Source organism: Actinopolymorpha alba DSM 45243 (assembly GCF_000373925.1).
GTDB lineage: Bacteria > Actinomycetota > Actinomycetes > Propionibacteriales > Actinopolymorphaceae > Actinopolymorpha > Actinopolymorpha alba.
Genome location: NZ_KB892801.1, coordinates 1 through 115,343 on the forward strand (window position 1 = coordinate 1; position 115,343 = coordinate 115,343).

94 protein-coding genes and 2 pseudogenes (1 of these 96 running past the window's edge) are annotated in these 115,343 nt (G+C 69.2%); 56 read left to right on the top strand and 40 right to left on the bottom strand.

All coding sequences use genetic code 11. The annotated features are described in order from the left end of the window. The first annotated feature begins 352 nt into the window (after positions 1-352). Positions 353-754 (top strand): transposase, encoded by a 402-nt coding sequence (locus tag B141_RS51000; protein WP_202805930.1) that lies wholly within the window; start codon positions 353-355, stop codon positions 752-754. Between the two features lie 11 nt (positions 755-765). Beyond that, on the top strand, positions 766-939 hold the full coding sequence (locus tag B141_RS49915) for a hypothetical protein (RefSeq protein ID WP_157181470.1): 174 nt from the start codon (positions 766-768) through the stop codon (positions 937-939). Here B141_RS49915 and B141_RS0132630 read toward each other — a convergent pair. Continuing rightward, positions 916-1,515, bottom strand: a complete 600-nt coding sequence (locus B141_RS0132630; RefSeq protein ID WP_020579389.1) for a TetR/AcrR family transcriptional regulator — start codon at positions 1,513-1,515, stop codon at positions 916-918. The genes B141_RS49915 and B141_RS0132630 overlap by 24 nt on opposite strands. 46 nt (positions 1,516-1,561) lie before the next feature. Between B141_RS0132630 and B141_RS0132635 the strand changes: the two genes are divergently transcribed. Beyond that, positions 1,562-2,626 (top strand): FAD-dependent monooxygenase, encoded by a 1,065-nt coding sequence (locus tag B141_RS0132635; RefSeq protein ID WP_026257769.1) that lies wholly within the window; start codon positions 1,562-1,564, stop codon positions 2,624-2,626. On the opposite strand, the gene B141_RS0132640 is transcribed toward B141_RS0132635, so the two are convergent. Next, entirely contained in the window at positions 2,550-3,581 is a 1,032-nt protein-coding gene (locus B141_RS0132640; RefSeq protein ID WP_020579391.1) for an NAD-dependent epimerase/dehydratase family protein, read from the bottom strand. The two genes, B141_RS0132635 and B141_RS0132640, sit on opposite strands and share 77 nt — an antisense overlap. A 474-nt stretch (positions 3,582-4,055) precedes the next feature. Between B141_RS0132640 and B141_RS0132645 the strand changes: the two genes are divergently transcribed. The 7 genes from B141_RS0132645 (at position 4,056) to B141_RS0132675 (ending at position 16,411) form a co-directional block, all read left to right on the top strand. Continuing rightward, positions 4,056-5,366 carry a glycosyltransferase family protein gene (locus B141_RS0132645; protein WP_020579392.1) on the top strand — a complete coding sequence of 437 codons (1,311 nt, stop codon included), beginning with the start codon at positions 4,056-4,058 and terminating at the stop codon, positions 5,364-5,366. A 2-nt stretch (positions 5,367-5,368) separates the two neighbouring features. Continuing rightward, on the top strand, positions 5,369-6,679 hold the full coding sequence (locus B141_RS0132650; protein ID WP_020579393.1) for a phosphotransferase family protein: 1,311 nt from the start codon (positions 5,369-5,371) through the stop codon (positions 6,677-6,679). Positions 6,680-6,755: 76 nt separating this feature from the next. Further along, positions 6,756-8,972, top strand: a complete 2,217-nt coding sequence (locus B141_RS0132655; RefSeq protein ID WP_020579394.1) for an aminoglycoside phosphotransferase family protein — start codon at positions 6,756-6,758, stop codon at positions 8,970-8,972. Continuing rightward, the gene (locus B141_RS0132660; protein ID WP_026257770.1) at positions 8,957-10,240 is read left to right on the top strand and encodes a glycosyltransferase; all 1,284 of its coding nucleotides are present in this window, start codon (positions 8,957-8,959) and stop codon (positions 10,238-10,240) included. The genes B141_RS0132655 and B141_RS0132660 overlap by 16 nt, the downstream gene beginning before the upstream one ends. Beyond that, positions 10,237-11,529: a phosphotransferase family protein gene (locus B141_RS0132665; RefSeq protein WP_157181471.1), complete on the top strand. Its 1,293-nt coding sequence runs from the start codon at positions 10,237-10,239 to the stop codon at positions 11,527-11,529. Before B141_RS0132660 ends, B141_RS0132665 begins: the two co-directional genes overlap by 4 nt. After that, on the top strand, positions 11,526-14,957 hold the full coding sequence (locus B141_RS46500) for an ABC transporter transmembrane domain-containing protein (RefSeq protein WP_020579397.1): 3,432 nt from the start codon (positions 11,526-11,528) through the stop codon (positions 14,955-14,957). Before B141_RS0132665 ends, B141_RS46500 begins: the two co-directional genes overlap by 4 nt. Next, a complete protein-coding gene (locus tag B141_RS0132675) occupies positions 14,954-16,411 on the top strand; it encodes a phosphotransferase (RefSeq protein WP_020579398.1) in 1,458 nt (485 codons plus the stop codon). The genes B141_RS46500 and B141_RS0132675 overlap by 4 nt, the downstream gene beginning before the upstream one ends. Positions 16,412-16,454: 43 nt before the next feature. Here the strand turns inward: B141_RS0132675 and B141_RS0132680 are convergent, their stop codons facing one another. The 4 genes from B141_RS0132680 to B141_RS0132695 form a co-directional block, all read right to left on the bottom strand. Beyond that, positions 16,455-17,129 (bottom strand): DivIVA domain-containing protein, encoded by a 675-nt coding sequence (locus B141_RS0132680; protein WP_020579399.1) that lies wholly within the window; start codon positions 17,127-17,129, stop codon positions 16,455-16,457. Beyond that, positions 17,126-18,298 (bottom strand): globin domain-containing protein, encoded by a 1,173-nt coding sequence (locus B141_RS0132685; protein WP_020579400.1) that lies wholly within the window; start codon positions 18,296-18,298, stop codon positions 17,126-17,128. Before B141_RS0132685 ends, B141_RS0132680 begins: the two co-directional genes overlap by 4 nt. A gap of 5 nt (positions 18,299-18,303) precedes the next feature. After that, a complete protein-coding gene (locus tag B141_RS0132690) occupies positions 18,304-18,696 on the bottom strand; it encodes a group I truncated hemoglobin (RefSeq protein ID WP_020579401.1) in 393 nt (130 codons plus the stop codon). 155 nt (positions 18,697-18,851) lie between these two features. Then, positions 18,852-21,035 carry a GMC family oxidoreductase gene (locus B141_RS0132695; protein WP_020579402.1) on the bottom strand — a complete coding sequence of 728 codons (2,184 nt, stop codon included), beginning with the start codon at positions 21,033-21,035 and terminating at the stop codon, positions 18,852-18,854. A gap of 185 nt (positions 21,036-21,220) precedes the next feature. On the opposite strand from B141_RS0132695, the gene B141_RS51005 reads away from it, so the two are divergent. Then, entirely contained in the window at positions 21,221-23,077 is a 1,857-nt protein-coding gene (locus B141_RS51005; protein WP_020579403.1) for a serine/threonine-protein kinase, read from the top strand. A gap of 120 nt (positions 23,078-23,197) precedes the next feature. Here the strand turns inward: B141_RS51005 and B141_RS0132705 are convergent, their stop codons facing one another. Together B141_RS0132705 and B141_RS0132710 are read right to left on the bottom strand one after the other, a co-directional pair. Beyond that, positions 23,198-23,938, bottom strand: coding sequence for a GNAT family N-acetyltransferase (locus B141_RS0132705; protein ID WP_020579404.1), 741 nt, complete (start codon positions 23,936-23,938; stop codon positions 23,198-23,200). A gap of 78 nt (positions 23,939-24,016) precedes the next feature. Then, entirely contained in the window at positions 24,017-24,820 is an 804-nt protein-coding gene (locus B141_RS0132710; RefSeq protein WP_026257772.1) for a TetR/AcrR family transcriptional regulator, read from the bottom strand. Between the two features lie 142 nt (positions 24,821-24,962). On the opposite strand from B141_RS0132710, the gene B141_RS0132715 reads away from it, so the two are divergent. The 3 genes from B141_RS0132715 to B141_RS44075 are packed head-to-tail and all read left to right on the top strand — an operon-like array spanning position 24,963 to position 29,046. Further along, entirely contained in the window at positions 24,963-25,370 is a 408-nt protein-coding gene (locus B141_RS0132715) for a nitroreductase family deazaflavin-dependent oxidoreductase (RefSeq protein ID WP_020579406.1), read from the top strand. Continuing rightward, the gene (locus B141_RS0132720; RefSeq protein WP_020579407.1) at positions 25,367-28,183 is read left to right on the top strand and encodes a DEAD/DEAH box helicase; all 2,817 of its coding nucleotides are present in this window, start codon (positions 25,367-25,369) and stop codon (positions 28,181-28,183) included. The genes B141_RS0132715 and B141_RS0132720 overlap by 4 nt, the downstream gene beginning before the upstream one ends. Further along, positions 28,180-29,046, top strand: coding sequence for an SWIM zinc finger family protein (locus B141_RS44075; RefSeq protein ID WP_020579408.1), 867 nt, complete (start codon positions 28,180-28,182; stop codon positions 29,044-29,046). Before B141_RS0132720 ends, B141_RS44075 begins: the two co-directional genes overlap by 4 nt. Positions 29,047-29,435: 389 nt before the next feature. On the opposite strand, the gene B141_RS0132735 is transcribed toward B141_RS44075, so the two are convergent. Both B141_RS0132735 and B141_RS0132740 read right to left on the bottom strand, forming a co-directional pair. Then, the gene (locus B141_RS0132735) at positions 29,436-30,353 is read right to left on the bottom strand and encodes a glycosyltransferase family 2 protein (protein WP_020579410.1); all 918 of its coding nucleotides are present in this window, start codon (positions 30,351-30,353) and stop codon (positions 29,436-29,438) included. A 90-nt stretch (positions 30,354-30,443) separates the two neighbouring features. Further along, a complete protein-coding gene (locus B141_RS0132740) occupies positions 30,444-31,568 on the bottom strand; it encodes an isocitrate/isopropylmalate dehydrogenase family protein (protein WP_020579411.1) in 1,125 nt (374 codons plus the stop codon). 236 nt (positions 31,569-31,804) lie between these two features. Between B141_RS0132740 and B141_RS0132745 the strand changes: the two genes are divergently transcribed. Then, positions 31,805-32,221 (top strand): RidA family protein, encoded by a 417-nt coding sequence (locus B141_RS0132745; protein ID WP_020579412.1) that lies wholly within the window; start codon positions 31,805-31,807, stop codon positions 32,219-32,221. Here the strand turns inward: B141_RS0132745 and B141_RS0132750 are convergent. Next, positions 32,184-33,677, bottom strand: coding sequence for a right-handed parallel beta-helix repeat-containing protein (locus B141_RS0132750; protein ID WP_020579413.1), 1,494 nt, complete (start codon positions 33,675-33,677; stop codon positions 32,184-32,186). The genes B141_RS0132745 and B141_RS0132750 overlap by 38 nt on opposite strands. Before the next feature lie 190 nt (positions 33,678-33,867). On the opposite strand from B141_RS0132750, the gene B141_RS0132755 reads away from it, so the two are divergent. Further along, positions 33,868-35,619, top strand: a complete 1,752-nt coding sequence (locus B141_RS0132755) for an HNH endonuclease (protein WP_020579414.1) — start codon at positions 33,868-33,870, stop codon at positions 35,617-35,619. A gap of 100 nt (positions 35,620-35,719) precedes the next feature. On the opposite strand, the gene B141_RS0132760 is transcribed toward B141_RS0132755, so the two are convergent. Beyond that, on the bottom strand, positions 35,720-36,178 hold the full coding sequence (locus tag B141_RS0132760; RefSeq protein WP_020579415.1) for an SRPBCC family protein: 459 nt from the start codon (positions 36,176-36,178) through the stop codon (positions 35,720-35,722). A 51-nt stretch (positions 36,179-36,229) separates the two neighbouring features. Between B141_RS0132760 and B141_RS0132765 the strand changes: the two genes are divergently transcribed. Together B141_RS0132765 and B141_RS44085 are read left to right on the top strand one after the other, a co-directional pair. Beyond that, entirely contained in the window at positions 36,230-36,961 is a 732-nt protein-coding gene (locus tag B141_RS0132765) for a TetR/AcrR family transcriptional regulator (RefSeq protein ID WP_157181472.1), read from the top strand. Positions 36,962-37,058: 97 nt separating this feature from the next. Further along, positions 37,059-38,813 (top strand): MFS transporter, encoded by a 1,755-nt coding sequence (locus tag B141_RS44085; RefSeq protein WP_202805999.1) that lies wholly within the window; start codon positions 37,059-37,061, stop codon positions 38,811-38,813. On the opposite strand, the gene B141_RS53050 is transcribed toward B141_RS44085, so the two are convergent. The 3 genes from B141_RS53050 to B141_RS0132780 form a co-directional block, all read right to left on the bottom strand. Further along, positions 38,753-39,025: a DUF5302 domain-containing protein gene (locus B141_RS53050; RefSeq protein ID WP_084678673.1), complete on the bottom strand. Its 273-nt coding sequence runs from the start codon at positions 39,023-39,025 to the stop codon at positions 38,753-38,755. The two genes, B141_RS44085 and B141_RS53050, sit on opposite strands and share 61 nt — an antisense overlap. A gap of 67 nt (positions 39,026-39,092) precedes the next feature. Continuing rightward, complete coding sequence (locus tag B141_RS0132775) at positions 39,093-40,475, bottom strand: MFS transporter (protein ID WP_020579418.1); 1,383 nt, start codon at positions 40,473-40,475, stop codon at positions 39,093-39,095. A 251-nt stretch (positions 40,476-40,726) separates the two neighbouring features. Beyond that, complete coding sequence (locus B141_RS0132780) at positions 40,727-41,212, bottom strand: MarR family winged helix-turn-helix transcriptional regulator (RefSeq protein ID WP_020579419.1); 486 nt, start codon at positions 41,210-41,212, stop codon at positions 40,727-40,729. A gap of 182 nt (positions 41,213-41,394) precedes the next feature. On the opposite strand from B141_RS0132780, the gene B141_RS0132785 reads away from it, so the two are divergent. After that, positions 41,395-42,804, top strand: coding sequence for a dihydrolipoyl dehydrogenase family protein (locus tag B141_RS0132785; protein ID WP_020579420.1), 1,410 nt, complete (start codon positions 41,395-41,397; stop codon positions 42,802-42,804). Positions 42,805-42,814: 10 nt separating this feature from the next. Here B141_RS0132785 and B141_RS0132790 read toward each other — a convergent pair whose 3' ends face one another. The 3 genes and pseudogenes from B141_RS0132790 to B141_RS52610 form a co-directional block, all read right to left on the bottom strand. Further along, positions 42,815-44,656, bottom strand: coding sequence for a glycoside hydrolase family 15 protein (locus B141_RS0132790; RefSeq protein ID WP_020579421.1), 1,842 nt, complete (start codon positions 44,654-44,656; stop codon positions 42,815-42,817). Between the two features lie 782 nt (positions 44,657-45,438). Then, positions 45,439-46,422 carry an HNH endonuclease gene (locus B141_RS51885; RefSeq protein WP_026257776.1) on the bottom strand — a complete coding sequence of 328 codons (984 nt, stop codon included), beginning with the start codon at positions 46,420-46,422 and terminating at the stop codon, positions 45,439-45,441. A gap of 161 nt (positions 46,423-46,583) precedes the next feature. After that, positions 46,584-47,153 (bottom strand): annotated as a pseudogene (locus B141_RS52610) (HNH endonuclease); the annotation flags it as partial. Between the two features lie 491 nt (positions 47,154-47,644). On the opposite strand from B141_RS52610, the gene B141_RS0132805 reads away from it, so the two are divergent. From B141_RS0132805 to B141_RS51895, 3 genes are all read left to right on the top strand, one after another. Then, positions 47,645-48,109 (top strand): DUF1707 SHOCT-like domain-containing protein, encoded by a 465-nt coding sequence (locus B141_RS0132805; RefSeq protein ID WP_020579423.1) that lies wholly within the window; start codon positions 47,645-47,647, stop codon positions 48,107-48,109. 125 nt (positions 48,110-48,234) lie between these two features. Continuing rightward, a complete protein-coding gene (gene ctaD, locus B141_RS0132810; protein WP_020579424.1) occupies positions 48,235-49,941 on the top strand; it encodes an aa3-type cytochrome oxidase subunit I in 1,707 nt (568 codons plus the stop codon). Positions 49,942-49,987: 46 nt separating this feature from the next. Next, positions 49,988-50,491, top strand: coding sequence for a hypothetical protein (locus tag B141_RS51895; RefSeq protein WP_020579425.1), 504 nt, complete (start codon positions 49,988-49,990; stop codon positions 50,489-50,491). 217 nt (positions 50,492-50,708) lie between these two features. On the opposite strand, the gene cydC is transcribed toward B141_RS51895, so the two are convergent. Further along, positions 50,709-52,535, bottom strand: coding sequence for a thiol reductant ABC exporter subunit CydC (cydC, locus tag B141_RS51010; protein WP_063828692.1), 1,827 nt, complete (start codon positions 52,533-52,535; stop codon positions 50,709-50,711). Continuing rightward, a complete protein-coding gene (gene cydD, locus B141_RS51015; RefSeq protein WP_063828693.1) occupies positions 52,532-54,199 on the bottom strand; it encodes a thiol reductant ABC exporter subunit CydD in 1,668 nt (555 codons plus the stop codon). The genes cydC and cydD overlap by 4 nt, the downstream gene beginning before the upstream one ends. Positions 54,200-54,618: 419 nt before the next feature. On the opposite strand from cydD, the gene B141_RS0132825 reads away from it, so the two are divergent. Genes B141_RS0132825 through B141_RS0132835 form a run of 3 tightly spaced genes read left to right on the top strand, consistent with a single transcriptional unit; the run spans position 54,619 to position 58,793 of the window. After that, positions 54,619-56,460: an ABC transporter ATP-binding protein gene (locus B141_RS0132825; protein ID WP_020579426.1), complete on the top strand. Its 1,842-nt coding sequence runs from the start codon at positions 54,619-54,621 to the stop codon at positions 56,458-56,460. Next, positions 56,453-58,345: an ABC transporter ATP-binding protein gene (locus tag B141_RS0132830; RefSeq protein ID WP_020579427.1), complete on the top strand. Its 1,893-nt coding sequence runs from the start codon at positions 56,453-56,455 to the stop codon at positions 58,343-58,345. Before B141_RS0132825 ends, B141_RS0132830 begins: the two co-directional genes overlap by 8 nt. A gap of 16 nt (positions 58,346-58,361) precedes the next feature. After that, positions 58,362-58,793 carry a protein-tyrosine phosphatase family protein gene (locus tag B141_RS0132835; protein ID WP_020579428.1) on the top strand — a complete coding sequence of 144 codons (432 nt, stop codon included), beginning with the start codon at positions 58,362-58,364 and terminating at the stop codon, positions 58,791-58,793. A gap of 35 nt (positions 58,794-58,828) precedes the next feature. Here the strand turns inward: B141_RS0132835 and B141_RS44100 are convergent, their stop codons facing one another. Further along, positions 58,829-59,125: a hypothetical protein gene (locus B141_RS44100; protein ID WP_051114258.1), complete on the bottom strand. Its 297-nt coding sequence runs from the start codon at positions 59,123-59,125 to the stop codon at positions 58,829-58,831. A gap of 222 nt (positions 59,126-59,347) precedes the next feature. Here B141_RS44100 and B141_RS0132845 point away from each other — a divergent pair, with 222 nt between their 5' ends. Beyond that, complete coding sequence (locus B141_RS0132845; protein ID WP_020579430.1) at positions 59,348-59,893, top strand: hypothetical protein; 546 nt, start codon at positions 59,348-59,350, stop codon at positions 59,891-59,893. 755 nt (positions 59,894-60,648) lie between these two features. Here the strand turns inward: B141_RS0132845 and B141_RS0132850 are convergent. Together B141_RS0132850 and B141_RS0132855 are read right to left on the bottom strand one after the other, a co-directional pair. Continuing rightward, positions 60,649-61,908: a GNAT family N-acetyltransferase gene (locus tag B141_RS0132850; protein WP_020579431.1), complete on the bottom strand. Its 1,260-nt coding sequence runs from the start codon at positions 61,906-61,908 to the stop codon at positions 60,649-60,651. 97 nt (positions 61,909-62,005) lie between these two features. Then, a complete protein-coding gene (locus tag B141_RS0132855; RefSeq protein ID WP_020579432.1) occupies positions 62,006-62,920 on the bottom strand; it encodes an AraC family transcriptional regulator in 915 nt (304 codons plus the stop codon). 128 nt (positions 62,921-63,048) lie between these two features. Here B141_RS0132855 and B141_RS0132860 point away from each other — a divergent pair, with 128 nt between their 5' ends. Beyond that, positions 63,049-63,852: a phytanoyl-CoA dioxygenase family protein gene (locus tag B141_RS0132860; protein WP_020579433.1), complete on the top strand. Its 804-nt coding sequence runs from the start codon at positions 63,049-63,051 to the stop codon at positions 63,850-63,852. Between the two features lie 110 nt (positions 63,853-63,962). Here B141_RS0132860 and B141_RS49930 read toward each other — a convergent pair whose 3' ends face one another. Then, positions 63,963-64,106 carry a hypothetical protein gene (locus B141_RS49930; RefSeq protein ID WP_157181473.1) on the bottom strand — a complete coding sequence of 48 codons (144 nt, stop codon included), beginning with the start codon at positions 64,104-64,106 and terminating at the stop codon, positions 63,963-63,965. A gap of 35 nt (positions 64,107-64,141) precedes the next feature. On the opposite strand from B141_RS49930, the gene B141_RS46505 reads away from it, so the two are divergent. The 3 genes from B141_RS46505 to B141_RS0132880 all read left to right on the top strand — a co-directional run bounded on the left by B141_RS46505 (position 64,142) and on the right by B141_RS0132880 (position 66,913). Beyond that, positions 64,142-65,398, top strand: a complete 1,257-nt coding sequence (locus tag B141_RS46505; protein WP_020579435.1) for a C40 family peptidase — start codon at positions 64,142-64,144, stop codon at positions 65,396-65,398. Positions 65,399-65,554: 156 nt separating this feature from the next. After that, entirely contained in the window at positions 65,555-66,064 is a 510-nt protein-coding gene (locus B141_RS0132875) for a GNAT family N-acetyltransferase (RefSeq protein WP_157181474.1), read from the top strand. A 12-nt stretch (positions 66,065-66,076) separates the two neighbouring features. After that, positions 66,077-66,913 (top strand): SAM hydrolase/SAM-dependent halogenase family protein, encoded by an 837-nt coding sequence (locus B141_RS0132880; protein WP_020579437.1) that lies wholly within the window; start codon positions 66,077-66,079, stop codon positions 66,911-66,913. A 15-nt stretch (positions 66,914-66,928) separates the two neighbouring features. Here B141_RS0132880 and B141_RS0132885 read toward each other — a convergent pair whose 3' ends face one another. Next, a complete protein-coding gene (locus tag B141_RS0132885) occupies positions 66,929-67,420 on the bottom strand; it encodes an inorganic diphosphatase (protein ID WP_020579438.1) in 492 nt (163 codons plus the stop codon). A 256-nt stretch (positions 67,421-67,676) separates the two neighbouring features. Between B141_RS0132885 and dacB the strand changes: the two genes are divergently transcribed. From dacB to tilS, 3 genes are all read left to right on the top strand, one after another. Continuing rightward, positions 67,677-69,149, top strand: coding sequence for a D-alanyl-D-alanine carboxypeptidase/D-alanyl-D-alanine endopeptidase (gene dacB / locus B141_RS44110; RefSeq protein WP_020579439.1), 1,473 nt, complete (start codon positions 67,677-67,679; stop codon positions 69,147-69,149). A 121-nt stretch (positions 69,150-69,270) separates the two neighbouring features. Beyond that, entirely contained in the window at positions 69,271-70,497 is a 1,227-nt protein-coding gene (locus tag B141_RS0132895) for a zinc-dependent metalloprotease (RefSeq protein ID WP_020579440.1), read from the top strand. 14 nt (positions 70,498-70,511) lie between these two features. Beyond that, positions 70,512-71,597: a tRNA lysidine(34) synthetase TilS gene (tilS, locus tag B141_RS0132900; protein ID WP_020579441.1), complete on the top strand. Its 1,086-nt coding sequence runs from the start codon at positions 70,512-70,514 to the stop codon at positions 71,595-71,597. A gap of 48 nt (positions 71,598-71,645) precedes the next feature. On the opposite strand, the gene B141_RS0132905 is transcribed toward tilS, so the two are convergent. Then, complete coding sequence (locus B141_RS0132905; RefSeq protein ID WP_020579442.1) at positions 71,646-72,338, bottom strand: type 1 glutamine amidotransferase domain-containing protein; 693 nt, start codon at positions 72,336-72,338, stop codon at positions 71,646-71,648. 337 nt (positions 72,339-72,675) lie between these two features. Between B141_RS0132905 and hpt the strand changes: the two genes are divergently transcribed. The 3 genes from hpt to folE all read left to right on the top strand — a co-directional run bounded on the left by hpt (position 72,676) and on the right by folE (position 76,332). After that, complete coding sequence (hpt, locus tag B141_RS0132910) at positions 72,676-73,236, top strand: hypoxanthine phosphoribosyltransferase (RefSeq protein ID WP_020579443.1); 561 nt, start codon at positions 72,676-72,678, stop codon at positions 73,234-73,236. 394 nt (positions 73,237-73,630) lie between these two features. Next, positions 73,631-75,664 carry an ATP-dependent zinc metalloprotease FtsH gene (gene ftsH / locus B141_RS0132915; RefSeq protein ID WP_020579444.1) on the top strand — a complete coding sequence of 678 codons (2,034 nt, stop codon included), beginning with the start codon at positions 73,631-73,633 and terminating at the stop codon, positions 75,662-75,664. Positions 75,665-75,753: 89 nt separating this feature from the next. Then, positions 75,754-76,332, top strand: a complete 579-nt coding sequence (folE, locus tag B141_RS0132925; RefSeq protein ID WP_026257781.1) for a GTP cyclohydrolase I FolE — start codon at positions 75,754-75,756, stop codon at positions 76,330-76,332. Between the two features lie 147 nt (positions 76,333-76,479). On the opposite strand, the gene B141_RS0132930 is transcribed toward folE, so the two are convergent. Beyond that, positions 76,480-76,743, bottom strand: coding sequence for a DUF2795 domain-containing protein (locus B141_RS0132930; protein ID WP_020579446.1), 264 nt, complete (start codon positions 76,741-76,743; stop codon positions 76,480-76,482). A 251-nt stretch (positions 76,744-76,994) separates the two neighbouring features. Further along, on the bottom strand, positions 76,995-78,116 hold the full coding sequence (locus B141_RS0132935; RefSeq protein WP_020579447.1) for an alpha/beta hydrolase: 1,122 nt from the start codon (positions 78,114-78,116) through the stop codon (positions 76,995-76,997). Positions 78,117-78,246: 130 nt separating this feature from the next. Between B141_RS0132935 and folP the strand changes: the two genes are divergently transcribed. The 5 genes from folP to B141_RS0132960 all read left to right on the top strand — a co-directional run bounded on the left by folP (position 78,247) and on the right by B141_RS0132960 (position 81,748). Beyond that, a complete protein-coding gene (gene folP / locus B141_RS0132940; RefSeq protein ID WP_040423015.1) occupies positions 78,247-79,128 on the top strand; it encodes a dihydropteroate synthase in 882 nt (293 codons plus the stop codon). Positions 79,129-79,280: 152 nt separating this feature from the next. Continuing rightward, on the top strand, positions 79,281-79,643 hold the full coding sequence (folB, locus tag B141_RS0132945; RefSeq protein ID WP_020579449.1) for a dihydroneopterin aldolase: 363 nt from the start codon (positions 79,281-79,283) through the stop codon (positions 79,641-79,643). Then, positions 79,640-80,206, top strand: a complete 567-nt coding sequence (gene folK, locus B141_RS0132950) for a 2-amino-4-hydroxy-6-hydroxymethyldihydropteridine diphosphokinase (RefSeq protein WP_020579450.1) — start codon at positions 79,640-79,642, stop codon at positions 80,204-80,206. Before folB ends, folK begins: the two co-directional genes overlap by 4 nt. Before the next feature lie 5 nt (positions 80,207-80,211). Next, positions 80,212-80,688, top strand: a complete 477-nt coding sequence (locus tag B141_RS44115; protein WP_157181475.1) for a DUF3180 domain-containing protein — start codon at positions 80,212-80,214, stop codon at positions 80,686-80,688. A 118-nt stretch (positions 80,689-80,806) separates the two neighbouring features. Further along, the gene (locus tag B141_RS0132960; protein WP_020579452.1) at positions 80,807-81,748 is read left to right on the top strand and encodes a hypothetical protein; all 942 of its coding nucleotides are present in this window, start codon (positions 80,807-80,809) and stop codon (positions 81,746-81,748) included. A 422-nt stretch (positions 81,749-82,170) separates the two neighbouring features. Here the strand turns inward: B141_RS0132960 and B141_RS0132965 are convergent, their stop codons facing one another. Further along, positions 82,171-83,919 carry an amidohydrolase gene (locus B141_RS0132965; protein ID WP_020579453.1) on the bottom strand — a complete coding sequence of 583 codons (1,749 nt, stop codon included), beginning with the start codon at positions 83,917-83,919 and terminating at the stop codon, positions 82,171-82,173. A 307-nt stretch (positions 83,920-84,226) separates the two neighbouring features. Beyond that, positions 84,227-85,474: an NADH-quinone oxidoreductase subunit D gene (locus B141_RS0132970; protein WP_020579454.1), complete on the bottom strand. Its 1,248-nt coding sequence runs from the start codon at positions 85,472-85,474 to the stop codon at positions 84,227-84,229. 41 nt (positions 85,475-85,515) lie between these two features. Here B141_RS0132970 and B141_RS0132975 point away from each other — a divergent pair, with 41 nt between their 5' ends. Then, positions 85,516-86,004 carry a PH domain-containing protein gene (locus B141_RS0132975; RefSeq protein WP_051114250.1) on the top strand — a complete coding sequence of 163 codons (489 nt, stop codon included), beginning with the start codon at positions 85,516-85,518 and terminating at the stop codon, positions 86,002-86,004. Between the two features lie 5 nt (positions 86,005-86,009). Then, positions 86,010-87,425 (top strand): PH domain-containing protein, encoded by a 1,416-nt coding sequence (locus tag B141_RS44120; RefSeq protein ID WP_051114260.1) that lies wholly within the window; start codon positions 86,010-86,012, stop codon positions 87,423-87,425. Positions 87,426-87,431: 6 nt separating this feature from the next. On the opposite strand, the gene B141_RS0132985 is transcribed toward B141_RS44120, so the two are convergent. Then, on the bottom strand, positions 87,432-88,421 hold the full coding sequence (locus tag B141_RS0132985; RefSeq protein WP_020579458.1) for an SAM-dependent methyltransferase: 990 nt from the start codon (positions 88,419-88,421) through the stop codon (positions 87,432-87,434). A gap of 150 nt (positions 88,422-88,571) precedes the next feature. Here B141_RS0132985 and B141_RS0132990 point away from each other — a divergent pair. From B141_RS0132990 to B141_RS0133010, 5 genes and pseudogenes are all read left to right on the top strand, one after another. Next, positions 88,572-89,033, top strand: a pseudogene (locus tag B141_RS0132990) (Clp protease N-terminal domain-containing protein); the annotation flags it as partial. Between the two features lie 266 nt (positions 89,034-89,299). Beyond that, entirely contained in the window at positions 89,300-90,508 is a 1,209-nt protein-coding gene (locus B141_RS44125; protein ID WP_020579460.1) for a sensor histidine kinase, read from the top strand. After that, the gene (locus B141_RS0133000; RefSeq protein WP_020579461.1) at positions 90,509-91,180 is read left to right on the top strand and encodes a response regulator; all 672 of its coding nucleotides are present in this window, start codon (positions 90,509-90,511) and stop codon (positions 91,178-91,180) included. Between the two features lie 155 nt (positions 91,181-91,335). Continuing rightward, complete coding sequence (locus tag B141_RS0133005; RefSeq protein ID WP_026257785.1) at positions 91,336-92,088, top strand: ABC transporter ATP-binding protein; 753 nt, start codon at positions 91,336-91,338, stop codon at positions 92,086-92,088. A gap of 12 nt (positions 92,089-92,100) precedes the next feature. Next, positions 92,101-94,584 (top strand): FtsX-like permease family protein, encoded by a 2,484-nt coding sequence (locus B141_RS0133010; RefSeq protein ID WP_020579463.1) that lies wholly within the window; start codon positions 92,101-92,103, stop codon positions 94,582-94,584. A 4-nt stretch (positions 94,585-94,588) separates the two neighbouring features. On the opposite strand, the gene B141_RS0133015 is transcribed toward B141_RS0133010, so the two are convergent. After that, the gene (locus B141_RS0133015; RefSeq protein WP_020579464.1) at positions 94,589-95,209 is read right to left on the bottom strand and encodes a DUF1707 and DUF4190 domain-containing protein; all 621 of its coding nucleotides are present in this window, start codon (positions 95,207-95,209) and stop codon (positions 94,589-94,591) included. Between the two features lie 225 nt (positions 95,210-95,434). Then, entirely contained in the window at positions 95,435-95,944 is a 510-nt protein-coding gene (locus B141_RS0133020; protein WP_020579465.1) for a DUF1707 and DUF4190 domain-containing protein, read from the bottom strand. A 364-nt stretch (positions 95,945-96,308) separates the two neighbouring features. On the opposite strand from B141_RS0133020, the gene B141_RS0133025 reads away from it, so the two are divergent. Further along, positions 96,309-97,091: a type III pantothenate kinase gene (locus tag B141_RS0133025; RefSeq protein ID WP_020579466.1), complete on the top strand. Its 783-nt coding sequence runs from the start codon at positions 96,309-96,311 to the stop codon at positions 97,089-97,091. Positions 97,092-97,584: 493 nt separating this feature from the next. Here the strand turns inward: B141_RS0133025 and B141_RS0133030 are convergent, their stop codons facing one another. From B141_RS0133030 to B141_RS0133040, 3 genes are all read right to left on the bottom strand, one after another. After that, the gene (locus tag B141_RS0133030) at positions 97,585-97,905 is read right to left on the bottom strand and encodes an STAS domain-containing protein (protein WP_020579467.1); all 321 of its coding nucleotides are present in this window, start codon (positions 97,903-97,905) and stop codon (positions 97,585-97,587) included. Positions 97,906-98,096: 191 nt separating this feature from the next. After that, positions 98,097-98,798, bottom strand: a complete 702-nt coding sequence (locus B141_RS0133035; RefSeq protein WP_026257789.1) for a FadR/GntR family transcriptional regulator — start codon at positions 98,796-98,798, stop codon at positions 98,097-98,099. 50 nt (positions 98,799-98,848) lie between these two features. Then, positions 98,849-99,586 (bottom strand): glycerophosphodiester phosphodiesterase, encoded by a 738-nt coding sequence (locus B141_RS0133040; protein WP_020579469.1) that lies wholly within the window; start codon positions 99,584-99,586, stop codon positions 98,849-98,851. A 223-nt stretch (positions 99,587-99,809) separates the two neighbouring features. Between B141_RS0133040 and lysS the strand changes: the two genes are divergently transcribed. The 3 genes from lysS (at position 99,810) to B141_RS0133055 (ending at position 104,790) form a co-directional block, all read left to right on the top strand. Beyond that, entirely contained in the window at positions 99,810-101,321 is a 1,512-nt protein-coding gene (gene lysS / locus B141_RS0133045; protein WP_026257790.1) for a lysine--tRNA ligase, read from the top strand. A 196-nt stretch (positions 101,322-101,517) separates the two neighbouring features. Beyond that, on the top strand, positions 101,518-101,859 hold the full coding sequence (locus B141_RS0133050; protein ID WP_020579471.1) for a histone-like nucleoid-structuring protein Lsr2: 342 nt from the start codon (positions 101,518-101,520) through the stop codon (positions 101,857-101,859). Positions 101,860-102,285: 426 nt separating this feature from the next. Then, a complete protein-coding gene (locus tag B141_RS0133055) occupies positions 102,286-104,790 on the top strand; it encodes an ATP-dependent Clp protease ATP-binding subunit (RefSeq protein WP_026257791.1) in 2,505 nt (834 codons plus the stop codon). A gap of 99 nt (positions 104,791-104,889) precedes the next feature. On the opposite strand, the gene B141_RS0133060 is transcribed toward B141_RS0133055, so the two are convergent. Next, on the bottom strand, positions 104,890-105,789 hold the full coding sequence (locus tag B141_RS0133060) for an HhH-GPD family protein (RefSeq protein WP_020579473.1): 900 nt from the start codon (positions 105,787-105,789) through the stop codon (positions 104,890-104,892). A gap of 98 nt (positions 105,790-105,887) precedes the next feature. Between B141_RS0133060 and B141_RS0133065 the strand changes: the two genes are divergently transcribed. After that, positions 105,888-106,637, top strand: a complete 750-nt coding sequence (locus tag B141_RS0133065; protein WP_020579474.1) for a hypothetical protein — start codon at positions 105,888-105,890, stop codon at positions 106,635-106,637. A gap of 162 nt (positions 106,638-106,799) precedes the next feature. Continuing rightward, positions 106,800-107,957, top strand: coding sequence for a Gfo/Idh/MocA family protein (locus B141_RS0133070; protein ID WP_020579475.1), 1,158 nt, complete (start codon positions 106,800-106,802; stop codon positions 107,955-107,957). Positions 107,958-108,028: 71 nt separating this feature from the next. Here B141_RS0133070 and disA read toward each other — a convergent pair whose 3' ends face one another. Beyond that, positions 108,029-109,114 (bottom strand): DNA integrity scanning diadenylate cyclase DisA, encoded by a 1,086-nt coding sequence (disA, locus tag B141_RS0133075; RefSeq protein ID WP_020579476.1) that lies wholly within the window; start codon positions 109,112-109,114, stop codon positions 108,029-108,031. A gap of 283 nt (positions 109,115-109,397) precedes the next feature. On the opposite strand from disA, the gene B141_RS44130 reads away from it, so the two are divergent. Then, on the top strand, positions 109,398-112,064 hold the full coding sequence (locus B141_RS44130) for a family 78 glycoside hydrolase catalytic domain (protein ID WP_020579477.1): 2,667 nt from the start codon (positions 109,398-109,400) through the stop codon (positions 112,062-112,064). Between the two features lie 878 nt (positions 112,065-112,942). On the opposite strand, the gene radA is transcribed toward B141_RS44130, so the two are convergent. Continuing rightward, positions 112,943-114,346, bottom strand: a complete 1,404-nt coding sequence (gene radA / locus B141_RS0133085; protein ID WP_020579478.1) for a DNA repair protein RadA — start codon at positions 114,344-114,346, stop codon at positions 112,943-112,945. Positions 114,347-114,454: 108 nt separating this feature from the next. Between radA and B141_RS0133090 the strand changes: the two genes are divergently transcribed. Continuing rightward, on the top strand, positions 114,455-114,940 hold the full coding sequence (locus B141_RS0133090; RefSeq protein WP_202806000.1) for an SAM-dependent methyltransferase: 486 nt from the start codon (positions 114,455-114,457) through the stop codon (positions 114,938-114,940). Positions 114,941-114,965: 25 nt separating this feature from the next. Here B141_RS0133090 and B141_RS0133095 read toward each other — a convergent pair whose 3' ends face one another. Continuing rightward, on the bottom strand, positions 114,966-115,343 hold the 3' portion of the coding sequence (locus tag B141_RS0133095) for a class I SAM-dependent methyltransferase (RefSeq protein ID WP_020579480.1). Its footprint extends 321 nt past the window's final position; 378 of the gene's 699 nt are visible here — the last part of the coding sequence; its start codon lies beyond the right edge, outside the window; the stop codon is at positions 114,966-114,968.

Here is a 115,343-nt window from a genome sequence, read left to right on the forward strand (position 1 = left end):
GCCTGCGGAGTATGGGCCTTGGCAGACGGTGTATGGCCTGTTTCGCCGTTGGTAGCGGGATGGCACCTGGGCGCGGGTCCTGGCCGGGTTGCAGGCCTGTGCCGATGCGGCTGGGTTGATCACCTGGGATGTGAGCGTGGATTCCACGATTGCCAGGGCGCACCAGCATGCGGCCGGAGCCCGGAAAAGGGGGATCTGCAAGCCGAACCACCAGGCGGCCTGGCCGGCGTCGGCGGGATCGAGCCGGCTGATCACGCGTTGGGACGCTCCCGCGGCGGCTGGACCACGAAACTCCATCTGGGTTGTGAGCAAGGCCGCAAGCCGCTGTCGATCCTGGTCACCGCCGGGCAGCGTGGCGACACCCCCGCAGTTCCAGGCGGTGCTGGACGGCATCAGCGTGGCCCGCCCCGGCCCAGGCCGCCCTCAATGTCGTCCCGACCGGGTGCTGGCTGACAGGGCCTACAGCTCCCGCGCAAACCGGGTCTACCTGCGGCGACGCGGCATCCGGGCAACCATCCCGGTCAAAGTCGATCAGGCCGCCCACCGCCGCAACCGCGGCTCCCGCGGCGGGCGACCACCCGCCTTCGACTCCGATATCTACAAGCAGCGACACGCCGTCGAATGCGGCATCAACCTGCTCAAGCAGCGTCGCGCCGTAGCCACCCGATACGACAAACTCGCCGTCCGCTACCAGGCCACCATCCACATCGCCGCCATCGACACCTGGCTCCGCGACCTCGAACGACACTTATGAAACACGGCCTAGTGACTGAAGTCAGCTTGGGTGTACCAGGCGGGCTCTACCAGGCGCTCGCCGACTGGGCCGAATGGGCCAGGTCGGCGCCGCTCGCGACCGGCGAGACCACGCCCGAAGAGACCGCCACCGAAGCGTCCACGCCCGGCAAACCCCGGCCGTCAGGATCGCGTCGTACGGCGTGACGACCTTCGCCGCCGGTCTCGTGGCGCGGTGAGGATTTCGATCAGCGCGGACAGTCGCGGGGCCGGGTCGAAGGCCGGGTCGGGCGAGGCTAGCTGGTGCAGGAGAAGGCCGTCGAACAGATCCAGGAGGAGCGCGGCGTCGTCGCGTGGGTCGCTCGAGCCGACCTCCTCCAGCCATCCCGCGGCCCAGGTCAGGACGTGCTCGCGGGTGAGGGTGAGGTGCTCCTGTAGGGAGGGGGCCTGCGCCGCCTCGATGAAGAGGGCGTAGCGGGCGAGGGTGAGCGTACGCCGCGGCCCGGTCGCGTCGACGGCGAACTCCGCGAGGGCGTCGGTCAACCCCGCGGCCGTGGTCGGCCTGGCCGTCGTGGCGATCTCTTCCCAGATCGATTGTTCTCTGGCGGTGAAGCGTTCGACGATCGCTTTGACGAGCGCGTCCCTGGTGCGGAAATAGTTTGAGGTCGAACCAGCGGGTACGCCGGCGGCGGCGTCGACCGCGCGATGGGTGAGTCGGCGCGCTCCATGCTCTCCAAGCACGGAAATCGCTGCGTCAAGGAGTTCCTCCCGGCGGGACGTCATCAGCGCATGCTATCGATGGCACTACAGATGTAGTAACCTTGCGCTCATGCGAGGAACAGCAGCGATCGTGGGTGGTGGAGTCGGCGGGTTGGCAGTGGGCGCGGCCCTTGCGACCAATGGGTGGCAGGTCGCGATCTTCGAGCGGGATGCCGGGCCAGCCGTGACCGGCACGGCCCTTGGCATGTGGCCGTCCGCGCTGGCCGCGCTCGATCACCTCGGCGTCGGCGCCAGGGTCCGCGCCCTTGGTACGCCGCAGGCCGCGGCCGTCTTCAGTCGTCCCGACGGCACCCGGATCGGATCGCTCGACGTCAAGGGCCTACGGCGGCGTACCGGCGAATCCGTCCACCTGCTCTCAAGACCCGCGCTCCTCGGCCTGCTGCGCGCGGGCGTGCCAGAATCCGCGTTGCGGTTCGGCTCGGCGATCGCCGATGCCAGTGCCCTCCAGAAGGACTACGACGTGGTCGTCGCGGCGGACGGCATCTTCTCCGGTACGCGCGAGGCGCTGTTCGGCGCGCGATTCGGCGCTCGCTACACCGGCATCACCGCCTGGCGGGGCCAGATCGACACGATGCCGACCGAGTCGCTGATCGAGACCTGGGGCAGGGGCGGGAAGTTCGGTGTCACCCCGCAGGAAGATGGTCGCACCAACTGGTACGCGACGACTGTGGCACCAGAACGCGCCTTCACGCCGGGCCGCGAACGCGCCGCGCTGCGGGAGCTCTTCGGCAGCTGGCATGGTGGTGTGCGCGGTGTCCTCGACGCCATCGTGGAGGAGGGCATCTTTCGCCACGATCTCTACGTCGTACCCCCGTTGCCGACGTACGTCCGGGACACCGTCGCCCTCATCGGAGACGCCGCACACGCGATGACTCCCGATCTTGGCCGCGGCGCCTGCGAGGCGCTCATCGACGCGGTGACTCTCGCCCAGTGTCTGGACGCGCACTCCAGTGTCGTCGGCGGCCTGCGTGCGTATGACCAGCGGCGGCGGCGACCGACGCAACGTCTCGCGGTGGTCGCCTCGACCGCCTCCCGCCTCACCCGTTGGACTCGGGCGTTGTGGCTGCGGAACGCCCTGCTCCGACTGAGCCTGCTCGCGCCGACTCCCGCCTGACCGGGGGCCTGGAATCCATCCGCTGCCGGTGCCATTCCACCTGTGATGCCAGCCCCTCCGCCAAACCCACGGACGGAATCCAGCCGAGCAGTCGCTCCGCCTGCTCGCAGGTGGCCCACGTCTCGCTCACGTCGCCGGCCTGCTCGGGTGTTCTCGTGACCTGGAGGGGTTCCTCGGCGATCTGTGTGAGCAGGGCGAGTACGCCGTTGACGGTCGTGCGGGTTCCGCCGGCGACGTTGAGCACCGTCGCGGGTGGCAGGTCGACCTCCGTCGCGAGCAGGTTGGCCCGCACCACGTCGTCGACGTGGGTGAAGTCGCGGACCTGCTCACCGTCGCCGTACAACTGGATCTCGGTCCGCCCGAGGGCGGCCTCGATGAACCGGTGGAACGCCATGTCGGGGCGCTGTCTTGGACCGTAGACCGTGAAGTACCGCAGGGCGACCGTGGGCACGTCCCAGTTTCTGCCGTACGTACCGCAGAGGTGTTCGCCGGCGAGCTTGGTCACGCCGTACGGGCTGAACGGCCGGGGGATCGTGTTCTCTGACGTGGGGTAGCTCGGCGCGTTGCCGTACACCGAGGAGCTCGACGCGTAGACGAACCTGCGCACCCCCACCTGGCGGGCGGCCTCGAGGAGGCGCTGGGTGGCGAGCACGTTGTGTTCAACGTAATCGACGAAGCCGGGCCCCCACGACGGTCGTACGCCGGGAATTCCGGCCTGGTGCAGGACGATATCGGTGCCGGTCAGCAGGTCGGTCAGGTCGGCGAACCGCAGGTCCGTCTCGATCAGCCGGAAATTGGCGGCCTGGCGCAGTTTCCGGAGATTCTGCTCCTTCATGACGCGGCTGTAGTTGCCGGTGAAGGTGTCAATGCCCACCAATTCGTCGGCGCGCGGTAACAGGTATTCGGCGATGTGACTTCCAATAAATCCGGCGACGCCGGTGACGAGATATCGCATGGTCCCCCCCGCGTGCTGATGCTGTTACCCGCGTCCTGCTGCTGTTCTCCCGAGATGCTGATGGCGGCCATTCGCCAGCCTGGTCATCAGTCTGGTCATCCGCCGTCGTGGCTGGCGACGCGGATTCGCGGCGAGCCGTTCAAAACGCTAACGGGCTTGGAGTGCGGCCTGCGCGTATTCATAGAAATCGGTGCCGTTTCCAATTTTGCGGGCTGGTAAAGGCGCTTCCTGTGGAAGCTGTCGAGGCGGCTGCCGGGCGCCGGCGGTGAGAGTTCCCTCATGCCGACCGGGCCGCGGGTGAACTCGGAATGAACGGCAATCGGCCGGGGAATGGCAGACGTATGGCGCCGTAAATACGGTTGCACAGAATTACCTGGGCAACGGAAATACCCTTCCAAAGGGTGGCGGCTTGGGGGTGGGAATGATGAGGCGATACCCGGCGAACGTTCGCGCACACCGATTCCGGGAAGAGTCATGGTGAACACCTCTGAGGAAGCGCGGTTGCTCGTCTATACGCAGGACGGTCTCGGCCTTGGTCACCTGCGGCGGACGACCCTTCTCGCGACGGAGTTCCTCCGCAGCCGGCCCTATGCCAGCACGCTCACGATCTCGGACTCCCCGCTCGGGCAGTTCTTCACGGCGTCCAGCGGCCATGACTATCTGAAGCTGCCGTCCATCCGGAAGACCGCGCCGGGCCGCTGGCAGCCGATCGCGCTCGCGTCGCCGTTCGACGACGTCCTCGCGCTGCGCCGCGAGATCATCCGGAGCGCGGTGCTGAAGTTCCAGCCGCACGTCCTGCTCGTCGACCACATGCCGAGCGGCGCGATGGGCGAACTCGTGCCGGCGCTGGAGGCGATCCGGTCCAGGCCGGTGCGCGTGGTGCTCGGGCTGCGCGACATCCTCGACGCCCCGGCGACGGTCCGCCGGCGCTGGCGGCTGGAGGGCGCGTTCGAGGCGGTCGAGCGCTTCTACGACGACGTTCTCGTGTACGGCTCCCGTGACGTCTTCGACGTGGCGGCGGAGTACGGCTGGCCGGCCGAGGCGAGCCGGCGTATCCGCTACTGCGGGTACGTGTGCTCACCGCCCGGTGGGCACACGTCGGATCAGATCCGCCGGCGCTACCTGCTGAACCGGCCCGACGACGCACTCATCGTCGCCATGGCCGGTGGGGGAGCCGACGCGTTCCCGCTCTTCGACGCCCTGCTGCGCGCCGTACCCCGGCTCACCGCCCACCGCCCGTGCACGGTCGTCATCGTCACCGGGCCGTTCCTGCCCGAGGTGGAGCGGCTCGCGCTGCGCCGACGGGCGCGAGACCTGCCGGTGCATGTCATCACGTCGGTACCCGACTCGCTGAGCTACCTCGGTGCCGCCGACGTGGTCGTCGGCATGGCGGGCTACAACACGACGTCGGAGATCCTGAGCCTGCGCAAGCCGGCGTTGCTGGTGCCGCGCCGCGGTCCGAGTGCGGAGCAGCAGATGAGGGCCCGGCTGTTCGCCGAACGCGGGTGGGTGCGCTGGGTCTCTCCGGACCACCTGGACGCGGACGCGGTCGGCGACGCCGTACTGGGGATCTTCGCCGGCGCGGGTGGGCCACCGCTGTCGGCGCCCGACCTCAACGGCCGGCAGGTGGCGGCGGAGCGGTTGCTCGCCGGTCTCCAGGAAGTAGTGCCCACAGAACCCCCAGCGGCCACGACACCCGGGTCGCGGGAGAACGGCACGCCGAAGGTCCGGGCGGCGGTTCGCCACGCGGCGCGCGTGGATCGGCCACTGTTGGCTGAGGGGTAGCCGTGGCCAGTCCGTCCCTTGCCACCCCCCGCGAGCTGGGCTTTCTCGCCGCCGGTCCGCACGCCGTCGAGGGTGTACGCCGGGCGGTGACCGACCCGCTGCGGCACGGGCTCGCGCCCCTGCTGGACCGGTGCCTGCCCGACGGGGTCACGGCGGCGCGTCCACGCCTCCTGCGGACGAAGTACAAGCCCAACCGGAAGCTCACCGCCTACTACGCGATGCAAGTCCCTGACCACCGGTCGCAGGCGCCGCGCCACCTGGCGGTCACCTGGTCCGTGGCTCCCGCCGATCCGGCCGAGACCGCGGAACCGTCGCTCCTGGAGGAGGCGGCGTACCGGCGCGGTGTGGCGGCGCCGTTCCGGCGGCTCGCCGCGACCTCCCCGGACGGCTGCGTCTCCCTCGCGATCGCCCCGGTCGATCCGGCGTTCCCGCGCCTGGTCGGCCTGTACGCGGCGGCCGACGACGTCACCACCGTGCGGTTCCGGCCCGGCCAGCGGCACGTGCTCCGCGTGGTGATGCCGCCACCCGACGCCGGAGTGGCGTTCGTCAAGGCGTACCGCGACGGCACCGGCGAACGCGCGGTCGCCGTCGCCCAGGCGTGGGACGCGCTGCTGGCCGACGGGTGTCCGGGGGTACGGACGGCCCGCGTGCTCAGGTACGCCGCCGCGGACCGGGCGGTGTGGTGGGCGGGTGAGCCAGGCGAGCCGCTGTGGCGGTGCCTCACCGACGGTACGGCGGTACGACGGTTGCCGCGCCTCGTCGGTCAGGCGCTGCGGGTGCTGCACGAGCACACCCCCGAGCAGGTGCTGCCCCACTATGAGACGGCCACCGAGATCGCCACCACCATCCGGGCGTCCGGGCACATCGGGCTGCTCCTCCCGCCGGTGGGCGAGCGGCTCCGCCGGTTGATCTCGCGGGTCGTCGCCTGCCTGGACCAGCTGCCCACCGAACCCCCGCGCCTCACCCACGGCGACCTGAAGTGCGACAACCTGCTCTCCACCGGCGTGGAGGTACGCGCGATCGACCTGGACCGCGCGGCCATCGCCGACCCCGCCCTCGACCTGGGCAAGTTCATCGCCGACCTGCGCTGGTGGTGCGCCCTGCTCGGGGCGGACGCGGAGGTGGCGGTCGCGGCGTTCCTCGAGGGGTACGTCGAGCAGTACAGCGGATGCGGTCTGGACCGGCTCGCCCGGGCCCGGGCGCTGGCCGCGTTGTTTCAGGTGAAGCTGGTCGCGCGCCGCGTCGCCGTGCACGACCCGGCGTGGGCGGTCCTCGTCTCCAGGGGCATGGACCTTGCCGAGGTCGCCGTATGAGCGAGCGGAGCGAGCGGATCATCCAATACAGCGTCTCGAGTGCCTCATGCGCGCCCGGAGCGAAGCGAGGACGTGCATGAGAAGGGATCCGCGACCGCGACCGCTCGCCGACCTGGACCCGGCGCTGCCGCGGCTGGCCGGCACGCTGGCCGAGGCGAGACCGGGCTGGACCCTGCACGACGCCTCCTGGCGGCCGGGCGAACGCTGCCTCCTGGCGTACCGGATCGCGCCGCCACCATCGTCTGGCCAGGTCCCGACGTTCGTGGCGGTGGAGGTCACACCGGACGGCGTGGTCCGGCGCGACCTGCGTGAAGACCCGGGCCTGCCGGGCGTGGCGCAGGCCGCCGACGAGACCGTGGTGCGCGACCGGCTCGCCGAACTCGGCGTACGCGACGTCCACTCCTGCACGGTGGAGCCGGTGCGGTACCGGCCCGGCTCACGGGCGGTGCTGCGGTACGACATCGAGACCGGTGCCGGTGCCCTGCGGATGTACGCCAAGGTGCTCGGTGGTTCGGGTCGACGGGCGGCGTACGCCGTCCCCGAAGCTCTGGCCACCTCGGCCCCACCCGGTCTGCTGCCTGACCTGCTGGCCGCCTGGCCGGACCGGCGCGTCCTCCTGCACCGGGCCGTCGAGGGCCGGCAGCTGTCGGCGGTGTTCGGCGACTGCGGCGTTCCGTCCGCGACGAAGCTGCGCCTGGCCTACCAACTGGGCGACCTGCTCGCCCGCCTGCACGCGGCGGAAGCTGCGGCTCCCATCCGTACGCCGGCCGAGGCGCTCCAAGCCGTGGGTGAGTCGCTGGCGATCGTGCGGTACGCCGACCTGCACCTCGCACAGCGGCTGACCAGGGTGGTCGACCGGCTCGCGGCACCGATCCCGTGGGACGGCGCCTGCGTCCTCGGCCACGGTGGGTTCCGGCCCGGCCAGGTGATCCTCACCGGCCGGCGGCTGACGCTGCTCGACCTCGACAGCGCCTGCACGTGTGATCCCGAACGGGATCTCGCGACCGCAATGGCCCACCTCACCTGGCAGGGCATCCGGCGGCCGCGGGACAGCGCGACGTTCGACGCGGCTGGTCGGGCGTTCGTCGCGGGGTACGAACGCCGCTCGGGTCCGGTCGACGCCCACGCCCTTCTGTGGTGGCGGCTGCTCGCGCTGGTGCGGGTCGCCGTTCGCCGCTACCGCCGGCTCGAGATCGCGGACTGGGAGTACCTGCCGCGGCTGGTGGAGGGAGTCGAGCGGCTGCTCTCGGACCTGCCCCTGCGCGCCGTGCGCGGGCGTCCGCTCGCCGAGTGCCTCCTCGACCGGCATCAGATGACGCGGATCCTCCGCCCGTCGCTCACGCCGGTCGCCGCCGATCCCGGCGCGCTCGAGATCACCGCCGTCCGCCCACTCCACCAGGCACCGGGGCGCCGCACCGTCGTGGGGTACGCCGTCCGAGGCCTGGAGAAGGGAACGCCCGTCGCGCTCGTCGGCAAGCTCTTCGTCGAGCCGTACCGCGCGACCCTTGCGGACGCGAACCTTCGCGCGCTCGCGGACGGGCCGTTCAAGGACGGAGTCCTGCGGGTGCCCGAGCCGCTCCCGTCTCCCCTCGATCAGGGGCTGGTGCTCTACCGACGGTCGGGGGGAGTACCCCTGGACCAGCTGGACGGTCCCGCCGAGGTGGCCGGGGTGCGGGCCGCGGCGCGCTGGCTCGCGCGGCTGCACGGGTCTGACGTACTCCTGTCCCGGCGGCTCGACCTCGACGCCGAGGCGACGAACTGCCACGCGTGGGCGGGCCTGGTCGCCGACCGGGAACCAGACCTGCGCCTGATGGCGTGCCGGCTCGCCGACCGCTGGGCCGGGATCGTGAAGGACCGCTGGTTCGCGGCCAGAACGCCCATCCACAAGGACTTCCACGCCGGCCACGTCCTGCTCGGCGGTGTGGTTCCGGCCCCTCCCGGGCTTCGCCCGGCTGGGCCCACCCCCACCACCTCAGGGGTGACGGTGGTCGACCTGGACGAGGCCCGGATGGGTGACCCGGCCCTGGACGTGGCGCATTTCTGTGCCTACCTCGATCTGCGGGCCGGTCCAGAGCGAGCCGGGGTCCTCAGGCGGGTATTCCGCAAGGAGTACGCCGCGGTGGCCGATCCACCCGACGCCGATCGGGCCGCGGTGTTCGGTGCGTACGCCTGGCTCAAGATCGCCAAGCAGCTCGTGATGGGAACCGGCCCGCACCCCGTACTCGACGACCGCCGGCGTGGTCCAAAGGTGGCCCATGCCCTGGAGATGGGGTTGAGATGCCTCGACACGTGATCCTTGTCGTCCGCAGCTGGCCGCGCCTGTCGCAGACGTTCATCCTCAACGAGGTCCTCGCCCTCGAACGCCGCGGCCTCGCGTTGACCGTCGTCAGCCTGGTGCGCTCGCGGGAGCGGCACCGGCAGCCCCAGGTCGACCAGGTGCGGGCGCGAGTGCGGTTCCTCGACGACCGGGGCCCCGCGGCGATCTGGGCCCGGATCACCGATCATCTGGCCGCGTTCGCCGGCGCTCCCGGCCGGTATCTCGCGACGTTCTTCTTCGCGCTGACCCGACCGTGGCTCGGCGGCGGGTACGCGACCTGCTCGGCGCTGCGCAGCTTCGGTCACGGTGTCCAGGTCGCGGCCCTGGCCGGGCGCCTGCGCCGCGCGGGCGAGGGCCACCCGCACCTGCACGCCCACTTCGCCCACGATCCGGCGCTGGTCGGGATGCTCGCACGCCGGCTCACCGGACTGCCGTTCAGCTTCACCGCGCACGCCCGCGACCTCTACCAGACCTCGCCCCGGGCCCTGATCGCCCGAGCCGCCGAGGCGAAGGTGCTCGTCACCTGCTGCCGGGCGAACGCGGACTACATCGCGCGGACCATCCCGACGCGGGTCCGCCCGCTCGTCCGCGTCATCCACCACGGTGTCGAGCTTGACCAGCTGACGCCGTCGCGCACCGGACCGGCCGGGACGAACGGCGCCCAGGCGAAGGTCCTCTCGGTCGGCCGGCTGGTGGAGAAGAAGGGGTTCGACGACCTGCTACGCGCCTGCGCCCGCCTCGCGGAAGCCGGCCACGCCTTCTCGCTCGACATCTACGGCGACGGGCCCCTTCGGCCGGAGCTGACCGCTCTGGTGGACCGGCTCCGCCTGGGATCGCACGTGACGTTCCACGGCGAGCGGGACAGGAACGAGATCGTCCGCGCGCTGGCCACCGCCGACGTCTTCGCGCTGACCCCGTGCGTGACCGGCGACGGTGACCGCGACGGCATCCCGAACGTCCTTGTGGAGGCGATGGCCTGCGGCTTACCCGTCGTCACCACCTCGGCCGGCGGGATCCCGGAACTCGTCCGGGACGGTGACAACGGCCTGCTCGCCTCACCCGGTGACGTCGCCGCCATCGCCGCGCACCTCGCCGCCCTGCTGGCGGATCCGGAGGCGCGGCGGGAGTTGGGTGCGCGTGGGCGGCACACCGTGGAGTCGGGGTACGACGTCGACGCGGCCGCCGCGGCGCTCGACGCCATTTTCCGTCCACAGACGGCCGTGCCGGCGGGGGTGCGCCCGTGACCCCTGAGTCAATGCGATTCGCCGAAGCGCTGCGGCCACGGGTGATGGGACCCCGCCTGGCCGCGGCGCTGCGCGGGGACACCCGGACCTGCCACGTCCTCGACGCGAAGTACGAGCCGGGCAAGCGCGCCCTGGTGTTGTACGACTACGGCGGCCGGCTGGTCCGTGGTGACCTGCTCCCCGCCGCCGGCGACCCGGCGTCCGACAGCGCGGCGTCCGACAGCACCGCGTACGACAGCACCGCGTACGACAGCACGGCGGTGGTTGAGCCCGGCGTCCGCTTGTCCGTCTTCCCGCACGACCCCGACCTGCCGTCGCTGCCGCGCGCTCTCGACCCCGGCACGTACGCGACGGTGCTCGGCGCCAACGACGGTGCGCGGACCGGGACCTGCCGGGTCCGCCTGCTGAGGTACCGGCCCGGCAAGCGGGTGACGGTGTACGTGTGGCGGCGGTCCGGCAGTGGCGCTGAGGGCTACGTCGCGAAGGTCTACCACGACCCGGGCAAGGCCGAGGCGGTGGCGGCGGAGGCGAAGGCGCTCGACGGCGGGCGCCGGCCGGCGGGGGTACTCCGGCTCGCGGCGCCCGTCGCCCACGTTCGTGACCTGGCTCTGCTGGTGCAACGCGCGGTCCGCGGGGTCCCGCTCGACCAGCTGGTCACCGGCGGGCTGGGCCGGGCCGAGGCGGGGATCGGACTCGCCGCCCGCGCGCTCGCCGAACTCCACGACCGGCCGGTCATCAGCGGGCGCGAACGCCCGGTCGACCGCGAACTCCGTCGCTTCGGGGCCCGCGCCGCCCGGATCGCCGAAGTGAACCCCGCCCTCGGTGCCGCACTGACCGCGCTCGCGGACCGGCTCATCCGGCTCCAGCCGAGCATCACGCCAGGGCCTGCCGGCCTGGTGCACGGAGACTGCAAGCCGAGCCAGTTCATGGTCGCGAAGGACCACGTCTTCCTGCTCGACCTCGATCACTGCGGCGTCGCCGATCCGGCCAGCGACCTCGGAACCTTCCTCGCCACCCTGCGGCAGCACCGGGCGCGGCACCGGCTGGCCGGCACCGACCGGCCGCCCGCCTGGCAGTGGATCGCCCTCGGCGAGCGGTTCCTCACCACCTACCTGACCGTGCGGCGCGAGCCGTCCCTGCGTTCGGCGGCGCGGTGGTACGAAGCCGTCGCGCTCGAACGCAAGGCGCTGCGCTGCTTCGCCCGGGCACCGCGGTCACCGCTTGCCGGGGTGCTCGTCTCTGAGGCGCAGCTGTGCCTCGACCGGCTCGAAGGAGGAGAAGAACGGTGACGACCACGACGACGCGACCGGCGCCGGTCGCACCGTCGGCTACCCGGGCCGAGCGCAAGGTCGGCGACTTCCGCCGCACGGTACGCCTCTTCCGGCAGTTCAAGGGCGGCAGCAAGGTGTACGTCGGCGCGATCGCCCTGCTCGTCTTCGAGTCCCTCACCGCGATCGCCGAGCCGTACCCGATCGCCTACCTGGTCGACTTCCTGCAGAACGCACAGCCGAGCCTGCGGACGACGCTCGGCCTGCCGGCGTTCCTCTCCTCCGAGCGGACGGAGACGTTCGTCGTGTTGACGATCGGGATCGTCCTGATCGCCGCGATCAACAGCGCGGCCGACTCGTTCGCCGAGGTCTGCATGGCGCGTGGCGGCCGGGCGTTCGGCTACAACGTGCGGGTCGCGATGTACTCCCACCTGCAGCGGCTGTCGCTGGCCTACCACGACAAGAAGCGCACCGGTGACGTGCTGACCCGGGTGACCGGCGACGTGCTCGTCCTGGAGGACTTCATCATCGGGTCGGTCAGCAACATCCTCGGCAGTGGGTTGGTCCTGATCGGCACGTTCGGCGTCCTGCTCTACCAGAGCTGGAACGTCGCGCTGGTGGCGCTCGTGGTCGTGCCCCTGCTGGCGGTCATCTCGACGTACTTCTCCCGCCGGATCAAGGCGGCGTCGAAGACGCAGCGTTCCAGGGAGGGCGAGCTGGCCTCGACCGCCCAGGAGATGCTGACCTCGATCCGGCTGATCCAGAGCTACGGGCGTGGACGGGTGGACCTCCGGAGGTTCTCCGACCAGACCGCGCAGAGCATGCGCGCCTCCCTGCGGACCGCCAACGTCCAGGCGAAGTTCAGCTTCGTGATCGCGCTCGCCGAGGCGCTCGCCATCTGCGCCGTCGTCTGGATCGGTGTCTTCCTGCTCGACCGCCGCGCGCTCACCATCGGCACGCTGGTGCTGCTCATCCTGCTGCTGCAGAACATGTTCAAGCCGGCCCGCAAGATCGTCAGCGAGTGGTACAAGATCGGCAAGGTCTTCGCCAGCGTGGAGCGGATCGCCGACCTCCTCGACCGCGAGGAAGGTGTCCGCGACGAGCCCGATGCCACCGCCGCGCCGCCGCTCAAGGGCCGGCTCACCTTCCGGCGGGTGAGCTTCAGCTATCCGGCCGAGCACGCCGACGGGTCACCGGCCGAGGAGCGGGCGGCCGTGCTGCGTGCCGTCGACTTCGAGGTGTCGCCCGGTGAGATCGTCGCGCTCGTCGGGCAGAGCGGCGCGGGCAAGAGCACGATCGCCCAGTTGGTGCCGCGCCTGTATGACCCGACAGACGGCGCGGTGCTCGTCGACGGCCTCGACGTACGCAGCCTGACGCTCAGCTCCGTACGCCGCCAGGTGAGTCTGGTGCTCCAGGACACGGTGTTGCTCAGCGGCACGGTCGCTGAGAACATCGGGTACGGCGTCGAGAACGCCACCCCCGAACGCATCGAGGCCGCCGCCCGGGCCGCCAACGCCCACGAGTTCATCGAGCGGCTGCCGGACGGCTACGACACGATGCTCGCCGAGCGGGGCACGACGCTCTCGGGCGGCCAGCGCCAGCGACTCGCGATCGCCCGCGCCTTCATCCGCGAGACACCGATCCTCATCCTCGACGAGCCCACCACCGGGCTGGACGCCGAGTCGACACAGCAGGTCCTCGAGGCGCTCCGCAGCCTGATGCGGGGTCGAACGACGCTCATCATCTCCCACGACCCCGAACTGATCCGGTGCGCGGACCGCACCCTGGTGATCGCCGGCGGCACCGTCGCCGAGCGGGGCGACCGAGGCGAGCAGGGTGAGCGGAGCGAGCAAGGCGAGCGGGACCGGAGGCGCACGGGCAGGCATCGCCGACAACCCGCCAAGGAACGAAGCGACGCCGGCACGCACGGGTACCAGTCGTCCGAACTCGCTTCGCCGCTGCGCTCCCGACTACCCGGGCTCTCCTTTGCGGTCGACCCGGAACGTGCCGGCCAGGAGATCGAACGCCGGATGCTGGCCGGCGACGCGACCGCACGGCTCGAGGACGTACGGGTGGAGAAGCTGTGGTACCACCCCGACGGCACCTGCTCGCTGCGGTACGCCGTGCGGCTCGGAGGTACGGACGGCGGTACGGACGGCGGTGACCGCGCGCGGCCTGAGCACACGGTGCTCGCGCGGGTCCATCCCGACGACGAGGCCGCGGCGGCGTACCTTGCCGAGCGCGTCGGCCCGCTCGCCGCCCTCGACGGCGCGGGTGGCGCGGATGGCGCGGGCCGCAACGGCCGCGGCCGGTTCGGCGGTCTGTGGCGGCAGCAGGGCGTGGTGGTCCCCGGGACCGGTCTCGCGCTGCATCCGTTCCCGCTCGACCCGGCGCTCGTGACCCTGCCCCTGGCGGTCGACCCGGCGGTGGTCGCGAAGGCCCTGCGGGACCACCTCCCTGATGCCCACGGGCGCGCCAAGGACGAGTGGACCGTCCACGTCGTCCACCACCCGCGCGAGGGCGGCTGCGTCCTCCGCTTCGACGGCGGGCCGAGGCGAGCAGGCGGGTCCGGCATACCTTCGACAGACAGCGGGGTGACGGTGTTCGGCAAGGTGTACGGCGACGGGCGCGGACAGATCACCGCGGCCACCCTCCAGGCGCTGGCCGCACCGCCGGTACGCGCCACCAGCGCCAACGGCGACCTCCGGGTACCCCGGCTGGTCGGCTACGTACCAGACCTCCGGCTCCTCTTCACCGGGGTCGTTCCGGGCGAGCCGCTGCTGCGCGCGGGATCATGGGCCTGGTCGGCTGGCCGGGCGGAACCAGCGGCACACGGCGTCCTCGACATGATGACGGCGGCCGGGCGCCTGCTCGCCGAACTCCACCGCCGCCGGGTACTCCGACTCCGCCCGTACAGCCGGGCCGACGAACTCGGCGCGCTGGCGGGCGAGGCCGACCGGATCGAACCGGTCTGGCCCGACCTTGCCGAGCGGGCCCGCCAGCGGTTGGCGCTCCTGCACGAGCGGGCGCGCTCTGTGGCCGAGTCCTGGCGGGTGCTCTGCCACGGTGACTTCACTCCCGCGCAGATCCTCGCCAGTGCCGGCGGGCTGGCGCTGGTCGACTTCGACACCGTCTGCCGGGCCGAACCAGCGCTGGATCTCGGGCGCTTCCTCGCCCACCTGCAACTCGCGGGCGTGAAGGCGGGCGGGACGGAGGCGTGGCCGCTGCTCGACGAGCTGTCGGGCGCCTTCCTGCGGGCGTACGCCGAGGCCTCGACACCGTGGGCAGAGCTCGACCGGCCGCTACTGGACCGGGTGGCGCTGTATCGGGACGCCAGCCTGCTGCGGACAGCTCTCCACGGCTGCCGCCAACTCAAGGACGCCCGGATGAAGCTCGCGCTCGCGATGCTCGACGACACCGACGACTGGACCCGGAGGATCCGCTCATGATGCCGCTGCTCGACGACGATGTGGTCGTCTCCTCGCTGGAGGAATTCGCGTCTCTACCGGACTGGCTCGCTGCCGGCATGCTGCCCGATCGGGTGGAGTCGGCGTTGCGGCGGGAGGTTCCGGAGTTGGCGGACGGCCGCCTCACGCTGCTCTCCTGTACGCCGCAGAGGTTGCGCGCCAAGGGCAACGAATGGCTTGCCCGCTACCGCCTCGAGGTGGCCGAGCCCGGTGGGGCGCCGCGGGAGGTCGTCCTCGTCGGCAACCTGCGGCCGCCGTCGACCGGCGGACCCGAGCCCGACCACGCGCAGCGGCGGGGACCGCTGTCGAGTCCGGAGTTCGGCGAACCCGGCTGGAGCTGCTGGCTACCCGACCTCCGCCTCGAACTCCGCGTCCAGGTCGCCGACGAGGCGTTGCCGTCCCTGCCGTCGCTGGTCGAACCCGCAGCCGCGGGCCGGCTGCTCCAGCGCGTACTCCGGGAGGCGGGCTATGGCGACGCGGTGGTCGAGGACTGTACGCCCGACGTGGTCCGCTACAAGCCGGGCAGCCGGTGCACGGTGGTGACGAGCGTGCGGTACGCCGACAGCCGCGCCAGTCGCGGGCTGCCCGACCCGGTCGTGGTCAAGACCCACCAGGGTGACAAGGGGAGTACCGCGTGGGAGGCGATGCGGGCGCTGTGGGAGACACCACTCGCGCAGGGTACGGCGGTCCGGCTGGCGGAGCCGTTGGCGTACCTGCCGGACGAACGGATCCTCGTACAGGGTCCGATCCCGGGCGACAAGACGTTGAAGGAACTCGCCCGGGAGGCGATCAGCGACGGGGGTACTCGCGAGGTGGGCCGCCTGCGCGACGCGCTCGCCCAGACCGCCGGCGCGCTGGCCGCCCTGCACTCCTGCGGTGCGGTGTATGGCCGGACCGCGACCTTCGAAGAGGAAGTCGACGAGGTCGAGGAGGTCGTGGGGCGGCTCGCCCAGTCGGTGCCCGCACTGCGGCCGGCCGCGGGTCCGTTGCTCGCGCGGATGCGGGAGTGCGCGAAGGAGTTGCCGGCCGACCCGGTGGTCTGCGCCCACCATGACTTCCGCCCGGCGCAGGTCCTTCTGGACGGGGGAGCCGTCGGCTTCATCGACTTCGACGGGTCGTGCATGGCCGAACCCGCCCTCGACCTCGGGCGGTTCCGGGCCAAGCTGCGAGACATCGGGATCAGCGTCCTGGCGGCCACCGGCCAGCCGCTGACCGGCGAACCGCTGGCCCGCAACCTCGGGTTGCTCGACGACCTGTGCGAGGGGTTCCTCGCGGCGTACCAGGAGCAGGCGAAGGTGTCGCGCGAGCGGGTCCTGCTGTGGGAGACGTGCGACCTGGTCACCGCGATGCTGCACGCCTGGACCAAGGTGCGGCTCGCGCGGATCGGCCCACGGCTGACGGTACTCATCCACCAGCTTCGTACGGTCCGGTTCTAACCCGGCGTGGGACGGGCCCGCCTGTCGGCCGGCCCGTCCCACGTCACGGGCGACGGTCGGTGGGGAACTGCGGAAGCTGGTCGAGTTCCGCGTGCCAGTTCACTTCGCTGTCCGAAGTGAGTTCACGGCCGCCGGTCAGTTGGGGGACGTCGCCGAGTTTGTCGACCTGCTCGGCCAGCGCATCCAGCACTGAACGCAGCTGCACCTGTGCGACCCGGGCGAACGTCCGGACGTACTCCACCTCCGGTATCGGCGTGGCGTAGCCACGCGCCGCCCCATCGGTGCCCGCCATGGGCGGCGCCTCCCGTGCGGCGGCCTCGGCGGCGTCGGCGGCATTCTGTGCCTGCTGCAGGATCTCCCGCTGCTGGGCCCGGGCCGCGGTCATCAGGTCGCGAGCATGCTGGACGGCCTCGGCCACCAGACGGTCGGCGACCTGCTGGGCCTGGCTGAACAACGCCACCGCATGCGAATTGATCTCGGTGGGCTCCTGCGTCTGGGTCTGGGTCTGCTCGGCCCTCACGGCCCTCCGCAGCCGGTCGATCTCGGCGCGCAGAGCGCCGCGCTCTGCGTCGGCCGCCTCGATCTCGGACGCCAGGATGTCCAGGAACTCGCGGACCTCGGTTTCGTCCAGGCCACGGATCCGGTGGGAGAAGGTCGCGTTACGGACCGCACCGGGGGATCTGCGTGAGGCAGCGGGAATGCGGGAGATATCTGTCACTTCTCGTCACCTGGCCTGCTGGCTTCATCCTGTGGACGGTTGCTGTCGCCGTACGGAGAAAACTCCTCGTACTTGATGGCGCTTCGCCGGATCCCCGCGCGGGTCAGCTCGGACACCGTGTGCTCGACCATCTGCGGTGCCCCGCAGACCATCGCAGACCATCCGTGCCAGGACTGGCTGCGAGCCGCGGCAGTGCCGACCAGACCGCGTGGGCCGGGATAGGAGGTGTCGTCCGAGACGACGCCGGCGTATTGGAACCACGGCCGCTGGCTGAGCTGTGACAGGCGCTCGCGCTCGTAGAGGTTCCACGGCATCCGGGCGCCGTGGAAGAGCCGCACGTTGGGGCCGCTCCCGTGTGCCTGCCAGTCGCGGTCGATCTGTTCGAGCACCGCGCGCAGTGGCGCGAGGCCGGTCCCGCCCGCGACCATCAGGATGTCGCGGTGCTCGCCGTCCGGCCGGGTCAACCGCTCACCGACCGGGGCGCCGAGACGGACGGTCTCGCCGACCCGGCTGGAGCGGACGATCGCGCCACTGACCTGTCCGCCGTCCACCAGCTGCACGTGGAGCTCGAGCGAGCCGTCCTCGCGGGGAGCGTTGGCCGGGCTGTAGTAGCGCCACAGTCGCGGCCGCTGGGGCACCTCCATCGCGAACGACTGGCCGGGGACGAAGGGGTACGGCTGCTGGGGGCGCAGCTGCAGCACCGTCACATCCATCGTCCGGCGTTCCACGGAGACGATGTCCGCCGACCACCAGGCCGGGGTGGTAGCCGCTGCTTCCTCCGCCGCCTGCACCATCACCTTGGCGATGAGGCCGTACGCCGCCGCCCAGTCGGCGGCGAGCCCTTCCGTCCACGCCGGTCCGAGGAAGTGCCGCAGCGTCGCGAGCAACGACGCACCCACGGCGCTGTAGTGCTCCGCGATGACCGAGAACCGTCGATGATCCCGACCGAGTTGCTGGATGAACGGCACCACGTCATCCAGGTGCTCGACGTTGCTCACAACCCGGCCGAGCGCGCCGACGAGCTTGTCCCGCTGCGCCGACATGGAGATGGGGAACATCGCCCGGAGATCGGGATGGGAGAGGAACAGGTGTGAATAGAAGAACAGCGGCACCTCGTCACCGGATTTGGCGACCTGCTGCCAGCTCTCTTGTAACGCGGCCGTATCCATGACGATCAGATGACTCCGACGTTGACGACGTCTTTCTCGGTGGTGGCGAGTGCGCCGCCGACGCGTCCGATGATGTCTGGATCGACGTTCGCCTCCTCCAGGGCGGTGACCAGGTAGCTCGCCACCAACTGGAAGTCCGCGCGAGTGATCTTCAGGTCGGCGTGTGCGGTGCTCAGGTCTTTGCCGGCGTACTCCGCGGGGCCGCCCAGCACCTGCGAGATGAGCAGAACCTGATGGCGCTTGAGGCGCGGCATGTCAACCGTGGTGAAGAAAGGATCGAGCTTCGGATCGCTGCGCACGAGTTCGTAAAAGCGCTCGACCACCGCTCCCACCGCGGACGCACCGCCGATCCGGTCGTAGTCACTCGGCGTGGTCGATTCGGAAACGTGCTTGGCCATGGGGGTCCTTCGTCTCGTTCCGGCCCCCGTGATCACGCAATTGCTACCAGCGCTTTGTGGAGAGGCGCAACCTCGCGACCGGTATGCCCAGATTGGTCGGGGTGTCGCCGTAGCGCGTGATCGCGACGAATAGGGCAGGATGTCGGCGTCGCCGGTCACCCCCTGATGAGCAGGTCGGTGACGCGATAGGAATTGGCGAAGATGGTGAGCACCGGGTTGACCCCGCCGTTGGTCACGTGGATCGAGCCGTCGGCGATGCGGAGGTTGGCGTGTCCCCAGACCCGACCGTGCGGGTCGACCACGGAGGTCGCGGGGTCCGAGCCCATCCGGCAGGTCCCCGCCTGATGTTGTCCCGCGCTGGGTCCGCGCCCCACACCACCGGTCGGGGCGGTCCGGACCGCGCCACTCGCGGCGAGCCATTCGACCGCCCGCTGCTGGAGCATCCGCGCGGTCGGCCGGTCGACGTCCAGAACGCCACCTGACAGCCGCGCCACCGGGATCCCGAACTCATCCCTCACCCGCGGGTCCACGGTGACCCGTGAGTGCGGACTCGGTGTCTCCTGGAGGGGGCCCATCACGAGCGTCGTCCGCTGGTAGGACTCCCGCATCCCGTCCTTGGCCGCCGGGCCGTACGCCGGGATCAGGCCGGTCGAGGTCAGCATGGCGTACGTCGCCAGCGGCATCGGGACGAAGTCGTTGGCCAGCATCCCGCCGCCGACCATCCCATCGTTGCCGTGCCGGAAGTCGTGGGTCGCGATGGTGGGACCCGGGCCGGTGCTGTCCTGCACGACGTCCTCGAACACCCCGAGCGCGCCGGCATAGACGTGCCCCTGCAGGTGGCGTCCCACCTGGTCGTGGTTGTTGCCCAGGCCGTGCGGCTCGCGAGCGGAACCGCTGACGAGCAGGAGCCGAGCGGTCTCGATGGCGCCGGCGGCGAGGATCACCTGGTCGGCGGTGATGGTACGCCGGCGTACCGGTGTGGTTCCGGCCCCGCTCGGGCCTCGCCCGTCCGGGCCCACCCCCGCCTCGCTATTGAGGCTGGTCACCAGGGCGACTCCGCTCACCCGGCCGTCGTCGGAGGTGACCACGCGTTCGACCCGCGTTCCGGTGAGCAGGTCGCAGCGGCCGGTCGCGAGGGCGCGCGGCACGACCGTGTTGTGGCTGCCGTTCTTGGCGTCCTCGGGGCAGCCGAAGCCGACGCACTGGCCGCACCGCACGCAGGCCGGCCGCCCGTTGAAGGGGCGGGAGTTGATGAGCAGCGGGACGCGGCCCGTCGACCAGCCGAGGCTGCGTGCCCCCGCCGCGAGCCGGGCGCCGGAGAGGTTCCCCGCCACGGGCGGCAGCGGGTAGCCCCGTGCCCGCCGACCCGCGCCGGTAAGTCCGTGCGGGTCTCCGGCCACCCCGAGTTCCCATTCCGCGCGGTCGTAGTAGGGCTCCAGGTCGTCGTAGGAGATCGGCCAGTCCGCCATCGAACTCCCCGCGGGCACGCCGTACGTGCTGGCCATCACGAAGTCCGCCGGCACGAACCGCCAGGCCTGGGCGCCGTACACCCGGGTCCCGCCGCCCACGGTCATCGCGTTGTTGTTCCACCGCGGGTCGGTGGGCGCGATCGTGTGTTCACCATCGACCGCGTACACCCGTGGGTTGCCCGCGGCCGGCGGCCCCGCGACCTGGGCGTAGCCGAACAACGCGCGGTGGCTGCGCAGGTGGTCACCGCGCAGGTCGCCGGTGGAGAGCCAGTCTCCGCGTTCCACCGCAAGGACGTGGTAGCCCGCTTCCGCGAGCAGGCAGGCGGCCACGCCACCACCGGCGCCAACCCCCACCACCACGGCGTCGTAATGCGACCGGACCTCGTCGAACCCAGGTAGGTCGGGGCGCTGGTCGGCCGGGGGCGTCACCGTCGTGCCGGGCCGCAGCGGCTGGAAGCCGACCATCCGCCAGGAGACCGCGTCCCGGTTACCGCCGTTACCGGGATCGGCGTAGAACCCTTGTGTGGTAAGGGAAATCATCAACTGGACGAACTCCGCCGGCGGGGTCGACCAGGTGGCACGGGGGTCGCCCGTGCGGAGCCGGGCCAGAATCTCGTCGCACTGGTCGGCGTCGAGAGCGGCGAATCCCGCCGCGCCGTAGCCCAGCCGCGCCTCCTCGTCGAGGCCGGCAAGGCCAGCGGCGATGAGGGGTACGCGGTCAGGGAGTTCGGTCAGCAGGATCCGCTGGAGGAAGTCGCCGACGCCCGCCTCCCAACCGGAGGGACTCGTGTCGGCCGGGATCAGCCGGTCGACGAGGGTCCGCAGCGCCGGGTGCTCGACCAGGCGTTCCACGTCGTGGGCCTCGGTCATCGTGGTCGTTCCTCCTGCCGTGGGGTGTCCAGTCGTTGAACCGGCGGACAAGGTGTTTGGGTACGGCGACTAGGCTTTCAGTTTGGGTGGGGAGGTCCCCCGAACGCGATCCGACATCACAGGCGCCTGCTGTCAGGCTGCCCGCAGGTCGGCGTCGCCTCGGGGCAGTGGGATGGGGAGTGGACATGAGCGAGGGCGACCAGCTGATTGCTGGCCGTTACCGCCTGAACGATCGGCTCGGAAGTGGCGGGATGGGAGTCGTTTGGCGGGCGCATGATGAACGCCTGAACCGCGAGGTGGCGGTCAAACGCCTTCTCCTTCCGGCCTATCTCACCGGCAGCCAGGCTGAGGAAGCCAAGCTCCGGGCGATGCGCGAGAGCCGGATCGCCGCGCGCATCCAGCACCCGAACGTCATCGCGATCTTCGACGTTGTCGAGGATGATGGCCACCCCTGCCTGGTCATGGAGTATCTCCCTTCCAAGAGTTTGTCGGAGGTGCTCGCCGAGCGGGGCAGGCTTTCGCCTGAGGAAGTGGCCCACATCGGCGCGCAGGCCGCGACCGCGCTGGCGTCGGCGCACGCGGCCGGCGTGGTGCACCGCGACATCAAGCCCGGCAACGTGCTGATGGCCGACAACGGCACGGTCAAGATCGCTGACTTCGGGATCGCCCGCGCACCCGGCGACGTCACGGTGACCGCGACCGGACTCATCTCAGGTACGCCCGCCTACCTCTCGCCCGAGGTGGCGAGGGGCCAGTCGGCCACCTTCGCCTCCGACATCTTCTCGCTCGGGTCGACGCTCTACACGGCGGTCGAGGGACGGCCGCCGTTCGGGCCGAGCGACAACGCCATCGCCCTCCTGTATCGCGTCGCCTCCGGGCAGTTCGATCCGCCCCGGCAGGCGGGTCCGTTGACCCGACTGCTCCACGATCTGCTCAATCCCAGCCCCCGGTACCGGCCGTCGGCGTGGGTGGCGGGCCGGGCTCTCGCCTCGATCGCCGCCGCTCGCCTCTCCGCCGCGCGGGGGCTGTCCGCCGTACCCGCGAACTGGCAGGAAACCGTCACCCTCGCGCGCCCCGAGAAGCCCGAGACGGTGGTCGAGGCTTCGCCCACTGTGATGGCGAGCGAGCCGACGGTGGTGGCGGCGGCGCCTGCTGAAGCCGAAGTCAAAGCCGAGCCGGCTGAGGACGGGGCCGCCACCAACGAAGCCACCAACGAGGACTTGCCTGCCGTCACCACTCACGCGGAACAGGGAAGCACCGACGAACCTGCGAGCGACCCGAAACAGGGCAACGAAACAGTAGTGAGCAGGGACGCGGACCCGATCCCTGACCCGGAACGAATCCCTGACGGGGAAGGAATCCCTGACCAGGAACAGTTCGCGGATCCGGAGCAGCCGGGCCACCCGGGGCAGAGCGGCGAGCAGGAGCAGAGCGGCGATCAGGAGCAGGGGAGCCGCAAACGCCTGCTCTGGTTGACGATCGGCGTGGCGGCGGTCCTCGTCGTCGCCGGAGTCTCGCTGGCGATGGCCTTCGATCGGGTGCGCACTGACCGCAATGCCGAACCCGCCGTGTCGGGTACTCCCCGTACGTCGGCCAGCACGCACCGCACGACGACACCCTCACCAGCGCCGCCCAGCCGGCCGGCACGCACCACGCCCGCGCCGACGAGCCCGACGGCCAGCGTCCCGACGTCCGCGAATCCCACGCCGAGCAGGACGCCCTCCCCGCGTACCACCGCTCCCGCGACGTCGCGTGCCCAGGCGGTCAGCGACTACTACGCGCTCATGCCCGGGAACCTCCAGGGCGGCTGGTCCCGGCTGTCCCCGAGGTACCAGAGGCAGGCGGGTGGCTTCGCCAGTTACCGCGGTTTCTGGTCGGGGATGCGAGCGGTGGGGGCGTCCAACGTCGTGGCGAGGGGCAACCGGGTCGAGGCGACGGTGACCTACACCCGCAGGAGCGGCTCGACGGTTCGGGAGCGCCGGGTGTTCTCGCTCATCCAGCAGAACGGCCGCTGGCTCATCGACGCGTCAAGCATCCTCTGAGGCGGCCCGGTAGGCCCCGTTTCAGGTGTGTCATCGCCCCCGACCAGAGGGCAACCCCGGGTTGTCATAGGAATGTCGGCCAAGAGGCCGAGAAACCTCTGACAACTCGACCAGGCCCGGTCAGGTGAGGGCGTGGCGGATCCACACGTTTGGTTCGACGTACGCCGCATAGTCGTGGCTGGCCATGCAGTGCACGGGCACCAGGGCACCCGGCACCTCCACCAGCCCGTCGGCGTCGAACGGCAGACCCGTCCACGCCCGCCACTGGTCCAGCGAGCCGGCGACCACCATCGAGGCCGGCGCGATCGAGTCGATCACTCCACCCGCGCGGACGTGGGTACGCAGCCAGGGGTCGCCCGGCAGCCCGTCCTCGCGGGTCCGGAACGCGTACTCCCGCATGGGTGTCGCGGGCTCGAGGTGCTTCGCGGTGGGACGTACCGGCGCGATGAGTTCCTTGAAGCCACGTGCCCCGGCGTTGTCGCGAATCGCGGCGACCATGGCGCTGGAGAGGCCGCGACCTTGGTAGTCGGCCCGGATCGTGATGTCGATGGCGCTCACGATGTCGGGCTGGATGTCTCGGCGTTGGTCGGAGAACGCCCACATCAGCACCTGATCCCAGCCGGTCGGCGGCAGGGCACCCCGGCCTGGTGCCGCCAGCGCGAAGGGCACGCTGTGGCCGCGGGCCACGACCTCGGCGTTCTCGTCGGTGGCCACCAGCGTGAAGTCCGGGAAAGTGGCGGCGAGCCGGCCGAAGTGTGCCCAGCCCACCGGGTCGTTCAGGATGAACTCCGGCCAGGTGTCGGGCATCCGGGCCATCGGGTCGGAGAGTTCCGGGCGCTCGGTGAGGGTCGTAATGTGCACCGGCGGAGTGTATCCAGGGGCGGTGCGGCGACGCCCGCCATTAATCAGGCGCTGCAACCAGGCGCTGTCCGGCGGGCGCTATGCGGGGGAGCGGGACTCGACGAGCGTCTGGATGCCGTCAAGGATGCGTTGCAGTCCGAACTCGAACGCCTGGGTGGGGTCGTGCACCGAGCCGTACGCCGCTCCCACCGCCTGGCCGACCCTCGACGCTGCCGGATACCTGCTGGCGTCGCTCATCCTGGCGAGGATCGGGGCGTGTGCTGACCACCACTGCTCGTCGGTCAGGTCGGTGAGCCGGGCGGTCTGACCGACTTCCACGGCAAGGCGTGCGGTGGCTTCGACGTGTCCGGCGACGAGGGTGAGGACCGCGTCCATCTCGAGGTCGGTGAGCCCGATGCCGTCGACGGTCCGGAGTTCGTGGTCGTACTTCGCGATCGCGTTCGGACCCAGCACCGGACGAGCCGTCCCGACCTGTAGCAGCCAGGGGTGCCGTTGCAGGAGCGACCAGTTCTGCCGGGCAACCCGCTCGAGCCGATCGCGCCAGCCGCCGCCCGTTCCGGTGTCGTGAGTGTCCTGGGTCTCGCCGGTGCTCGCGGCGTCGCTCGCCGGCTCGGCGTACACCGTGTCGACCATGACGTCGATGAGCTCGGCCTTGCCGGGAACGTAGGTGTACAGCGACATCGTTCCGACGCCGAGCCGCTCGGCGACCCGTCGCATCGACAGCGCGCCCAGCCCGTCGCTGTCGGCGAGGTCGATCGCGGCCCGCACGATCCGGTCGACGTTCAGCTCGGGTTTGCCCTTGCGGCTCGACCGCTCCCGGGTCCGCCACAGCAGGGCCAGGCTGCGGGCCGGGTCTCCGGCGCTGGTGTGCTCGATCGTCATCTGCGTGGGCCCCCCGAGTTTGGCGGCGTACCGTACCCTGTACCGTACGCCGTACGATAGCAAGCCGTCTACCGCCCTCCGGAGGCCACCCCGCATGCAGTCCGCAGCACCGAATCCCTCGCCGCCGCGCTGGCTCAAACCCATGAACAAACTGTTCATCGCCCTGCAGCGGGGCGGCTTCAGCCTCGGCGGGATGCGGCTCCTGACCGTGGTGGGGCGGCGCAGCGGGAAGCCGCGTACGACCCCGATCACGCTGATGACGCTGGAGGGGGGGAGGTACGTCGTGGGCGGGTTCCCGGGCGCCGACTGGGTCAAGAACGCCCGCGCCGCCGGCGTCGGCACACTCTCCAGCGGTCGCCGCAAGGAGCACGTGCGGCTCGTGGAGCTACCGGTCGAGGAGGCGCGGCCGGTGCTGTCCGCGTTCTCGCGCGAGGTCCCCAGCGGCGTCTCGATGATGAGAGACGCGGGCTTGGTGGACAAGGGCACGCCGGAGGAGTTCGAGGCGCTCGCCGGCCGCTGCGCGGTGTTCCGGATCGACTCGGCCGGGTGAGTGTCATCGAGCTGCGGAGCGAGGAGTTGCTGGGCTGCGCGGTGGTGTTCGAACCCTCGGATCCACCGCGCGCTGGAACGGTGATCTTCCAGGAGTCGGACGGCGGTGTCGTACGCCTCCCGGTCGGCGACGCGGTGCCCACGCTGCTGCGGGCTACCCGGGATCGGTGGGCGCCGACCGCCCACCCGACCGTGGCGTTCTGGGGTGCGGCCACGGTCGTCGCGCTGCGGTTGGTGGCCGGTGGCCGCATGCTGCCCGCGGTCTCTGTCTACGGGTTCGACGCCTGGCGGGTCGGACCGCTGGAGCCGGCCGACAGTGCTCGGATCCGGGAGCTGGCCGCGACGGTGTCGACCACGCCGGAACTCCTGCACGCCTTCCTTGACGCGGTGGCGGACAGCCTGGCGCGCACGCCGGCCTCGGAATGGGCGGCTGGTGGCCCGGCCTTCGCCGCCGTCGAGCCGCAGCGGGTTCCTGAGATGCGAGGGTGGGCGGCCGAGCTCGCGGCCGGCCCGACCATGCCTGTCGACGAGCCGGCCGGGTTCCGGGTCTCGCTGCGCGTGGACATGACGGAGCCCTCAGGCGCACACGGTGGGCAGGCGGAGGAGGTGGCCTTCCGGGCCGTCGTACAACTGCACAGCCTGGCCGATCCGGCGCGCGTCATCGAGGCTGGCGCACTGTGGTCGGCGGAGGGCGGTGTTCCCGTGGACTTCGGGGCGCGGGCTCGGATCGACACGGTGCTCGCGGTCCGGAGGATCGCGGGAGTGTGGGCGCCGCTGGGGCGGCTGCTGGAGGAGGCCGTTCCGGCGCAGGTCGCGCTCGCCGACGAGGAGGTCGCCGAACTCCTCGGTGATGCGGGCGCCCGTCTGGCCGCGATGGGCGTCGAGGTGCACTGGCCGAAGTCCCTGGGACGGGAGCTGACCGCGACCGCCGTCGTCGGCACCGCGGACGCCGGCACCGCGATCGCCGGCCGTCAGCCCGATCCCACCGGCGTTCCCACGTTCTTCGGCGGCGACCAGCTGCTGAGGTTCGACTGGCAGGTGGCGTTGCGGGGCGAGCCGCTCACCGAGGCGGAGCTGGAGCTGCTCGCCGAAACCCACCGCCCGGTCGTACGCCTTCGCGACCAGTGGATGCTGGTCGACCCGGGACTTCGCCGCAAGGCCCGGGAGCGGGTGTTGAAACCGCTGACCGCGATCGACGCGCTCGCCGCCACCCTCGCGGGCACGGCAGAGGTCGAGGGCGAACGCGTCCAGGTCGCGGCGACGGGCTGGCTCGAGGCGTTGCGGGCACGGATCGCCGATCCCGACAGGGAGGGTGCGGCCGTCGAGCCGGTCCAAGCACCCGCGGGCCTGGCCGCCACCCTGCGCGACTACCAGCTGCGGGGCCTTCGGTGGTTGGTCCGCATGACCTCGCTGGGGCTGGGCTGCTGTCTCGCCGACGACATGGGCCTCGGCAAGACGATCACGCTCATCGCGCTCCATCTGCATCGGCAGGGCGAGCCCGGTCCCACGCTGGTCGTCTGCCCGGCATCCCTGCTCGGTAACTGGGAGCGGGAGATCACGCGGTTCGCGCCGGGAACGCCGGTACGCAGGTTTCACGGGGCTGACCGGTCGCTCGCGGGGGCCGAGGAGGGCTTCGTTCTCACGACGTACGGCACGATGCGACTCGACGCCGACCGGCTCGGCGCCCATCAGTGGGGGCTGATCGTCGCCGACGAGGCGCAGCACGTGAAGAACCCCACGTCAGACACCGCCAAGGCGCTGCGCCGGGTGAGCGACAGCCTGGGCCCCGCGGGCGCCCGGATCGCGCTCACCGGCACACCCGTGGAGAACTCCCTCTCCGAACTCTGGGCGATCCTCGACTGGACCACCCCCGGCCTGCTCGGTCCGCTGGGCGCCTTCCGGGCCCGCTGGTCCGGAGCTGGCGACGCCGGCCCTGACTCACCGCCTGGCGAGCTGGACCGCCTGTCCCGGTTGGTTCGTCCGTTCCTGCTGCGCCGCCGTAAGTCCGACCCGGGCATCGCACCGGAGCTGCCACCCAAGACCGAGACCGACCAGCTGGTCGCGCTGACGCGGGAGCAGGCGGCGTTGTACGAAGCCTGCGTACGCGAGACGATGGCGCGGATCCAGGCCTCCACCGGGATGGAGCGGCGCGGCCTCATCCTGGCGTTGCTCACGTCGTTGAAGCAGATCTGCAACCACCCGGCGCAGTACCTCAAGGAGGATCCGCCAGGCCGCCTTGACGCCCGGTCGGGGAAGCTCGAGTTGCTCGACGAACTCCTCGACACGATCCTCGCGGAGGACGGCGCGGTGCTGGTCTTCACGCAGTACGTCGCCATGGCGCGGCTCCTCCACCAGCACCTGGACAAGCGGGGCGTCCCCGCGCAGCTGCTCCACGGCGGCACGCCCGTCCGGCAGCGGGACGAGATGGTGCGTCGGTTCCAGGCGAGCCCGGACGGTGCGCCCGTCTTCCTGCTCTCCCTGAAGGCCGCCGGCACCGGACTCAACCTCACCCGTGCCGACCACGTCATCCATTACGACCGCTGGTGGAATCCCGCGGTCGAGGCGCAGGCCACGGACCGGGCCTACCGCATCGGCCAGACCCGGCCCGTGCAGGTTCACCGGTTGATCGCCGAGGGCACGGTCGAGGACCGGATCGCCGCGATGCTCCAGGCCAAGCGCGCACTCGCGGAGGCGGTGTTGAGCGTGGGCGAGGCGGCGCTGACCGAGCTGTCAGACACCGAACTCGCCGACCTGATCGAACTCCAGGCCGGCACTAACGCCAGCGATGCGAGCCGTGGGGGTACGAAGCGATGAGTGACGACGACCGGGTGCGGGGATTCCCCGCCTTCGTACCCCAACGAGGCCGGCGCAGGTCGACCCGCGGCCAGTCGTGGTGGGCCCGGGCCTGGGTGAGCGCGATGGAGGAGACCTCGCTCGACGGGGAGCAGTTACGGCGGGGACGCAGGTACGCCTCCCTCGGACACGTTGGCACGATCACGGTCAGCCCTGGCCGGATCGCCGCGCCCGTACACGACGGCAACCAGCATCTGCCGTACGACACCGTCGTCTATGTGACGGAGCTGACCGACGCCGAGTGGGAGCGGTTCCTCGACGAGGTGGCGCGGAAGGCCGGGCACCTCGCGGCGCTTCTCGACAAGGACATGCCGCATGACCTGGTGCACGCGGCCGCCGATGCGGGCGTTCGCCTGTTGCCCAGTGTCGGCGACCTCGAACCCGAGTGCAGCTGCCCCGACTGGGAGCTTCCGTGCAAGCATGCCGCCGCCTTGTCGTACCAAGGGTCGTGGCTCCTGGACGAGGACCCGTTCGTGCTGCTCCTGATGCGCGGGCGGGGGGAGCGGGAGTTTCTGGATGAGCTGGCGCGGCGCAATGCGTCGGCGCCGGGCATTGATCCGGAAGGGCTGGCGTGGCTGGTCAAGGATGCGGCCGCGCGGGCCGGTGCACTCCTCGCCGCGGCCGACCCGGGCGAGCTGACGTATCCGCGTGACCGTTGGCGGGACGGCGTACGCCTGGCGGCGACCCACCAGGACCCTCGGCTTTCCGCCCGGCTGGAGGAGGCGAGCGGGCGACCGTCCTCCGAATGGGCCCGCGCCATCCGTGCCTGGGAGCAGGCGGGTCAGGCCGGACTCGAAGCCCTTGAGCATGTCGAGCGCGAATAGAGGTTTGTGCGAGGCGCCCCGGCCATGATCATGAAGGATTTTCGTCGCTATTTGACCAGAATCCTTCATGATTCTTGGACTCGCGGCCACATGTCTCATCATCCAGACGACCCGCGGTTCGAGGCGCGCTACGGCGGCCATTTGTCTCACGTACGGATAAGCAACACGCCGTCGATGTAGCGAAGGATGTCCTCGGCTGTTCCCTCTCGTAGGACGATCTCGTAGACCCGCGCTCGCTGCTGGCGATCAGACAGGTCGAATTCGTGGTCTGGTGCCGACCAATTCAGGTGTAGTGGGAGCCGAACCCGTGCGAACGCCGCCGCCAACGACAATCGCGGGAGCTTAAGCGGGACGGGGATCAAGCGGCCCTCGCGCGACCGGATCACGTTTCAAACGATGGGTGGGCGTCCCAGCAGGGTCATCCGCCAGACGGTCCGCCAGCGCATCGGCCGGCGCGGCCCGCAGCCTTTCCGCCACCCCTCCACGAATCCGCCGAACCACGCGCGCAGGCCGGCCAGCGGCGGGCGGCGTACGACCGTGATGAGGATCCAGATGCCGAGGTAGATCGGGATCAGCACCGCCGGGAGGTGGCGGCGGGCCAGCCAGACCCGGTTGCGGGCGTTCATGCGGTAGTAGAGCGCGTGCCGGGCGGGGGAGGTCCGCGGATGCTGGAGCAGGATGTCGGGGCGGTAGTCGATCCGCCAGCCGTCGTCCAGGGCCCGCCAGGCGAGGTCGGTCTCCTCGTGCGCCCAGAAGAACTCCTCGGGCCACCCGCCATTGCGGTCGAGCACCGACATGCGGACGGCGTTACCGCCGCCGAGGAAGGTGGTCACCTCCGACGCCCGGAGCGGATCGCGGGCGCGCAGGCGGGGAATGTGCCGGCGCTGGGTCGTACCCGTCTCGTCGGCGATACGGAAACTGATGATGCCGAGCGTCGGGTCGCAGGCGAACGCCGAGCGGACCTTGTTGACCGTACGCGGGTCGGGCAGGAGCCCGTCGTCGTCGAGAAACATCACCACGTCGACGTCACCATGCTCGCGAAGCCTCGCCAGGGCGGCGTTGCGGCCACCCGGCAGGCCGAGGTTGCGGGGGAGTTCGATGGCTTCGACGCCCGCCGGAAGGCCGTGAAGCTGTGTGCCGTTGCCGACGACCACGATCCGCGCCGGGGCGCTCACCTGCGCGCCGACCGAGTCGAGGGCGGCCGCGAGTTCGGCCGGCCGATCGCCCAGCGTCACGAGCACCACCGCGAGTCTGAGTTCGGAGGCCGGCGCGGGACGGGACGCCGTCCTGACTGGGCTGTACGTCACTATGACCCCCTCCGGCGCGTGGCGACACGGTGATACGGCGATGAAATACCCCGCAACGGATCGTAACGAACCGAGGTGGGGGATACGGTCTCAACCCGACTGCCCCTGGCTCAGGCGGTCGATGATCGCCGCCGTCACGCTCGCGGTGCCGTGGCGTGGCTGGCCCGCGGCGGTGAGTTCGATGGCGCCGTCGGCGAACGCGGACCGGACCGCCGAGCGGATCTGGTCGGCGACCTTTGCCAGGCCCAGATGGTCGAGCATCAGCGCTCCGGCGAGGATCTGCGAGGTCGGGTTGGCGAGGTTGCGGCCGGCGATGGTGGGCGCGCTTCCGTGGATGGGTTCGAAGTACGCGTGCCGGTCGCCGATGTTCGCGGCAGGACACATCCCGAGCCCTCCGACGGTGGCCGCGCCCAGGTCGCTGAGGATGTCACCCAGAAAGTTCTCGGTGACGAGTACGTCGAAGTGCGACGGATCCATCACCAGGTCGTGCGCGGCCGCGTCGGCGTAGCGGAAGTCCGGCTCGATGTTCGGGAACTCCTCGGCCACCTCGACGAAGATCTCCCGGAAGAAGGCGAAGCTTCGCAGGACGTTGCTCTTGTCGACACAGGTGACCCGTCGTTGCCCGTCGGCGGGTGCGCCACCGCGCACCTCGGCCAGCCCGAACGCGTACCTCACCACCCGCTCGACGCCCGGCCTGGTCATGAACAACTGGTCGCACATGGCGTGCTGGTTTCCGATCCCGAGCCCGCGGGAGAGATACAGCCCTTCGGTGTTCTCGCGGACGATCACGTAGTCGATGTCGCCGTCCCGGTAGGTCGTCGGCGTTCGTACGCCGGGCAGCAGCGTGATCGGGCGGACGTTCGCGTAGGTGTCGAGGCCGTTCCGGAGTACGCCGCCCAGCACGCCCGCCTCGGTCCCGTCGGGTCGGCGTACGTCCGGCAGACCCACCGGCCCCTTGAGGATGGCGTCGTAGGTGTCCCGCAGCGCGGTGAGGGTTTCCTCGGCGAGGTTGGTGCCGGTACGCCGATAGGTCTGCGCACCGCCATCCTCGTAGCCGAAGGTGAGCTCGACCGTCGTGCCGCGCACCGCTCCGGCCAGCACCTCCCGGGCGCTCTCCACGAGTTCGGGGCCGATCCCGTCGCCGGGGATGAGCGCGATCCGGTAGGTGCGTGCGGTGGCGGGCCGTGTCGTGCGTACGTCGTTCACCCGGACCATAATTCCGTGCCAGGCTCACCCAGGCGGGCACATTTCTTCGGTGACATGGTTGTGCCGAGTTTCACCGGCCATGCTGAGGGAGTGACCGCGGAGGTGCGCAGCGATGGGTAGCTCCACACCCCCGCTGGGAGAGTACTTCCCTCCTCGTGATAATCCGAATCACCGGAACTTCGACCTCTTTTCGGCAACGGATTTGGTGTGCCAAATCGGCAGTGTTTCGTGCATAATCCCTGGCCATGTCGATCTCTCGCATCAACCCTGCGGACCTGCACGCAACCCCGGGCTATCACCACGTCACGGTCGTGGAAGCTGGCCGGTTGGCCTTCCTTGCCGGTCAGTGTCCGCTTGACCGATCTGGCACGGTAGTGGGCGTCGGCGATATCGACGCACAGGTCGACCAGGTAGCGGCCAATTTGACCGCACTTGGCGCGGTCGGTGCGGGTCCTGACCAGGTGGTGCGATCCGTGATTTACGTCGCGAGCAACGACCGAGCGGTTCTCGCCGCCGTATGGCGCCGTTTCAATGAGTCGGCGTTAGCCGCGGCCTTTACGACCGCGAGCACGTTGCTTGGCGTCGCACAGTTGGGATTTCTGGACCAGCTCGTGGAACTGGACCTCACCGCGGCGGTGGCTGGCTGGCGCGGAGATCAGTGATCCGTTGGTTGATCTCCGCGGGTGTTGGTACGCGAGGCAAGGCTGGCTTGACGTGCTGTTGCTGAGTGGTGCCAATCTTGACCTGTGAAGCCGCGCCACCGCGGAATGCCTGGTCGGTGGCGGCGGAGAAGTCGTCGGTGCCGATCCGGAACCACGCCGTCCTGTCGTTCTTGCTGACGTACTGTCCGACCCGGCAGACATATGCCGCCTGTTTTGTGCCTCGTTTGAGGCGGACGGAGCCGAGCGTCCAGGAATTGCCGGTGTCCCGGCTCGCCACCGCCGCCACAGGGGGGAATTCCGGATGCCAGGGGTCGACGACCGTGATGTCATCCAGCAGGACGCCAGAATTGTCGTACCACAGTGACACCCCGAACGGCCGGCATTCCTTGATGTGAGTCCCGGTGACGGTGACGCCGCGAGTCAGGTAGAGCTGGACCCCGCCAGCGGTGGTGTTCCTGTCGCCCGGGCGACCCAGGGCGTCAATTCCGCTTCCCATCCGGGCGATGCTGCCGCCGATGATGTGGCCGGTGGAGCGTTCGACGGTGTTGTCCCTCCTGCCCGCGCCCACGATCCTGATCCCCGACCCCTTCGATCCGTCATCCACCTCCCCGTCGATGTCGAGGTGGGCGGCAAGAATGTCGAGCGGTGCGTATGTATCGACGCCCTGAGGATCAGGAGAGGGAACCGCGGCGAAACCATGGTAGCTGTTGGTGATGCGGGTGCCGAGGGCATGAATCCTCGCGCCACCATGGGTGTCGATCGCTTCCCAGGGAACCGAGTCGATTTCCCCGCCCCATACCCAGCAGTTGTCGCAGCGCGGATCCTCGGTGAGGTTGGTAAGGCGCCAGCGGTTGAAGGCGATGCCGTACGACTGCATGAATCCGTTCTTGGGAATTCCGGTGAGCCGGCGAACGGTCGGATTCCAGTGGTGTACGTCAGCGCAGGAGAAATGGTCGAGGCCGGCGTACTGCACGTCTTCGACCACGACGTCAAGCGTCACGAGATGACGCGCCCACCGGGCGTAGAGCCCGCCATAACCCCAGTCCCGGAAGGTGACGTCGTGTAGGAAGAGGTTTTCGAACCAACGCTCCGGTGTCCCGGTGACGTGAAGGGCGCGTCCGTTGGGTTCGTACGTCGTACCCTGGGGACCGCGGAACGTCAGGCCGGCGACAACTGTCCCGCTGGCACCGCCCTCGAGGCGGATACCAGTCGTGTCAGATGCGGTCTGGACGAGTTCAGCTCCGTAGCCGAGATGGCGGAGCGGCTTGTTGAGGGTGATGGGTGCGGTGAGTTTGAACGCACGATCGGGGGTATACCAGATCTCGTCTCCGGCTGCGGCCTTGTCGAAGACGCCGGCCAGCGTTTCCGTATCGTCGTCGACACCATTTCCGGCCGCGCCCTCGGCGACAACATCCCATCGTCGGGCCCGCGGTCGGGCCTTTCCCGGATCGACCATGAAACCCTCCTGTGCCGAACTGCGTACGAGGGTTTCTACTGTGCCAGATTGATCGTCCGAGCGCTGGTTGGCCTTGCCCCGCGTCTCACCGTAGCGAGGGATCGGTCGTGCTGGAAGCGCCTTGTAAATAAGGCGGTTTCGCGGTCGTCGCCGGTTGCGAGTATGATCGTGATCAGCTAAACTCGAACGTATGAGCGACGGCGATGGTGTGCGGACCTCTCCGCTCCCGCCCGGGTTTGCTGAGATGCTTCCCGGTCCGGGGTTGGCGGTGGCGTTCGCTGCTGTCGACCAGTCGGCGTGTAACGGGTTCGAGTTGGGGGAGCTGGTTCGTGCCGCGCGGAAGCTCGCTTGCTGGGCTGAGTACCTGAGTCTTGGTGCTGTGAATGCGTTGGCGCACTGCCCGCCCTGCTTCAAAGACGATGAGGCGGAACGGTCATCTCAGCCAGAGCCGCGTGCGGCTGAGCTGCTGGCGCCGCTGTTGGGGTGGACCAACTACCGCGCCGACCAGTTCATGCTCATCGCCCTCGCCCTGACGGACCTGCCCAACACTCGTGGGGCGTTGGAACGCGGTGAACTCGAATACGCTGAGGTTCGCACGATCGTCGACCGGCTCAGCCTTCTCTCTCCGGCTGACCGCGCTTTGGTGGATGCGGCGATCTTCCCCGAGGTGTTGAAACTACGGGGCGGGCTGCTACGGCTCTACATCGAAGCCGAAACCATCAAGATCAACCCCGAAGCGGCGAAAGAACGCCACAAGAGGGCCCGCGGAGACCGTGGTGTGGCCGTCTACCCCGACGTGGACAACGTCTCTACCCTCCGCCTCCATGGCATCTCCCACGACCAAGCCGCCCAAGCCTGGGCCTACATCGATGCGATCGCCCGCACCGAGAAGGCACGCGGGGACGAACGCACCCTCCCCCAACTACGCGCCGACATCGCCGTCTCCATCCTCTCCGGCGAAGCCGACGTGATCATCTGCGACGGACCGCCTGAAGCTGACGGAGAGGAGAACCCTTCCGGCGAGGACTGCGAATGCGAGAAGGGTGACGGGAAGAAGGGTGACGGGAAGAACGGCGACGACGCCGGCCCGTGTCAAGGTCCCTTTGACGACCTGCTCGACGAGCAGGACCAGGCCAACAATCCTGCGGAAGCTGAGCAGGATGGGTGCCCGCACACTGGGTGCGACCACGAGCACCACCTCGAGGGTTGCCCGTGTGAGGACTGCAAACCCGCCACTTACACCCACCCCCTCGACCAGCCCCGACGTCAGGCCCGCAATGACGGCGCGACCGGCGAGGGCGCCGCGGCCCTGAGAGGCCGCGAACCCGGAAGCGGTCGGGGTGAGGACGGTGATCGGGAACCGATCCCCGAGCAGGAGATCCCTCTTGCGTTCCGGTCCTGGAGAGCTGCGGTCAAGGCGAAGCTTCAGCTGAATGTGCCGATCACGACACTGTTCGAGCTGGCGGAGCGGCCCGCGGAGCTTGGCGGGTTCGGGCCGGTGCTCACCGAAGTAGCGCGGCGGTTGATCGCGAACCATCTGGATAATCCGGATGCGATGTTCGCGATCGGTGTCACCCATCCGGTGACGGGGCAGTTGTTGAGTCTGCATCCGATGGCGCAACGTTTCTTACGCGGTCTTCCAGCGGAGTTCGTGCAGTCGTTGAACCAGCGCTGCACCTGGATGCTCTGTAGGCGCCCAGCGATCTCCTGCGACCTCGACCACACCAAACCGTACGCTCAAGGCGGCGAAACCTCGGTCGAAAACGTGGCACCACTGTGCCGTCGCCACCACCGCGTGAAAACTGAAGGCGACTGGAAAGTCGAGCAAACCAGCCCAGGACACCTCACCTACACCGATCCGCACAGCCGGCAGTACCAGGTGACCCCACTCCGCCTCACCGATTCCGTAGAACCCGACGATCCCGATCCCCCACCGTTCTAACCAGCACGGGAAAGCGGGACAAGCAAACAAGCCGGCAGGCTCGAAAACCCTTACAAAGAAGGGCTATCGAGCCTGCCGGCATGCCTGAGACGGGGTGGGGCTACGACGAGGTGGGATGGCGGAGGCTGGTGGCGTGGTGGGCGAGTCCTTCGGCGCAGGCCTTGATGAAGTCCCCGAGCACCCGGCGGTAAAGCCATCCCGTGCCCGGCACCTTCGCGTCGAACGTCGAATGCCAGTGGATCGAGCAGCCGCCATTGCTGGGCTCGAGGTCGACGTTCGCCCGATAGTCGCGGAGAGGCAGGCCGGACATCAATGCGTAGCCGTAGCGTCGCCCGGGGATGAGTTCGACAACCTGCTCGTAGCTGGCGATTTTCTGGCCACGCCATCTACTACGGAAGACCCGGACCGAGCCCAGACCAGAGGGATCGCCGGCCTCGGAAAGCTCGAACGACTCGAACGGCGACCACTCCGGCCAGGTCGTACCGTCCACCAGGAGCGCATACACGGCATCCGGGTCGGCGTTCGCCTGCACGTTCACGTCGATGCGGTGGCGGCCCACAGCGTCCTCCTCGTATGAACCAAGTGGTACACGTACCATACGGTACGCACTATGGAAGGAACAGCGGGCGTGGCGGGGGCAGAAGCGGCCGAGACAAACGTGGCCGAAACAGAGCTGGCCGAAACAGAGCTGGCCGAGACAAAGCTGGGTGAGACAGAGCTGGACGGGACAAACGTGGCCGAGCGCGAGCCGGCGAGCGCGAAGGACCGGCTGCTGCGGGCAGCGGTCGAGCAGGTAGCCGTGCAGGGGGTGAGCGGTCTCAGCCTCAGGCAGCTGGCCGCCGCTCTCGGGACCAGCCACCGGATGCTCATCTACCACTTCGGCTCCAAGGAGGGCCTCCTCGTCGAGCTCCTCCGCGTGGTCGAACGCCAGCAGCGCGACGCGCTCGCCGACCTCCGGCGTGACCTGGATGCCGCCAGTACCCCCGGAACGACGGATGCCCGCGAGGCGGCGGTCGAGATCGCCCGGAGGTTCTGGCGCCGGCTGGCCGACCCCGCGCTCTGGCCGTACGAACGCCTCTTCTTCGAGGTCTATGGCCAGGCCCTGCGGGAGGGTTCCCCGATGGCGTCCCTGCTCGAGGGCATCGTCGACTCCTGGCTCGATCCCCTCACGGAGCTGACCCGCCGGCTCGGCGTTCCTTCGCCAGTGGCCCGCGATCACGCTCGGCTCGGCCTCGCGGTCACCCGAGGGCTCCTCCTCGACCTGCTGGCCACCGGTGACCGCGCCGGCGCCGACCGTGCGATGGAGGCCTTCATCGCGACCAGCCGCGTACTGCCGACCTGACCGTCTCCGCATCACCCACCCGGGGTGATGCGGAGGCTGGCGAAGCGGTCCGACTCTTGAGCCGTACGCCGCTACGGCCGATGGGAGCCTGGCCGCGGTGGACGGCGCTGGCTGCGGTGGACGGCAGTGGCGCGGAGAGCGCACGCTGGCGGGGTTGAGGGGGCTGGCTGCGGTGGGCCGGTGGAAGGCGCTCATAGTCCTGGGCACTGCGCAGTTCCTGATGGTGCTTGACACCTCGGTGATGAACGTCTCGGTCAGCCAGCTGGTCAAGGAGTTCGATACCGAGGTCACCGCCATCCAGGCGGTCATCACGCTCTACACGCTGGTGATGGCGGCGTTCATGATCGCCGGCGGCAAGGCCGGCGATCTGTGGGGCCGGCGGCGGATGTTCACCGTCGGTCTGATCGTGTACGGCGTGGGGTCCGCGATCACAGCGACGGCACCGGTCCTCGGCTTGCTCGCCCTCGGATGGTCGGTCATCGAGGGGTTCGGGGCTGCCCTGGTGCTGCCCGCGCTCGCCGCGCTCGTCGGCGGCAACTACGCGGGACGGGAACGAGCGGTCGCGTACGGCGTGATCGGCGGGCTCGCCGGCGCGGGTATCGCGGTCGGTCCGCTCCTCGGCGGCTGGGTGACGACGTACCTCACCTGGCGGCTCGTCTTCGCCGGCGAGGTCGTTCTCGTCGTCGTACTCCTCCTGCTCGTGGGTTGGATCCGGGAGGCGCCACGACCGGAGAGCCGGCCGCAGTTCGACGGGGTGGGTGCCGCGCTCTCCGCGCTGGGCCTCGCGATGGTCGTACTGGGAGTGCTGCAGAGCAGCAGTTGGGGCTGGCTCAAGCCACGGAACTCACCCGTCACGATCTTCGGTTTCTCGCTCACGCCGTTCGTCATCGCCGCCGGGCTGGTGACGCTCGGGTTGTTCCGGATGTGGGAACGACGCCGCGAGGAGCGGCGGCAGACGCCGTTGATCAGGTTCGAGCTGTTCGGCATCGCGCCGCTGCGGTCGGGCCTGTGGGTGCTGCTCGCCCAGAACCTCATCCTGCTCGGCATCTTCTTCACGATCCCGCTGTACCTGCAGATCGTGCAGGGCTTCGACGCGTTCCAGACCGGGCTCCGGCTGCTGCCGGCCTCGATCACGATGCTGGTGGCGGCGATGAGTGGACCGCTGCTCGGGCGGATCGCGAGCCCGCGCCGGGTGGTTCGAGTGGGCCTGCTCGTGCTGCTCGTCGCGACGCTGTGGCTGCTCGCGACGATCCAGCCGAAGATCGACAACACATCGTTCGCGCTGGCGATGGGCCTGCTCGGCATCGGCATGGGGCTGCTCGCCTCACAGCTGGGGAACGTCGTCCAGTCCAGCGTCGGTGAGTCGGCCCGCAGCGAGGTGGGCGGGCTGCAGTACACCGCCCAGAACCTCGGCTCCTCGCTCGGCACCGCCCTGATCGGTTCGATCCTGATCGGTGCCCTGACCGCCGCCGTCACCCACGAGCTCAGCGTGAGCAGGCAGCTGTCCGCGACGGTGAAGCAACAGCTAGGGATCGCGCTGGAAGCCGGTGTGAACTTCGTCTCGACCGGGCAGGTCCGCGCCTCACTGGAGCACGCCGGTGTACCACCCGACCAGGTGAACGTGGTCGTCAACAGTTATGCCCAGGCACAGCTGGTGGGTTTGAAGATCGCGCTGCTCACGGCCGCGGCGATCGCGCTGGCCAGCCTCTGGCTGACCGCCGGACTGCCGGGCACGAAACAGGCCGGCGGGGAACGGATGTCCCCGCCGGCCCAAGATCCGGCAACAGCCGGTCAGCCCCCGCTCTTGCGACGGAACGAACGCTTGCTCCGAGCGGGTCCGAAGCCGTCCTGAACCTTCGAGGAGGTCAGGTTGGCGTCGGCCTCCCGGCGGTCGTGGTGTTGGCGCCGCTTGCGATCCAGGCTCTCGCGGAACTTGCGGCGTACGTCTTCCTCTGATTCTTCTGAGCCCGCTGCGTCCGGGCTGGAAGGCTCCTCGCCCGAGGCCGCCTCCGCGGGCGATTCTGCGGGCGATGCTTCGTCGTGCGTCTGATCTTGGCCAAGCATGGTTCCAGCCTGGCATGCTTCACCGCTCCACGCGAGACCATTTCGTCCTGAGTTTCAGTATCGAGCCTCAGGTTCGTACGCCAGTTCGGTCTCGTCCGGGCTGACGCAGGACGGCGAACGCCACGACGAGGGCCGCGACGAGGAGGCCCGCGCCCACGCCGAACGCGAGCCGGTAGCCGCCGGTCAGGGCCTCGGCCTGGCTGCCACCGACCGCGAGCAGGTCGTCACTGTGGGCCGCCGCCAACGTCAACAGCACCGCGACCCCCAACGCACCACCGATCTGCTGGGTGGTCGAGAACAGCCCGGAGGCAAGACCGGCATCGTCGTTCCGCGCTCCTGACATGCCGAGCGCGGTCAGTGCCGGGAGAGCGAGGCCGAAGCCGCCACCGAGCAACATCACCGGAAGCAGATCGGTGACGTAGTCCGCGTGGACAGGGATGCGAGCGAGCAGGCCGAGCAGCCCGACCAGGAGGAGGAGCCCCGTCAACAGGACCTTGCGCTCGCCGAAGCGTGCGTTCAGGCGGGCGGAAACGCCCAGCGACACCACGCCGATGACGACTGCCGCCGGGAGCATCGCCAGACCGGTCCGGGCGGCGCCGTACCCCAGCACCTTCTGCAGGTAGAGCGCAAGGACGAACTGGAACGAGAACAGCGCGGCCACCATGAGGATCTGGACCAGGTTGGCCCCCGAGACGCTGCGCGACCGGAAGATCCGTAGTGGCATGAGCGGCGTCCGGGCGGTGGCCTGGCGGATGACGAACCCGGCGAGCAGGGCGGCGGCGAGGGCGCCCAGGCCGAGCGTGGACGCCGAGGTCCAGCCGTACTCCTCGACCCTGACCACGGTGAAGATCCCGAGCATCAGTCCGGCGGTGACGAGCAGCGCGCCGATGACGTCGGCGCCGGCCGCGAGTCCCAGCCCTCGATCGGCGGGCAGTACCCGCGCGGCGACCACGAAGGTCACCAGCCCGATCGGCAGGTTGATGAGGAAGATCCAGTGCCAGCTGAGTACGTCGGTGAGTACGCCGCCGAGCACCGAACCGATCGATGCACCGGCCGCGCCGGTGAAGCTGAACACCGCGATCGCCTTCGCCCGCTCGCGCGGCTCGGTGAACAGCGTGACGAGGATGCCCAGGCTGACGGCGGAGGCCATCGCACTGCCCACGCCCTGGAGGAACCGCGCCGCGATCAGGGTCGCGGGCGAGGTGGCCAGGCCCGCCAGGAGCGAGGCCGCGGTGAACACCGCGGTCCCGGCCAGGAACATCCGCTGGCGGCTGACCAGGTCGCCGAGGCGGCCGGCCAGCAGGAGCAGGCTGCCGAACGCGATCAGGTACGCGTTGACGACCCAGCTCAGGCTGGCCGGGGAGAAGTCGAGGTCCTGCTGGATGGCCGGCATAGCCACGGTCACGACGCTGCCGTCGAGGACGGTCATGAGCATGCCGGTGGCAAGCACGCTGAGGGCGAGCCAGCGGGATCGGGAAACGGTGGCCGATCGGGCGTCAGACGGAACTGGCGAGGGAGCCTCAGTTGGCGGCGGGGCCGGAGATGGTGGCGGGGCCGGAGATGGCGAGGCGGCCGGAGACGGAGCGGACATGCGATCTCTCCTGTCAGTCGAAACGACAGGAGGGACCGTAGCAGATAGTTCTGTTAGAGACTATCTACCTCGGGTCTAACTCGGATCGGAACCGGGTTCGACCGCGCGTCCTACCTCTGGTGCTGGCGAGCCCGCCTCGCTGTCTGGCCCTGGTCGACCCGGGCCAGCTGCCCGGTCGCGAGGTGGTTCAGGATGCGCAGGAAGACCTCGCGGTCCGCTTCGGGGAGTGCCGCCAGGGCCTCCCTGTGGACGCGGTCGACGATCTCCTGGCTCTTCCTCGCGACCCGGGTGCCCTCTTCGGTGACCGCGATGATCCGGGCGCGCCGGTCCTGGCTGGAGGGGCGGCGTTCGGCGAGTCCGGCCTTCTCCAGGGCGTCCACCGTCACGACCATGGTGGTCTTGTCCATGTCGCCGATCTCGGCGAGCTGGATCTGGGTGCGTTCCTCCTCCAGCGCGTGGACAAGGACGCAGTGCATGCGCGCGGTGAGGCCGATCTCGGCGAGCGCGGCTGCCATCTGGGTACGCAGGACGTGGCTGGTGTGGTCGAGGAGGTACGACAGGTCCGGCTCGGTGCGGGTGGGTGCCATGGCGGTCATGCGTACCAGCGTAGCGATTGGATCCGTGACAGATAATCCAGAAGAAGACCGGCATTCCGCTCGATCGGGACCGCATCGGAAACCCCTGCCGGTCCAGCCATAGATTGTCGGCGAACGTGAGATTGTCGGCATATGTGCGCCAGCCGGGACGGCTGGTTCGACCGAGGAGGAGGCGGGGCGCGATGCCGGCGACGGTGGCGACGTCCGATCTGGACGTGGATGTGGTCGTGATCGGTGCCGGACCGGCCGGCGAGACGGCGGCGGGGCGTTGTGCGGACGCCGGGCTCGCGGTGGCGATCGTCGAGCGGGAGTTGGTCGGCGGCGAGTGTTCGTACTGGGGTTGTATCCCGAGCAAGACACTGATCCGGCCGGGCGACATCGTGGCGGCCGCGCGCCGGGCCCCGGGCGCCGCCGAGGCGGTGACCGGGAACGTCGACGCCGCCGCGGCGTTCGCCCAGCGCGACTACATGACCAACAACTGGAACGACGCGGGACAACTCGGCTGGCTTGACGACAAGGGGATCGTGTTCGTACGCGGTACCGCCCGGCTGGCCGGCGAGCGTGTCGTGGAGGTCGAAACCGCCGAGGGTGGCAAGCAGAGGTTGACGGCGCGCCGGGCGGTGGTCCTCGCCACTGGTACGACACCGCTGATGCCCCCGATCGACGGCCTCGCCGACGTGCGTCCATGGAACAACCGCACCATCACCGCCGCCAAGCAGGTGCCGCGCCGGCTGCTCGTCCTCGGCGGAGGAGCCGTGGGTACGGAGATGACGCAGGCCTGCCGCCGCCTGGGCAGCGAGGAGGTGACCATCGTCGACGGCGCGCCGCGGTTGCTGTCCCGTGAGGAGCCGTTCGTCGGCGAGGAGGTGCGGGCCGCCTTTGAGGCAGAGGGAATTCGCGTCCACACCGGCGTACGCGCGAATGCGGTGCGGCGCGAGGGTGACGGCCCGGTGGTCGCCACGCTGTCAGACGGTCGGCAGCTCACGGCGGACGAGATCCTGGTCGCGGTCGGACGCCGGCCGGCCACGACGCGGGTGGGGCTGGAGACCGTGGGGCTCACGCCGGGGGAGCACGTCCAGGTCGATGCCCGGATGCGCGCCACTGGCGTGCCCGGCGACTGGCTCTACGCGATCGGCGACTGCAACGGGCGGGCGCTGCTCACGCACATGGGCAAGTATCACGGCCGGGTGGTCGGCGACGTTATTGCTGGACGTGACGTCGGCGCCGGCGCGACCGACGTGGTGCCGCGCGTGACGTTCACCGATCCGCAGGTGTGTGCGGTCGGGATGACCGAGGCGGACGCGGTTGCCGCGGGGCTGCAGATCCGTTGTGTGACGTACGGAACGGGCAACGTGGCTGGTGCGTACGTGCAGGGGAACGGCATCACGGGCACGAGCAAGCTCGTCGTGGACACGCAACGCCGGGTTGTCATCGGTGCGACGTTCACCGGGCCTGGCATCCAGGAACTCCTGCACTCGGCCACGGTGGCGATCGTGGGACGCGTCGACCTTGCCGACCTCTGGCATGCGGTCCCGTCGTTTCCCACGGTGAGCGAGGTGTGGCTGCGCCTCCTGGAGGCGTACGGCCTGTGACAGCGGAGTTTTACCGGGGCTCGTTGGTCGCGGCGGCGTTCTCCGCCTGGCTGATCTCCCAGGCCGCGTTGATGAGACCGATGTGACTGAACGCCTGCGGGAAGTTGCCGAGGAGTTCGTGGCTCACGGGATCGACCTCCTCCGCGAGCAGGCCGACATCGTTGGCATGTGCGGCGGCGCGTTCGAAGACCGCGTGCGCCCGATCAATCTGGCCTGACAGTGCGAGGGTGTGGGCGAGCCAGAACGTACACATGAGGAAGGTGCCCTCCTCGCCGGCCAGACCGTCAACCCCGCCTTGCGTGTGGTAGCGGTGGACCAGGCCCTGGTCGTCGGTGAGACGTTCACTGATCGCGTCGATCGTCTTGAGCATGCGCGGATCATCGGCGGGCAGGAAACGGACGATGGGCAAGGTGAGAGCGGAGGCGTCGAGTTCGCGGGAGCCGAAGTATTGCGTGAACGCGCCGACTTCGTCATTCCAGCCATCCCTGAGGATAGTGCGGCGAATCTCGTCGCGAGTTCTCCGCCAGGTGTCGACCCGGTCAGCTGCGCCGAGCAGAGGGCCAAGCGCGAGGGCGCGGTCGAGCGCCGCCCAGCACATCACCTTCGAATGCAGGAAATGCTTGGGGGCGCTGCGTACCTCCCAGATTCCGTGGTCGGTCTCACGCCAACGTTCGGCGGCGGCGTCCGCACAGTCCACGAGGAAGCGGCGGGTCTCGTCGTCGATGCCGGTGAGGTAGTCCGCGAGTCGATCGGCCGCGCAGAGAATCTCGCCGTACACGTCGATCTGCCGCTGGTCCCACGCGCCGTTGCCGATACGGACAGGACGGCTGCCCCTCCAGCCGCGAAGATGTGGCAACGTGCGTTCGGACAGGTCGCGTTCGCCGCCCACGCCGAACATGATCGGAAGCCACTTTTCCGTGCTCAGCGAGGGGGCGGCGGCCGTGAGGAAGGCGAAGAAGTCGTTCGCCTCGTCGGGGCAGGCAGCGACCCAGAGCGCTTCCAGGGTGAGGCTCGCATCGCGTACCCAGCTGTAGCGGTAGTCCCAGTTGCGTTCGCCGCCTTCCGCCTCCGGCAGGGAGGTCGTGGCGGCTGCCACGATGGCGCCGGTGGGTTGGAAGGTCAGGGCCTGGAGTACGCGCCCGCTGTGGTGGACGTGGTGGTGCCACGGTCCGACGTAGGCCTGGTGGAGATCTGACCAGGAGCGCCAGGCCGCGATGGTGGAGTCCAGCCGGTCGGCGAGCTCGGCCTGCTCCCAGACCCGAGCGGGTGGTTGCTCGAGAGTCGAGCAGTGCAAGCCAAAATAGAGCGTCGTACCAGCATCGATGGTGACATCCGCGACGGCCCCGTCGTGACCGATGTCGAGCCTGACCGGCGTGGTGAGCACCAGCAGGCGGGCGCCCGTGCGGGCGGTTACGCCGCTCGTTGTCTCGGTGAGGATGGGGTTGATGAGGCCGTATTCCGGTCGTGGGTGGTACGCGATGTGGATGGGGACGCTGCCTTGTGTGCAGTGAAGACGACGGATCACCAGATGTGGAACGTCGGCGCCGAGCCGGTGCCCCGCATTGTCGTGGCCGAGCGCGAACGCGTCAGTGAGAACGACCGTCCCTGATCCGGTGTGGAACGTCGTCTCCAGCACCATCGTCTGGTCGAGGTAGCGTCGGCTCGTCTCGAACCATCCCGAGGGACGGATCGACCAGTGGCCGGCATTGTCGTCGAGCAGGCGGGCGAAAATCGACGGGCTGTCGAATCTCGGAGAGCACAACCAGTCGAGCGAGCCGTGGTGGCTGACCAGGGCCGCGGAATGCCGATCGGAAAGAATCGCGTAATCGGCGATGGGTGTCGTACTCATCATGTGCTCGCGGTGGGCTATCTCATAGACGGATAGATTGTCTTTGTGTCTACCAAATGTTCAGTTCGGGTTAGGACCGTTGAGTTCATGAAATGAAGCGATTGTGTGGCCGATTGGTTCGTTTCTGCTGCCTTCTGTTGGGCTTCACTTTGACTTCTTCGGAAGCCTTGACGGGGCAGTTGGGCGGTGCCTAGGCTCAGGCGCCAGAGGCGCAGGTGAACAGCAATGTCGGCCCCCTCTCCGCCTGATGCCTGCGCCTCTAACCATGTTCTCTCAGGTGCGGCCATGCTCTGTCATGCGTGATCATGGGCAGCATCGGATGTCTGTTCCTCCAGCATGCTCCGCCGTTGGAGTCGGGGTTTGTGATTCCCGGCCGCTGACGTCTGGTGCTTCGTCGGATCCCCTTGTCTTGGGCGCAGTTGGCCGCCGGCAGCGGTGAGCATCCGGAACTACCGCGGTTGATCAACTTCGCCGGAGCAGCGGGCCATGATGAAGGCGCGGCCTTATGTCTCAGCATCCGGGTAGGCAAGGTGTGCGCCCTGAGGCCTATTGAGAACGTCCGCCGTTCGGCTCCGCCGCCACAGGGGGGCGTTTGGGTGGGCCCCCACGGCGAGCCGCCAGTTGACTCACGGGCCGGACGGCCTGGGACTGGTCTATGCGAGATCGCTCGCGGGGCTTTCGGTGACTCGGTGATGGAAGCGCGCCGGCAGGCTCGATAACCCTTTGTTTTCAAGGGTTCTCGAGCCTGCCGGTTTGTTTGCTGTCCCGCATCTTCCCGGGTCCAGCTAGAACGGCGGCGGGTCCGGATCGTCGGGTTCGACGGGGTCGGTGAGGCGTGGTGGCGTGACCGTGTATTGCCGGCTGTGCGGGTCGGTGTACTGGAAATGGCCTGGGCTGGTTTGTTCGACTTTCCAGTCGCCTTCGGTTTTGACTCGGTGGTGGCGGCGGCACAGTGGCGCCACGTTGTTCACCGAGGTTTCGCCACCCTCGGAGTAAGCCTTCGTATGGTCAAGGTCGCAGGAGATCGCTGGGCGTCGACACAGCATCCAGGTGCAGCGCTGGTTGAGTGACTGCACAAACTCCGCCGGAAGACCGCGTAAGAAGCGTTTCGACAGCGGATGCAGGCTCAACAACTGCCCGGTCACCGGGTGCGTGATACCGATGGCGAACATCGCGTCGGGGTTGTCGAGATGGTTCGCGATCAGCCGCCGCGCTACTTCGGTGAGCACGGGCCCGAACCCGCCAAGCTCGGCTGGCCGTTCCGCCAGCTCGAACAGGGTCGTGATCGGCACATTCAGCTGAAGCTTCGCCTTGATCGCCGCCTTCCAGGACCGGAACGCGAGCGGGATCTCCTGCTCGGCAAGGTCGCCCTCGCCGGGGATCCTCTCGCGGGACCCGCTGTCGCTGCTGGGTCGACGTGCTGGCCGGTCCAACGGATGCGTGTAGGTGGCGGGCTTGCAGTCCTCACACGGGCACCCCACAAGGTGGTGATCGTGGTCGCATCCGGTGTGCCGGCACCCGTCCGCCATGCTGCCTGAGTCGTGTTCAGCGTCGGCCTGGGAAGAGCTGTCAGCGTTGTCCTGCTCGTCGAGCGGGTCGTCAAAGGATCCTTGACGGGCGCTGGAGTCGTCGCTGTTCTCCCCGTCGTCCTTCTCGCAGGTGCAGTCTTCGCCGGGAGGGTTTTCCTCTCTACCGGCTTCGGGTGTGCTGTCGCAGATGAGGACGTCTGCCTGGCCGGACAGGATGGAGATGGCGATGTCAGCGCGCAATTGCGGGAGGGTGCGTTCGTCCCCGCGTGCTTTCTCGGTGCGGGCGATGGCGTCGAGGTATGCCCAGGCTTGGGCGGCTTGGTCGTGGGGATGCCGTGGAGGCGGAGGATGGAGACGTTGTCGATGTCGGGGTAGACGGCCACGCCCCGGTCGTCGCGAGCCCTCTTGTGCCGCTCTTTCGCAGCCTCGGGGTTGATCTTCACGATTTCGGCTTCGACATAGAGCCGCAACAGCCCACCCCGCAGTTTCAGCACCTCGGGGAAGATCGCCTCATCCACCGCCGCGCGGTCAGCCGGAGGGAGCGAAGCGAGCCGGTCGACGATCGTCCGCACCTCAGAGAACTCCAACTCCCCGCGTTCCATGGCCTGCCGGGTGTTGGGCAAGTCAGTCACGGCCAAGGCAATGAACATGAACTGATCAGCGCGGTAGTTGGTCCACCCCAACATCGGCGCAAGCAGCTCAGCCGCGCGTGGCTCCGGCACAGACGAGCGTTCCGCCTCATCGTCCTTGAAGCAGGGCGGGCAGTGCGCCAGAATCTGTGTGTCGCCAAGGCTCAACGCCTCAGCCCAGCGAGCAACCTTCCGACCCGCGCGGACCAGCTCCCCCACCTCAAACCCGTTACAGGCAGACCGATCGACGCCAGCAAGCGCGGCCACCAACTCCGGACCGGGAAGCATCTCAGCAAACCCGGGCGGGAGCGGAGAGATCCGCACACCATCGCCGTCGCTCATGTGTTCGAATTTAGCCGATCAAGATCATGGTTCGCAACCGGCGAGGACGTCGAAACCCCTTATTTACAAGGAGATTCACTTCTTTGCCTGAGTGGTCGCAGACCGGACCCTCAGCCCTGGGCGGCAGCCAGCCGGCAGCCTGGCCGGGAGCCAGTCTAGCCGGGCCTGACTGGACGCGGAAATGCCGACGACCGCGACCATGGCAGCGATCCCGATCCCGATCCCGATCCCGATCGCGATGCCGAGCGCCGCCTGACCGGCTCGGATCCGGGGCCGAGGCCAGCCCGGGGGTCGGGCTCGGGTTGTCGATCGTCCGGTCTGTCGTGCACGCGCACGGGGTGAGGTCCGGGCGATCCCAGGACGGGCGGCGGCCTGGTCGTGCGGGTCGTTCTTTGGGAGTCCCCGCCGGAGGGGGCGTACGCCCCAGGGCGTACGCCGAGTGCATCCGGCAAGCTGATGCCGACCCCCGCGGCGCGCGCGAGCATGGGCTCATGACGACCCAACACCCGATCCGGGCCTCCGACGCCGAACGCGACGCTTTCGCACGCCGGATCCAGTCGGCTGCGGCCGAGGGACGGCTGACGCTGGAGGAGGCCGACGAACGCCTCGGTGGCGTGTACGCCAGCAGGTTCCGTCATGACCTCGATCCGCTCGTCGCGGATCTGCCGGCCGACCAGGGCGTGCCCGAGCGGCTCGCTCCAGACGCGGCGAGCCGAGTCGACGCGCCCTCGCCGGCTACGCCAGCGAGGCCGGCCGCGTTCCCCACGAACAACCGCGCGCTGGCGATCCATGCCGTCGTGGTCACGCTGCTCTCGGTGATGCTGGTCGAGCGATGGGTCATTTCTGGAGTTCCATACTTTTGGCCCATGTTTCCGATGTTCTGGCTCGGACTCAGCCTCTTCGTCCACGCCATTCTTCGGCGCCGGAATGACATGGCCCGGTGGAGCCGCGGCTGAGTCGGCGATATCGCTCACTCGCCGGCCTAGCCTGACAACGCCCTTCGAAATCGTTATGTCGCCCGTGTTTGTCATTTTGTGACACGGGCATGCATTCCCCGGGATCGACGTTCAGGGGATGCGCGATGGCGATCGGATCACGCACCGAGCCGCGGCCGGCAAGTCGGCGGCGCAACCTGGGCACGACGGTGGTCAGGTGGATGACCTCCACTGACCACAAGGTCATTGGGCAACTTTATCTCATCACGTCATTCTCGTTCTTTCTCGTCGGCGGCGTGATGGCCATGATTATCCGGGCCGAGTTGGCGCTACCAGGCGCGCAGATCCTCACCGGCCGGAGTGGCCCTGAGATCTACAACCAGCTCTTCACCATTCACGGCACGATCATGTTGTTGTTGTTCGCGACGCCGCTGTTCGTCGGTTTCGCGAACGTCATCATGCCGTTGCAGATCGGCGCTCCGGACGTCGCCTTTCCCCGGCTCAACATGCTGAGCTACTGGATGTTCCTGTTCGGCGGCCTGATCGTCCTGTCGGGATTCCTCACGCCCTCGGGCGCGGCTGACTTCGGGTGGACGGCGTACTCAACTCTCAACAGCCAGGCGCGCGCACCGTCGATCGGCGCGGACCTGTGGGTGATGGGGTTGTACCTGTCCGGGCTCGGCACCATTCTCGGCGCGGTCAACTTCATCACGACGATCTTCTGCCTGCGGGCACCCGGCATGACGATGTTCCGGATGCCGATCTTCACCTGGAACACGCTGATCACCAGCGTCATGGTGATCATGGCGTTCCCGGTGCTGGCGGCGATCCTGCTCGAACTCGAAGCCGACCGGAGGTTCGGTGCCCAGGTCTTCGAGGCCAGCCACGGCGGGCCCATCCTGTGGCAGCATCTGTTCTGGTTCTTCGGTCATCCCGAGGTTTACATCATTGCTCTGCCGTTCTTCGGGATCATTACCGAGATCATCCCGGTGTTCAGCCGCAAGCCGTTGTTCGGCTACATCGGCATGGTGGCGGCGACGATTGCGATCGCCCTGCTGTCGATGGCGGTGTGGGCCCACCACATGTTCACCACGGGCGCGGTCTACCGTCCCTTCTTCTCGCTCATGACGTTCTTCATCGCCGTACCGACCGGCATCAAGTTCTTCAACTGGATCGGCACGATGTGGCGAGGTTCGTTGACCTTCGAGACGCCGATGCTGTGGGCGATCGGCTTCCTCGTCACCTTCTTGTTCGGCGGGCTGACGGGAGTGATCCTCGCGTCACCGCCGCTGGATTTCCAGGTCCAGGACACCTATTTCGTGGTCGGCCACTTCCACTACGTGGTCTTCGGCACGGTGGTCTTCGCGATGTTCGGTGGGTTCTACTTCTGGTGGCCGAAGATGACCGGCCGGATGCTGAACGAACGGCTCGGACAAATTCATTTCTGGACGCTCTTCGTGGGATTCCAGGTAACCTTCTTCGTACAACACTGGCTTGGTGCGGAAGGAATGCAGCGGCGAATATTCGACTATCTTCCGGAGGACGGCTTCACCACGCTCAACACCGTGTCCTCGATCGGAGCCTTCCTGCTGGGAATGTCGACCCTGCCGTTCCTCCTCAACGTCGTCCAGTCTCGCCGGAGCCCAAGGGTGGAGGTGGACGACCCGTGGGGATGGGGGCGTTCCCTCGAATGGGCCACGGCCTGCCCGGCGCCACGACACAATTTCACGTCGCTGCCGCGCATCCGGACGGAGAGCCCGGCGTTCGATCTTCACCATCCAGAAGTTGCCAGGCTTGAGCTGGAGCAGTACACCAGCGCAAGAACGTCAGAGGAACGCGGGGGAATGACATAGCCGAGTGGCGTGTCGCGTTCCTTTGCTTGAGGGGGGAGAAATACGCATGACCCAGAAGTACACGCTTGGCGGGGGGACTCGGCTTGACCTAGGTTCGGAGCAGCTCAGTGCTCTGGTCAGCCATATCCCGACGCAGCGGCGGCAGGACGAGGAGCAGGCTGACCCGCCGACGCAGGTGCGGGCCGACGTTCCTGAGTCGGACCAGCGGAACGACAACGGTTCAGAAACTGACCAGCAGAATAGCAGCGGTTCAGAAACTGGCCAGCAGAATGGCAGCGGTTCAGAAACTGACCAGCGGAACGGCGCCGACGCTGATCAGCGCGACACCACGGGGGCTGACCGTCCAGGCGAGGTCTCCGGCGGGGTACGGGTTGCCCTGACCAAGCCGGGGCGGGGCCGCCCGTCCCTCGGTGGGCAGGGGCGCTCGCCGCAGGTGACGTTCCGCGCGCCGCCGGCCCTGCGCGCGAAGGCGGCCGAACGCGCCGCCCGCGACGGCAAGACGGTGTCCCAGCTGGCGCGTGAAGCGTTCGAGATGTACCTCACCAGCTAGCCAGCACCACGACCAACCGGCAGCCCTTACCTGGCGGAGGTGGCTCGGCCCCAGCCCGAGCCACCTCCGCCAGCTCATTCGGAGTCAGGGCACGCAATGTGAGACAGAAGAATTTTGGTCAGATAGCGACGAAAATCCTTCACGATCATGGCCCGACCAGCCGGATGCGGCGGAGACGTGCGGAATAGCAGCCTCGCCGTTCGGCTTCCCGCGGCCCCTACAACTCAGGTGTGGCCAGGGGTGAGTGGCGGGTAAGGAGGGCGCTGGAGATCTGCATGGTCGGCGCGTCCGCCCGCACGTTGTCCTTGGCCGCGGACCGCAGCCACATCCGGCGGTAGGGCCCGTCTGTGTGGATGAGTTCGGTGGGGGCGCCGCGCTGGATCACCCGACCGCCGGCGAGCACGATGATCTCGTCAACGACCCCGAGGCCGGCCAGCCGGTGTGTGACGAGCAGGGTGGTCCGTCCCTGCGTGGCAACCAGCAGGTCGCGCATGAGGGCGTCCGCGGTGGCCTCGTCGACGTGGGCGGTGGGTTCGTCGAGCAGGAGTACGGCGGGATCGGCGAGCAGCGCCCGGGCCAGGGCCAGCCGTTGCCGTTCACCTCCTGAGAGTCGTACTCCTCGCTCGCCCACCGGAGTGTCAAGGCGGCTTGGCAGCCGGCCCACCCACCGCCACATCCGCGCCTTCTGCAGGGCCTCCGCCAGTTCGCTCTCGGTCGCGTCAGGACGCGCCAGCAGGAGGTTGTGGCGGATCGTGCTGTCGAACAGGTGCGCGTCCTGCGTACACGCGGCGATCGCCTGCCGCCGCGCGCCGTCCTCGAGGTCGGCCAGGTCGACGCCAAAGCCGCCGCTGCCCACGAGCCTGATCTGGCCCGACTCCGGCGCGAGGAACCCGAGAAGGGCCGTCACCAGGGTGCTCTTGCCGGCGCCGCTCTCGCCCACCACCGCGATCCGCCGGCCCGGTGTGAGAGTGAGGTCGAGGTCGTGGAGGGCGGGTGCCGCCGCGCCCGGCCAGCGGGCGGTGAGTCCTCTGACCTCCAACGACAAGGATCCGAAGGGAACCGGAAGGTGGCCACCCGGAGTGGCCGGGCGCGGGAGGTCGGCGAGCGCTCGAAGGCGCCCGACGGCCCGCATACCGCGGGAAAGATGTTGCGCCGCGAGCGGCAGCGGCGCGGTGAGTTCGAACGCCGCCAGTGGGGTGAGCACCAGGACGGCGAGAACGACGCCGGAGATCCGCCCGGACTGGACAGCGGGAATTCCGACCAGCAACTCGCCCAGCATGGTGAGCCCCAGCGCGGCGGTCGACACGGCGGCCGCGATTCCGGTGCCGGTGGCGGCCCGCTGCGCCAGGGCGGTGAGCTCGCGGTCCTGGCGGTCAAGGCGGTCGAGCCAACGTCCCGTTGCCCGGTGCGCGGTCAGGTCGGCCACGCCGTTCAGCAGTTCCACCACCGTCTCCGACAGCGCACCGCGTGCGGGCGCGAGGCTCCGGTCGGCCCGGCCAGCAGCGGCCAGGACCGCCGCGGGTGCGACGAGACCGGCGACCAGCAGGCCGATGAGGACGACGACGCCGGCCGCTGGGAGCAGTACGCCGATGAGCAGCACGCTCGCGCCCCCGGTGATCAGGGCGACGGCTACCGGCAGCAGCGAGCGCACGAGAAGGTCCTGCACGGCGTCCACGTCACTCACGACGCGGGCCAGCAGATCGCCGCCGCGAAGCCGCCCCAGCCCGGCCGGTGCCGCCCGCTCGAGGTCTTCGTACACCGCCACCCTCGTCCGCGCCATCACGCGGAACGCGGCATCGTGGCTGACCAGGCGTTCGCAGTAACGCAGCACGCCCCGCCCGACGCCGAAGACGCGGACACATGCGATCGCGAGGGCGAGGACCGGCGGTTGCTCGGCTGCCCGGGAGACCAGCCAGGCGGCGGTCGCGACGAGCCCGATCGCGCAGCCCAGCGCGGCCGACCCGAGGACCGCGGCCCCGAGCAGGCGGACGACCTCAGGACGCGCTGCCCGCAGCAGCCACCACAGGTCCTTCGTGTCGATCACGCCGCCACCCCCACGTGGTCGAGGCGTACGACGTGCTGGCAGAGGCGCAGCAGACCGGGCCGGTGAGTAACGAGGACGACGGTCCGGCCGACCAGTAGTCGCGGGAAGGTCGCGAGCAGCGCCGCCTCCGTCTCGGGATCGACGCCTTCGGTGGGTTCGTCGAGCAGGAGAAGGGGAGCGTCGCTGAGGAGCGCGCGGGCAAGGGCGATCCGGCGCCGTTGGCCGGCCGACACGCCGTACCCACGCTCGCCGAGTTCCAGGGTGAGGGGTACGTCGACGGCGGCGGCTCGCGCGATGGCGGCGACGGTGGAGTCGTCGACCTGCGGATGGCGCAGCCGGATGTTGTCGGCGACCGTACCGGCGAAGAGCACGGGGTCCTGGGGCAGCCATCCGACGCGGGCCCGCCAGGCGTCGAGGTCGAGGTCGGCCAGGTCGTGTCCGTTGACAAGGACCCGCCCGCTGTCCGGCGTGACGAACCCGAGCAGGAGCCCGAGGACCGTGGACTTGCCGGCTCCGCTGGGTGCGACCAGCCCCGTGACCTGCCCGGGCGTGAACTCCAGCGACAACCGGTCGAGCAGCGGGTGCGCGCGGTCGGAGCCCAGCACCGTCACGTCGTCCAGACGGATGAGCGCACTGCGCGGATCGGCGGCCGGCCCGCCAGCGTGGTCGCTCCGCCGGCGGTCGGTGGTGCCCTGACCGACGCCAGCGGCGTCCTGCTCGAGTACGTCGAAGACCTGGCCCGCGGCGGCCAGCCCCTCGACGCTCGCGTGGTAGTGCGCGGCGGCCTGCCGCAGCGGAAGGTAGGCCTCGGGGGCGACGATCAGGACGAGCAGCGCGGTCCGCAGGTCGAGCTGACCGTCGACCAGCCGCAGCCCCACTCCCACGGCCACCATCGCGACCGACAAGGTGGCGAGGAGTTCGAGGACGAACGACGACAGGAACGCCAACCGCAGGGTCGACAGGCTCGCCCGGCGTTGCTGGTCGGCCAGCTTGCGGATCATGGTGACCTGCGCGCGGGAACGCCCGAACGCCTTGAGCGTGCCGAGCCCCGACAGGATGTCCAGGAAATGGTGCGCGAGGGCCTGCAGGGTGGTCCACTGGCGATCCATGCGCCGCCTGCTGACAACACCGACGAGCACCATGAACGCCGGGATGAGCGGCACGGTCAGGATCACGACCAGCGCGCTCGTCTGGTCCGCCGCCAGCAGCGTTCCGGCGACGGCGAGCGGGATCAGGCCGGCGAGGACCAGCTGCGGCAGGTAGCGCGCGAAGTATCCGTCCAGCGCGTCGACGCCGCGGCTCGCGAGGGTCGCCAACTCACCGCTGCGTTCGCCGGACAGCCAGCGGGGTCCGAGGCGTACCACGTGGTGGAGGAGAAGCTGACGCAACTCCTTCTTGACGGCGGCGGAGGTACGCTGCGCCGCCCACTCCGTCGCGAACGCCAGGCCCGCCCGGGCGGCGACGACAAGTACCAGCAGCCCGAGCGGCCCGGCGAGTGCCGCGAGTCCGCGGTCGTCGAGGAACGCCGCGCTGATCATCGTGGCCAGCAGCGCTGCCTGAGCGAGGACGAGGCCGGCTTGAGCGATGCCGATGCCGACCGTGGTGCCGAGGTGAGCACGCCCGGCCCGCGCATGCCGGAGCAGGCGGGGGTCAAAGGGGCGCATCAGGCCGCCTCAGGCGGACTGAGGGTCGCGGCAGGGGCGGGCCCCATCTTTGATAGGGGCCGGAACGGCGCAAGGTACGCCGATACGGATGCGGTGTGCACAGTGCGGCCGAACTCCGGGTCGATGGTCGGGGTCAGTCGGGTGGAGCGTAAGGAACGCTGTGATCATGCTCGGCGCGACGGCCGTCGTCATCCCCGTGGTGGCCCGGACCTCGCTGCGGATGGACAATTCACTTCACGTACTTAGAGGGCTACAGACCGTACCAGTTCTGGAAGAGATCCGCCGCCGCTGCCACAGCCACTCACGCGGCCGCCAGCGACGACGGCGCGCGGTAAATGGGGTGCGGGGCCGCCGCGCCGTCGCCCAGAGTGGCCTGGCTGGTCCTCTGCCCGCCAGCCCAAACCCGGGAGGCACCCGCCGTGCAGGTCCCGTTCTTCACCTCGGTCCGCCTCCTCGTCTCCACGATCCTCCGTACCACTCCCGCCCGCTCGTCGGCGTTCCTCGTCCTTGCGGTGGTCACCGGGCTGCTCCCTCCCGCGGTGATCGCGGCAAGTGGGCTCGCCGTGGCGCGGGCGCCGGCCGCCGTCGACGCCGGGCTCGGCTCGCCGGAAGGCCAGCGACTGCTCGCCGCTCTGGTGCTCGTCGGCGTCTTCTTCGCGGCCGGCCAGGCGCTCGGGCCGGTCCGGAACGCGCTGGGCACGTCCATCGGTTCGGCGGTCGTCCACCACCTGCGTCAGCGCCTCCTCGCCGCCACGCTCGCACCCGCGGGCATCGGCCATCTCGAGGACCCCGAGGTGGCCGACGAGATCCAGCGCGGGCGCGAGATCGAGTGGGACGTCGGCCCGATGACCCGGATCGTCGAGGAGTTCGGCCGGGTGGTCACTTCCGTCACGACGGCCCTCGGCGGATCGGTCCTGCTGGTCGGTCTCGCCTGGTGGGCGCCGCTTGTGCTGCTCGGGTCGGTCGGGCTGATCCACCTGTGGATGCACGACGACGAACGGCTCGAGACCGACCAGAAGGAGGAGTACACCATCCTCCAGAGGCGGGCGGACTACTTCCGTGACCTCGCGCTGGATCCGCCGGCGGCGAAGGAGACCCGGTTGTTCGGTCTGGTCGACTTCCTCGCCGGTGAGGCCCGGCGCCATCGACTGGATTTCCTCTCCCATCTGTGGCGGGCCCGTCGCGCCCAACGAGGACCCGTCCTGCGCGCGCTGGCGACGGTCGCGGTCGCGAACCTGGCCGTGTTCGGGTGGCTTGCCGCGCAGACCCTCGCTGGACAGGTGAGCGCGGGTGAACTGACCGTCTACGTCCAGGCGATCCTGGCCGTGACGGTCGTCGGCGACATCGAGCTGTGGTGGGCCTACCAGGGAGCCGCCGCCATCCCGCACATCCTCAGGTTGGAGCGGGTGACGCTGACACCGCGGACGCGGCTTTCTGGCTCGGCTTCCGCGGCTGGAACGCCGGCAGGGGAGGTGCGGTTCGCCGGCGTACGTTTCAGCTATCCCGATGCCGCGCAACCCGTCCTTGACGGTCTGGAGCTCACCATCCCGGCAGGTGGGTCCCTCGCGATCGTGGGGGAGAACGGCGCTGGCAAGACGACCTTGCTCAAGCTGCTCGCCCGGTTGTACGACCCGGATGAGGGCGCGATCCTCGTCGATGGCCGGGACCTACGGGAGTACGCGCCGAACTCCTGGCGGAGCCAGATCTCCGTTGTTTTCCAGGACTTCGTGCGCTACGAGCTCACCGCCCGCGACAACGTTGCCTTCGGGCGTCCGGGTGAGCTCGACGGTGACGAGGCACTGCACGCGGCGGCCCGCCGGGCGGGTGCGCTCGATCTGATCGAGGGGCTGCCGTCGGGATGGGACACCGTGCTCGCTCGGCAGTACCGCGGTGGCAGCGACCTGTCCGGCGGCCAGTGGCAGCGGATCGCGCTCGCCCGGGCGTTGCGCGCGACGCAGGGCGGGGCGCGCCTGCTGGTCCTCGACGAGCCCACCGCCAACCTTGATGTGCGTGCCGAGGTCGAACTCTTCGAGAGCCTCCTCCAGGACAAGGGCGGCGCGGGAATCCCTGCCGGTACGACCACTCTGCTGGTCACCCACCGGTTGTCGAGCGTGCGGCACGTCGACCGGATCTGTGTGTTGAGCGGCGGCCGGGTGATTGAGGACGGGTCCCACGAGGAACTGCTCGCCGCCGGAGGTGCGTACGCACGGATGTTCCGCCTGCAGGCTGACAGGTTCACGAGCGGAGTGAGCAATGCCTGAACGACACGCGGCTGAAGGTGGCAAGGAAGCCTTGCCTGGGCTGTTCCGCACGCTGGTCTACGTCGTCTGGACGGCGTTCCGCTCTGATCGGCGGATCGCGGTGGCGGCGCTCGGGCTCATTCCGCTGGCCTGGTTGACCGGCACGGTCTTCGCGTGGTGGCTCAAGTTGCTGGTGGACGCGGCCCTCGACCACGACCGCGATGCCATCGTCTTCGCGGTCGCCGGACTGGTGATCAGCCAGGTGGCCGGTTGGGCGAGCAGCGCGATCGGGAGGCGCCTGAACCGCACCTTCCGGGAGAAGGCCGGTGCCACTCTGGAGACCGAGCTGATCCGCAGGTCCGCGGGCACGCCCACGATCCAGCACCTGGAACGCCCCGAGTATCTCGACAAGCTCGATCCGCTGCGAAAGGAAACCTGGATCGTCCACTGGACGCTTGAATCGTTGGCCGAAACGCTTGGCGTGGTCGCCCAGACCGCCCTCACGATCGGGTTGCTCGCCAGTGTCCATCCGGCGCTCGTACTGCTGCCGGTCTTCGGCGTACCCGCACTGCTGGTGGGCCGAGCGTCGGCGATCCGCGAGCGCTCCGCACAGGAGGCGATGGGCGAAGATCGGCGGCGTCAACGACACCTTGTCAACCTGGGAACGAATGCCTCGCCAGGTAAGGAGATCCGGGTCTTCGGGCTGGCGGACCAGCTGCTCGCACTGAGCGGTGCGGCGTGGCGGCGCGAGCATGCGATCCGTACCCGCGTGGCGTGGCTCGGTGCGGGCTGGCAGGCGTTCGCGTCGGCGTTCTTCGCGGTCGGTTTCGTCGGTGCGCTCCTGCTGGTAGCGGCGGGAGTGGCGTCCGGCCAGGCGAGCGTGGGTGACTTCGCGCTCGCACTGGTGTTGGCGGCTACGATGAGCGCCAACCTCAGGGTCGCGGTCGGCATGTTCGAGTGGTTGGTTGGGTGCCTGGCGATCGGAGCCCGCTATCTGTGGCTGGTCGACCATGCGCGGGAGGAAGACCGCCGGAGAACCGCTCAGTTGCCAGGTCGGTCGACGGCCGGATCGGTCAAGCTGGTCAAGTCGGTTGAGCCGGTTGCTCCGGCCGTTCCGGCCATTCCGGCCCGCCTGCGGGTGGGAATCGAGGTGCGCGACCTCAGCTTCCGCTATCCCGGAACGCCCAGCCTGATCCTTGACAAGGTGTCCTTGACGCTACCGGCGGGCAGTGTCGTAGCGTTCGTCGGAGACAACGGTGCCGGCAAGACGACGTTCGTCAAACTGCTGTGCGGGATGTACGAACCCACCGAGGGCGGCATCTTCGTCGACGGTCACGATCTCGCCGGCCTCGACCTGCGCAGCTGGCGCGAACGTTGCACCGGTGCGTTCCAGGATCACGCGAGGTTCGAACTCGCCCTGGGCGAGGCCGTCATGCTCGGGGACCTTCGACGACGCGACGATCCCGAGGCTGCCCATCGCGCGCTGGCGGCGGCGGGCGCCGCGGACCTGGCCCAATCGCTGCCGGACGGACTTCGTACCCAGCTCGGCGCGACCTGGCCGGGTGGCACCGAACTCTCAGGCGGGCAATGGCAGAAGGTCGCGCTGGCCCGTGGCCTGATGCGCGAGGAGCCGTTGCTCACGGTCCTCGACGAGCCGACCGCGAGCCTGGATGCCCAGACCGAGGACACGCTCTTCGCGCGGTACGCCGCGGCGGCGCGCAGGGAACGAAACGCCAACGGAGTCACGCTTCTCGTCTCGCACCGGTTCTCCACGGTCCGCAGTGCCGACCACATCGTGGTGCTTTCCGGCGGGACCGTCGTGGAGTACGGCACCCACGACGAGCTGATCGACCGGGCCGGTACATACGCCGAGCTCTATGAGCTGCAGGCGCGGGGATATCGCTAAGGCTTAGGCTCGCCGTGTGACGGCATTGTGGGAGCCGACGGCGGCGGGCGTACTCGAGTTGCCCTCGGGCAGGTTGGTGCGCGGGCGCGGACTTCGCCGACCGTTGCCGGAAGGTCCGTTGCCCACGTTCGCGCTCTATCTGTTGGGACGCCGGCCACCCCGGGTCAGCTGGGAGAGCCGATGGATCCGGTGGCCCGACTTCTGGCTGCCGTCCGACCGCGCGGCGATGGCTGAGGCCTTACGGGAAGCGTTGGCACGCGCCGATGGCGAACGCGTCGAGATCGCCTGCGCCGGCGGACACGGAAGGACCGGCACGGCTCTGGCCTGCCTCGCTGTCCTCGACGGCGTACCCCCGCACCATGCCGTCGGCTACGTACGCAGGCACTACGCGGCGCGCGCCGTCGAGACGCCCTGGCAACGCCGCTTCGTCGCCCGCTTCCAGCCCTGACCCGGCCGCGGCGCTGACGTCGTCCTCGTCAGTCGTCAGAGGTAGGTGTGGTCCTCGGCTGCCTCGCGGGCCTCGTGACCGGGCCGCGGGGGAGGGAGTTCGTCATCGGGCAGGCGCTCCCTGGACGCCGGGTGCTCGACGAGGGCGAGGACCCGGCTGGCCATGAAGCGGGCGGTCCTGACTGCTGTGCCCCCGCGCGTCACCTCGCTCACCTCGACGATGCCGCGTCCGGTGGTGATCTCCACGCGCCGGCCGTTGCGGGTGGCGGTGACGTCGTACGTACGCGTCTGGCCGCCCGCGTCGATGACAATCTCAACCCGATCGCCCCTCATTCTTCGATAGTCGTCGATCCTCGCGCAGTCGTCCAGGGGTCGACCCGCTGGCAGCAAGCGGCCGAATCGGCCGTACGGCTTCAGCCCGGCGATCCGGCCGATTAGCTTGCGAATCCGGCGGGGCCGCTCGCGGGGGAGTTTCGCGGCTGAATTCCTCGTCGAGTCCGCCAGCGTTTCGTCGAGGTTCATGGAGTTCGTCGAGGTTCAAGGAGGCAGGCCAGCATGCGTATCTCCACCTTCGTCGCCAGCATCGCGGCATCCGTGCTGACCCTCGCGGTCGGGGCGGGGCCGGCACTTGCCGCTGGCGCCCCGCCCGCGACGTCGACATCAGGGTCGCCGGGTGTCGTCCGGCCGATGGTCACCAAGCTCAGCCACGCCGACGCCACGAGCCGGCTCCGCGCGGCCGGCATCACCTGGTCGTCCAGCGGCGGTTGCAGCAACCGCAACAACCCCACGTGTACGTCGTTCGAGCAAGTCAACCTTGACACCATCCGGGGCATCATCACGCTCAAGAACGCCAGCGGCTGCGCCGTCAACGTCACCGGCGGCACCGAAACCGGCCATGCCGGCGGCACGTACAGCCACTGGAACGGTTACAAGCTCGACATCAGTATCTATACCTGCGTCAGCAACTACATCACCCGCACCTTCACCTTCATCGGGTATCGCAGCGACGGCGCCGCGATGTACCGCTCGGCGGCCGGAAACATCTATGCCCGGGAAGGCAACCACTGGGACATCACCTATTACAACTGCGGCGGTTGCTGACCGATCCACACCCGCTTTCCCGATTCCGCGATGCCGGCACCGACAATCCAAGCCGTCCAGGCCGACGCACCTTCACCAAATCGGGTGTGCCGTGGGTGGCGTCTGGTGGTGTCTCGCATTGTGTACACCTTCTGCGGCACGAGGCGGGGCATGTTCCCACCAGGCAAGGCAAATTTTCCTTGTGAGGTGGGGAGTTGCCGCGTGACGTCCGCCAATGGGTGTACACAATGTGAGACAGAAGCTTGCGTCTCGCTATCCGATACGACTGGGTGTACGCCATTTGAGACGGGCGCTGTATTCAGCAAGATCGTGAAAACTTAAGGGGGTTATAGCACCCCAAAATCTTCACGATCTGCGATGGCCCGCCCATCCGAGGATGCCGAGCCCGCCTGCCGCCGGACCTCACGCGGCAATTTCTCTTGTATGGGGGTCTTCCGCGTACCACCCCGGAGAAGGCGTAGAAAAAGTAAAACGCCACCCGCGGCACGACCAGTATGGCGGTCCAGGGTTTTGCCTGATGCAAGGCGCCCACCGGGGTTTCGAGTATCCACCGAAGTGTTTTAAACAAGCCTCCGAGTGCGTCCGCGACTTGTCCGAAGGTTCTCCGCGTGGAGGGGCGTCAATCCTTCGGACAAGTCCACGATCGCGGGCCGGACGGCTACGAGGTTGCGGTGACTTGGCGGAGGAGTTTCGGCATAGAAGCCGAGACACCTCCGCCAAGTCGCGTCCCGCTGCCTTCACCCCACAGGGGTCTTTCAGAAGGAGGAGAAGAGGTACGGCGCCGCGGGCGGGAACAGCGTGGCGAGCGCTGTACGACTCTCTGGCTCCGCGACCGCGTATCCCTGCAGCACAAGCTCTTCCGGATCGAGCACGCCGTAGACCAGCGCGGCCAGCCCGTGTGAGGTGAGCGTCGCGGTAGGCGTACCGCCCCTCCTCACCTCGAGCGACCCGCTTGAGCCGTCCAGGGTCCAGATGCCGCCCACGAACGGATCGTCGACCACCTCGACCGTGACCCGGGAAGGGCCAGCGCCGATGCCGGCGAGCCCTTCGACGGAGAGCACCCGTCCCATCGGGGCGCTGTGTGTGGGGCTTGCGACCTTCGTCTCCTCGGCATAGTGAACGTCGACGTACCAGAGGTCGGGCCGCTCGTCCGGCGGGAGTTCGAAGGTGAACGCGGAGAACTGATCGAGGTGCCGTCCCAACCATTGCAGCAGCAGGGTCCGCGCGATGTGGCCGCGGCTCAGCAGGGCGGCGCCTTCGAGGTCCTGGCCGAAGCCGGTCGTCCGGTAGAGCAGCGCACCGGTGATCTCGCCCTCCTGGCGGGCGAAGACCACCCAGTGGTCATTGTCGTCGCGAAGCTGCGCGGCCGACTCGGGCGGGGACACCGAGAAGCCATGCCGCTCGCCCAGCAGGCGTTCGACGAAGCCGGAGTAGTCGTCATACACCTCGCCGATGCGATGGAACGTCACCTCGCCCGGGACGTCGGCCCGCACCACCCGGTCCAGCCCGGCCGGAAAGAGCCGGATCCGCCGCGCCTTGGGGAATCCGACGTACCCGAAGCGCTCATAGAACGACTGCCGGAACGGATACAGCGTGCTGACCGCGTGGCCGGCGTCCCGCATCTCACCGTGCAGTTGGGTGAGGAGGGCGCGGATGTGGCCGCGACGGCGGGCCATCGGGTGGGTCGCGACGCCGCTCACTCCGAGCATCCCGACCGTGCGGCCGCGGACGTTCTGCCGCATGGGCAGGCCTTCGACGGTCGCCTCGGCGACCTCGTCACCGAAGGCGACCAGGATCGTGTTGCGCTCGTGGTAGTGAAGCGAACGTCGCCAGCGTTCTTCGGCCTCGACCGGGTGCGGTGACCGGATGAAGGCGTACGACTGGAGCGGCAACGCCGTCGTCAGGAGTTCCTCGCCGTGGACCCGCCGGATCGTGCTCGCGGAGCCTGCCGTCGCCGGCGTACCTGTGCTTCTCGCTGGCGTACCCGTGGTGGTGCCCGTCGTTTCGATGCTCACGGCTGGCGAGACTAGCCGTCAGCGCGTGGTGTGGGCACCCCCCATTCCTGCTGTCCGACCCGCTCACGTGTCCGACCCGCTCACGTGTCCGACCCGCTCACGTGTCCGGCTCAGCGGTCGGGCGGAGCCGGCGGCGGTACTCGCTCGGGGTGAGCCCGACAAGGGTACGGAACCGCCGGGCGAAGTAGGTCGGATCCGGCCACCCCACAAGAGCACCGACCCGGGCGACGGGTGTCGTACCGCCAGCCAGCAGCCCGGCCGCCTTCTCGGCGCGCAGCCGGGCCAGGTAGGCGATCGGTGGAACCCCGAGGTCGCGCCGGAAGAGCCGGGAGAGGTACGCCGGATCCAGGCTCACCAGGCGCGCGATCTCCTCCACCTGCCAGGGGTGTTCCGGTGCCGCGTCGAGTCGGCCGGCGGCTTCGGAGACGGCCGGATGCGGACCCCGAGGCTCGTGCGGGTGCGGCCCGGTGGACCCCGCCGCGGGCAGACCCGCGACGAGTTGGCCGAGGACTGTGAGTAGCTGGCCGAGCAGGAGTACCCGGTCGTGGGGGCGTTCGGCGATCCGCCGTTCCAGAACACTGATCGACGCGACGGCCTCACGAGCGGCCAAGGCCGAGATCTCGACCGCAAGGACGCCTTGACAGTGTGGCGCGAGTGGCCCCGACCAGAGCAGGTCGGAGACCTCGGGTTCCTCGCGCAGAAACGCCACGTCCCGTAGCAGCGTCGAAGGAGAAAGGCAGGTGTTGGCGACGACCAGCCCACGGCAGCCGGCGAACCCGTGCCAGGTGCCCGGTCGCAGGACGAACACCTGACCCGCGCTCACCGAGGTAGCGCCGTGGGCGCACACGTGCGTGCCGGTACCAGCGCCGACGACGGCGATCTCCAGGAAGTCATGGCTGTGGATCTCGCTGTCACCGGCGAGGGTGGCGACGTTGGCGAAGAGAGGGAACGCGGCCGCGCGGAACAACTCGCGCTCGCGGTAGATCGGCGCCGGTGGTTGCCCTGCGGACACGTCAGGATCGTACGAGCGTTGGTCCGGATCTGCCTAGCTATCGGTACCCCCTCACGTGAGGGTAGGAGGCAGGGCACCATCCATCTCCCTTTCGACAGGACCATCCCCATTTCGATAGGAGGGGCGCGATGACCGGAAGCACGTCGCAGGAACGCTGGACCGACCTCGATGCGGCCGGCGCGGTGAATCAGCGCGTTGTCGACGACTATCGCCGGGACGGATTCGTCCGAGTCCGTGGCATCCTCGAGCCGGCCGAGGTCACGCGGTTCAAGGCCGCGGCCGAGGCGTATCTCGCGGCACACCGCTCCGAGAACTTCTCCAGGGACGCGGTGTTCACCCAACTCGTCAATGTCTGGCCGCGCGACCCCACGATCGCCGAGCTCACCCTCCATCCCAGGATCGCCCGGGTCGCTGAGCAGTTGGCCGGCATCCCGCTCCGCATCTGGCACGACCACATGCTCGTCAAGGAGCCTCACAACAACGTGGCGACGGAGTTCCACCAGGACCGGCCCTACTGGCCGCACGCCAGTGACCGGCACTCGCTGTCAGCGTGGGTCGCCCTCGTCGACGTACCCTTCGAGCGCGGTTGTATGACCTTCCTGCCTGGTACGCAGAACCTCACGGGGTTTCGGCCGCAGAACCTCCACGACGAGGAGGATCTGTTCACGGTCGATCCGTCGTTGCGCTGGCGGCCGCGGGTCACGGTCCCGCTGCGGGCCGGCGACTGCACATTCCACTCCAGCTACACCGGTCACATGGCGCTGCCCAACCGCACCGACCAGGCCAGGTTCGCGCACGTCACGATCTACATGGACGCCGACACGGTGTACGCGGGTACGCCGCACGTCGTCACCGATCCGCTCGGCCTGGCCGCCGGAGACCGGCTTGACGGCGAGACGTTTCCGCGGCCGTGGGGGACCACGGGTGGGTGACCTTCTTCGAAATCACATTGGTGTGGTTCAGCGGTGCGCGGCCGGGTTGACCAGAGCTGGTCCTGCCCCAGGCGTTTCATCTGATCACGTGGATAGGTACGTTCCGACCGTCAGGAGATGATCGTCTTACCTGGGGCCGCCGCGAGGAGGCGAGGTCGTGGAGTCGCGAACAGCGCCATCCCGAACAGCGTCGTCACGAACACCGTTCTCCCGAGCACGGTCCTCGCGAGGACCGGCTCGCCAGGCGCCCGCACCCGCCGGACGCCTGGCCCGATGGTCCCGCGCGGCCGTGGTCCTCGGGGCCGTCCTCGCCCTCGCGCCGGCCGGGATGGCGTACGCCGACCCGCAGGACCCGGCGAAGGTGCCAAGCCAGCAGCAGGTTGAGGACGCCCGCCGCGAGGTGGACACCGCAGCCGGAAGCGTCGGCCGAATCCAGGCCCAGCTCGCGTCCGCCGATGCTCGCCTCCGCCAACTCGAGATCGACGCGCAGGCCGCGGCCGAGGTCTATAACACCGCCGTCTACCAGCGTTCGCAGGCCGAGGCCGCCGCGCGGCAGGCGGCGCAGCGGGCGGAGGCGGCCCGGCGGGCGTCTGAGGAGAAGCGGCGGGATCTCGCGCGGTTGGCGGCGGCGACGTACCGCCTCGATCCGGGTCTCACGGAAGTAGCGGCGTACCTGCGCGCCGACGGCCCCAGCGGTCTCCTCGACCAGACCTCGACGGTCTCGATGGTGTCGGCGTCCGTGACCGACGCCTACCGGTCACTGCGCGCCAGCCAGTCCGTGGCGAGGGTGCTCGACGCCGAGGCGGCGAAGGCGGTGGCCGCCCAGGCCGCGCAAACAGAGCAGGCGGCGCAGGCCCGGCAGCGCGCCGAGGCGTTGGCAGGCGCCCAGGCAGGGGCGGTCGCGGCGATCAGTACCGAGAAGCGGGCGTTGGTCGAGCGGCTCGCCGAGCTGGGGCGGATCTCCGTCGACCTCGCCGCCGCCCGCCAGGAGGGTCTGGAACGCCAGGCGCAGGAGCGTGCCGAGCAGGCCCGCCGCCAAGCGGAGGAGCAGCGCAAGGCCGAGGAGAAGCGCAAGCAGGACGGCGACGACGGGACGGGCGATAACGGGAGCGGTGGCGGTGGCGGTGGCGATACGGGCGGCGACGGGCCCGACGACGGGGGAGGCGTACCCTCCCCGCGTCAACGCCAGGTTGCGCTGGCGTTCGTGCTCGCCCAGCTTGGTGAACCGTACGTCTTCGGCGCGGCCGGGCCGGACACCTGGGACTGCTCGGGCCTGACGATGCGGGCCTGGGAAGCCGCCGGGATCTCGATGCCGCACTTCGCCCGTGGGCAGTACCGCCAGTCCCGACCGATCGCGATGAGCGAGCTGCGGGCGGGTGACCTGATCTTCTGGGCGAGTAACCCGACCGACTCCAACACGATCTACCACGAGGCGATGTACCTCGGCGGCGGCCAGATGGTGCATGCGCCCCGGCCCGGCCGGAACGTCGAGAAGCGCTCGATGTTCTACATGGGTACGCCGACGCACTTCGCCCGGCCACGGTGAGTGGTCGGCGCGGCCTATTCGCGGGAGAAGGTAGCGGGAGGCGACTTGGCGGAGGCGTCTCGGCGTCTTTGCCGAAATTCCTCCGCCAGGGGGGCCATGATCAACGGTCTCGGGCTCCGACATTCCCATGGCGGCCGTGCTCATATGCTGCCGGACATGCTGAGGTTGGAACGTCTGCACGCTGACCACGCGCCTGCTCTGCTGGCGTTCGAGCGGGAGAACCGCGAGTTCTTCGTTCGGACGGTGCCGGATCGCGGGGACGCGTACTTCACCGAGTTCGCCGACCTGCACCGTGCCCGGCTCGCCGAGCAGGACGCCGGTGTCTGTCATTTTCACGTCGTCATCGACGAACACGGGGATCTGATCGGTCGGGTCAACCTCATCGATGTCAGTGCGGGCGCTGCTGAGCTCGGCTACCGGATCGGTGAGCGCGCTACTGGCCGGGGCGTCGCGACGGCCGCGGTTGGGGAGGTGCGCCGCCTGGCGGTCGAGGCGTACGACCTTTCGAACCTCAGGGCGGTCACCACCCGCGACAACCCGGCGTCCATGGCCGTGCTCCAACGCAACGGGTTCACCGCCGTGGCGGACATCCAGCTCGACGGGCGACCCGGTGTGCGGTACGAGTGCCAGCTGGCCAAGGTGGGTGGGCGCGCCGCCGCCGGCTGAGAGAATCCGTTCATGCCGCAGCTGATCGCCTTCCTCACCGACTACGGCACCCGCGACGGCTTCGCGGCGGTGTGCCACGGCGTCATCACCCAGGCCGCGCCCGGCGTCCAGATGCTTGACGTGAGCCACGACGTACCCCCGCAGGATGTCCGTCACGGCGCGGCGGTCCTCGCGCGGGTGGCCAGGTATCTCCCGCCGGCGATCTTCCTCGCGGTGGTCGACCCCGGTGTCGGCACGTCCCGGCGGGGTGTCGCGCTGGCCGCCGGCCGGAGCATGCTGGTCGGGCCCGACAACGGCCTGCTCCTGCCGGCCGCGGAGGTCCTGGGTGGCATCACCGAGGCGCGCGTGCTCAGCAACATGGCGCTGTGGCTGCCCGACGTCGACCAGACGTTCCACGGCCGCGACATCTTCGCGCCGGTGGCGGCCCACCTGGCCCATGGCGGCGCGATGTCGGAGGTGGGCGAACTCCTGAAGCCCGCTGACCTGACCCACCTCCCGGAGCCGCGCCGCGAGGTCGCCGACGGGCGGCTGACGTGTGAGGTGACGTACGTCGACCGGTTCGCGAACGTCCAGCTGGCCGGGGGCCCCGAAGACCTGGAGCTGCTCCGCGAGTGGGCGGTCCGCGGTCCGGAGGAGCCGCAAGGGCACATTGACATCGAGGCGGGCGATCGTCGGGACCGGGCAGCGGTGGGTACTACGTTCGGCGACGTAGCCACCGGCGAGCTCCTCGCCTACTGCGACTCCGACGGCCGCCTGGCGCTCGCCGTCAACAACGGGGAGGCGGCGGCTCGGCTCGGCGTGCGCACCGGCGACGTCGTACATTTGCGCCGCCCGACAGCTCCTGCCTGACCGCAGACCAGGGCGTCAGTGCTTCCCGAGCGCCTGGAAGCGTTCCTGTGACGCGACGATCTCCGCCTCCGCCTCCTGGCGGCCGACCCAGGTGGCGCCTTCGACGGACTTACCGGGCTCGAGCTCCTTGTAGACCTCGAAGAAGTGCTGGATCTCCAGGCGGTCGAACGGCGGCATGTCGTCGATGTCCTGGAAGCGGTCGAGGCGCGGATCGTTGGCGGGTACGCAGACCACCTTGTCGTCGCGGCCCTTCTCGTCGCGCATCCGGAACATCGCCACCGGACGGACCCGGATCAGGCAGCCGGGGAACGTCGGCTCCTGCAGGAGGACAAGCGCGTCGAGCGGGTCGCCGTCCTGGCCGAGGGTGTCTTCGATGAAGCCGTAGTCGGCGGGGTACTGCGTGGCCGTGAAGAGGGTCCTGTCGAGCCGGATCCGCCCACTCTCGTGATCCATCTCGTATTTGTTCCGCTGACCCTTGGGGATCTCGATCGTCACGTCGACGTCCACAGCGCCCTGCCTTCCGTTATCACCGCGTGCCCTAGTGTCGCGCACGTTCCACCCGGCTAGTGCGAAGGGGCAGGGCGGATGACCTCCCACCCCCGCTCTGTTGGTTCCGGCCCCACCGGGCTTCGCCCGTCTGGGCCCACCCCCGCTCTGTTGGTTCCGCCCCACCGGGCTTCGCCCGTCTGGGCCCACCCCCGCCGCGCAGCTGGAAGTGCACGTAAGGTCCCGTACGGGGTATGCGGACCAGGGGAGGTCAACCGTGGGGGGTCGACAACAAACCCGGGAGCCGGCGACCGGCGCCAAGGTCGCGGTGGCGCTAGCGGTCGTTGGCGCCCTCGTCGTGGGCGCGCTGGCGGCGGTCGCCACCGGGGCCGTCAAACTCACCTGGTCGCCGCGGACCCCGTCCAGCGTCGTGACCCGCAGCCCGACGCTTCCGCCCGCCACGGCCGCACCCACCCCGACCCGGGCGCCGGCCCGACCGGTCCTGCGGGCCCTCGACGGGAAGGCCCGCACTCCGACCAACGCCGGCCTCGCCGAGGCACTTGGCCCGCTGCTCGCCTCCCCGGCGCTGGGGGCCCACGCGTCGGTGGCGGTCCGCGACGTCACGACGGGCAAAGTGGTGTACGGCAAGGACCAGACGGGCTCCTACATCCCCGCGTCCACGACCAAGATCCTCACCAGCGCGGCCGTGCTCGCCACGCTCGGGCCGGCGCACCGCTTCGACACGAAGGTCGTCGCGGGTTCCCAGCCCGACCAGATCGTGCTGGTCGGCGGCGGTGACCCGCTGCTTGCCACCGCTCGGGCCCGCACCCGTTCGGACCCGGCCGTCGCCCGCGACTACCCCACACCCGCCACCGTCGACGACCTGGCCGCCCAGACCGCCCGGCGCCTGCGGGCGTCCGGCACCACGAAGGTGAGCCTGCGGTTCGACGACACGTTGTTCTCGCAGCCGGAGAACCCCGCATGGGAGAGCCAGTACGTTCCCTCCGGCGTGGTCGCGCGGATCTCATCCCTGTGGGTCGACGAGGCCAAGCTGTCCTGGCCGGCGCGAGTACCGCGAGCCAGCGACCCCGCACAAACCGCTGCCAAGGCGTTCGCCACCGCACTGACCGCCCGCGGCGTCACCGTGGTCGGATCCCCGGCCCGCGGCAAGGCGCCCGCGAAGTCCACCGAACTCGCCCGCGTCTCCTCGCCGCCGTTGGAGGAGATCGTCGAACACACGCTGCTGATCAGTGACAACGACGCCGCCGAGGTGCTCGCGCGGCACGTCGCGATCGCCGAGGGCAAGCCGGCGACCTTCGCGGGGGCGACGAGCGCGATCAAGGAGGTCCTCGCCCGGATCGGGGTCACCGAGGCCGACCAGATCGAGCTGCACGACGGCAGCGGGCTCTCTCGGCAAGGCCGGCTCAGTGCCGACGTTCTCACCGAGACGCTGGCGCTCGCCGCCCGGCCGGAGTTCCCGGAACTTCGGGCCGTCCTGACCGGGCTGCCGGTGGCCGGGTTCAGCGGCAGCCTCGACCAGCGGTTCTACGGCGCCGCCGCGACCGGCATCGGCCAGGTGCGCGCCAAGACCGGAACGTTGAGCGGGATCGGGTCCCTCGCCGGTGTCGCCACCACGAAGGACGGCACCCTCCTGGCGTTCGCGGTGATCTCCGACCAGGCTCGTATGTCAGACCCGCGGCCGGCGCTCGACCAGATCGCCGCGACGCTCGCCGGATGTGGGTGCCGCTGACAGATCTGCTGGCGGGTGGTGTGACGACAGACCCGCCGACAGTTACGCATCGATCGGAGCTGGGCTGGCATGACCGCGTACGGTGGGGACATGAGCGATCGGAGCGGAAGCGAGGACGCGTATGAGCGACCGTGCTAACCCGGGCGCGACTCCGGGGCCCGACCTCTCCGGCGCCCGCGACGATGCGGAGTCGATGGTCGACTGGGACCTCGCCCTTGCGACAGCCAGGCGACTCCTCCGCCCCGGCCCCGACGTCACGGTGGACGAGGCCCGCCAGGTCGTTGCCGACCTGAGGGAGTTCGCCACCAAGGCTGAGGGCCACGTGCGCAGCTATACCGGCCTGCACACGACCGGCGCCCGGGCGCCGGTGGTCGTCGTCGACCGGAACGGCTGGGTCCAGGCCAACGTCGACGCGTTCCGGCAGGTCCTCGAGCCCCTGGTGGACAAGGTCCGCGAACGCCGCGGCGGGGCTGATCTCTCCCGAATGGGGACGTTCGGGTCCCGGGTCACCGGTGTCGAGGCCGGCGCTCTCCTGGCGTTTCTGTCCAGCAAGGTCCTCGGGCAGTTCGACCCGTTCTGGTCCGACGGCGCGGTCGGCGTACCCGCTCCTCGGGTCAGTCCTGACGGCGGGGTGGACGGCGCGGGTGCGGCTGGTACGCCGGAAGGCCGGGCCGCCGAGCTGGTTCCGAGCGCGCCGCCAGCCGGCCGGCTGCTTCTCGTCGCTCCCAACGTGGCCCACGTCGAGCGGGAGCTCGGCGTCGACCCGCATGACTTCCGGCTCTGGGTCTGCCTGCATGAGGAGACCCACCGGGTGCAGTTCACGGCGGTGCCGTGGCTCCGCGATCACCTGCGTGGCCAGATCCGCTCCTTCCTCGAAGAGACCGACATCGACCCGACGGCGATGTTCTCCCACCTCCGCCAGGGCTTCGAGCAGCTCGGTCGGACTGCCCGCGGTGGCCAGCAGGAGGTGTCGTTCATCGACCTGGTGCAGACGCCGGCGCAGCGGGAGATCCTCGACCAGGTGACGGCGGTGATGTCCCTGCTCGAGGGGCACGCCGACGTGGTGATGGACGGCGTCGGACCAGAGGTCATCCCCTCGGTCGCCACGATCCGGTCGAGCTTCCAGCAGCGTAGGAGCGGGGGGAGCTGGCTCGATCAGTTCCTGAAGCGGATGCTCGGTCTTGACGCCAAGCTCCGCCAGTACCGCGATGGCGCGGCGTTCGTCCGCACCACGGTCGCGGCGGTCGGGCAGGAGGGCTTCAACGCCGTGTGGGCGTCGCCCGCACACCTGCCGACCAAGGCCGAGATACACGACCCCGACGCGTGGGTACGCCGGGTGCACGGATAGCCGAGCTACTGCCGATGGGACCGCACCCCGCGGTGGCGGCGGTCCGGGCGGCCGTCCGCCGTTCACTCGCCGATCTCCAACCCGGCGCACGGATCCTCGTGGCCTGCTCGGGTGGCGCCGACTCCCTCGCCCTGGCGGCCGCGACGGCGTTCGAGGCCCGCAGGGCCGGGTGGATCGCCGGCGCCATCACGGTCGACCACGGCCTGCAACCCGGCTCAGCCGGCCGGGCAGCTCAGGTGGCTGAACTCCTGAGATCCCTCGGCCTTCATCCGGTCGAGGTCGCGACCGTCACGGTGAACGCCGGAGGTGGGCCTGAGGCGGCTGCACGGCGGGCCAGGTACGCCGCGCTCGACGCCGCCGCCGACCGACTCGACGCGCGCGTCGTCCTGCTCGGCCACACCCGCGACGACCAGGCGGAGACGGTGTTGCTCGGCCTGGCCCGCGGCTCGGGTGCGCGTTCGCTCGCCGGCATGCCGGCACGGGCGCCCGCGGCCTCACCCGACGCCGGCCGCGCCGGGCAGCCGGTGCCTGACCGCTATCGCCGGCCGCTGCTCGGACTCGACCGGATCGTCACCCGTGACGCGTGCGCGGCCGCCGGGCTCGAGGTCTGGGAAGACCCGCACAACGCTGATCCGGCGTACGCCAGGGTCCGGGTTCGCCGGCAGGTGCTCCCGGTGATGGAGCAGGAGCTGGGGCCCGGGATCGCCGCGGCCCTGGCCCGCACTGCGGAGCTGCTGCGCGACGACGCGGACGCGCTGGACGCGTGGGCGGATCAGGCGTACGCCGACTGCACCGCGGCCGCCGACACGCTCGCCGGCACGCACGCCGGCCCGCGCGCCGACCCGCTCCAGGTCGATCGGCTGATCCCGCTGCCCGCGGCGGTCCGCCGCCGGGTGTTCCGCCGCGCGGCGCTCGGGGCCGGATGCCCCGGCACCGATCTCTTCGCCCGCCACCTCCTGGCGCTCGACGCCCTGGTGACGGACTGGCGCGGTCAGGTCGGCGTCGACCTGCCTGGTGGTATCCGGGCCTGCCGTCGCGGCGGACTGATCTCCTTCGCCCGACCACCCGCGGCCGAGACGGGGACGCCCCAGCGTTCTTGATCATGCGAGGCTCCAGGTCCCCTTGGTTGGGTCCTCGCACAGCGGGCTTTACTTGAGCACCTTGAGGAGTTCTTGTGCCAGGGGCGCGGCGGAGGCGGGGTTCTGCCCGGTGCGTAGGTTGCGATCCTCGACTGTGTACGGCTTCCAGATCTCGCCGCGGCTGAAGTGGACGCCCATGTTGATGAGTTCGTCCTCAAGCAGCCACCTGGCTTTTGCGGCCAACCCGACGGCGTCTTCTTCGTCGTTGGTGTAGGCCGTGACCCGGTAGCCGGCGAAAGGTGAAACGCCGTGACGTCGGGCGGCCAGCATGGCAGCGGGCGCGTGGCAGACGATGGCAAGGGGCTTGCCCGAGGCGAGCGCCGCGGTCAGCAGCCGGCCCGAGTCGGCGTTGACCCACAGGTCCTCCATCGGACCGTGGCCACCCGGATAGTAGACGGCGTCGTAGTCCTCCAGCCGGGCGCTCGCCAGCTCGATCGGCCGCCGGAGTTCCTCGGCGGACCGCAGGGTTCCCTCCTGCTCAAGGGCGATCTGCTCACTGCCGGCCATCGAGGGGCGCAGACTCATCACGTCCACGTACGGCACAACGCCGTTAGGGGTGGCCACCACGACCTCATGGCCGGCCCCGGTGAGCGCACTGTAGGGGGCCGCGAACTCTTCGGCCCAGTAGCCGGTCGGATGCCTGGTGCCGTCTCTGAGCGTCCAATAACTCGCTCCGGTCATCACGAACAGGATCCTTGCCACGGAAATCACCTCGTCGTCACAGTCCGGCCGTATGCCTGCAATTCCATAGGCCGAATGGGTGCACGTGGACTGCGGCGCCAGGTACGGCGCTCGCGGTCATCACTGCCTGAGGTGGGAGTGCCGCACTCGCGCGCCTTGCCAGTCTAATGGCGCCGAAGGACGGGACCGGGGCCGCCGCGCTGCTCGCACCTGGCTGTGGCACGCTGGCCTCGAGCTGGGCCTGCGCCCTTCCATGCGTGGGGAGTTCGAGGTTCGTCGTGCCCTTCGCGCGCTGTCCCTCAGGGCGGCACGGCCCGGCGTCACCTGCCCGTATCGAGAAGACCCCGCGGAGACCTTGGTGGACCCTGACCAGATCGACCATGACCTGAAGGCCGTCCTGATCTCCGAGGACCAGATCCAGGCCAAGATCCGCGAGCTCGCGGCCGCGGTCGAGAAGGATTACGACGGCCGTGACGTCCTGCTCGTAGGGGTCCTCAAGGGTGCCGTCATGGTGATGGCCGACTTCGCGCGGGCCCTCGACCGCCACGTCGAGATGGACTGGGTGGCGTACTCCTCTTACGGCTCAGGCACGCAGTCCTCAGGTGTCGTACGGATCCTGAAGGACCTCGACACCGACATCACCGGTCGGGACGTCCTGATCGTCGAGGACATCATCGACACCGGGCTCACCCTGTCGTGGCTGGTCGCCAACCTCCGGTCGAGGGGCGCCGCCTCGGTCGAGATCTGCACGCTGTTGCGCAAGCCGGAAGCCGTGAAGATGGCGGTCTCGGTCAAGTACGTCGGCTTCGACATTCCGGACGAGTTCGTCGTGGGATACGGCCTCGACTACGGAGAGAAGTACCGCAACCTGCGATGTGTCGGCACCCTCGCGCCGCACGTCTACTCCGACGCCGGCTGACAGACCGCGACCGCCGGAGGGCCGGGTGACGCGGCGTCCGTACGCCGACACCGCTACCGTTGACCGCGCGCGGGTAACCGGCCGTTGATCGTCGAGGTGTCGAGAGACGGGTCCGTGGGTAGGTAGACCCTATTTATGGCTCCGGGGGACGCTTGTCCCACGAGCTTGGGAACACTCGGCCTGACCTGCGTCGTTGCGAAGGTGAGAAGGGTAAGCCAGAGTACGCCGCGTCCGCGCCAGCGATCAGGCCCGTGTACGGTCGTACTCTCCCCACGGCGTGTGGGGCGAGAGCGGTGCGATCACCGTTCGCGGGACTGTTGTTCTGGTGCGCCGCAGCGCCGATGGGCGCTGCGGGCTGATGAGCAGGAGGGACGGGGCCGCAAGCCTCGGGAGTATGGACGTCAAGCGATTCTTCCGCGGGCCGATCTTCTGGATCGCCGTACTCATCATCGTGATCCTGCTCGTCGGAGATCTGATCACCCGATCGGGCGGTTTCAAGCCGGAAGACACCTACAAGGTGGTCGACCAGATCAGGAACGACAAGGTCGCTTCCGCCGTCATTGTCGGCGGCACCGACCAGGAGATCCGGATCACGACCAAGAGCGGCGAGAAGTTCACTGCCGCGTGGGTCAACGGTCAGGACCTCGAGTTGCAGAAGCTGCTGCAGCAGAAGGCTGACCAGAAGAAGCTGCCTCAGGGCTACAACGTCGAGATCGCGCAGCCCAGTCTGATCGGCTCACTGATCTCCACCTTGTTGCCGTTCATCCTGATCGCGCTGTTGTTCCTGTTCCTGATGAACCAGTTCCAGGGCGGCGGCAGCCGGGTGATGAACTTCGGCAAGTCCAAGGCCAAGCTGATCAGCAAGGACACCCCCAAGACCACCTTCGCTGACGTGGCCGGGTGTGACGAGGCGATCGAGGAACTCGGCGAGATCAAGGAGTTCCTGCAGGAGCCGGCGAAGTTCCAGGCAGTTGGCGCCAAGATCCCCAAGGGCGTGCTGTTGTACGGCCAGCCGGGGACCGGCAAGACCCTCCTCGCCCGCGCGGTGGCTGGTGAGGCCGGCGTTCCCTTCTACTCGATCTCCGGTTCCGACTTCGTCGAGATGTTCGTGGGTGTCGGTGCCTCCCGGGTCCGTGACCTGTTCGAGCAGGCCAAGGCCAATGCGCCGGCGATCGTGTTCATCGACGAGATCGACGCCGTTGGTCGGCACCGTGGTGCGGGCCTCGGCGGTGGCCACGACGAGCGCGAGCAGACCCTCAACCAGCTGCTGGTCGAGATGGACGGCTTCGACGTCCGTGGTGGTGTCATCCTCATCGCCGCCACCAACCGCCCCGACATCCTTGACCCGGCGCTGCTGCGTCCGGGCCGGTTCGACCGGCAGATCAGTGTCGAGGCCCCCGACCTGGTCGGCCGCAACAAGATCCTCCAGGTGCACGCGCGCGGCAAGCCCGTCGCTCCTGGCGTCGACCTCCTCGCGGTCGCCCGGCGGACCCCCGGCTTCAGCGGCGCGGACCTCGCGAACGTCCTCAACGAGGCGGCCCTGCTCACCGCCCGCCAAAACAAGAAGCTCATCGACGACGAGGCCCTCGACGAGGCGATCGACCGGGTCATCGCGGGTCCGCAGAAGCGCACCCGCCTGATGAGCGAGAAGGAAAGGAAGATCACCGCTTACCACGAGGGCGGGCACGCTCTCGTCGCGGCGGCGCTGCCGGGCACCGACCCGGTGCACAAGGTCACGATCCTTCCGCGCGGCCGGGCCCTCGGCTACACCATGGTGCTGCCCGACGAAGACAAATACAGCACCACGCGTTCGGAGATGCTCGACAAGCTCGCGTACATGTTGGGCGGCCGGGCCGCGGAGGAGCTGGTCTTCCACGACCCGACGACTGGCGCGGCCAACGACATCGAGAAGGCGTCGGCGCTCGCGCGGGCGATGGTCACGCAGTACGGCATGACCGAGCGTCTGGGCGCGATCAGGTTCGGCGAGAACAACAGCGAACCCTTCCTCGGCCGCGACCTCGGCCACCAGCGCAACTACTCCGAGGAGGTTGCCGCGCTGGTCGACGAGGAGGTACGCCGGCTCGTCGACACCGCGCACCAGGAGGCGTTCGACATCCTGGTCGACAACCGCGACATCCTCGACAGCCTCGTGCTGGAGCTGTTCGAGAAGGAGACCCTCGACAAGGCACAGGTCGAGCAGGTGTTCGCCTCGATCCGGCGGCGTCCTGAGCGGCCCGCGTGGACCGGCTCGCCCACCCGGCGTCCATCGGAGGTCCCGCCGGTGGAGGTGCCGAAGTCGATCTCGCCCAACGGCCAGAACCCCGAAGGCGGATTGGTGATCGCCCCGGCACCCGAAGGTGAGCCCGACGTCCAGGAGGGTCGCTCGCAAGGCGAACCCAACCCCAACTCCGGCTCCCCCCGGGCCTAGATGGCTAACTCCAAGGGGAAGTCGCTCGCGACCACGGCCTCCGACGGGAGGGTGGGACTGCGGTGAGTGTCCCGATTGACCTTCGCGAGATGACCGAGGTCCCGCCGTTCGACCACGAGCGTGCTGAGCGCGCGATCCGCGAGCTCCTCGTGGCCGTCGGCGAGGACCCCGATCGGGAGGGCCTGAAGGAGACGCCTGCCCGGGTGGCTCGCGCGTACGCCGAGATGTTCGCGGGGCTGCGGATGACGCCTGACGCCGTGCTCTCGACGACGTTCGACCTCGGCCACGACGAGATGGTGCTCGTCAAGGACATCGAGGTCTGGTCAGTGTGCGAACACCACCTGGTGCCGTTCACCGGCGTCGCACACATCGGCTACGTCCCTAACGACCGAGGCCAGATCACCGGCCTGTCCAAGCTCGCCCGGCTGGTCGACGTCTTCGCCAAGCGGCCGCAGGTGCAGGAACGCCTGACCACCCAGATCGCCGACTCGCTGGTCCGCATCCTCGAGCCCCGCGGCGTGATCGTCGTGATCGAGTGCGAGCACCTGTGCATGACGATGCGAGGAGTCCGCAAGCCGGGCGCCAAGACCGTGACCTCCGCGGTGCGCGGCCAGCTTCGCGACCCCGCGACCCGGGCCGAGGCGATGAGCCTGATCATCGGCGCCTGACAGCTCCGCCGTGCCTGACAGCTCCGTGGCGCCTGACAGCTCCGCCGTGCCTGACCGATCCGCGTACGTGCCACAACCAGACGCCCCGGCGGCGGGTCCCGTAGGGGAACCGCCAACCGGGGCGTCTGTTCGAGAACCTCTGTGAGGTTAGAGCCCGACCGGCACGTTGGGCAGGTGAACCCAGAGCTGGCGCTGGTGGACGTACTGACGGTCGGGGAGTTCTTCAAGCAGGGCGACAAGCTCTGCTCGGGCGCCCTGGGCGCGGGCGACGCCCACCAGTTGCCCGCGAGAGGCGGGGCCGACTGCGAACGCGTCGTCGAGGACGTCGAGGATCTCGACCCGGGTGACGGGCTCGGTGGTCGCGACATCAACCGCAGGGGCAACGGCGATGTCGACGGTGGCGGTGCTCATGAAGCTCCTTTCAGCGGCCGGCGGCCTATCCGGCGGCCTGTCCGAGCTAGGTGACCCATCCCTCACCCTGAGTCAACGCGCGAACCCTCCTTCAGGCTACGGCTGAACCCGAAAAATTGCCGCGACATCGTGGTGAACGCTCGGAGAATCTCACGGACTGTGATAAAGCCGGCGTTTTGCCGTCCAAGCGCTCCTCCACAGCGGCCCCACACCCGCAGCGCGGCAGCCGCACCCCAGCGCAATTGCAGGGGTCACCGCAGGGCAGCGAGCAGCATGGGCAGGGACCGATGCAGCTGGCGTTCCCAGTAACGCCAGCCGTGGGTGCCAGGTCCGTAGAAGTTGGTCACCAGGTGGCGGGCGCCCAGCCGGGTCAGGCGTTCGGACAGCAGGCGGTTCTCCGACTCCAGCAACGTCTCGAGCGAGCTGGTGGCATCGGGTGGGTCGAACGGTCCGGCCTCGCCGTTCCCGCAGGAGAGATAGACCGGCAGGTTCCGGAGCCGAGCGGCCAGGTCAACCGGGTTGTGCGCGGCCCAGATCCCAGCCTGCGCGTCCGGATCGCCCCACAGCGCCAGCGGGTCCGGCACGTTGCTCGCCGCGATGGAGAGGGCGAGATCGGAGGCGCCGGGCGTGTGGCGGGTGTCCACGACGCCGCTGTACGACGCCGCGGCGCGGAACATCCCGGGGTTCCGAGCGGCGTACGACAGCGCACCGAACCCACCCATCGACAGGCCGGCGATCACCCGGTGGTTGCTCGCGCCGTACCCGCGTTCCAGGATCTGGCGGACCTCCGTGAGGTGGAACGTCTCCCATGCGGGCGGCCCGCCGGCTCCGGCGTTCCACCAGTCGCTGTAAAAGCCCGCTCGGCCGGCCTCGGGCATCACCACGAGAACGCCACGGAGTTCGGGGATGGAGGCGACGTCGGTGCTCCGGGTCCAGCTGAGGTAGCTGGCGCAGCATCCGTGCAGTAGGAAGAGCACCGGCCACCGCTGGCCTGGACGGCGGTTCTCCCAGCCGTCGGGAGTCAGCAACCGGACCTTGGCGGTCGTGGCGAGGGCGGGGGAGGAGATCGTCAGGTCGACCAGGTTGGCGGCGACGCGTACCTCGTCGACGACTCTCGCGCCGTTGCTCGCCTGGACCGGAACCGGCGGGCGTTCGCCGGAGGCGTCCTCGGCCCCCGCCCGCGCGGTGCCGGTGCTGAGCAGTCCCGCGATCATGAACAGGCAAAGGAGGAGTACGGCGACGAACGGCGCCCGCATGGGACGCTCTACGATCGCGCCGAGCGGGCGGTGGGCCCTGCGGGCGAAGCCCGTGGGGGTCGGATCCCACCCAGCGGAACGCGTACGCGGTGGTTCGAAGCGACGTGGCGACGTCATAAGCGGCCTCCTGAGTGGTTGCCGGCGGTGTCGCGCTGAACGTCGTCGACCTGGTGAGTCCCGTCAAGCGTCCCAGCCGCCGTTGGTCGGCCAGGCCCGGAGCGGAAGCGTCCGCGGAGGGGAGGAGGATATGGGAGTGAACGGCGTTCCGAAGGGCTCTGTGGCTGGGCTTCCCACGCCTCCTCGGGCACTGGTGATGGGAGTGCTCAACGTCACCCCCGACTCGTTCTCCGACGGAGGTCTGTGGCTCGAGCCCGAGCGCGCGATCGCCCACGGCCATGAGCTGTTGGCCGAGGGGGCCGACCTCATCGACGTCGGAGGCGAGTCGACCCGGCCCGGCGCCGCCCGGCCGTCGGAGCAGGAGGAGTTGCGCCGCGTCATCCCTGTCGTACGCGCCCTTGTCGAGGCCGGCGCCCAGGTGTCGATCGACACGATGCGCGCGCGGGTCGCCCACGAGGCGATCGAGGCGGGTGCGGTTCTGGTCAATGACGTGTCCGGCGGCCTGGCTGACCCGGAGATGCTGCCGATGGTGGCGTCGTCGGGGGTGGCGTACGTCAGCATGCACTGGCGGGGGTTCTCAGACCAGATGCAGAGCAGGGCGGTCTACGACGACGTGGTGGCGGAGGTGATCAAGGGGCTGCGTTCTCGGGCCGAGGCGGCGTACGCAGCGGGAATTCCGGCTGAACGGATCGCGATCGACCCTGGCCTGGGCTTCGCGAAGACCGGGGAGCACAACTGGACTCTCCTCGCCGCCCTCGACCGGCTGACCGCGGTTGGCCACCCGGTGCTGCTCGCCGCGTCCCGCAAGACGTTCCTCGGGACTCTGCTCTCCGACCCCGCGACCGGCCGGCCGCGGCGTACGGTCGAGCGCGACGACGCCAGCGTGGCGATCGCCGTTCTCGCCGCTCGGGCCGGGGTGTGGTGCGTCCGTGCCCACGCGGTCCGCCCGACGCTGGACGCGGTGAAGGTCGCGGCCCGTTGGGGTGCCGAGGAGGCGGGTACCAGCCCCTAACATCGTCGCGGCGGAAGCCGGCATCTCACGGCGGATCGGAAGAAAGGGGGTACCTCTGGTTGTCGTCAGACATATGACCGCCGGTACTGTCGTGCGAGGGATTCTCGGCGACCGAGGGATTCTGGTGACAGAGGACAGGAAGGAGGGACGCGATGGCTGACCAGATCACGCTTCGGGGGCTCCGGGTGTTTGGACACCATGGCGTCCATCCGGAGGAACGCGCCAACGGCCAGCCGTTCGTCATCGACGTGGTGCTGGGAGTCGACACCCGTCCGGCGGCGCGCACAGACGACCTGACCCAGACAGTGGACTATTCCCTTCTCGCGACGCGGGTCGCCGACGCGGTGAGCAAGGATCCCGTGGACCTCATCGAGACGGTGGCGCAGCGCGTCGCCGACGTGTGCCTCGAGCAGCCGAGCGTCGCGGATGTCGAGGTCACCATTCACAAGCCCGAGGCGCCTGTCGGCGTGCAGCTCGACGACGTCGCCGTGACCATTCACCGGAGCCGCACGTGACCGAGACGCCCAACCCACACATCATCGATGCCGACACGTTGACCGGCGGTCTGCGCCCGATCAGGCGTGTGGTCCTTGCGCTTGGTAGCAACCTTGGCGACCGTGCGGCCAACCTTCAGGGTGCCCTCAACGCTCTCGCGGACACCCCGGACGTGGAGGTCGTGGGTGTCTCGCCGGTGTACGAGACCGCGCCGGTTGGTGCCCCGGAGGGCTCGCCCGACTTCCTCAACGCGGTGGTCGTCGCCGACTCGACACTGCACGCACGGACCCTGCTCGAACGCGCGTTGGCGATCGAGGACGCGTTCGGTCGGGTCCGCACCGAGCCCGGAGCGCCCCGCACCCTTGACGTCGACCTGGTCGTGGTCGGCGACAAGGTGATCAACGAGGACGACTTCGTCCTCCCGCATCCACGGGCGCATGAGCGGGCGTTCGTGGTGGTCCCATGGTCCGCGGTTGATGGCGATGGCGAGATCCCCGGGCACGGGCGGGTCGGCGACCTTGCCCACGGGGTCGACGTCAGGACGATCACCCGTGTGGACGGTCTCGAGCTCAGGCTCGAGTGAGCCCCGTGCGCACCACTCGTCTCACGCTTCTCGTCGTCCTCCTCCTGCTGGGAGGTGCCGTCGGCTGGAGCGGTGTCGCCGTGATGCAGGCGACCGGCACCATCGTCGGAAGGGCGCCGTGGTCTGCCGCTGGTGGGCTGGCCTTCTTTGCGGCGCTGCTGCTCGCCGGCGCGTGGTACATGTACGACCGCGTCCATCGCAAGCGCCGGACGGTCGACGGGCTGACCGCCGTTCGCCTACTTGCCCTGGCCAAGGCGAGCGCGCTCGTCGGCGCGCTGGTGGCAGGTGTGTACGCGGGCTTCGCGGCGCGCTACCTCCCTGAGTACGGCGTTCCCGACGGTCGCGACCGGGTGATTCGTGGCGGCGTCACAGCGCTCGCCGCGATCGTGGTCGTCGTGGGAGCACTGCTTCTCGAACGCGCCTGCAAGGTTCCGAAGGGACCCGAAGAGAACGAGAACGCCGAACGCAACCGGCAGCGGTAGTACGCAGGGCGAGACAGGAAATCACTGTTCCGTGGTGAGTCCAGGACCTTACGTATGCGACTCTCCGGAAAAGGGGGATGTCCTGGCCAATCGACATCCCAAACCGTAACCTCTGCGCATGGCACGCAGCGGTGATCACCGTATCCGACACCTCGCCCGGTGGGTGGCAACTCCTGTCCTCCTGCTGGCCGCGGCCTTTGTTTTCTTCGCGGTCTACCAGGGCGAGACCTCCATGCTGACTGGTGCGGCGGTCGCCTCGCTGGTCGCCGGAGTTCTGGCGGTGGCCGTCTTCGATATCGAGCTGATCCGCAGCCGTCGTGCCCATGGTGCCGAGCGGGTGGCGCAGGCGCGTTCGTACGCCGCGATGTATGCCGCCCACGTTCGCGTGATGGCGGAAGGGTTCGCGCTCCAGGCGCACCAGAGCCGCAAGGCCGGCAGAGCGGCGAACGTCGATGAGGTAGCCGCGGCTTCCGTGGTTGTGGACGAGAAGCCCTTCGTCGACGAGAAGCCCGTCACGGTGGCCGTGCCCGCTGTCGAGGTGAAGGCGAGCGGCGACGAGAAGGCTGTCGAGCCGCAGGACGCGACGATCAAGGTGGCGGCCGAGAAGTCCTCGGACGAGAAGGCCGCGAAGCCGCAGGGCGCGACCATCGAGGTGGCCGCCGAGAAGGCCTCGGACGAGAAGGTCGAGGCCGGCGCCGCAGCAGCTCAGCAGGACGCGGACGACCAGGAGACGCCGGCAGCCAAGGCGTCGCGCGACGCGGACTCTGGCAACCAGGATTCTGCCGCCAAGGATTCCGGCGACGAGGTCTCCGACCAGAGGGTCAAGGCCGGCGCGGCCGCGGTCCCGATTCCGTTGGCCAAGGACGGCGCTGCCGGCGACACGAGCAAGGCGCCGGAGATGTGGGACAGCCTGCGGGACGCGCCGACGGTCGTCGACCTGATGGCCTGGGAGGTGCGGGCCCGCCTGGCCGCCGACGAGGAGCAGGACGCGGCAAAGGCAACGGCCGAGGACAAAGCCGCCGAGCCGGAAAAGGCAGCCAGCGAACGCCGCGGCGCCTGAGCTTTATCACGGTCCCAGCGCGGGGATCGCCAGGATTGCCTCAGGTGGCGGCCGCCAAGCCGAGGTGACCTCGGTGGCCGATATCGCATGGTGCGCGACCCTCGAGCAGGACCATGATCAACTTGCGGAAATCGCCCACGATTCGCGCGAAGTCTGGGCGACTTCTGCAAGTTGATCATGAAAGACGATCTTTTACCGCGGCGGGCCTGTTTGTCTCGCGGATCGGGCGGCTTGGGGTTGACTCAAGATCATTTCGGGGAAGTTGCCCACGTTCCGCATGAAGCGTGGGCCAAGAGAGTGCTCGCTAGGCGAGATCGTCCACCGAGGTTGCGGTTACTTGGCGGAGGTGTGTCGGCATAGAAGCCGAGATACCTCCGCCAAGTGGCCTTCCGTTCCCTTCACACAATGCCGCGCGGGCGCGGTCAGGTCTGCGGCGCGAGTTCGGGTCCGAGTGAGGAGAACTTCTCCCGGGACACCACCCGCTCCGGCGGCCAGGTGATGTTGGACGGCGGCCAGCTCTGGCCCGTCTGCTTGAGGAAACTCTGCGGCGGCTCGTACATCGGTGGCTCGAAGCCCTCGGGCAGCGAGCTCTTCCACGTCACGCCCTTGGTGCGTTCGGCGAACTCCGCCTTCAGCTCGGCGAGCCGTTCGGGTTGGGTCACGAGGTCGAGCGCCGTCGCCGCGAGGTAGCGGGACGCCATGAGCAGGGCGCTGTGCCCCATGGGGGCGCCGGCGCTCGCGGCCACCGCCCAGTTGTGGGACTTGCAGCCGATGGGCGAGACGGCGGTACCGAGACTCACCGTGGGCACCTGCCAGCTGATGTCGGAGACGTCAGTGGAGCCACCGCCGAGGAACACCGGGTTCGGTGCCCGGAGGGCTTCGATTCCGGTGGCCTGGCCCTTCTCGGGAATGCCGAGCGAGGACTGGATCTGCTTGGCCAGCTTCTGGTCGGCGTCGGTGAATGTCGGCGAGCCGATCTTGACCATGTTCTCGTGGAGGAGCTCGGCCGCCGACCGGGAGGGCAGGCGGTTCCAGCAGGCGGCGGTGATGCGGTACCTCATCACCGTCTGGCTGGCCTTGGCGGCGCCCTCGGCACAGGCGACCACCTTGTCGAAGAGCGCCTTGACCCGGGCCGGGCTGCCTTCGCGTACGTAGTAGGAGATCTCGGCGATCTCGGGAGTGACGTTCGGTGCGTCGCCGCCGTTGTTGATGACGTAGTGGAGGCGGCCGGACGGCGCGATGTTCTCCTCCCGCAGGAACTCCGTCATCGTGGCGAGCATGATCACGCCGTCGAGGGCGCTCTTGTTGCCAAGGGGGGTGCCGCCATGTCCGGAGACGCCGAGGAAGGTGAACGTCACGGCGGTGAGCGCGGAGTTGGTGCCCCAGCTGGTGGAGTTGCTCATGCCGGGGTGCCAGTCGATCATCGCGTCGAGCCCGTCGTAGACCCCCTGCTGGACGGCGTACGCCTTGCCGATCAGCTGTTCCTCGGCAGTGGAGCCGTAGAACTTCACCGTGCCGTCGAGGCGGTTCTTGCGGAGGCCCTCCGATACCGCGATGGCCGCACCGGCGGCGGCGGAGCCGAGTGCGCAGTGGCCGCAGCCGTGGCCGGGTCCGTAGCTTGGCGCCCACGGGTCGTGGATGTAGTCGAGCGGATCGTGCACGCCGACGCCGCGTTTCTGCGAGAGCCCTGGGAGCGCGTCGTACTCCCCGCTGAATCCGATGACCGGCCTGCCGCTGCCGTGGCTCGCGGTGGCGACGAACGCGGTCGGAAAACCGGCCGCTCCCCACTCGATGGTGAAGCCGTTCTTACGAAGGAACTCCGCCTCGGCGACGGAGGACTTCCACTCCCGCAGCGAAAGCTCGGCGTGGTCCCAGATCTCGTCGTTGAGCGCGAGGATCGCCTTGTCATTCCGGTCGATCCAGGCCAGGGCGGTGTCCTTCGCCGGGGAGTCCTTGGCGAGTCCGGTCCGTGGTTCGTAGCTGTCGGCGGGCGCCGCGGCTGGCGCGCGGGTGGTCGCGGCGGCGTGGGCGGGATCGGCGGCGAGGCCAGTGCTGGCCGCACCGATTCCGGCCGCACCGAGAATCTGCAGGATCTGCCGCCGGTTCAGATCTGGTCCGTTGGCAAGCAGATGAGATGGTCCGTGGTCATGCGTGTGGTCGAGATCGCACATCGAGCAAGGCACCTCCGGCGACGATCGCGCGGCGCTCCCTGCGAACGCAGGCCCGCACTTGTGACGCTAGGGAGCCATTCACGAGCCCGTCAACGGATAGTGAGGGTCCGGCACCGGACAGTGAGAGAACCTTAAATTCCTCGTGATCCCCGCCAGCCTGCGTTGCCCTCAGGTAATCCTTCGGACACCCAACCGTTGCCGCGCGAAGCGAAGCCGCGATAGAGGGCGGCGCGTATTGGGTCGGGGGCACCCTTGGCCAAGAGAGCCGTACAAGGGTGCCCCCGACCCAATACGCGGGCCCGGGAGCCTACTTGTCGATGTCGCCGACCACGAAGAACATCGAGCCCAGGATGGCCACCAGGTCGGCGATCACGCAGCCCGGCAGGAGTTCGGGCAGGACCGCGATGTTGTTGAACGACGCGGACCGTAGCTTCAGCCGCCACGGTGTCTTTTCCCCACGCGAGACGAGGAAGTAGCCGTTGAGGCCGAGCGGGCTTTCGGTCCAGGCGTACGTGTGCCCCTCCGGCGCCTTGAGAATCTTGGGCAAGCGGACGTTGACAGGGCCGGGCGGAAGGGACCTCAGCCGGTCGACGCAGGCCTCCGCGAGATCCAGGGACACCTGAACCTGCTCGCGGAGAAGGGAGAAGCGGGCGAAGCAGTCACCTTCGCTCCGGGTGACGACCCGGCCGGGGCCCCCGGGTCCGAAGAGCTCGGTGTACGCGAGATACGGCTCGTCCCGGCGCAGGTCGAAGTCGACACCGGACGCGCGGGCGATCGGGCCAGAAACGCCGTAGGCGTGGACGAGTGCGGGCGAGAGGACGCCGACGCCACGGGTGCGGGCGGCGAAGATCTCGTTGCCGAAGATGAGGTTCGTAAGCTCCGGAAGGCGCCGGCGTACCGCCGTGACGGCGGCCGTCACCCGATCGAGCCACCCGGCGGGAAGGTCCTCCTTCAGGCCGCCGACGCGGTTGAACATGTAGTGCATCCGGCCGCCGGAGATCTCCTCCATCACCTGTTGCAGGGTTTCGCGTTCCCGGAACGCATAGAAGATCGGCGTGATCGCGCCTATCTCGAGCGGATAGCTGCCGAGGAACATCAGGTGGTTGAGGATGCGGTTGAGTTCGGCGAGCAGCATGCGCGCCCACACCGCGCGGACCGGCACCTCCATGCCCAGCATGCGTTCGACCGCGAGCACCACACCAAGCTCGTTGGCGAACGCCGACAGCCAGTCGTGGCGGTTGGCGAGCATGATGATCTGGCGGTAGTCGCGGACCTCGAACAGCTTCTCCGCGCCGCGGTGCATGTAGCCGATGATCGGCTCGCAGGTGACGATGCGTTCGCCGTCGAGAGTCAGCCGCAGGCGCAGGACCCCGTGGGTGGCGGGATGCTGCGGGCCGATGTTGAGCACCATGTCCTGGGTGGCGAGCTCGGCTCCGCCGCCGCGTTCGTACGACAGGGGGCCGCCCGGGCCACTGGCTGGCGTCCCCGTGCCGGCGCCGGTGCTGGTCAGCCCGGCCGCCCCGGCTCCGAGGCTCACAATCCGCTCGGTCGTCACGTCGCCATGCTCGCACGCCCGCGTCCAGATAACCTCCCCTCATGGACAGCCTGTTCGCGCCGCCAGGGGAGCGGTGGCAACCAGTGTCACCGCGGCTGCGTTCACTGCGGCGCGCGCTCCTCGCGTTCTGGCTTGGCGTGGGCGGGCTCGCCGGCGGCGTCGCCATCGGCGTGCTCCTGAACTGGTGGCTTGCCGCCGGCGCGGTGGTGGTCGCCGCGGGTGCCTTCGCCTGGGGCTGGTGGCTCGTCGGGCGCAACTGGGAGTCGTGGGGGTACGCCGAGCGCGGAGACGACCTGCTTGTCACCCATGGCGTGCTGTTCAAGACGCTGGTGGTCGTTCCGTACGGCCGGATGCAGTTCGTGGACGTGACGGCTGGACCGGTCGAGCGGAAGTTCGGTATCGCCACGGTGCAGCTACACACGGCCACCCCGGCGACGGACGCCGAGATCCCGGGCCTTACGCCCGAAGAGGCCGAACGCCTTCGAGACCGGCTGGCGGCGCTCGGCGAGGCCCGGGCCGCGGGCCTATGAGCCAGATGTCCGAATCAGCAGACCGCGGCCCGGTTGATGGCATACCCGTTGATCCCATAGCCCTCGATCCCATACCCGTTGATCCCATACCTGTTGATCCCAACCCCGCTGGTGAGGCGACCGAGTTGCGCCGGCTCCACCCGGCGACCCCGGTGCTCAACGGCTGGAAGTACTTCGCGCTCGTCGTCGCGATCGTGGGGCAGGAGGCGGTCCGCGACCTGGACTTCCGGTTGTTCGGGATCCAGATGGTGGCGGCCGTGGTGCTGGGCGTTGTCCTCGGCTCCTTCTCGTGGTGGTTCACGAAGTACCGCATCGAGGGTGAGGAACTCCGGATCGAGAGCGGGTTCCTCTTCCGGCGTTCGCGGCGGATCCGGATCGACCGGCTTCAGGCGGTCGACATCGTGCGACCCGTCATGGCCAGGCTGCTCGGTGTGGCGGAGCTTCGGCTGGAGATGGCTGGCGGCGGCAAGACCGAGGCGCCGCTTGCCTATCTCACCGAACCCGGCGCCCAGAAGCTTCGGGCCGAACTCCTCGCCCGTGCGGCGGGGCTCGCGGCTGACACTCCCGAGGCGCCGGAACGCCAACTCGTCGCCGTACCTCCTGGCGTACTCCTCGCCTCCACCGTGGTGAGTGCGCCGTTCCTGACCGCGGCGTTGGGATTCGTGGTGGTGGCCGCGACGACCACGGTGGTCCGGGAGATGGTGGGGCTCGCGTTCCTCATCCCCTGGGCGCTCGGTGGGCTCGGCGTGGTGTGGCGGCAGTTCGTGAGCGAGTTCGGGTTCACCGTCAGCGAGTCGCCGGACGGCCTCCGCATCCGTAAAGGTCTCCTTGACACCTGGGCGCAGACCGTGCCGCCCGGGCGCGTACAGGGTGTCGAGATAGAGCAGCAGTTGCTGTGGCGGCCCAAGGGCTGGGTGAAGCTCTCGGTCGACGTGGCGGGGTACGGCGGAAAAGGCAACCAGGAAGGGCAGACCGCCTCGACCCTGCTACCGGTCGCGCCCTGGCCGGTCGCCCGGGCGCTGCTCGAGCGGGTGCTGCCAGGCGTGGACGTCGACGGGGTGGAGCGGGTGCTCGCACCCCGGCGGGCTCGCTGGCTCCGCCCGATCGGCTGGCGTTACCTCCGCCACGGTGCCGACGACCGGGTGTTCGTCACCGACACGGGGTGGCTGACCCGGCGTACCGCCGTCGTTCCGCACGGCAAGATGCAGAGCGTTCGCATTACGCAGGGACCGCTTCAGCGGCGTCTCGATCTCGCGACCGTCCACCTCGACACTCCCGTCGGTCCGGTGAACGCGGTGGCCCTCCACCGGTCCAGCCAGGTCGCGCGGGAACTCGCCGAGGCGCAGGCCGAACGCTCGAGACAGGCCCGCCGGGCCGCTGGTCCCGAACGCTGGATGCAGGCGCAGCTTCCACGAGAGTGATCAGGTTCAGCCGCCCGCACGGATCTTGAGGGGCGGCAGCTCGGTGTTCCTCGCCTGAGCCAGCCAGCAGAAGTCGCCGAGGCCACCCGGCGCGATGAGTTCGGCGTCCTCACCAGCCCGAGCCAGCGCGGCCAGATAGGCGCCCGGATCAGCGTGGGCCAGCGTGAGCGGTGGCCGCGTCCCCGTCACACCCAGGCCACGCAACGCCGACCTCTGGTCGGTGAGAACCGTCGATGCGGCGCCGGCCTCCTCACCAGCGCGGGCCACCGCGTCCACCGCGACATGCGAGGTGAGGTCGCAGGAGCCGTCGGGCACCGGTGGGACGAGCCGGCCGGCGCGGTAACCCACCAGCGTTCCGGCGTACGGCCGCCGCTCCCGCAGGTGCCCGTAGTCAATGGCCACCGCGATGCCGGTACGCAGTCTTCGTACCACCCCGGCCCAGGCGTCGTCGCGCGGCCAGCCCACCTCGGCGCGACTCCCCGGCGGGGCGTCCGCGAGGGGCCACCAGCGTTCGACCCAGGCGAGGTCCCGGCCATCGATGGGATCCGCGAGCCGCTCGTCGCCGGTCTCCACCTGGACCTCGACCAGACGGAGCGCACCGCCGGAGTCGACCTCGACCACATCGAGCGGGACGTCGTCCAGCCATTCGTTCGCGATCACGAGCCCGTCGAGGGTGTCGGGTACGACGTCCGACCAACCCACCGCGTCCGGCAGGTCCGCCGGCCGGTTGGCCACCTCGACGCCGAGGAGGTCGAGATCCTGCGCGAACTGGTGCAGCGTGGTCAGCAGCTCACCCCGACCCGCGCCCACATCCGTGACCGCCCGGAGACCCGCCGACCGCGCGAGACGGAACACCGCGTCGGCGAACGCCGAGGAGACATGCACCGAGGTACGGAAATGCGCGGCCGGCGCCTGCGTACGAAAGAAACCGCCCGGCCCGTACAACGCCCGCGACGTCGCCTCCCGCCAGGTCTGCCAGGCTCGGTCGGTCGCCATACGCGCGACCCTATGCGCCGAATGGGCGGCCCTCCACGCCGAACCCCTTGCCGCCAGGCCCCGTCCTCACCGAGGCTTGAGGTTCGAGCCTGTTCGTGGATTCCCGCCGCACCCCGTCGGGTGTCCAGGAACAGGCTGAGAGGGGGAGTGATGTTCGAACGGTTCACCGAGGCCGCTCGACGGGTGGTGGTCCTGGCGCAGGAGGAGGCCAGGATGCTCAATCACCACTACATCGGGACTGAGCATCTGATGTTGGGACTCGTGCACCAGGGCGAGGGGGTGGCCGGGCAGGCGTTCGAGAGCCTGGGAATCTCGCTGACGGGCGTGCGGGGGCAGGTTGAGGAAATCGTCGGGGTCGGTAGGGATGAGCCGTCCGGCCACATTCCGTTCACGCCCCGCGCCAAGACCGCGCTGGAGCTGTCGCTTCGCGAAGCCCTGCAACTCAAGCATCAGTACATCGGCGCGGAACACCTGCTGCTTGGTCTGTTGACCGAAGGGAGCGGCGTGGGAATCCAGGCGATCGAACGCCTCGGCGTCAGCAGAGTTCGGCTGCGTCAGGAGATCCTCCTGACCATCGGGGAGAAAGAGCCCGCGGCTGGTCCGACGTCCGGCGAGCATCCGACGGCGCGTGCACGTGGTGCCGAGTCACCGACCGTCGGCGAGGTCGCCGCCATCATCGAGGAGAACGCCCGCCTTCACCGTGAGCTCGCCCGCCTTCGAACGCTGCTGCGCCGGCACGGAATCGACGCCGGCCAGTCGTCCTGAGCATCGCGTGGCAGTCACGCCGCGTCCGGGTCATCCCTGCGGCGGACGCCAACGGCCGGTGTCATCCCTGTGGTGGACGCCAGCACGGCACCCGGCACGTACGCTCAACTGCCGTGCGGCACCATCGGATCTACGACTGGCTGCGTCGCCGACCCTATGTCGTCGACGCTGGCATCGTCGTGATCCTTTCGGGCCTGTTGCTCATCGGCAGCGGGTTCTTCTCGGGCGAGATACCTGGTCTCCTCTCCGCCTTCCTGCTGCTGCCTCTGGTGTGGCGGCGGAGGTACCCGGTCGCGGTCTTCACGGTGGTGTCGTTCGGCTGCCTGGCACAGCTGATCCTGCTCGACGTTCCGATCAACGGCGATATTGCCTTCCCGTTCGCGCTGTACGCCGTAAGCGCTTACGCGAGGAGGATCTGGGTACGGCTGGCGGCCCTCGGCGTCGGGGCGCTGGGGGCGGTCCTCGGTCCGCTCGACTGGGTCCAGCCTGAACAGGCCGGAAACTGGTCGTCGATCCTGCTCGTGCATGCCGCACTGGTCGCGCTCAGCTGGACGCTCGGGGACCTGATGCGGACCCGCCGGGCGTACGTGGGGGAGTTGGAGGAGCGGGCCCGGCGCCTTGAGTTCGAACGCGACCAGCAGGCGCTCCTCGCCCGGGCGGCCGAGCGGGCCCGGATCGCGCGGGAGTTGCATGATGTCGTCGCCCACTCCCTGTCCGTCGTCGTGGCGCAGGCCGACGGTGGGTTGTACGCGGGTGAGAAGGACGCCGGCGCGGCCCGGGAGGCGCTCAAAACCATCGGGGCGACCAGCCGGCAGGCGCTGAGCGAGATGCGGCGGCTGCTCGGCGTACTCCGGTCAGGCAACGAGGCAGATGACGCGGAGTTCACGCCGCAACCCTGCCTTGCGCAGCTGCCCGATCTGGTGGCGCAGGTCCGCTCCAGCGGGATGGCGGTCGACCTGGCTGTCGACGGTGAGCCTCGCGCGCTGGCCGGAGGTACGGAGTTGACGGCGTACCGCATCGTCCAGGAAGCCTTGACGAACACGCTCAAGCACGGCGGTCCCACTGCCCGCGCCTCGGTGCGGCTGTCGTACGCCGACGACGCGCTGCGGGTGCGGGTCTGCGATGACGGGCGGGGTGCCGCGGCCAGCTCCGACGGGCAGGGGCAGGGGTTGGCTGGCATGCGGGAACGCATCGCCGTCTACGGTGGACAGCTGCGTGCCGGTCCGCGCCGGGGCGGAGGTTTTGAGGTGCTGGCCGAGCTTCCGTTGACGGGAGCGGAACGCGGCCGGGTGGCTGGCCGTCTCGTCGGCGATGGAGTGTGAGTGCTGGTGACGATCCGGGTTTTCCTTGTTGACGATCAGGTTCTTGTCCGTGCGGGTTTCCGGATGGTCGTGGATTCCCAACCCGACATGGACGTTGTGGGCGAGGCCGGTGACGGTGTTGAGGCGCTCGCGAAGCTGCGATCAGTGGACGCCGACGTGGTCCTGATGGATGTGCGGATGCCCCGCATGGACGGTGTGGAGGCGACCCGCCAGATCCGCGCGCTGGGGGTGGACGCGCCCCGGGTCGTGGTGCTCACGACGTTCGACATCGACGAGTACGCCTTCTCCGCTCTCAAGGCCGGCGCCGCCGGATTCCTGGTCAAGGACGCTCCTCCTGACGACCTTCTGTCGGGGATCAGGGCCGTACACTCCGGCGACGCCGTGGTGGCCCCGAGCACGACGCGGCGCCTGCTCGAACGCGTCGCGCCTCTCCTCCCCGACAGCACGCCGCGGCCCGACGAGCGGGTCGCCGGGCTGACCGACCGGGAGCGCGAGGTGCTGCTCGAGGTGGCTCGCGGGCTGTCGAACGGCGAGATCGCCGGCCGGCTCTTCCTCGCCGAGGCGACGGTCAAGACCCACGTCGGGCGGATCCTCGCCAAGCTGGGCCTGCGCGATCGCGTGCAGCTGGTGGTGTTCGCGTACGAGAACGGCTTGGTCAGCGCCCGCCGCTAAATCGGCAGAGGCATCACCCGATCGTCGTACGCCTTGCGGCGTAAGGGATCCGCCGCGAGCAGTACGCCAGATCGGCCGTCTAGGCGGACGCCTCGCCGAGGCCGCGGCTTCTAGGTTGTGCGAGTCGGACCGGACACTTTCCGAAAGGCCAATCCATGCATGCCGCAGCTCCGCCCGTGAACGTACAGTCGGCGGTGAGTGCCGTGAACCTCGTCAAGGTGTACGGCCAGGGCGCCACGTCCGTACGCGCCCTCGACAACGTGACCGTATCGCTCGAGGCCGGCCAGTTCACCGCGATCATGGGTCCGTCGGGCTCGGGAAAGTCGACGCTCATGCACTGTCTCGCGGGCCTCGACAGCGCGACGTCGGGCGACGTCCTGCTCGGAGGCACCAACCTCACCGAACTCTCTGACAAGCAGCTCACGGTGCTGCGGCGGGAGCGGGTCGGCTTCGTCTTCCAGTCGTTCAATCTGATGCCGACCCTCACCGCCAGGCAGAACATCCTGCTTCCGCTCGACCTCGCCGGCACCCGGCCGGACCGCCAGTGGGTCGACAGCCTTGTCGAGGTGCTCGGACTCGCGGACCGGCTGGCCCACCGCCCGGCCGAGCTGTCCGGCGGCCAGCAGCAACGGGTCGCGGTCGCGCGGGCGCTGGTGACCCGTCCTGACGTGGTGTTCGCGGACGAGCCGACCGGGAACCTCGACTCGCGGACCGGTGCGGAGGTGCTCGACTTCCTGCGGCGGTCGGTCCGCGAGTTCGGCCAGACGGTGGTGATGGTCACCCACGACCCGGTGGCCGCGTCGTACGCCGACCGCGTGGTGCTGCTCGCCGACGGCCGGCTGGCCGGCGAGATCCAGCAGCCGACTCCTGACACGGTCCTGTCCGCCATGCGCGAGCTGGGGGCCTGAACCATGCGCCGGATGATGCTCGCGTCGATCCGGGGCCACGCCGCGCGGTACGTCGCGGGCGGGCTCGCGGTCGTGCTCGGTGTGGCGTTCGTGACGACCGCCCTCCTCGTCCTGAACTCCACCAAGGCGGCCATGGCGGAGGCGGTCGGCGCGCAGTACGCCCGGGCCGACCTCGTGGTCGCCAGCAACCAGAACGACCTCACGCCGGACGCCGTACGCCGGATCCAGGGGATGGAGGGAGTCGCCGCCGCCTCCGGTGTCGCCGTGACGGGTGTCGAGGTCCACTACCCCGGCTCGCCCGGATCCGTCTGGGTCCAGGTCTCAGGCATCCCCCTTGACCCGGACCTGCGGTGGCAGCGGGTCAAGGACGGACGGCTGCCCGAGAAGCCTGACGAGGTGGCGGTGGCCGCCAGCACGGCCAAGGACAAGAACCTTCGGCTGGGTACCCGCCTCACCCTCACCACCGGCCAGTCGCGCGTCCACGACGTCCGCGTCGTCGGGATCGTCCGCGGTGGCACGCTGGCCCAGGACATCACCCTGGTGGCGACTGACCAGGCGACCACCGCGTGGGGCGATGGCGCCACCTACCTCGAGGTCCTTGTCCGGGCGGCAGACGGTGCCGATCTCGCCGCGCTCCGGACCCGGCTGAGCGCCGCGGTCGGTGCGGACATCACCGTCCAGACCGCCAACGAACGCGTGACCGAGCTGGTGGCCGGCCTGACCGGCGGGGTCGACGTCCTGGGTGCGTTCCTCCTCGGGTTCGCCGGTATCGCGTTGTTCGTGGCGACCCTCGTCGTCGCCAACACGTTCACGATCCTGCTGGCCCAGCGGACCCGTGAACTCGCTCTCCTGCGGTGTGTCGGTGCACGACGCGGGCAGGTGTTCGGGTCTGTGCTCCTGGAGTCGGTCGTTCTCGGTGTCGCCGCGTCCGCGCTCGGCGTGGCCGCGGGCGCCGGACTCGCCGCGCTGGCGGTCCGGCTGCTCGAAGGGCAGGCCAACGGACTGATGCCGTCCTCGCTGATGCCCAGCACCCCCACGCTCGTCGTCCCGTTCGTTGCCGGTCTGACGGCCACGGTGGCCGCGGCGCTCGCGCCGGCCAGGCGGGCCACCCGGGTGTCGCCGCTGGCCGCGCTCCGCCCGGAGATGGCGGTGACCGTACGCTCCCGAGCCGGGGTGGTCCGGGTGGTCCTTGCCCTGGTACTCGTCCTCGGCGGTGGCGCGATCCTGGTCGCGGGCACCCGTACGAGCGCGATCATGGTTGGGCTCGCCGCCGGTATCGGTGGGGGCCTGGTGTCGTTCCTCGGCGTCCTGCTCGGTGCGCCGGTGCTGGTGCCGGCCGCTGTCCGGCTCATCGGCCTGCTGTCGGCCCGGGTCGGTGGCGTGCCCGGCCGGCTCGCGGTGTCCAACGCCGTACGCAATCCGCGGCGTACGGCTGCCACCGCCGCCGCGTTGCTCGTCGGCGTCACCCTGATCTCGCTGATGACCGTCGGAGCGGCGTCTGTCCAACGCACGCTGCACGAGTCGCTCGACCGGAGCTATCCGCTCGACCTCACCGTTTCCGCCGAAGGTGGGGAACGCCTGGCGGACAGGACGCTCGCCGCACTTCGCGGTGTCGACGGCCTCGCCGGGACGGTCCCGCTCCGGGCCGGGCAGGTGGCCCTCGTGGACGACCCGTCCATGCGGGTCCAGGTTCACGGAGTCGATCCGGCGGCGGCAGCCAAACTGCTCCGGAATCCTGGACCGCTCGGCGGGCTTCGCGACGGGCTCGCGATCGTCGGCCCGGTCACCGCGGCGCAGTTCGGGCTCGAGGAGGGCGGCAGCTGGCGCCTGCGTACGTCCTCGGGCGGCGAACTCACCGTCCGGGTACGCATGGTCCGCGACGAGGACACCCCGTCGGTGATCGTGAGCGCCGGCGACCTGGCCCGCCTGGCGCCGAAGGCACAGATCGCGGTGCTCTGGGCCCGGATCGGTGAGCCCGCGGACACCAAGGCGGTACTCGAGCGGGTCCAGCAGGTGGTCGGCGACCTGGACAACGTCTCGGTGGGCGGGGCCGCACCGATGCGGGCGATGTACGACCAGATCCTGGACGTGCTGCTCCTGATCGCGACCGGGCTGCTCGCGGTCGCCGTCGTCATCGCGCTGGTCGGCGTCGGCAACACGCTGAGCCTGTCAGTGATCGAGCGAACGCGGGAGCAGGCGTTGCTCCGCGCACTCGGGCTGACCCGGGGGCAGCTGCGGGGGATGCTGGCGTTCGAGGCGCTACTCATCGCGGCCGCCGCGGTGGTCCTCGGCCTGCTGCTCGGCATCGGGTACGGCTGGTCGGGCACAACCGTCCTACTGCGGACCGCGGCCGAGGGTCAGGTGGCGCTCGACATCCCCGTGAGCCGGCTCCTTCTCGTGGCCGGCGTCGCACTGGTGGCCGGGTTGGCCGCGTCGGTGCTGCCGGCCCGCCGGGCGGTCCGCGTACCACCCGCCGCGGCCCTCGGCGACGAATGACCTCTTAACTGCCGAGACCGAACAGAACCGCCAGGACGAACCACAACGCGACAAACGCCAACTCGAGGTAACCGAGCACCAGACCGGCGACCGCGAGGCCGACACCATCGCTGTTCGTACGCCGGATACGGGAGAGCGCCAGGTGCCCCGTCACGATCGCGGGCACCGCGCTCATCCCCGACGTACACAGGCCGAGCACCGCGCAGGCGATCGAGACCTTGGCGAGGGGTTCGGTGACCCGGACCGGCGCGGGTACGTAGTTGGCCCAGGGGTTGGCGAGCGGGGCGGGCGGTGGCGGGTTGTCCGGGCGGGGGACCAGGGCGTGTACGGGCCTGCCCGGAAGCGCGGGCGGCTGGCCGGGTGGCAGGATCTGTGCCGGCGAGGTGGGCTGGCCGGGTCCGATCTGCTGGCCCGGCGAGGGGAGCGGGAACGGCGTCGGCCCGACGGGCAGGTCGACGATCAGTGCCTGGAGCTCGCCGTACGTGCGGGCTCTCATGACCGCATCGACCCGCTCCCGATGCTCCTCCCAGTCGAGCCGGCCCTCGGCGAGGGCGGCCTTCAGCACATCAGCCGCCCGCTCACGGTCCGCGTCCGACGCCCGCATGGAGTACCAGTCGGCGCTCATGTCACCCCCAGCCCGGTAGGGAGCCGGCCCGCATCGGGACGAGGCGGTCCGGAGAACGTCCTCTCCTGCCATTGTGCAGGCCGATCCTGGGGTTGGCCGAGGTCTGCGACGGACAGCTCGCGCTCTAGGCGTACCCGAAGGCACGAAATCGGCCCCCGGGAATGCGGCGGATATGCCCAAAGCCGAGCGATCCCGATATCCGGTACATATGCCGTCGAACGGACCTCAGGCCATGATGATGGCGAGGATCCACAAGACGCCCATCGCGACCACGACCCAGCCGATGGTGACGCCCGCGATCGCGAGTCCGCGCCCGTCGTCGCCGGTTTCCTTGATCTTGGACAGCGCCAGGTGGCCGGTGACGACCGCGGCGATACCGCTGATGCCGCAGGTGAGCGGGGTGAGCGCGCCGAGAATCAACGACGCCTTGGCGAGGGGTTCGGTCGGCCGCGCGGGCGTCAGCGGGTATCCCTGCCACGGCTGCGGAGCCCGGCCGACGGGTGCGGGATACATCGGTGCCGACGGCCCGGGGGACGGCATCGGAGCGGGCCCTGAGGGCAGGTCGGCGATGATCGCCTGCAGCTCGCCGTAGGTCTGGGAACGCATGAGAGTGTCGAGACGGCGTTCGTGTTCGGCCCAGGTGAGCCGGCCTTCGGCGAGGGCCGCCTTGAGGACGTCAGCGCCGCGCTGGCGGTCGGCGTCTGAAGCCCGCATCGAGTGCCAGTTGGCGTTCATCCCATCCCTCCAACGTCACCAGGCCGCGTCCTTGCTGCGCTGCGCTCGCTCATGCGCGTCCTCGCTTCGCTGCGCTCGCTCATGTGCTCCCCACCGTCGTTCACCTGTTCGCCGTGCGTGGTGTCCTGCCGCGGGCGTTGGCCGCCGTGGAACCGCCGTGGAACGGCCAGATCATCCCGCCCCCAGCCATTGTGACGTCTCGCGTGGGTCGAACGTGCCGCTTGACCCATCGTCCTGTGGATCTCGCGTACGCGCGGACCGCTTGACCGGCCCCACCCATGAAACACCTCCTAGTACGCTGACGGGCCGGAATGCCTGGCGGGTTGGCCGGCGGTGAAACTTCATAACGAAAGGGCGCCAGCCCATGCTCCTCGCGATCGACGTCGGCAACACCCACACCGTTCTGGGGCTCTTCGACCATGCTGAGCTGGTCGAGCACTGGCGGGTGGCGACCGACGACCGCCGTACGGCAGACGAACTCGCCGTTCTCGTCGCCGGGCTCCTCGACGGCCACCTCGGTCCGGGCGGTGTGACGGGTGTGTCCATCTGCTCCAGTGTCCCGGCGGTGCTGCACGAGCTCCGGGAGATGCTCCGCCGCTATTACGGCGATGTTGTGGGCGTGGTGGTGGAGCCCGGCGTCCGCACCGGCGTACCCGTCCTCATGGACAATCCGCGCGAGGTCGGAGCGGACCGGATCGTCAACGCGCTCGCCGCGTTCGACCTCTACGCCCGGGCGTCGATCGTGGTCGACTTCGGTACGGCGACGACGTTCGACGTGGTGAGTGCGCGCGGGGAGTACATCGGAGGGGCCATCGCCCCCGGGATCGAGATCTCGCTGGAAGCGCTCGGTCAGCGGGGAGCCCAACTCCGCAGGGTCGAACTCCTTCGCCCGCGTTCGGTGATCGCCAAGAACACCGTGGAGGCGCTCCAGTCCGGCGCGGTCTACGGGTTCGCGGGGCAGGTCGACGGCATTGTCGGGCGGATGATCGGTGAACTCGGTGCCGCCCCTGACGACGTGACGGTGGTGGCGACGGGCGGCCTCGCCCCGCTGGTCATCGAGGAGTGCCGCACGGTCACCGAGCACGAACCCTGGCTCACCCTGCGAGGGCTCCGCCTGGTGTTCGAGCGCAACCAACCCGCGACCTGACGCGGGGCGATGATGTCTCAACATCCAGGCGGCCTGCGGTCCATCGAGATCATTTTGGGGAAGCCCACGTCTCGCGCGGAGCGTGGGCCACTTCCCCGAAATGATCTTGAGCGGGTTCGAGAAGCACCCACTATGTGAGATCGCTCGCGAGGTTGCGGTGACTTGGCGGAGGAGTTTCGGGAAAGAAGCCGAGACACCTCCGCCAAGTCGGCTCCGGCTCCCTTCACGATGCCGCGGTCTGTCGGTGCGAGGGCCCTATGAGTAAGCCGCCTTAGAGGTCGCGCGGGTCAATATGCGGGGCTGCCTGGGTGTACGCGATGTGAAAGCTGGGACCTCACGCGCCAAGTCGCCACCATGCAAGGTGAATTCGACTTGCTTCGTAGGGAGACGGCGCGTGGGGTCGGGGCTGTCTCGAGAATGGCGTACACCTGAGACCCGAAGCGACGATCAACGTGGAGATGCGGCCCACGTCTCGCGCGAGGCGTACTCCGGGTCAGCTGTACAGCGGCAGGTGATGCCAGTGCGCTCGGTCCAGCGCCCTGAGCACCGGCTGGCTGATCATGGAGAACGCGACCTCATACCCCTCGGCCTGCCCCCGGCGTTCCATCTCGAGCAGGAACCGCAGACCGCATTCGTCGAACGCCGTGACCTCGCGGGTGTCCACGACGACGCGGTCCAGATTGCCCAGGTCCTCCAGGAGTGACACCTCCTGGAGCGCGGCGGCCAGCTTGGACTCCGTTGCCGGCCCGATCATTCCGCGCAGGAACACCACGATCTCGCGACTTCCCCGGTCGACTACCTCGACGTCATCCATACCTCTCGCCTCCTCGCGGCTTCGGCGAGTGCGTTCCGGTCCGATGCCCGGGCCATGAAACCGGTGTACCCCCACCGGCCGGCCGAACACCAGCCGTGCGCCGAACACCAGCCGTGCGCCGAACGCCGGACCCGTACGAGGAACGCCGGACCCGTACGAGGAACGCCCGGGCCGCGGGTGAGGGATCGCCGTCAGGCCGGCTCCGGGATCGATCCCGGAAGGTCGAGGACGCCGCGGAGCCAGCGTTCGGAGGTGGCGACGTGGACAACGCTCGCCGCCCGGGCGGCCTCCGGGTCACGGTCGGCCAGAGCGGCATAAATGCCTTCGTGTTGGGCGATAGTGAGGCTCGCCGCGCCCTCCTCGCGCAGGCCCCGCCAGATCCGCGCCCGGAGGGTGCGACTCGACAGGGCTGATAGCAGCGACGCCAGCGTCGGGTTGCCGCAGGCGGCGATCACCCGGTCATGGAACGCCGTGTCGTAGGACACGAGTTCCTCGGTGTCGGAGGCGGCGCGCATCTGGTCGAGCAAGGTGCGCAGGTCGGCGAGGAGGTCGCCGTCCGCGTGCCGGGCCGCCAGCGCGGTGGCCTCCGCTTCGAGGATCCGGCGTACATGCATGACATCGGCGAGATCGCGGTCCTGGATCAGATGGACGGCGAAGCCGATCCCCTCCAGAAGTAGCGCCGGCTCCAGACTCGTGACGTAGGTGCCGTCTCCACGGCGGACGTCGAGTACGCGGGCGACTTCGAGGGCTTTCACCGCTTCACGTACCGAACCACGCGACATTCCGAGCATGGCGCAGAGTTGCTTTTCGGGCGGAAGCCGGGCGCCCGGGTGCAGTTCACCGGTCACGATGAGTTCGCGGATCCGGGAGATCGCCTCGTCGGTGCGCGCCATGTCGGCCATTGTCCTGACGTCCTTCTCCGGCGACTCAACCCCGGGCCGACTCAACCCCGGGCCGACTCAACCCCGGGCCGGTTGGCCAGCAACGTCTCGACCTCGGGGACGCGCCGGCTCGAATCCCGAAGGAGCCCCGGAAAGTCGGAGGTCACTCCGTCGGCGCCGATACGGAGTGCGTGGACGAGTTGGTTTTCATCGTTGGCCGGCCAGCCAATGACCTCCAGCCTTTCCTGCCGGCACAGCTCGACGAATTCGGCGTCGAGTTCGGCCAGGCCAAGGCAAAGGAGGGGGACGCCCATCTCCCGGGCCAGGTCGACGGATTCGCGCCGCGCCCGCGAGGAGATGAGACCGGTACGGACCTCGGGGAGGTACTCGATCGTCGCGCGGATGATGTCGGCCGAGAACGACGTCACAGTAATACGGTCAAACAGTCCGCGGTCGCGAATCGTGTCGAGAGCGGCACGTGCCGCATCCGGTGCCTTGATCTCGGCCTGGATCGGGAGTGCGACCGAGTCGAGGACTTCGTCGAACGTCGGGATCGACTCGCCCTCTCCCGCATCGAGTGCCTTGATCTCGGCAAGGGTCATCTCAGCGACCTTGCCTTTCCCATCTGTCGTTCTCTCCACGTCGCTGTCGTGCAGGATGACGAGCTGGCCGTCGGCGCTCAGGCGCAGGTCGAGTTCGATCGCGTCCGCTCCTTCCTCGACCGCCCGGCGAAAAGAGCGAAGGGTGTTCTCGGGTTCAAGGCCCATGGCGCCCCGGTGCCCGACCAGTGTGAACGTCACGTTTACCTGCCTGTCCGATTCGGCGATGATGGGTGGTGGCTGCTGGAGGCCCGACAAGTGACGACCCTCTCACGTACAGCCGGGATACAGACCGGCGACACCAACGCGCGATAGCCGGTGAGATACCCGCGGCCAACGCGCGTTCGACATACCATCTGGTGTTCGGCGTCGTACCCCACCCCAATAAACCAGGGTGCGTCCACACCGCATAACCTTGTGACCTATGACCGAGACGCCCCCGCCCCGCGCTGCGCCGGAGGAGGATCTCCCGGAGCAGATGCGGATTCGGCGCGATAAGAGGGCGCAGCTGATCGGTCGCGGCATTGATCCGTATCCCGTCTCAGTCACACGGACCCATACTCTCGCCGAGCTTCGCCGTCTCTACGGTGATCTTGAACCCGACCAGGCGACTGGTCAGATGGCGACGGTTGTGGGGCGGGTCATCTTTTCCAGGATCACCGGCAAGCTGTGTTTTGCACGCCTCCGCGATGGCGACGGCACCGAGGTGCAGGCCATGATCTCGGTGGACCGGGTCGGTCAGGAGTCCCTCGCCGACTGGAAATCCATGGTCGACATCGGTGACCACGTCGGTGTTGAGGGTGAGGTCGTCACCAGCCGGCGCGGCGAACTCTCCGTTGCGGCCACTCGTTGGTTCATCGTCTCCAAAGCGGTACGCCCGCTTCCGGTCGAGCACAAGCACCTGTCCGAGGAATCCCGGGTACGCCAGCGTTACCTCGATCTCATCCAGCGCCCCGGAGCCCGGGAGTTGCTGGTGGCCCGCTCGGCCGTGGTGTCGACGATTCGGCAGTCCCTTTCCTCCCGCGACTACGTCGAAGTCGAAACCCCCATCCTGCAGGCCGTCCATGGTGGCGCCGCGGCCCGACCATTCGTGACGCAGTTCAACGCCTTCGACCGGGAGTACTACCTCCGCATCGCGATCGAGCTGTACCTCAAGAGGCTGGTCGTCGGCGGTGTCCACCGGGTCTTCGAGATCGGTCGTAATTTCCGGAATGAGGGCGTCGACTCGACGCACTCACCCGAGTTCACGATGCTCGAGGCTTATGAGGCCTACGGCGATTACCACACGATGGCCGGGCTGGTTCGCTCCCTCGTCCTGGCGGCGGCGACGGCGGTCGGCTCGACAGTGGTCCCCGATGGTCGCGGCGGACAGATCGACCTCACCACCGAATGGCGTTGGCTGCCAATACACGAGGCGGTCTCCTCTGCCGTTGGCGAAGAAGTGACGCCCGACACTGGCGAGGAGGAGCTGCGGCGATACGCCGACCGCTTCAATGTCGCGCTTCAGCCCGACTGGAGCACCGGCGAGATCGTCCTCGAGCTCTTTGAGAAGCTCGTCGAGCACACCCTCATCGAGCCGACATTTGTCTGTGACTATCCCGCCGAGGTTCGCCCGTTGGCTCGGCCCCACCGCAAGGATCCCCGACTTGCCGAGGCCTTCGATCTGGTGGCGGCCGGTGTGGAGTTGGCGGTGGCATATTCGGAGCTCGTCGACCCGGTCGAACAACGCGACCGGCTCGTCGAGCAGTCCATCCGAGCGGCCGGCGGCGATCCAGAGGCGATGCAGCTCGACGAGGATTTCCTGCGTGCTCTCGAATACGGCATGCCGCCGACCGGCGGGATGGGTATGGGAATCGACCGGCTCGTCATGCTGCTGACCGGCGTTCGTTCCATTCGTGACACCATCCTCTTCCCACTGGTGAAGCCGGAGGGCTGAAGGACGGCGTCGCGAAGACCGGTCGAAGGCAACACGTCCGGTAGTCCTTTGAAGGTTCTGCGGGGCCATTGCGTGGGTAGCTAGTCAGAGCGCGGAGAGATTGTCCGGAGTAGAAGGTATTCCGTGTTTGCTCAAAACCTGCGCGTGGCTCTATTCTTGTGTTAGCCCCCGTGTATTAGAGAAGGGAACCACTGAAGTGGCGACGAAGACTAACGTCGTTCTCATCGATGACATCGATGGTTCGGAGGCCGAGGAGAGCGTGAAGTTTGCGCTCGACGGCGTCTCCTACGAAATCGACCTGTCCGCCAAGAATGCGGCGAAGTTGCGGAACGTCGTCGCCTCTTACGTCGACTCGGCTCGTCGGGTGGGTGGTCGTGCCGCCCGTGGACGTGCCGCCAAGCCGGCCGCCGGTGGTGCCGCGCGCAAGCCGGAGACCGCCGAGATCCGTGCTTGGGCCAAGGATCAGGGCTACGACGTGAGTGACCGTGGTCGGATTCCGGCCGAGATCATCGAGGCCTACCAGAAGGGCCGCCGCTAGTCAGCTCAGCGGTTGGTGCTTCTGATGTCCGCAGACGCGCGATGCCTCTGAAGCCTGTTAACAAGACGTCGCGGCGACCGTTCACTCTGTGACGGAATTGCGCGTCTAAGCGCGAAGGCCCCCGAGGTCCTCCTTGGGGGCCTTGTCGTGCGCTCGGGGCGTTGCGACGGGTTGCCGCCGTACTGTCACAGGCCGCGGACTTCCCGTGTTCGCTTCGGGCGTAACACCTCGCCATAGGGGGTGGTGGGGGAACAGAGTGGGGAGGCCAGGCAGTTACAGCGTCACGTAATGTTTACCGGCCGCGTCCGGTTGATCCCGACTCGAGACATGGTGCGAGCGGGTGAGGCCGCGGTCGGGGTCTAGCATGAAGTGCAGGGGCCGGGGTACGTCCGACCCCCGCGCCGTCTCCAGCCCGGGGAGCAAATGATGTTCGAGAGGTTCACCGACCGCGCGAGGCGGGTTGTCGTCCTGGCCCAAGAAGAGGCCCGGATGCTCAGCCACAACTACATCGGCACGGAGCACATCCTTCTGGGTCTCATCCACGAAGGCGAAGGCGTGGCCGCCAAGGCGCTCGAGAGCCTCGGTATCTCCTTGGAGGCCGTCCGCGCCCAGGTTGAGGAGATCATTGGTCAGGGTCAGACGGCGCCGAGCGGGCACATCCCGTTCACGCCGAGGGCCAAGAAGGTGCTCGAGTTGTCGCTGCGTGAGGCGCTCCAGCTTGGCCACAACTACATCGGCACCGAGCACATCCTGCTCGGCCTCATCCGCGAGGGTGAGGGTGTCGCGGCGCAGGTGTTGGTGAAGCTTGGCGCCGATCTTGGCCGGGTACGCCAGCAGGTCATCCAGTTGCTCTCGGGTTACCAGGGCAAGGAGACCGCGGGCGCGGCCGCCGGTGGCAGTGGCGAGGGCTCTCCGCAGGGCTCCCTTGTGCTCGACCAGTTCGGGCGCAACCTCACTCAGGGCGCCCGCGAGGGCAAGCTCGACCCGGTGATCGGGCGCGAGAAGGAAATCGAGCGGGTCATGCAGGTGCTGTCCCGCCGTACCAAGAACAACCCCGTACTCATCGGCGAGCCGGGCGTCGGCAAGACCGCGATCGTCGAGGGCCTGGCGCAGGCCATCGTGCGCGGCGACGTGCCCGAGACCCTCAAGGACAAGCAGATCTACACGCTCGACCTCGGCGCGCTGGTCGCTGGGTCGCGCTACCGCGGTGACTTCGAGGAACGCCTCAAGAAGGTGCTGAAGGAGATCCGCACCCGCGGCGACATCATCCTGTTCATCGACGAGCTCCACACGCTCGTCGGTGCGGGTGCCGCCGAGGGCGCGATCGACGCGGCGAGCATCCTCAAGCCGATGCTGGCCCGCGGCGAGCTTCAGACCGTCGGGGCGACGACTCTCGACGAATACCGCAAGTACCTCGAAAAGGACGCCGCCCTCGAGCGCCGGTTCCAGCCGATCCACGTGCAGGAGCCGTCGATCGCGCTCACGATCGAGATGCTCAAGGGGCAGCGCGACCGGTACGAAGCGCACCACCGCGTGACGATCACCGACCAGGCGATCGTGGCGGCGGCCCAGCTGTCCGACCGGTACATCTCCGACCGCTACCTGCCCGACAAGGCGATCGACCTGATCGACGAGGCCGGGTCCAGGTTGCGGATCCGCCGGATGACCGCGCCGCCTGACCTGCGGGAGTTCGACGAGCGGATCGCCAACGTGCGCCGCGACAAGGAAGCCGCGATCGACGCCCAGGACTTCGAGCGGGCTGCCTCGCTGCGCGATGAGGAAAAGAAGCTCATCGCCCAGAAGGGCGAACGCGAGAAGCAGTGGAAGGCCGGCGACATGGACGTCGTGGCCGAGGTCGATGAGGAGCTCATCGCCGAGGTGCTCGCCACGGCGACCGGCATCCCCGTCTTCCGCCTCACCGAGGAGGAGTCGCAGCGGCTGCTCCGCATGGAGGACGAGCTGCACAAGCGCTACATCGGCCAGGAAGACGCCGTCCACGCGCTGGCGAAGTCGATCCGGCGTACCCGCGCCGGTCTGAAGGACCCGAAGCGTCCGAGCGGGTCGTTCATCTTCGCGGGCCCGTCCGGTGTCGGTAAGACTCACCTGTCCAAGATCCTCGCTGAGTTCCTCTTCGGGGACGAGAGTGCGCTCGTCGCGCTCGACATGAGTGAGTACTCCGAGAAGCACACCGTGTCGCGGCTGTTCGGCTCGCCTCCGGGCTACGTCGGCTACGACGAGGGTGGTCAGCTGACCGAGAAGGTCCGGCGTCGGCCGTTCTCGGTGGTGCTGTTCGACGAGGTCGAGAAGGCACACCCCGAGATCTTCAACTCGCTGTTGCAGATCCTCGAGGAGGGCCGCCTCACCGACGCTCAGGGTCGGGTGGTCGACTTCAAGAACACCGTCATCATCATGACGACCAACCTCGGTACCCGCGACATCGCCAAGGGCGTCAACCTCGGCTTCTCGCAGTCCAAGGACCTCATCGGCTCCTACGACCGGATGAAGTCGAAGGTCCAGGAAGAGCTCAAGCAGCACTTCCGTCCTGAGTTCCTCAACCGGGTCGACGAGATCATCGTCTTCCCGCCGTTCACCGAGGAGGAGATCCTCGCGATCGTCGACCTCAACATCGCCGAGGTCGAGGACCGGCTGAAGAACAAGGACATGGGCATCGAGCTCACCCAGCCGGCCAAGCAACTGCTGGCAAAGCGGGGCTGGGACCCGGTGATGGGTGCCCGGCCGCTGCGCCGGACGATCCAGCGCGAGATCGAGGACAGCCTGGCCGAGAAGCTGCTGTACGGCGAGTTGACCTCTGGCCAGATCGTGCTCGTCGATGTCGAGGGCGAAGGCCGGGAGGCGAAGTTCACCTTCACCGGCACGGCGAAGGCCGCCGTTCCGGAGGTCCCACCGGTCAGCGCCACGAGCCAGGACTAAACCCGGTCCACCAAGGCATGAGGGGGCGATCCCGTTCGCGGGATCGCCCCCTCGGCATATCCGCAGGTAGGACGGGGAGCGTGGTCGGCCGGGCCGCTCTCAGCGGGTGGGCACGGCGGGCGCGCGGACGGGGAGCCGGAAGCGATCTCCGTCCAGAGGCTCTACCAGGCCGTCGGCAACCAGCGTGTCGAGCGCGCGTTCGCGTTGGGAAGCGTGCGGCCAGGTGGCTTCGAGATCGGCTCGGTGTACCGGCTCGGACGTCTCCCGCAGCGCGCGGAGCAGTCGCCCCCGGCACTGCCGGTCGGTCCCTTCGTAGGTCTGCCGGCGCCGCGGTGGACCGGCATGGTCCGGCTGTCCTGCCTGATGCCAGGCGCAGTCCCGGGTGATCGGGCAGGCGCCACAACGCGGCGCGGCCGACGTACACACCAGCGCGCCGACCTCCATGACCGCGACTGCCCAATGCGCCGCCGTCTCGGGTTCGTCCGGCAGGAGATCGGTGGCGATCCTGCGCTCGCGGGCGGTGGTCGCGGTGGGTGGGTAGCGCACACCCTCGGCGACCCGGGCGAGGACCCGCCGGACGTTGGTGTCGAGGACCGCGTGCCGCTGCCGAAAGGCGAACGACGCGACGGCCGCCGCGGTGTACTCGCCGACGCCCGGCAGTGAGCGGAGTTCGTCGTACGCCGACGGCACCGCGCCACCATGCCGCTCGACCATCGTGGTGGCCGCGGCATGCAGGCGAAGCGCCCGGCGCGGGTAGCCCAGCCGATCCCATTGCCGGACGGCCTCGCCCGGGGCGTCGGCGGCAAGTGCGGCGGGAGTGGGCCAGTGGGTCAGCCAGGCGGCGTAGGCCGGGAGGACGCGGCTGACCGGAGTCTGCTGGAGCATCACCTCGCTGACGAGGATCGCCCACGGAGTCGCATCGGGCTGCCGCCACGGCAGGTCACGCGCGTGGGCGGCGTACCACTCCAGGACGCGAGCGTGCAGGGGCGAGGTCGGCATGGCGCATCGATCATCGCATGCCGCGTGGGACTTCCCGGCCGGGCGGCGTACGGCGTGGGTCCACGGCAACGCGCACCTGACTCGTTACCCTCCGCCGTATGAGACCCCTGCTGCGGCCGGTCGGGTCCCTGCCGGCATCGGTGTACTGGGTCCGGCGGCTTGCCCTTCTTGCCGTGGTCCTGCTTCTTGCCTGGTTGGTGATCAGCCTGGCGATACCCGACGGTCCGAAGGAAGGTGTCGCGGCCGGCGGTGACAAGACGACCTCGGCGTCAACGACAGCGGCCCGCTCGACGGTCACACCGGGCACCACGCGCTCTGCCGGGCCCGGGAGTACCCCCGCCCCACGGGTCACCTCGACCGGCGCAGTGAAGGGGAGTGCCTCCTCGAAGCCCGCCACCCCGAGCGTCCCGCCGGCGAAGAAGCCGACCGCTCCGGCGACCTCGCCGGCGACGCCCGCACGACCCACCGCCTGCGGCCAGGGTTCGCTCGACACCAGCGTCGAGGCGGCGAAGAACCCGTCCCCAGTAGGGCAGCCGGTCGCCATCAGAGTCACCATCCGCAATGCCGCGTCGGCGGCCTGCCAGCTCACGGTCGACCCGACCTCGCTTCGTATCCAGATCACCTCGGGCAACGACCTGATCTGGGACACCCGGCACTGCCCCTCGGTGGTGCCGAAGGGCCCGCTCACACTGGAGCCGAAGAAGTCGCGCACACTGACCTTCACCTGGCCGGGTACGCGGTCGCGGGAAGGGTGCCCGTCGGGTCAACCCAATGCGCAGCCGGGCTACTACGCCGCGGAGGTCACCGTGGCGGGGACCTCCGCCCGGGACCGCTTCCAGCTGACCTGAGGAAGCACTGCCCGGGTCGGGCAGCCGCTCCCTGAACACCCAGGTGACACCCCGACCCGGGGCTACTACTGTGCCTGCCGTACCTGCGTAATTACGCCTGCCATCGCGACGTTCCGATCGCTAATGAGCAGGCTGGGCCTCTGGCGCGTGGACGGGAGCAGTATGAACGACCTTTCGATCGGCGTGATCGGTTACGGACTTCGCGGGGGACTCGCCCGGCATGCGCACCGGCCCGGCGAGGGTTCGCGGGTCGTCGCGGTCTTTGACCCCGATGTCGACGCACATCGTCGTTTCCGGGCGGACTTCGGTGACGACGTCCACGCCGGCGATGACCTGGCGGCGTTCCTCGGCCTTGGGCTGGACGCGGTGTTCGTGTTGAGCCCGGACTACCTCCACGAGGAACATGCGCTGGCCCTTCTCGACGCCGGCGTCGCCGTCTATCTCGAGAAGCCGATGGCGATCACCACCGAAGGATGTGACCGGGTACTCCGGGCCGCGCAAAAGGCTGGCGGCCGTCTTTATCTCGGACACAACATGCGGCACATGCCCTTCGTCCGGGAGATGAAGAGGCTCATTGATGCGGGCGCTATTGGTGAGCCCAAAGCCGCCTGGTGCCGGCATTTCGTTGGGCACGGCGGCGATTTCTATTTCGCCGACTGGCATGCCGAACGCAGGTACGGCACCAGCCTCCTGCTGCAGAAGGGCGCCCACGACATCGACGTACTCCACTGGCTGTGCGGCTCCTACACCGAAACCGTCACCGGTATGGGAGAACGCATGGTCTATGACGCCGACCAGGCAGGAGATGCCGAGCCCTGGTGGCGGCAGCAGAACAACCTCACCCGCTGGCCACCGCGTTCGCTCACCGGACTCAACCCGGCCATGGATGTCGAGGATGTGTCGATGCTCATGATGCGGCTCCAGAACGGCATGCTCGCGTCGTACCAGCAGTGCCACTTCACCCCCGACTACTGGCGCAACTACACGATCATCGGCACCGAAGGCCGGATCGAGAACTTCGGGAACGGCGAACCAGGCACGGTGATCAGGCTGTGGAACAGCCGGCACGACTACGACGCGGACGGCGACTCCGCGTTCCCGATCGGGCCGGAGACCGGCGAGCACGGCGGCGCCGATCCGCGCATCGTGGCGGAGTTCCTGAGGTACGTCCGCGACGGCGGGGCGACCGAGACCTCGCCCGTGGCCGCGAGGTACGCCGTGGCGGCCGGCTGCGCGGGGGCTGACTCGCTGCGGGCAGGGAGCGTGCCGGTTCGGGTACCCGAGGCTGACACCGAGGTGACGGCCTACTTCGGCGAGTAAGAGGTCGCGTTCGTTCCCGCGCGACCTCACAGGTCGCGCGGGAACGAACGGAGTGGGTCGAGCGGGCCGAGTCAGACGTAGCGTTCGAGGATGCTGGACTCGGCCAGCCGGGAAAGCCCCTCGCGGACCGAGCGGGCGCGGTGTTCGCCCACTCCTCCGACCGCCTGGAGGTCGTCGATGCTGGCCGCCAGGAGCTTCTGCAGGCTCCCGAAATGCTCGACCAGCCGGTCGATGACCGCCCCGGGCAGTCGGGGAACCTTGGCCAGGAGGCGGTAACCGCGCGGGCTCACGGCGGCGTCGAGCGCGTCGCCGCCGTGGCCGAGTGCACGAGCGGCCGAGCTGATGTCGAGCAACTCCGTCGACGACAGGGCATCCAGCTCGGCCAGCGCCTCCTCGACCCCACGCGAGCGGCGGCCGGTCGACTGCGGGAGGTAGTCACGGGCGACGAGTTCGCGCTCGGGGTCGACACCCGCCACGAGTTCGTCAAGCTGGAGGGCGAGCAAGCGGCCGTCGACGCCCAACTCGACGACGTACCCGTGGATCTCGTTGGCGATCCGCCGCACCATCTCGAGCCGCTGCGCCACCTGGGCGACGTCCCGGACAGTCACCAGGTCTTCGATCTCGAGTGCGGAGAGTGTGCCGGAGACCTCGTCGAGGCGGAGCTTGTAGCGCTCCAGCGTCGCGAGCGCTTGGTTGGCCCGGGACAGGATCTGCCCGGCGTCCTCGAGGACGTACCTGAGGTCGTCGACGTACAGGCCGATGATCCGCATCGACTGGGACACGGACACGACGGGGAAGCCGGTCTGCTTGGCGATGCGTTCGGCGGTGCGATGGCGGGTGCCCGTCTCCTCCGTCGGGATCGACGGGTCGGGCATCAGGTGTACGGCGGCGCGGAGGATCCGGGTGCAGTCACGGTCGACGATGATCGCGCCGTCCATCTTGGCGAGCTCGCGCAGTCCGGTGGCGCTGAACTCGACGTCGAGCGCGAATCCGCCCGTACAGATCGACTCGACGGTGCGGTCGTAGCCCAACACGATAAGCGCGCCCGTCCGACCGCGGAGGACGCGCTCAAGGCCGTCGCGCAGGGATGTGCCCGGCGCGACGGCGGCGAGTGTCGCCCGGAACTTGGCATCCGGGCTTTTGTCACTGGCAGCCACAACTCTCCTGGGATGGTCAGGCCTGCTCGCGTAAGTCTACGGGCCGGGGTTTCGCGATGTACTCCGCGCCATGCGGGGAACGTCCCGGTCGTGTCGCGTTCATGGTTTGACGTCAGGACCCCGGTCTGGAGTCGCCAGGTTGCCCGAGCTGACCGGTAGTGGACATGAGAGAGCCTCGGGAGTGCCGGCGTGTCGCCGTCCAGGCGGGGAATTCTGGAGCCCGTATGTCCAGACCGGTCCCATTCGTGCCAGTCGCCTCTCGACGATTTGGAGCCTGCCCCGCATGAGATTTCTCGTCCCGTACCGCCTGCGAACGGAGTACGCCGACGACCCGATCGGCGTCGATGACGCCCAGCCACGCTTCTCCTGGCTGCTCAGCGCGGTCCTCACGGGCCCCCAGGGCGGCAGGTACGAAGAGTCCGCCGAGGGAGCGGCGCCCGCGCAGGAGGCGTTCCAGGTCCTCGTCGCGACCGACCCAGCGCTCCTGTCGGCAGGTCAGGGCGACGTCTGGGACTCCGGGCGGGTGGAGTCGGGAAGCACGTGCCAGGTGGAGTACGCGGGGGCGCCGCTGCGGGCCGCGACCCGGTATGTCTGGGCCGTTCGGGTCTGGGATGACAACGGCGAGATGTCGGAGTGGTCGGAGCCGGCCGCGTTCGAGATGGGGCTGCTCGAACCCTCCGACTGGTCCGGCGCGGTGTGGATCAGTCGCCAGGCTGGTGGGGGTGCCGACGGGGCCCGTGCCGCGCTGCCCGCGCCGCTCCTGCGGAAGGCGTTCCACCTGCCGGCCGGCGACGTGGTGCGGGCGCGGCTCTACGCGTGCGGGCTGGGGTACGGCGAGTTCTTCCTCGACGGTGAACGGGTCGGGCGGGCGGTGCTGGACCCGGCGCCCACGAACTACGACGCGACCGTCCTCTATTCGGCGTACGACGTGACAGACCTGGTGCGCCGGGGAGGTTCCGAGCACGTGCTGGCGGCGACGCTCGGCCGCGGCCGGTACGGCGACGCCACCCCGAACGTGTGGTACTGGGAGCAGGCGCCCTGGTGGGACCACCCGAAGGTTCTCGCGCAGCTGGTCGTGTCGTATGCCGACGGCCGGACCGAGCAGGTCGTGACCGACGCGAGCTGGCGGACGGCCGACGGGCCGATCCAGGAGGACTCGTTGTACGCCGGGGAGCGGTACGACGCGCGGCAGGAGGTGCCCGGCTGGGCCGGGGTGGGGTTCGACGACTCCGCGTGGGTCTCCGCGGTGCCGGCCGCGGCGCCGAAAGGCGTGCTGCGGTCGCAGCGGGTGGAGCCGATCGAGCCGCTCGGTGAGGTCGGGCCGGTGGGGCTGCGGGAGCCCGTGCCGGGGGTTCAGGTGTTCGACCTCGGGCAGCAGTTCGCCGGGTGGGCGCGGCTTCGCCTGTCGGGGCCGGCGGGCACCGAGATCCAGGTGCGTTACGGCGAACGCCTGCTCGATGATGGCACCGTCGATATCAAACAGGGCCACATCTATCGCGACATGCAGACCGACACGTACGTGCTCCGCGGCGGAGGGGTTGAGATCTACGAGCCGCGGTTCTCATACAAAGGTTTTCAGTACGTCCAGGTGGAAGGGCTGCCGGAGCCGCCGGAACTCACCGACCTGACCGGGATCGTGGTGCACACCGCAGTGGCGTCGACGGGCGAATTCGAGTGTGACGACGACCTGGTGAACCGGATCCATGCGGCCACCAGGTGGGCGGTGCTCAACAACTTGCACGGAATTCCGACGGACACGCCGGTCTTCGAAAAGAACGGTTGGACCGGCGACGCGCATCTGACCGCCGATGTCGCGGCGTACAACTTCCACCTGCCGCGCTTCTACACGAAGTGGCTGGGGGACTGGGCGGACGCCCAGAAACCGAACGGCGAGTTTCCCCCGATCGTGCCCACGAGCGGTTGGGGATATCACGGTGACGAGAAGTCGGGAATCCGCGCGCCGATCCCGGCCTGGGATGTGGCGTACGTCGAAATTCCGTGGGTGATGTACCAGCATTACGGCGACATCCGGGTGCTGGAGCGGCACTATGACCGGCAGCGCCGCTATCTCGACTATCTGGTCGAGGGTTTTGTTCGCGACGAGGTGGTGCTGGTCGGTCTCGGAGACTGGCTGCCGCCGGGCCATCACGGGATGCCGCCGGAGGGGCCGGGAATTTATGAGACGGCCTACACCTTCCGGTTCGCGCAACTCCTTGGCGAGATCGCGACTGTCCTGGGGCGTCAAGACGACCTTGCGGGGTACGCCGAAGTCGCCGCGAGGGTCCGGGCGGGCTTCAACCGGACGTTCTACGACGCCGCGACCGCGACCTATCACGGTGAACGGCCGACCGACTATCGCCAGGCGGCGAACGTGATCGCGCTGTGGTTCGGGCTGGTGCCAGAGGCCGCGTACGACCAGGTCCTGGCCAACCTGGTGGCGGATATTCACGCCCGTCAGGATCACCTTGACACCGGGGTGATCGGGACGAAGTTCCTGTTCCCGTTGCTGACCCGGCACGATCACGTCGATCTCGCCTTCACGGTGGCGACCCAGCGGACATATCCGGGCTACGGGTACTGGATGGAGCAGGGCGCGACCGCGTTGTATGAGCACTGGCAGGCCGATTCCCGCTCGCGTAACCACCATTTCTTCGGGCACGTCGACCAGTGGTTCATCGAGGACCTCGCCGGCGTACGCCCGGCAGCGCCCGGATATGCGCGGGTGCGGGTGCGCCCGGTGCCGCCGCGGGCGTTGGGGCGGGCGCAGGTGCGCCTTGACACCATCCGTGGTCGGGTCGCGTCCGCGTGGCGGCGACGTGGGGACGGCTTCGAGGTGACGGTCGAGCTTCCACCGGGTGTGACGGGTGAGGTGCACGTACCTCAGGCCGGTGGAGGGTACGCCGTACACGAGTGCGGCCCGGGCGCCCACACCTTCGAGTCAGAGAGCTGACCCGGTCTTCGGCTGGCACCCCCGAGTTGTCATAGGTTTCTCGGTCTCTTAAGAGACCGAGAAACCTATGACAGCTCGGGCTGACCAAAGGGCTTGTCTCATATCGCGGGCAGATCTGAAGGGCCTTGCGTCGAACCTCGAGTAGATGCCCAGTTCCCGCGCAAAAGTGGGCATCTACTCAAGATTCGACGAGGTCGGTGTCTGTTCGCCGCGATCGCCACCCGCTCCTTGAGAAGCCCGGCTGGTCGCCGCCGCGAACTCACACCTCGCCGACGATGGAACCGAGCTGCCAGATCGTCACCAGGTCCCAAGACAACGAGCTTTGAGTAAACCCGCAGTCCGTAGCATCTATTCGGCAAGATTGTGAAGGCTTCGGGGTGTTGTAGCACCCTAAAGTCTTCACAATCTTAGTTGGCCTGAGATTGGCGTGCCCTGACGCGCCTTTCCCTACCCTGCCGGGCGAATCCAGCGCGCTTCGTGGGAAGTTGCCACTGAACCTTATTCAAAACCAATCTTCCGGGGCGCGGCTCCTGGAGTTGTTGGAGCGAAGTTGATCAACGGCCCCGGATTCGGACGCCCACCGCGGGGAGCGCCCGATTTGCGGACCGTTGATCAACTTCGCCCGAGCACGGAGCCACGACTGGCGGGACCTCGCGTGGCGACTTCCTGCGAAGCAAGCTGAATTCCCCTTGCCTGGCGGGAAGATGCCCTGCCTCGCGCCGGAGAAGGTGTACACAAGGTGAGACGCCACCCGTGCCAACGCCCCGACGTGGCGCAGCTGCATCCGCAAAGAAGCCGCGACGGTGGGCTGCTGAATCCGCCATCCGTACGCAAAGGGCGCGGGTCAACCACCCGGCGAAATCCTGTCCGTGCGACCCCTACGAGGTGGGGCGGCGGGGGAGGCTCACGACGGTGCCCAGCCGGGCGGCGACGTGGAGCGCCTCACCGAGGTGTGGCACCTCCTTGACCCGGATGCCGTCGGGTGCGGGGCCGCTGTCGGGGGGTACGAGCGCCTCCGTGAAGCCCAGGCGTACCGCCTCGGCCAGCCGTCGCTGCACCCCGGTCACCGGGCGTAGCTCGCCGGCGAGCCCCACTTCACCGAGGGCGATCATCAGGGGCGGCAGCGGCTGGTCGGTGGTGGAGCTCGCCACGGCGAGGGCCACGGCAAGGTCGGCGGCCGGCTCGCGCAGGCGTACGCCACCGACTGTCGAGGCGTAGACGTCCTGGTTGCCGATCCGCAGGCGGCCGCGGCGCTCGAGGACGGCGAGCACCATGGCGAGCCGGCTCGAATCCAGCCCGGACGTCGCCCGGCGCGGGCTGGCCAGTGCGGACGGCGCGACCAGCGCCTGCACCTCGGCGAGCAAGGGACGCTTGCCTTCGACCGTCACGGTGACGCAGCTGCCCGGAACGGGATCCGGACGGCGGGTCAGGAACAACCCGCTCGGGTCGGGGAGGCTCCGCAGCCCGCCGTCGGCGAAGTCGAAGCAGCCGACCTCATCGGAGGGGCCGAAGCGGTTCTTGACCGCGCGGACCATCCGCAGCCGGGAGTGCCGGTCGCCTTCGAAGTGGAGTACGACGTCAACCAGGTGCTCGAGCACCCGCGGCCCCGCGATCGAGCCGTCCTTGGTGACATGGCCGACGAGCAGGGTCGCGATGCCGCGTTCCTTGGAGACCCGGATCAACGCGGACGCGACCTCGCGCACCTGAGTCACGCCACCCTGGGCGCCGTCGACGGCCGCGGAAGCCACCGTCTGAACGGAGTCGAGCACGATGAGGTCGGGCTGGACGGCGTCGATGTGGCCCAGCACGGCGGAGAGGTCGGTCTCGGCGGCGAGGTAGAGAGTGGGTGCGAGGGCGTCGATGCGTTCGGCGCGAAGGCGTACCTGCGCAGTGGATTCTTCCCCCGACACGTAGAGGCTGCGCCCACCCGACCGGGCCCGCTCGGCGGCCACCTCCAGGAGCAAGGTGGACTTGCCGACCCCCGGCTCGCCCGCGACCAGGATGACACCGCCCCGGACGAGACCACCGCCGAGCACCCGGTCGAGCTCGGACACGCGGGTGGGTTCGGAGCGGGCCGCCTCGACGTCCACCTGGCCGATCGGCAAGGCCGGCTCGCTGACGGGCCCGGCGGCCGTGATGGTCACCTTGGCGCCGCCGACCTCCTCGACGGTGCCCCATGCCTGGCACTCACCGCAGCGGCCGATCCATTTGACGGTCTGCCAGCCGCATTCGCCGCAGCGGTAGGCGGGTTTGGGGGAGCGGGAGATCGTTGCTCTGGCCATGAGGAGCAAGGCTAGGGTGCGGCTCCGACAATTCAGGCGCCAACTCCGGCCGGGCCGCCCGGAATTTCTGGTAGGCGAGTTCGGCCGGACGACTTAGGCTGAGGAACTGTGAGCACACAGACCAAAACAGATGTGAGCACAGGTATCACGATGGTGCCCATCGGCGTCGTGGTCGGCGGACGTCAGGAAATCCGTGAGAATGACTGGTCCGATGTCACGGCGCGGATCGTGCTCGACGACGCGCTCCTGGAGCCTGAGGCGACCCTCGGGCTGGTGGCGTTCTCGCACCTCGAGGTGGTCTATTTCTTCCACCGCTCGACCCGAACCCGCGTGGGCGCCGCACATCCACGAAGCAACCCGCACTGGCCACGCGTCGGCGTTCTCGCCGATCACAGCCCGCATCGACTCAATCACCTTGGCGTGTCCTGTTGCGAGCTTGTGGGCATTGACGGCCTGACATTGACGGTCCGTGGGCTCGACGCGGTGGACGGAACGCCGATCCTGGACGTCAAACCGTACGTCGAGGAGTTCGGGCCACGCGGACCTGTCAAGGAACCCGCGTGGATCCGCGAACTCATGCGTACCTACTACTAGCCGCCGCGGGGAAGAGTGGCGGCGTTCAGAACGCGCGCCACCACAGGTTGACGGCGTAGTCGACCTCGAGGCCGGGGTGGTTCGCGACCACCCATTCGGCGACCTCGGGCCGGAACTCGATCCTGACCACCGACTCGAAGTCCTCCCGCCGCTCGAAGCGCCAGCGGATGTCGAGGGGCTCGCGGGACCAGCCCTGGCGCGCCCAGAAGCGTTCGACCTCGCGGGCGTCGTACTTCGGGAACGCCGCGCGGAACCACCCACCAAAGGTGCTCCGGGTCGCGTCGTTGTCGATGATGAACGCCGCACCGCCGCGGCGTACCACCCGGCGAAGCTCGGCCAACCCAGGCTCGCACCCGGGCCCGAAGAAGTACGCCCACCGCGCGTGTACGACGTCGACGGAGGC

Excerpts from the sequence above, each read along its gene's own strand:
- B141_RS0132630 (WP_020579389.1), bottom strand. The coding sequence starts at position 1,515 with ATGACGTCCCGCCGGGAGGAACTCCTTGACGCAGCGATTTCCGTGCTT.
- B141_RS0132635 (WP_026257769.1), top strand. The coding sequence starts at position 1,562 with ATGCGAGGAACAGCAGCGATCGTGGGTGGTGGAGTCGGCGGGTTGGCA.
- B141_RS0132640 (WP_020579391.1), bottom strand. The coding sequence starts at position 3,581 with ATGCGATATCTCGTCACCGGCGTCGCCGGATTTATTGGAAGTCACATC.
- B141_RS0132645 (WP_020579392.1), top strand. The coding sequence starts at position 4,056 with ATGGTGAACACCTCTGAGGAAGCGCGGTTGCTCGTCTATACGCAGGAC.
- B141_RS0132655 (WP_020579394.1), top strand. The coding sequence starts at position 6,756 with ATGAGAAGGGATCCGCGACCGCGACCGCTCGCCGACCTGGACCCGGCG.
- B141_RS0132660 (WP_026257770.1), top strand. The coding sequence starts at position 8,957 with ATGCCTCGACACGTGATCCTTGTCGTCCGCAGCTGGCCGCGCCTGTCG.
- B141_RS0132675 (WP_020579398.1), top strand. The coding sequence starts at position 14,954 with ATGATGCCGCTGCTCGACGACGATGTGGTCGTCTCCTCGCTGGAGGAA.
- B141_RS0132685 (WP_020579400.1), bottom strand. The coding sequence starts at position 18,298 with ATGGATACGGCCGCGTTACAAGAGAGCTGGCAGCAGGTCGCCAAATCC.
- B141_RS0132690 (WP_020579401.1), bottom strand. The coding sequence starts at position 18,696 with ATGGCCAAGCACGTTTCCGAATCGACCACGCCGAGTGACTACGACCGG.
- B141_RS0132695 (WP_020579402.1), bottom strand. The coding sequence starts at position 21,035 with ATGACCGAGGCCCACGACGTGGAACGCCTGGTCGAGCACCCGGCGCTG.
- B141_RS51005 (WP_020579403.1), top strand. The coding sequence starts at position 21,221 with ATGAGCGAGGGCGACCAGCTGATTGCTGGCCGTTACCGCCTGAACGAT.
- B141_RS0132710 (WP_026257772.1), bottom strand. The coding sequence starts at position 24,820 with ATGACGATCGAGCACACCAGCGCCGGAGACCCGGCCCGCAGCCTGGCC.
- B141_RS0132715 (WP_020579406.1), top strand. The coding sequence starts at position 24,963 with ATGAACAAACTGTTCATCGCCCTGCAGCGGGGCGGCTTCAGCCTCGGC.
- B141_RS44075 (WP_020579408.1), top strand. The coding sequence starts at position 28,180 with ATGAGTGACGACGACCGGGTGCGGGGATTCCCCGCCTTCGTACCCCAA.
- B141_RS0132740 (WP_020579411.1), bottom strand. The coding sequence starts at position 31,568 with ATGGTCCGGGTGAACGACGTACGCACGACACGGCCCGCCACCGCACGC.
- B141_RS0132745 (WP_020579412.1), top strand. The coding sequence starts at position 31,805 with ATGTCGATCTCTCGCATCAACCCTGCGGACCTGCACGCAACCCCGGGC.
- B141_RS0132750 (WP_020579413.1), bottom strand. The coding sequence starts at position 33,677 with ATGGTCGATCCGGGAAAGGCCCGACCGCGGGCCCGACGATGGGATGTT.
- B141_RS0132755 (WP_020579414.1), top strand. The coding sequence starts at position 33,868 with ATGAGCGACGGCGATGGTGTGCGGACCTCTCCGCTCCCGCCCGGGTTT.
- B141_RS0132765 (WP_157181472.1), top strand. The coding sequence starts at position 36,230 with ATGGAAGGAACAGCGGGCGTGGCGGGGGCAGAAGCGGCCGAGACAAAC.
- B141_RS53050 (WP_084678673.1), bottom strand. The coding sequence starts at position 39,025 with ATGCTTGGCCAAGATCAGACGCACGACGAAGCATCGCCCGCAGAATCG.
- B141_RS0132780 (WP_020579419.1), bottom strand. The coding sequence starts at position 41,212 with ATGACCGCCATGGCACCCACCCGCACCGAGCCGGACCTGTCGTACCTC.
- B141_RS0132785 (WP_020579420.1), top strand. The coding sequence starts at position 41,395 with ATGCCGGCGACGGTGGCGACGTCCGATCTGGACGTGGATGTGGTCGTG.
- B141_RS0132790 (WP_020579421.1), bottom strand. The coding sequence starts at position 44,656 with ATGATGAGTACGACACCCATCGCCGATTACGCGATTCTTTCCGATCGG.
- B141_RS0132805 (WP_020579423.1), top strand. The coding sequence starts at position 47,645 with ATGACGACCCAACACCCGATCCGGGCCTCCGACGCCGAACGCGACGCT.
- ctaD (WP_020579424.1), top strand. The coding sequence starts at position 48,235 with ATGGCGATCGGATCACGCACCGAGCCGCGGCCGGCAAGTCGGCGGCGC.
- B141_RS51895 (WP_020579425.1), top strand. The coding sequence starts at position 49,988 with ATGACCCAGAAGTACACGCTTGGCGGGGGGACTCGGCTTGACCTAGGT.
- cydD (WP_063828693.1), bottom strand. The coding sequence starts at position 54,199 with ATGCGCCCCTTTGACCCCCGCCTGCTCCGGCATGCGCGGGCCGGGCGT.
- B141_RS0132830 (WP_020579427.1), top strand. The coding sequence starts at position 56,453 with ATGCCTGAACGACACGCGGCTGAAGGTGGCAAGGAAGCCTTGCCTGGG.
- B141_RS44100 (WP_051114258.1), bottom strand. The coding sequence starts at position 59,125 with ATGAGGGGCGATCGGGTTGAGATTGTCATCGACGCGGGCGGCCAGACG.
- B141_RS0132845 (WP_020579430.1), top strand. The coding sequence starts at position 59,348 with ATGCGTATCTCCACCTTCGTCGCCAGCATCGCGGCATCCGTGCTGACC.
- B141_RS0132860 (WP_020579433.1), top strand. The coding sequence starts at position 63,049 with ATGACCGGAAGCACGTCGCAGGAACGCTGGACCGACCTCGATGCGGCC.
- B141_RS0132875 (WP_157181474.1), top strand. The coding sequence starts at position 65,555 with ATGCTGAGGTTGGAACGTCTGCACGCTGACCACGCGCCTGCTCTGCTG.
- B141_RS0132880 (WP_020579437.1), top strand. The coding sequence starts at position 66,077 with ATGCCGCAGCTGATCGCCTTCCTCACCGACTACGGCACCCGCGACGGC.
- B141_RS0132895 (WP_020579440.1), top strand. The coding sequence starts at position 69,271 with ATGAGCGACCGTGCTAACCCGGGCGCGACTCCGGGGCCCGACCTCTCC.
- tilS (WP_020579441.1), top strand. The coding sequence starts at position 70,512 with ATGGGACCGCACCCCGCGGTGGCGGCGGTCCGGGCGGCCGTCCGCCGT.
- ftsH (WP_020579444.1), top strand. The coding sequence starts at position 73,631 with ATGGACGTCAAGCGATTCTTCCGCGGGCCGATCTTCTGGATCGCCGTA.
- folE (WP_026257781.1), top strand. The coding sequence starts at position 75,754 with ATGACCGAGGTCCCGCCGTTCGACCACGAGCGTGCTGAGCGCGCGATC.
- B141_RS0132930 (WP_020579446.1), bottom strand. The coding sequence starts at position 76,743 with ATGAGCACCGCCACCGTCGACATCGCCGTTGCCCCTGCGGTTGATGTC.
- B141_RS0132935 (WP_020579447.1), bottom strand. The coding sequence starts at position 78,116 with ATGACGTCGCCACGTCGCTTCGAACCACCGCGTACGCGTTCCGCTGGG.
- folP (WP_040423015.1), top strand. The coding sequence starts at position 78,247 with ATGGGAGTGAACGGCGTTCCGAAGGGCTCTGTGGCTGGGCTTCCCACG.
- folB (WP_020579449.1), top strand. The coding sequence starts at position 79,281 with ATGGCTGACCAGATCACGCTTCGGGGGCTCCGGGTGTTTGGACACCAT.
- B141_RS0132960 (WP_020579452.1), top strand. The coding sequence starts at position 80,807 with ATGGCACGCAGCGGTGATCACCGTATCCGACACCTCGCCCGGTGGGTG.
- B141_RS0132965 (WP_020579453.1), bottom strand. The coding sequence starts at position 83,919 with ATGTGCGATCTCGACCACACGCATGACCACGGACCATCTCATCTGCTT.
- B141_RS0132975 (WP_051114250.1), top strand. The coding sequence starts at position 85,516 with ATGGACAGCCTGTTCGCGCCGCCAGGGGAGCGGTGGCAACCAGTGTCA.
- B141_RS44120 (WP_051114260.1), top strand. The coding sequence starts at position 86,010 with ATGTCCGAATCAGCAGACCGCGGCCCGGTTGATGGCATACCCGTTGAT.
- B141_RS0132985 (WP_020579458.1), bottom strand. The coding sequence starts at position 88,421 with ATGGCGACCGACCGAGCCTGGCAGACCTGGCGGGAGGCGACGTCGCGG.
- B141_RS0133005 (WP_026257785.1), top strand. The coding sequence starts at position 91,336 with ATGCATGCCGCAGCTCCGCCCGTGAACGTACAGTCGGCGGTGAGTGCC.
- B141_RS0133010 (WP_020579463.1), top strand. The coding sequence starts at position 92,101 with ATGATGCTCGCGTCGATCCGGGGCCACGCCGCGCGGTACGTCGCGGGC.
- B141_RS0133015 (WP_020579464.1), bottom strand. The coding sequence starts at position 95,209 with ATGAGCGCCGACTGGTACTCCATGCGGGCGTCGGACGCGGACCGTGAG.
- B141_RS0133020 (WP_020579465.1), bottom strand. The coding sequence starts at position 95,944 with ATGAACGCCAACTGGCACTCGATGCGGGCTTCAGACGCCGACCGCCAG.
- B141_RS0133025 (WP_020579466.1), top strand. The coding sequence starts at position 96,309 with ATGCTCCTCGCGATCGACGTCGGCAACACCCACACCGTTCTGGGGCTC.
- B141_RS0133030 (WP_020579467.1), bottom strand. The coding sequence starts at position 97,905 with ATGGATGACGTCGAGGTAGTCGACCGGGGAAGTCGCGAGATCGTGGTG.
- B141_RS0133035 (WP_026257789.1), bottom strand. The coding sequence starts at position 98,798 with ATGGCGCGCACCGACGAGGCGATCTCCCGGATCCGCGAACTCATCGTG.
- lysS (WP_026257790.1), top strand. The coding sequence starts at position 99,810 with ATGACCGAGACGCCCCCGCCCCGCGCTGCGCCGGAGGAGGATCTCCCG.
- B141_RS0133055 (WP_026257791.1), top strand. The coding sequence starts at position 102,286 with ATGTTCGAGAGGTTCACCGACCGCGCGAGGCGGGTTGTCGTCCTGGCC.
- B141_RS0133060 (WP_020579473.1), bottom strand. The coding sequence starts at position 105,789 with ATGCCGACCTCGCCCCTGCACGCTCGCGTCCTGGAGTGGTACGCCGCC.
- B141_RS0133065 (WP_020579474.1), top strand. The coding sequence starts at position 105,888 with ATGAGACCCCTGCTGCGGCCGGTCGGGTCCCTGCCGGCATCGGTGTAC.
- B141_RS0133070 (WP_020579475.1), top strand. The coding sequence starts at position 106,800 with ATGAACGACCTTTCGATCGGCGTGATCGGTTACGGACTTCGCGGGGGA.
- B141_RS44130 (WP_020579477.1), top strand. The coding sequence starts at position 109,398 with ATGAGATTTCTCGTCCCGTACCGCCTGCGAACGGAGTACGCCGACGAC.
- radA (WP_020579478.1), bottom strand. The coding sequence starts at position 114,346 with ATGGCCAGAGCAACGATCTCCCGCTCCCCCAAACCCGCCTACCGCTGC.